General features: G+C 58.1%; 86 protein-coding genes (1 of these 86 running past the window's edge). 73 read left to right on the forward strand and 13 right to left on the reverse strand.

Annotated features, from left to right (window positions below; all coding sequences use genetic code 11):
• Positions 1-20: 20 nt before the first annotated feature.
• The 3 genes from ACFFT4_RS16130 to cls all read left to right on the forward strand — a co-directional run bounded on the left by ACFFT4_RS16130 (position 21) and on the right by cls (position 4,462).
• A complete protein-coding gene (locus ACFFT4_RS16130) occupies positions 21-908 on the forward strand; it encodes a carbohydrate ABC transporter permease (RefSeq protein ID WP_378049481.1) in 888 nt (295 codons plus the stop codon).
• A gap of 97 nt (positions 909-1,005) precedes the next feature.
• Entirely contained in the window at positions 1,006-2,676 is a 1,671-nt protein-coding gene (locus tag ACFFT4_RS16135) for an extracellular solute-binding protein (protein ID WP_378049310.1), read from the forward strand.
• A 337-nt stretch (positions 2,677-3,013) separates the two neighbouring features.
• The gene (cls, locus tag ACFFT4_RS16140) at positions 3,014-4,462 is read left to right on the forward strand and encodes a cardiolipin synthase (RefSeq protein WP_378049312.1); all 1,449 of its coding nucleotides are present in this window, start codon (positions 3,014-3,016) and stop codon (positions 4,460-4,462) included.
• A gap of 93 nt (positions 4,463-4,555) precedes the next feature.
• On the opposite strand, the gene ACFFT4_RS16145 is transcribed toward cls, so the two are convergent.
• Entirely contained in the window at positions 4,556-5,692 is a 1,137-nt protein-coding gene (locus tag ACFFT4_RS16145; RefSeq protein WP_378049313.1) for a GntR family transcriptional regulator, read from the reverse strand.
• Between the two features lie 188 nt (positions 5,693-5,880).
• Between ACFFT4_RS16145 and ACFFT4_RS16150 the strand changes: the two genes are divergently transcribed.
• The 6 genes from ACFFT4_RS16150 to ACFFT4_RS16175 are packed head-to-tail and all read left to right on the forward strand — an operon-like array spanning position 5,881 to position 17,103.
• Entirely contained in the window at positions 5,881-7,221 is a 1,341-nt protein-coding gene (locus ACFFT4_RS16150; protein WP_378049315.1) for an extracellular solute-binding protein, read from the forward strand.
• Positions 7,222-7,279: 58 nt separating this feature from the next.
• Complete coding sequence (locus ACFFT4_RS16155; RefSeq protein WP_378049317.1) at positions 7,280-8,158, forward strand: carbohydrate ABC transporter permease; 879 nt, start codon at positions 7,280-7,282, stop codon at positions 8,156-8,158.
• A 26-nt stretch (positions 8,159-8,184) separates the two neighbouring features.
• Positions 8,185-9,057 carry a carbohydrate ABC transporter permease gene (locus tag ACFFT4_RS16160; RefSeq protein ID WP_378049319.1) on the forward strand — a complete coding sequence of 291 codons (873 nt, stop codon included), beginning with the start codon at positions 8,185-8,187 and terminating at the stop codon, positions 9,055-9,057.
• Positions 9,058-9,085: 28 nt separating this feature from the next.
• Complete coding sequence (locus tag ACFFT4_RS16165; RefSeq protein ID WP_378049321.1) at positions 9,086-11,497, forward strand: family 43 glycosylhydrolase; 2,412 nt, start codon at positions 9,086-9,088, stop codon at positions 11,495-11,497.
• 51 nt (positions 11,498-11,548) lie between these two features.
• Positions 11,549-14,539, forward strand: coding sequence for an alpha-mannosidase (locus ACFFT4_RS16170; protein ID WP_378049323.1), 2,991 nt, complete (start codon positions 11,549-11,551; stop codon positions 14,537-14,539).
• Between the two features lie 35 nt (positions 14,540-14,574).
• Positions 14,575-17,103, forward strand: coding sequence for a beta-mannosidase (locus ACFFT4_RS16175; RefSeq protein ID WP_378049325.1), 2,529 nt, complete (start codon positions 14,575-14,577; stop codon positions 17,101-17,103).
• 103 nt (positions 17,104-17,206) lie between these two features.
• Here ACFFT4_RS16175 and ACFFT4_RS16180 read toward each other — a convergent pair whose 3' ends face one another.
• The 3 genes from ACFFT4_RS16180 to ACFFT4_RS16190 all read right to left on the reverse strand — a co-directional run bounded on the left by ACFFT4_RS16180 (position 17,207) and on the right by ACFFT4_RS16190 (position 19,083).
• The gene (locus ACFFT4_RS16180; RefSeq protein ID WP_378049327.1) at positions 17,207-17,791 is read right to left on the reverse strand and encodes a Uma2 family endonuclease; all 585 of its coding nucleotides are present in this window, start codon (positions 17,789-17,791) and stop codon (positions 17,207-17,209) included.
• Between the two features lie 34 nt (positions 17,792-17,825).
• Positions 17,826-18,422 carry a Uma2 family endonuclease gene (locus ACFFT4_RS16185; protein ID WP_378049328.1) on the reverse strand — a complete coding sequence of 199 codons (597 nt, stop codon included), beginning with the start codon at positions 18,420-18,422 and terminating at the stop codon, positions 17,826-17,828.
• 64 nt (positions 18,423-18,486) lie between these two features.
• Positions 18,487-19,083, reverse strand: a complete 597-nt coding sequence (locus ACFFT4_RS16190; RefSeq protein ID WP_378049329.1) for a Uma2 family endonuclease — start codon at positions 19,081-19,083, stop codon at positions 18,487-18,489.
• A gap of 217 nt (positions 19,084-19,300) precedes the next feature.
• On the opposite strand from ACFFT4_RS16190, the gene ACFFT4_RS16195 reads away from it, so the two are divergent.
• The 15 genes from ACFFT4_RS16195 (at position 19,301) to ACFFT4_RS16265 (ending at position 41,893) form a co-directional block, all read left to right on the forward strand.
• Positions 19,301-19,810 carry a GNAT family N-acetyltransferase gene (locus ACFFT4_RS16195; RefSeq protein ID WP_378049331.1) on the forward strand — a complete coding sequence of 170 codons (510 nt, stop codon included), beginning with the start codon at positions 19,301-19,303 and terminating at the stop codon, positions 19,808-19,810.
• A gap of 907 nt (positions 19,811-20,717) precedes the next feature.
• Positions 20,718-21,563 (forward strand): class I fructose-bisphosphate aldolase, encoded by an 846-nt coding sequence (locus tag ACFFT4_RS16200; RefSeq protein WP_378049332.1) that lies wholly within the window; start codon positions 20,718-20,720, stop codon positions 21,561-21,563.
• A complete protein-coding gene (locus ACFFT4_RS16205) occupies positions 21,563-22,729 on the forward strand; it encodes a Gfo/Idh/MocA family protein (protein WP_378049334.1) in 1,167 nt (388 codons plus the stop codon). The genes ACFFT4_RS16200 and ACFFT4_RS16205 overlap by 1 nt, the downstream gene beginning before the upstream one ends.
• Complete coding sequence (locus ACFFT4_RS16210; RefSeq protein WP_378049336.1) at positions 22,726-23,946, forward strand: carbohydrate kinase family protein; 1,221 nt, start codon at positions 22,726-22,728, stop codon at positions 23,944-23,946. The genes ACFFT4_RS16205 and ACFFT4_RS16210 overlap by 4 nt, the downstream gene beginning before the upstream one ends.
• A gap of 16 nt (positions 23,947-23,962) precedes the next feature.
• Positions 23,963-24,514 carry a D-lyxose/D-mannose family sugar isomerase gene (locus tag ACFFT4_RS16215; RefSeq protein ID WP_378049338.1) on the forward strand — a complete coding sequence of 184 codons (552 nt, stop codon included), beginning with the start codon at positions 23,963-23,965 and terminating at the stop codon, positions 24,512-24,514.
• 19 nt (positions 24,515-24,533) lie between these two features.
• Entirely contained in the window at positions 24,534-25,580 is a 1,047-nt protein-coding gene (locus ACFFT4_RS16220; protein WP_378049340.1) for a DUF4432 family protein, read from the forward strand.
• Positions 25,581-25,625: 45 nt separating this feature from the next.
• The gene (locus tag ACFFT4_RS16225) at positions 25,626-26,393 is read left to right on the forward strand and encodes a DeoR/GlpR family DNA-binding transcription regulator (protein ID WP_378049341.1); all 768 of its coding nucleotides are present in this window, start codon (positions 25,626-25,628) and stop codon (positions 26,391-26,393) included.
• Positions 26,394-26,994: 601 nt separating this feature from the next.
• Entirely contained in the window at positions 26,995-29,283 is a 2,289-nt protein-coding gene (locus ACFFT4_RS16230) for a helix-turn-helix domain-containing protein (protein ID WP_378049343.1), read from the forward strand.
• Between the two features lie 471 nt (positions 29,284-29,754).
• The gene (locus tag ACFFT4_RS16235) at positions 29,755-30,564 is read left to right on the forward strand and encodes an ABC transporter permease (protein ID WP_378049482.1); all 810 of its coding nucleotides are present in this window, start codon (positions 29,755-29,757) and stop codon (positions 30,562-30,564) included.
• A gap of 20 nt (positions 30,565-30,584) precedes the next feature.
• Positions 30,585-31,493, forward strand: a complete 909-nt coding sequence (locus ACFFT4_RS16240) for a carbohydrate ABC transporter permease (protein WP_378049345.1) — start codon at positions 30,585-30,587, stop codon at positions 31,491-31,493.
• Between the two features lie 107 nt (positions 31,494-31,600).
• On the forward strand, positions 31,601-33,265 hold the full coding sequence (locus tag ACFFT4_RS16245) for an extracellular solute-binding protein (RefSeq protein ID WP_378049347.1): 1,665 nt from the start codon (positions 31,601-31,603) through the stop codon (positions 33,263-33,265).
• Positions 33,266-33,393: 128 nt separating this feature from the next.
• On the forward strand, positions 33,394-37,428 hold the full coding sequence (locus ACFFT4_RS16250; RefSeq protein ID WP_378049349.1) for a X2-like carbohydrate binding domain-containing protein: 4,035 nt from the start codon (positions 33,394-33,396) through the stop codon (positions 37,426-37,428).
• Between the two features lie 55 nt (positions 37,429-37,483).
• The gene (locus ACFFT4_RS16255; protein ID WP_378049484.1) at positions 37,484-39,865 is read left to right on the forward strand and encodes a glycosyl hydrolase family 95 catalytic domain-containing protein; all 2,382 of its coding nucleotides are present in this window, start codon (positions 37,484-37,486) and stop codon (positions 39,863-39,865) included.
• 163 nt (positions 39,866-40,028) lie between these two features.
• Complete coding sequence (locus tag ACFFT4_RS16260; RefSeq protein WP_378049351.1) at positions 40,029-41,027, forward strand: Gfo/Idh/MocA family protein; 999 nt, start codon at positions 40,029-40,031, stop codon at positions 41,025-41,027.
• On the forward strand, positions 41,024-41,893 hold the full coding sequence (locus tag ACFFT4_RS16265; protein ID WP_378049353.1) for a sugar phosphate isomerase/epimerase family protein: 870 nt from the start codon (positions 41,024-41,026) through the stop codon (positions 41,891-41,893). Before ACFFT4_RS16260 ends, ACFFT4_RS16265 begins: the two co-directional genes overlap by 4 nt.
• 247 nt (positions 41,894-42,140) lie before the next feature.
• Here ACFFT4_RS16265 and ACFFT4_RS16270 read toward each other — a convergent pair whose 3' ends face one another.
• From ACFFT4_RS16270 to ACFFT4_RS16280, 3 genes are read right to left on the reverse strand one after another with little or no spacing between them, the layout of a single operon-like run.
• Entirely contained in the window at positions 42,141-43,118 is a 978-nt protein-coding gene (locus ACFFT4_RS16270) for a formylglycine-generating enzyme family protein (RefSeq protein WP_378049354.1), read from the reverse strand.
• Between the two features lie 45 nt (positions 43,119-43,163).
• Complete coding sequence (locus ACFFT4_RS16275; RefSeq protein ID WP_378049355.1) at positions 43,164-43,703, reverse strand: chromate transporter; 540 nt, start codon at positions 43,701-43,703, stop codon at positions 43,164-43,166.
• Between the two features lie 24 nt (positions 43,704-43,727).
• The gene (locus tag ACFFT4_RS16280; RefSeq protein WP_378049357.1) at positions 43,728-44,336 is read right to left on the reverse strand and encodes a chromate transporter; all 609 of its coding nucleotides are present in this window, start codon (positions 44,334-44,336) and stop codon (positions 43,728-43,730) included.
• A gap of 229 nt (positions 44,337-44,565) precedes the next feature.
• Between ACFFT4_RS16280 and ACFFT4_RS16285 the strand changes: the two genes are divergently transcribed.
• Positions 44,566-45,771, forward strand: a complete 1,206-nt coding sequence (locus ACFFT4_RS16285) for an ROK family protein (protein ID WP_378049359.1) — start codon at positions 44,566-44,568, stop codon at positions 45,769-45,771.
• Positions 45,772-45,921: 150 nt separating this feature from the next.
• On the forward strand, positions 45,922-46,884 hold the full coding sequence (locus ACFFT4_RS16290) for an alpha/beta fold hydrolase (RefSeq protein ID WP_378049361.1): 963 nt from the start codon (positions 45,922-45,924) through the stop codon (positions 46,882-46,884).
• A gap of 208 nt (positions 46,885-47,092) precedes the next feature.
• Here ACFFT4_RS16290 and ACFFT4_RS16295 read toward each other — a convergent pair whose 3' ends face one another.
• Positions 47,093-48,445: a glycoside hydrolase family 30 protein gene (locus ACFFT4_RS16295; RefSeq protein WP_378049363.1), complete on the reverse strand. Its 1,353-nt coding sequence runs from the start codon at positions 48,443-48,445 to the stop codon at positions 47,093-47,095.
• Positions 48,446-48,575: 130 nt separating this feature from the next.
• On the opposite strand from ACFFT4_RS16295, the gene ACFFT4_RS16300 reads away from it, so the two are divergent.
• The 7 genes from ACFFT4_RS16300 (at position 48,576) to ACFFT4_RS16330 (ending at position 56,835) form a co-directional block, all read left to right on the forward strand.
• Positions 48,576-49,385 carry an AraC family transcriptional regulator gene (locus ACFFT4_RS16300; protein ID WP_378049364.1) on the forward strand — a complete coding sequence of 270 codons (810 nt, stop codon included), beginning with the start codon at positions 48,576-48,578 and terminating at the stop codon, positions 49,383-49,385.
• A gap of 147 nt (positions 49,386-49,532) precedes the next feature.
• Positions 49,533-50,126 carry a Uma2 family endonuclease gene (locus ACFFT4_RS16305; protein ID WP_378049366.1) on the forward strand — a complete coding sequence of 198 codons (594 nt, stop codon included), beginning with the start codon at positions 49,533-49,535 and terminating at the stop codon, positions 50,124-50,126.
• A gap of 25 nt (positions 50,127-50,151) precedes the next feature.
• Entirely contained in the window at positions 50,152-50,748 is a 597-nt protein-coding gene (locus ACFFT4_RS16310) for a Uma2 family endonuclease (protein WP_378049368.1), read from the forward strand.
• A gap of 25 nt (positions 50,749-50,773) precedes the next feature.
• Positions 50,774-51,370: a Uma2 family endonuclease gene (locus ACFFT4_RS16315; protein ID WP_378049370.1), complete on the forward strand. Its 597-nt coding sequence runs from the start codon at positions 50,774-50,776 to the stop codon at positions 51,368-51,370.
• Between the two features lie 25 nt (positions 51,371-51,395).
• On the forward strand, positions 51,396-51,986 hold the full coding sequence (locus ACFFT4_RS16320; RefSeq protein ID WP_378049372.1) for a Uma2 family endonuclease: 591 nt from the start codon (positions 51,396-51,398) through the stop codon (positions 51,984-51,986).
• Between the two features lie 73 nt (positions 51,987-52,059).
• Positions 52,060-52,860, forward strand: coding sequence for a hypothetical protein (locus ACFFT4_RS16325; RefSeq protein WP_378049373.1), 801 nt, complete (start codon positions 52,060-52,062; stop codon positions 52,858-52,860).
• 336 nt (positions 52,861-53,196) lie between these two features.
• Entirely contained in the window at positions 53,197-56,835 is a 3,639-nt protein-coding gene (locus ACFFT4_RS16330) for an S-layer homology domain-containing protein (protein ID WP_378049375.1), read from the forward strand.
• Positions 56,836-56,937: 102 nt separating this feature from the next.
• Here the strand turns inward: ACFFT4_RS16330 and ACFFT4_RS16335 are convergent, their stop codons facing one another.
• Positions 56,938-60,816 carry an AAA family ATPase gene (locus tag ACFFT4_RS16335; RefSeq protein ID WP_378049376.1) on the reverse strand — a complete coding sequence of 1,293 codons (3,879 nt, stop codon included), beginning with the start codon at positions 60,814-60,816 and terminating at the stop codon, positions 56,938-56,940.
• 169 nt (positions 60,817-60,985) lie between these two features.
• On the opposite strand from ACFFT4_RS16335, the gene ACFFT4_RS16340 reads away from it, so the two are divergent.
• The 6 genes from ACFFT4_RS16340 (at position 60,986) to ACFFT4_RS16365 (ending at position 69,846) form a co-directional block, all read left to right on the forward strand.
• Entirely contained in the window at positions 60,986-62,632 is a 1,647-nt protein-coding gene (locus tag ACFFT4_RS16340; protein ID WP_378049378.1) for a response regulator transcription factor, read from the forward strand.
• Positions 62,633-62,646: 14 nt separating this feature from the next.
• On the forward strand, positions 62,647-64,362 hold the full coding sequence (locus ACFFT4_RS16345) for a sensor histidine kinase (protein ID WP_378049380.1): 1,716 nt from the start codon (positions 62,647-62,649) through the stop codon (positions 64,360-64,362).
• A gap of 415 nt (positions 64,363-64,777) precedes the next feature.
• On the forward strand, positions 64,778-65,704 hold the full coding sequence (locus ACFFT4_RS16350; protein ID WP_378049382.1) for an ABC transporter permease: 927 nt from the start codon (positions 64,778-64,780) through the stop codon (positions 65,702-65,704).
• Between the two features lie 23 nt (positions 65,705-65,727).
• Positions 65,728-66,642: a carbohydrate ABC transporter permease gene (locus ACFFT4_RS16355; protein ID WP_378049383.1), complete on the forward strand. Its 915-nt coding sequence runs from the start codon at positions 65,728-65,730 to the stop codon at positions 66,640-66,642.
• A gap of 94 nt (positions 66,643-66,736) precedes the next feature.
• On the forward strand, positions 66,737-68,344 hold the full coding sequence (locus tag ACFFT4_RS16360) for an ABC transporter substrate-binding protein (RefSeq protein WP_378049385.1): 1,608 nt from the start codon (positions 66,737-66,739) through the stop codon (positions 68,342-68,344).
• Between the two features lie 146 nt (positions 68,345-68,490).
• On the forward strand, positions 68,491-69,846 hold the full coding sequence (locus tag ACFFT4_RS16365; protein ID WP_378049387.1) for a hypothetical protein: 1,356 nt from the start codon (positions 68,491-68,493) through the stop codon (positions 69,844-69,846).
• An 80-nt stretch (positions 69,847-69,926) separates the two neighbouring features.
• Here the strand turns inward: ACFFT4_RS16365 and ACFFT4_RS16370 are convergent, their stop codons facing one another.
• Positions 69,927-70,976 carry a LacI family DNA-binding transcriptional regulator gene (locus tag ACFFT4_RS16370; protein WP_378049388.1) on the reverse strand — a complete coding sequence of 350 codons (1,050 nt, stop codon included), beginning with the start codon at positions 70,974-70,976 and terminating at the stop codon, positions 69,927-69,929.
• Between the two features lie 130 nt (positions 70,977-71,106).
• Here ACFFT4_RS16370 and ACFFT4_RS16375 point away from each other — a divergent pair, with 130 nt between their 5' ends.
• The 7 genes from ACFFT4_RS16375 (at position 71,107) to ACFFT4_RS16405 (ending at position 79,267) form a co-directional block, all read left to right on the forward strand.
• Positions 71,107-72,447 carry an FAD-dependent oxidoreductase gene (locus tag ACFFT4_RS16375; protein ID WP_378049390.1) on the forward strand — a complete coding sequence of 447 codons (1,341 nt, stop codon included), beginning with the start codon at positions 71,107-71,109 and terminating at the stop codon, positions 72,445-72,447.
• 93 nt (positions 72,448-72,540) lie between these two features.
• A complete protein-coding gene (locus tag ACFFT4_RS16380; RefSeq protein WP_378049391.1) occupies positions 72,541-74,304 on the forward strand; it encodes a sensor histidine kinase in 1,764 nt (587 codons plus the stop codon).
• Complete coding sequence (locus tag ACFFT4_RS16385; protein WP_378049393.1) at positions 74,301-75,041, forward strand: response regulator transcription factor; 741 nt, start codon at positions 74,301-74,303, stop codon at positions 75,039-75,041. The genes ACFFT4_RS16380 and ACFFT4_RS16385 overlap by 4 nt, the downstream gene beginning before the upstream one ends.
• 111 nt (positions 75,042-75,152) lie before the next feature.
• Positions 75,153-76,475: an ABC transporter substrate-binding protein gene (locus ACFFT4_RS16390; protein WP_378049395.1), complete on the forward strand. Its 1,323-nt coding sequence runs from the start codon at positions 75,153-75,155 to the stop codon at positions 76,473-76,475.
• A 154-nt stretch (positions 76,476-76,629) separates the two neighbouring features.
• On the forward strand, positions 76,630-77,526 hold the full coding sequence (locus ACFFT4_RS16395) for a carbohydrate ABC transporter permease (RefSeq protein ID WP_378049397.1): 897 nt from the start codon (positions 76,630-76,632) through the stop codon (positions 77,524-77,526).
• On the forward strand, positions 77,516-78,358 hold the full coding sequence (locus ACFFT4_RS16400; RefSeq protein WP_378049399.1) for a carbohydrate ABC transporter permease: 843 nt from the start codon (positions 77,516-77,518) through the stop codon (positions 78,356-78,358). The genes ACFFT4_RS16395 and ACFFT4_RS16400 overlap by 11 nt, the downstream gene beginning before the upstream one ends.
• Positions 78,359-78,613: 255 nt before the next feature.
• A complete protein-coding gene (locus ACFFT4_RS16405) occupies positions 78,614-79,267 on the forward strand; it encodes a hypothetical protein (protein ID WP_378049400.1) in 654 nt (217 codons plus the stop codon).
• Between the two features lie 233 nt (positions 79,268-79,500).
• Here the strand turns inward: ACFFT4_RS16405 and ACFFT4_RS16410 are convergent, their stop codons facing one another.
• A complete protein-coding gene (locus ACFFT4_RS16410; RefSeq protein ID WP_378049402.1) occupies positions 79,501-80,328 on the reverse strand; it encodes a sugar phosphate isomerase/epimerase family protein in 828 nt (275 codons plus the stop codon).
• Between the two features lie 223 nt (positions 80,329-80,551).
• Between ACFFT4_RS16410 and ACFFT4_RS16415 the strand changes: the two genes are divergently transcribed.
• From ACFFT4_RS16415 to ACFFT4_RS16435, 5 genes are all read left to right on the forward strand, one after another.
• Positions 80,552-81,445, forward strand: coding sequence for a TRM11 family SAM-dependent methyltransferase (locus tag ACFFT4_RS16415; protein ID WP_378049404.1), 894 nt, complete (start codon positions 80,552-80,554; stop codon positions 81,443-81,445).
• Positions 81,446-81,540: 95 nt separating this feature from the next.
• Positions 81,541-82,944: a threonine synthase gene (gene thrC / locus ACFFT4_RS16420; protein WP_378049406.1), complete on the forward strand. Its 1,404-nt coding sequence runs from the start codon at positions 81,541-81,543 to the stop codon at positions 82,942-82,944.
• Positions 82,945-83,060: 116 nt separating this feature from the next.
• Entirely contained in the window at positions 83,061-83,957 is an 897-nt protein-coding gene (locus tag ACFFT4_RS16425; RefSeq protein WP_378049407.1) for an ROK family protein, read from the forward strand.
• A gap of 969 nt (positions 83,958-84,926) precedes the next feature.
• The gene (locus ACFFT4_RS16430; protein WP_378049409.1) at positions 84,927-86,111 is read left to right on the forward strand and encodes an asparaginase; all 1,185 of its coding nucleotides are present in this window, start codon (positions 84,927-84,929) and stop codon (positions 86,109-86,111) included.
• 213 nt (positions 86,112-86,324) lie between these two features.
• Positions 86,325-86,705 carry a hypothetical protein gene (locus ACFFT4_RS16435; RefSeq protein WP_378049411.1) on the forward strand — a complete coding sequence of 127 codons (381 nt, stop codon included), beginning with the start codon at positions 86,325-86,327 and terminating at the stop codon, positions 86,703-86,705.
• A 208-nt stretch (positions 86,706-86,913) separates the two neighbouring features.
• Here ACFFT4_RS16435 and ACFFT4_RS16440 read toward each other — a convergent pair whose 3' ends face one another.
• On the reverse strand, positions 86,914-87,228 hold the full coding sequence (locus ACFFT4_RS16440; RefSeq protein WP_378049488.1) for a hypothetical protein: 315 nt from the start codon (positions 87,226-87,228) through the stop codon (positions 86,914-86,916).
• Between ACFFT4_RS16440 and ACFFT4_RS16445 the strand changes: the two genes are divergently transcribed.
• Together ACFFT4_RS16445 and ACFFT4_RS16450 are read left to right on the forward strand one after the other, a co-directional pair.
• Complete coding sequence (locus tag ACFFT4_RS16445) at positions 87,208-88,110, forward strand: cation diffusion facilitator family transporter (RefSeq protein ID WP_378049486.1); 903 nt, start codon at positions 87,208-87,210, stop codon at positions 88,108-88,110. The two genes, ACFFT4_RS16440 and ACFFT4_RS16445, sit on opposite strands and share 21 nt — an antisense overlap.
• A 230-nt stretch (positions 88,111-88,340) precedes the next feature.
• On the forward strand, positions 88,341-88,820 hold the full coding sequence (locus tag ACFFT4_RS16450; RefSeq protein WP_378049412.1) for a C40 family peptidase: 480 nt from the start codon (positions 88,341-88,343) through the stop codon (positions 88,818-88,820).
• Between the two features lie 360 nt (positions 88,821-89,180).
• On the opposite strand, the gene ACFFT4_RS16455 is transcribed toward ACFFT4_RS16450, so the two are convergent.
• A complete protein-coding gene (locus tag ACFFT4_RS16455) occupies positions 89,181-90,554 on the reverse strand; it encodes an IS110 family RNA-guided transposase (protein WP_378049414.1) in 1,374 nt (457 codons plus the stop codon).
• A 550-nt stretch (positions 90,555-91,104) separates the two neighbouring features.
• Between ACFFT4_RS16455 and ACFFT4_RS16460 the strand changes: the two genes are divergently transcribed.
• From ACFFT4_RS16460 to ACFFT4_RS16555, 20 genes are all read left to right on the forward strand, one after another.
• On the forward strand, positions 91,105-91,689 hold the full coding sequence (locus tag ACFFT4_RS16460) for a TerD family protein (protein WP_378049416.1): 585 nt from the start codon (positions 91,105-91,107) through the stop codon (positions 91,687-91,689).
• A gap of 33 nt (positions 91,690-91,722) precedes the next feature.
• Positions 91,723-92,298: a TerD family protein gene (locus ACFFT4_RS16465; protein ID WP_378049418.1), complete on the forward strand. Its 576-nt coding sequence runs from the start codon at positions 91,723-91,725 to the stop codon at positions 92,296-92,298.
• Positions 92,299-92,378: 80 nt separating this feature from the next.
• Entirely contained in the window at positions 92,379-92,957 is a 579-nt protein-coding gene (locus ACFFT4_RS16470) for a TerD family protein (protein ID WP_378049420.1), read from the forward strand.
• 18 nt (positions 92,958-92,975) lie between these two features.
• Positions 92,976-93,557, forward strand: coding sequence for a TerD family protein (locus tag ACFFT4_RS16475; RefSeq protein ID WP_378049422.1), 582 nt, complete (start codon positions 92,976-92,978; stop codon positions 93,555-93,557).
• A 27-nt stretch (positions 93,558-93,584) separates the two neighbouring features.
• On the forward strand, positions 93,585-94,871 hold the full coding sequence (locus ACFFT4_RS16480; protein ID WP_378049424.1) for a TerD family protein: 1,287 nt from the start codon (positions 93,585-93,587) through the stop codon (positions 94,869-94,871).
• Positions 94,872-94,909: 38 nt separating this feature from the next.
• The gene (locus ACFFT4_RS16485) at positions 94,910-95,710 is read left to right on the forward strand and encodes a MeeY/MeeF family manganese export membrane protein (protein WP_378049426.1); all 801 of its coding nucleotides are present in this window, start codon (positions 94,910-94,912) and stop codon (positions 95,708-95,710) included.
• Between the two features lie 119 nt (positions 95,711-95,829).
• The gene (locus ACFFT4_RS16490) at positions 95,830-97,038 is read left to right on the forward strand and encodes an HpcH/HpaI aldolase/citrate lyase family protein (RefSeq protein ID WP_378049428.1); all 1,209 of its coding nucleotides are present in this window, start codon (positions 95,830-95,832) and stop codon (positions 97,036-97,038) included.
• Positions 97,031-98,392, forward strand: a complete 1,362-nt coding sequence (locus tag ACFFT4_RS16495) for a phosphoribosyltransferase family protein (protein ID WP_378049430.1) — start codon at positions 97,031-97,033, stop codon at positions 98,390-98,392. Before ACFFT4_RS16490 ends, ACFFT4_RS16495 begins: the two co-directional genes overlap by 8 nt.
• A complete protein-coding gene (locus ACFFT4_RS16500) occupies positions 98,389-99,534 on the forward strand; it encodes a cysteine protease StiP family protein (protein WP_378049432.1) in 1,146 nt (381 codons plus the stop codon). The genes ACFFT4_RS16495 and ACFFT4_RS16500 overlap by 4 nt, the downstream gene beginning before the upstream one ends.
• Entirely contained in the window at positions 99,531-100,346 is an 816-nt protein-coding gene (locus tag ACFFT4_RS16505; RefSeq protein WP_378049433.1) for a hydrolase, read from the forward strand. The genes ACFFT4_RS16500 and ACFFT4_RS16505 overlap by 4 nt, the downstream gene beginning before the upstream one ends.
• Positions 100,343-101,365, forward strand: coding sequence for an ATP-grasp domain-containing protein (locus ACFFT4_RS16510; RefSeq protein WP_378049435.1), 1,023 nt, complete (start codon positions 100,343-100,345; stop codon positions 101,363-101,365). The genes ACFFT4_RS16505 and ACFFT4_RS16510 overlap by 4 nt, the downstream gene beginning before the upstream one ends.
• Positions 101,366-101,483: 118 nt before the next feature.
• The gene (locus ACFFT4_RS16515) at positions 101,484-102,227 is read left to right on the forward strand and encodes a hypothetical protein (RefSeq protein WP_378049437.1); all 744 of its coding nucleotides are present in this window, start codon (positions 101,484-101,486) and stop codon (positions 102,225-102,227) included.
• 60 nt (positions 102,228-102,287) lie between these two features.
• On the forward strand, positions 102,288-103,388 hold the full coding sequence (locus ACFFT4_RS16520) for a toxic anion resistance protein (protein WP_378049438.1): 1,101 nt from the start codon (positions 102,288-102,290) through the stop codon (positions 103,386-103,388).
• Positions 103,389-103,764: 376 nt separating this feature from the next.
• Positions 103,765-106,104 (forward strand): helix-turn-helix domain-containing protein, encoded by a 2,340-nt coding sequence (locus tag ACFFT4_RS16525; RefSeq protein ID WP_378049440.1) that lies wholly within the window; start codon positions 103,765-103,767, stop codon positions 106,102-106,104.
• A gap of 269 nt (positions 106,105-106,373) precedes the next feature.
• Positions 106,374-107,348 carry an ABC transporter permease gene (locus ACFFT4_RS16530; protein WP_378049442.1) on the forward strand — a complete coding sequence of 325 codons (975 nt, stop codon included), beginning with the start codon at positions 106,374-106,376 and terminating at the stop codon, positions 107,346-107,348.
• Positions 107,349-107,360: 12 nt separating this feature from the next.
• Complete coding sequence (locus ACFFT4_RS16535; protein ID WP_378049444.1) at positions 107,361-108,254, forward strand: carbohydrate ABC transporter permease; 894 nt, start codon at positions 107,361-107,363, stop codon at positions 108,252-108,254.
• A gap of 160 nt (positions 108,255-108,414) precedes the next feature.
• A complete protein-coding gene (locus ACFFT4_RS16540; RefSeq protein ID WP_378049445.1) occupies positions 108,415-110,088 on the forward strand; it encodes an extracellular solute-binding protein in 1,674 nt (557 codons plus the stop codon).
• A gap of 17 nt (positions 110,089-110,105) precedes the next feature.
• Positions 110,106-111,458, forward strand: a complete 1,353-nt coding sequence (locus ACFFT4_RS16545; RefSeq protein ID WP_378049446.1) for an alpha-L-fucosidase — start codon at positions 110,106-110,108, stop codon at positions 111,456-111,458.
• Between the two features lie 85 nt (positions 111,459-111,543).
• A complete protein-coding gene (locus ACFFT4_RS16550; RefSeq protein WP_378049448.1) occupies positions 111,544-114,303 on the forward strand; it encodes a hypothetical protein in 2,760 nt (919 codons plus the stop codon).
• A 27-nt stretch (positions 114,304-114,330) separates the two neighbouring features.
• Positions 114,331-115,343: the 5' portion of a hypothetical protein gene (locus tag ACFFT4_RS16555; protein WP_378049450.1), read on the forward strand. 1,003 nt of this gene lie beyond the right edge of the window; only the first 1,013 of its 2,016 coding nucleotides appear in the window; the start codon lies at positions 114,331-114,333; the stop codon falls past the right edge of the window.

The raw sequence follows: 115,343 nt of genomic DNA on the forward strand, positions 1-115,343 counted from the left end.
GGGAAACTGCCATGACCGGAATGAATCGGGCCATACGCGAGTCGTATGGAGATCGCCTTTTTTTGTTCGTTGTGTACCTCGTATTAAGCATCGTGCTGGTCGTCGCTTTGTATCCCCTCGTGTTCATTGTCAGCTCTTCCTTCAGCAGCCCGTCTGCCGTATCCGGAGGGCGCGTATGGCTTTGGCCAATAGAGCCGACGCTGCTGGGCTACAAGGCGGCTTTTCAGAACGGCCAGATTGTAACCGGCTATGCCAACTCGCTGTTTTATATGATCAGCGGTACGGCGATCAGCGTGACGCTGACGATTATGCTTGCGTATCCGCTCGCGAGGCGAACGTTCGCCGGGCGAAAGGGACTCATGATGTTCACCGTATTCACGATGCTGTTCAGCGGCGGATTGATTCCGACCTATATGGTTGTTAAAACGCTTGGTCTGATCGATACCCGCTGGGCGCTGCTGCTTCCGAACGCCGTATGGGTCTGGCAGGTCATTATTGCTCGCACCTACTTCCAGTCCTCGATTCCCGAAGAATTGGCGGAAGCGAGCGAGATGGACGGCTGCAGCGATTTCCGATTTATCCGCAGCGTGGTGCTGCCGTTGTCCAAGCCGATCGTTGCCGTATTGGCGCTCATGTACGCCGTCGGACAGTGGAACGCTTACTTCGACGCTTTGATTTATTTGAAGTCGAACGACCTGTTTCCGCTCCAATTGTTTCTTCGGTCGATTCTGATCTTGAACGCCAATGCCGGAACGATGGACACGGGGCAGATTGCCGAGCAGCAGCAATTGGCCAGCCTGATGAAGTATTCGCTTATTGTCGTATCCAGCCTGCCGGTGCTGATGATCTATCCGTTCGTGCAGCGGTATTTCGTTCAGGGGATGCTGATCGGTTCCGTCAAAGGATAATCGCGTTGTTCGGAAAGGGGGGATGCCTATGTGACGCGCTCGGCATGCGAGGTTTGCCAGACCAGATCGCCAATAATGAACAGGGAGAGGGTTAAACGTGAGAAAGACAGGAACGACAGTTATGCTTGGTTTGCTTGCCGCGCTCCTCGTGCTGTCCGGCTGCTCGAATAGCGGCAATCAGGCGGATTCCGGCAACGGCGGCGGGGCGACCGGCGAGGCTTCCCCTAACGCGAAGCCGATTACGCTGTCCATCTTCGCCAATGAAGATACGACCAACAATCAGAACCTGCAAACCAATGCGTTCACGAAGCTGATCGAGGAAAAGTTCAACCTGAAAATTGACTGGACGACCGTCCCCTTCGACGGGGCCCCGGAAAAGAGACAAATATCGCTGGCAAGCGGCGATTACCCGGATGTATTCCTGCTCGTTCCCTATGTCGATCATTTCACGCAGAACGACTTGCTGCGCTACGGTCAGCAAGGCGTGCTGGTTCCGCTGAACGAGCTGATTGACCAATATGCGCCGAATTTGAAGCGGACGCTTGACGACAATCCGGACTACAAAGCGATGAATGTCGCGCCGGATGGGAACATATACGGCCTGAATGGCTTGAGCGCCTGTTACCACTGCTCCTATCCGAACAAAATGTGGGTCAACACCTCATGGATGGAACAGCTGGGAATCGAGACGCCGAAGACGACCGACGAGTTCAAGAAAATGCTGGAGGCGTTCAAAACGATGGACCCGAACGGCAACGGCAAAGCGGACGAGGTTCCGTTGAGCGGTTCGACGGAGACGTACGGCGTACACGTCATCCCGTATCTGATGAACGCCTTCATCTATAATGACGACCGGACATACTTGACGTTAAACGGCGGCAAAGTCGAGATGGCCGCCATTCAACCGAAATGGAAGGAAGGCCTTGCGTACATCAAGTCGCTGTACGACGAAGGGCTGATCGATTCGGGCGCCTTCACGCAGAACGCGGAAACGTTCAAAAAAATCGGCGAAAGCTCTCCGCAAATTCTCGGTGCGGGCGCGGCTATGCATCCCGCTATCTTCCTGGACATCGGCGAGAACAACCGCTACTCGAAAGACTACAATTCGATTCCGCCGCTGACGGGGCCGGACGGCACTTCGTACGCTTCTTACGCATATACCGGCAATACCGGCGCGACCTTCGTCATTACCAATAAAGCAAGCGAAGAGCAGCGAATCGCGGCGATCAAGATGCTCGAATACCTGTACACGTTCGAAGGTCAGATGGGAGCCAAAATCGGGGTGAAGGGAGTCAGTTGGCGCGACCCCGAAGCCGGAGAAGAGGCGCTTAACGATCAAATGCAGCCGAAATGGGCGATTATTCAGCAGCCTGCCGGCGGGTCGTCCGGCAACAAGGCTTGGGGAATCGGCTACAACCTGAGCGCCGAGATCAGCGGATCGCAGGTGCAATCGACCGATATTTACAGCAACAGCGGTTACGAACGGAGATTGTTCGAAGCGACCAAGAACAATTACGATGGCAAGAGGCCGGAAGAAGTGTTTCCCTATTGGGCCATCTGGAACGATTCGGAATCGGCCGATCAGATCGGCATGTACCAGACGAATCTGAACAACTATATCGACCAAAGCGCGCTGCAGTTCGTCACGGGCCATAAGAGCCTGGACAAGGATTGGGATTCGTACGTCAAAGGCTTTGACGGGCTTGGGCTGGCGGCCTACCTCGAGATTATGCAGAAGGCCTACAACACATCCGAATACGCGGAATAACCGCCGAGACATCGAAGAGCAAGGCGAGGCTCGTCTTGCGCGCAAAATAGCATACGGACAAGCTGGCGAGAGACCTTGACGTCGGGATTATCCCGATCCGCGAGGAGCTCTCGCTTTTGCGCTTTTGAAGGGGACGTTTTTAGGCCAGGAAATCTAATTGTTATGTGCGTAAACCGGGCGTAAACTGTGTGTAAACTGTGGAAAAGCCTGTGGATATGTGAATGAAACTGTTGATAACCCTATGAATATCCGAAAAATCTAGAAATCCCTCCCCACTCCCTGTTAATATCGATACAGGCCGCATTTGCGGCAGGAGCGGACATCGGAGGTTATCCACATGAATGTGCTTTCTTGGCTGTTGGGCGCAGTGCTTGTTCTGAATATGATGCTGGCTACCGTAATCATTTTTCGGGAACGAAGGGATATCGGCTCGACCTGGGCATGGCTGCTTGTGCTGTATTTTATCCCGCTGCTCGGATTTGTGCTGTATTTGTTTTTCGCGCAAAATTTCAAGAGAACCCGGCTGTTCGAGTGGAAAGAGATCGACAGGACCGGAACGGAAGAGGCGGCGAGGGAGCAGCTCGTCCGCGTCAGCGAAGCGGGACATGCGATGCGCAATCCCGCGGCCAACGATTACCACGATCTGATCGTGATGCATCTGAAGGCGAAGCTGGCTCTGTATTCCGAGGACAACGAGGTGGAGCTGCTGCTCGACGGCAAGCGGAAGTTCGACCGTTTGTTCCGCGATATCGCCGAGGCGAAGGACCATATCCACATCCAATATTACATTATCCAGAAGGACGAGCTGGGCGCCAGGCTGATTCGGGCGCTTGCCGAGAAGGCGCGCAGCGGGGTAAGCGTCCGGCTGCTGTACGACGAGCTGGGCTCGAGAGGACTGCATAGGCGGAGCCTGCAGGAGCTTCGCGACGCGGGCGGAATCGCCGAGGCGTTCTTCCCGTCCAAATTCCGTCTGATCAACTTCCGGCTCAATTACCGAAACCATCGCAAGCTCGTCATCATCGACGGGAAAATCGGGTACGTGGGCGGCTTTAACGTCGGAGACGAATATTTGGGATTGGACCCGAAGTTCGGCTATTGGCGGGACACGCATCTGAGAATTCGGGGCGGCGCGGTGCAGGCGATGCAGACGCGGTTTATTCTCGATTGGAATCAAGCTTCCCGCGAAGACATTCATTACCGTCCGAATTTATTTCCGGAGCCGGGAGCGGGGAGCGGGAAGACGGGCGTACAGATCGTGGCCAGCGGCCCGGAATCGAAGCTGGAGTACATCAAGAACGGATACGTGAAAATGATCACCTCCGCCAAACGGTCGATCTTGATCCAGACGCCTTATTTCGTGCCGGACGCCGGCTTTCTGGACGCCTTGCGCATCGCGGCCCTGTCCGGCGTGCAGGTGAGCATCATGATTCCGGACAAGCCGGACCATCCGTTTATTTACTGGGCCACGCTGTCGCATATCGGCGTGATGCTGCGGGCGGGCGTATCCGTCTATCTGTACCACAATGGATTCATGCACTCGAAAACGATCGTCGTGGACGAGGAGATCGCTTCGGTCGGCACGGCGAACATGGACGTGAGAAGCTTTAAGCTGAATTTCGAGGTAAACGCGTTTCTCTACGACAAGGAGATTTCAAGCAAGCTGGCGGACGCGTTCCGGGAGGACATTAAGGTGTCCGAGCTGCTGACGACGGACAAATACGCCCGGCGCTCGCGCCTTGTCCGGGTCAAGGAATCGGTGTCCCGGCTACTGTCTCCGATACTGTGAAGCCGGTCGAGACGCGAAAGAGAGGGCAGCGGGAGTCGATCGCTCCGCCGCCCTCTCTTTTTTGCTGCGAGCCTGTGAACGCGGCTCCCGCATTCATTTTTTCGCGTACGCGGTAAAGGGTTTGTTCCCCGTTGACAGGCCCGGCCGCAAGGCGACCGGAATTTTGATTTGGCGCAGCGTAGCGGGATCGCCGATCGTTTCGACGAGCAGATTGACGGCTTGCGCGCCGATTTCCTCCAGGTTCTGCTCGATGAAACCGAAGAAGGGGTGATGCAGGTCGCGAATTCCCGGATCGTCGAAGGACAGAATCGCCAGGTCCTCGGGAACCCGGATATTCAAGGACTCCGCGACCTTGGCGACGTACACGGCATCCAGCGGATTCAAGGCGAAGACAGCCGTAACGTCGGTATTCTTCGCAAGCCATTCCCGGATTCGCTCCATCGAATTGATCTCGTCGTGATAAGGCAATTCATCGTCCGTTCGGGTCAGCCAATGCCGCGGCTCCACTTGCAGCAGCGCCTGGCTGGCGAAATCGAGATATCCGCGGAAACGCTCTTCGGCGCTGGACGTCTTCGATTTGGGGGAGGATACGACGCCGATCTTGCGATGGCCCAAGCCGGCCAAGTATTCCGCGCCCATCTCGCCGCCCTGATAATTGTCGGAATAGACGGCGTTCGTCTGAATCCCGGGCAGAAACCTGTCCACCAGCACGAACGGGAAGCTGTTGGCGCGAAGCTGCAAAATTTCCTCGTTGTACGATTCCCCGTCTACCGGGCAGATGATTAAGCCCGCCGCTCCCGCGGCCGCCATCTCGCGAATGGCCGCCTGTTCCTCCTCCTGGGAGAAAACGGATTTCACGACGAGCGTATACCCCGCATCGCGACAGGCCTCTTCGATGCCGTAAAGCAAGCGGTACGTAAAGTTGTCGTGGAAAGGAAGCATCACGAAGCCGATCAGCTTGGGATTAATCTCCTTTAACCGAGGGTTGTCCGAATAATGGTTCATTTCGGCGGCTTTGACGAATGTTCCTTTGCCGGCAATCCGGTACACGAGCCCTTCCTTGACCAGATGCTTGATCGCCGTCGTGATCGTCACGCGGCTGACCTTGAAATGCGACATAAGCTCCGCTTCCGTCGGAAGCTGGTCGCCTTCCTTCAATATGCCCTCGTCGATCTGCCCTTTGATATATTCCCTGATCTGGATGTGCAGTGGTTTTTTATTTTGCTCCATACATTCCTCGCCCAAATGTCATAATATATTTTATTCTATATGATCTATCGTACTTTGAAAAGGAGAATCTGTCTATTGCTATAAATAATGTCTTATCAAATGAATTATAAAATGTATTGACTAAATGAATGATGCAATGTAAGATTCATTATTGTAAGCGGCTACAAATAGCGAAGGGGAGAATGAAAATGAGAAAAAGCTGGCTGGTCGTCATTGCGGTCTTGCTGATCGTGATGACGGCATGCGGGAAAAACAACGGCGCAACGAATTCGGAAGCGAGCGAGAAGCCGAGCTCCGGAGCGGTCGAATCCGGTGCCAAGCCTGTGAAATTAACGTTCTGGCATGCGTGGACGGGCGACGACGAGGTAACGAAGGCGTTCCTGCAGCTGATCGAGAAGTTTCAGGCGGAGCATCCCAATATTGAATTGGAAATGCTGGCCACGCCGCACGATTCGTACAAGACGCTTCTGAAAACGGCCGCCGCCGCGAACGACATGCCCGACGTGTTCCTCACCTGGGCCGGAGCGATGACGAAGGAGCTGGTCGACGGACAAGCGATCGGGTCGATCGACGAGCTATTGCAGGACAAGCCGGAGTGGCGGGATAACTTTCTGCCGAACTCCTTCACCGACTTCACATTCGGCGATCGGGTTTACTCCGTTCCGATGGAATTGACGCCGACCTCTTTTATTTATTACAACAAGACCTTGTTTGACGAAAACAACGTCAAGGTGCCCGAAACGTGGGACGAACTGAAAACGGCAATCGATACATTCAAGGCTAACGATATTATCCCGATCGCGCTGGGAAATAAGGCGACATGGCTTGCCCAGTCCTCGATATTCAGCGCGCTCGCCGACAGGGTCACCGGCACGGAGTGGTTCTTGAAGGCGGCTGCCCTGGACGGCGCGCAGTTTACCGATCCCGAGTTTATCCAGGCGCTCGGCTATTTGAAGGAATTGTCCGACATCGGGGCGTTTCAGGAGGGATTCAGCAGCATTGACAACGTAGGACAGGAGCAGCTGTACAATCAAGGCAAAGCGGCCATGTTCATCGAAGGGGCCTGGGCGATTACGAACCTGGTCTCCCAATCGCCGCCGGACATTCTGGAAGCGACGCATCTGACGGTTCTGCCTTCCATTCCGGGAGGCAAGGGCAATCCGCAAGCGACTTCCGGCGTAGCGGGTCTCGGACCGGCCATGAGCTCCAAGGTTTCCGGAGACAAAAAAGCGGCCGCCTTCGAATTGATCTATGCCTTGGCCGGACCGGAAGCGCAAAAAATGAGCGTGGACAACAACAAGCTCGTCAGCTACAAGGTCGAAGCGTCACCCGACAAGGTTTCGCCGCTCTTCGCCGAAGCCAATCGCCTGGTCGGCACGCTGGAGCTGACGCCGGTCTATGACGCCGTCCTTCCGGCGGCGGGAACGGATGCCGTTAATAACGGCTTGATGGAAGTGCTACTGGGAGCGAAGCCGGAGGATGTGGCGAACAGAATCCAGAAAGCGGTCGAGCAAGCGTTGGGCAAATAAGAGGGAATGACGGAAGTCCTCCTGTCGCGGGGGGCTTCCTCCTTGAGGGGAGAGCGGAATGACAGCCAAGCATAAGAGCTGGTTCATCTTTATCGGATTGCTGCCGGCAACCGCGCTATTTCTGTTGTTTGTGATTACGCCGATTTTCTGGTCGATGTACTACGGTTTTTTTAATTGGTCGGGAATCGGCTCCGCTAAATTTATCGGCTTCGATAATTATATCGAAATCGGGCAAAGCCCGATTTTCTGGAAGGCGCTGAAGAACAACCTTATTGTCGTGGCGGCGTCGGTGCTCGGGCAGGTGCCGTTGGCGCTTCTTATCGCCCTGCTCCTGACCAGAAGCTCTTTTTTTCACCGATTCGTCAGGGCGGCGGTTTTCCTGCCGATGGTTCTTTCCTCCGTCGTCATCGGGATGATCTGGCAGTACATCTACCACCCGCAAATCGGGATCTTGAACTTTGCCTTGGAGAAGCTGGGATTGGATTCCTTAAAGGCGCAGTGGCTGGGAGATCCCGCCATCGCCATCTATTCCTTGATCCCCCCTCTGATCTGGAATTACGTCGGTCTGTATTTGCTGCTGTTTATGGCGGCGTTGTCCAACATTCCGTCGGAGGTGAACGACGCCGCCAAAATCGACGGGGCGGCCGGTTGGGTCAAATTGGGCAAGGTGACGCTGCCTATGATTTGGGGCACGGTGCAGACGGCGGTCGTCCTCTGCATAGCGGGCAGCCTGAAGGTGTTCGACATGATCTTCATTATGACCGGCGGAGGCCCGGCGCACGCTACGGAAGTGCTGGCGACCTATATGTACAATAATACGTTCAGCATCTATCGCTACGGGTACGGAAGCGCCGTATCGACGGTCATGATTCTGATCAGCTTTACGATTATCGTCGTCAGTCAATTGATCATGAGAAGGGACAATTCCGTTTCTTGATCGGACAGCAGGGAGGAAACGATGCAATGACAGCTTTGCGTACCGGCAATCTTTCCATCGGCGGCTCCGGCGCGATCGGCCGAAGAGGGTTATCCCTATCTATCGGAACGATTCTTGCCCTATATGCGATAGTGACGGTTTATCCGCTCGTATGGATGGTGTTCAGCGCCTTCAAGACGGACCGGGCGTTTTTTCTGGAGCCGTTCAGCTTGCCGTCCGAATGGATGCTCTCCAATTTCTCCAAAGCCTGGTCGGTCGGGAAAATGGGGATCGGATTTTCGAATACGATAGGAGTTACTTTATGTTCTTTGGTTCTGACGCTGCTGGTCGGGTCGCTGGCCTCGTATATTCTGTCGAGATTTCGGTTTAAGCTGAAGCCGGCGATCGTGGGCATGTTTATGGTCGGAATGCTCATTCCGATCCATAGCACGCTGGTGCCGCTGTTCATCATCATGAAGCAGCTCCACCTGTTGAACACGTATGCCGCGCTGATTCTGCCCTATACGGCTTTTTCCCTGCCGGTGGCCATCTTCGTGATCTCCGCTTTTATGGCGACCGTGCCGCGCGAGCTGGAAGAAGCCGCATTCGTCGACGGCTCGGGGATCTGGGGATTTTTCGTCAGAATCATGCTGCCCATATCCAGGCCCGCGCTTGCAACTACGGGAATACTGAGCTTCCTGTCATTTTGGAACGAGTATGCGTTTGCTCTCGTTTTTATCAGCAAAGCTTCTCTGAAGACGCTGCCTTTGAGCTTGAATATTTTCACGTCCGGCTTTTCGACGAGTTACGGCCTCACGCTGGCCGCAATCACGATAGCCGCGATTCCGACCATCGTGATTTATATTCTTTTTCAAGAGCAGGTCATGAAAGGAATGACCGCCGGCGCGGTCAAAGGCTGATCGATATGAAGACGGAGGAGGAAGCATGATGAAGAAGTTAAGCGAGTTCGTAACGGCTCTGGCGCTCTGCGCTGCGTTTATGCTCGTAACGGGCGGTTCCGCCAAAGCCGCCGACAGCAGCTATCCGGTCAGCTTCGAGAGCCTGTGGAACAACGAGAGCTATATCGTTCAGGACAATGTGAATACCAAGATGGGCAAGGATTACAATATGTGTTTCCCCGGCTTTGTGCAGGTGGGAGGCACCTACTACAACTATTTTATCGGCGGCGACAGCTTTGGCGTGGCGATGACCACGACGACGGACGGCGTCAATTTCTCCACGCCGGTAAGGGTGCTTTCGCCCGATCCGGGCGTCAGCTATGAAAGCTTTCCGGGTGCCTTCTACGAGGATGGAACCTTCTATTTATATACGGAAAGCTCGGCCAACGGCTACAGCATTACGCTCGCCACTTCCACGGACGGAATCAACTTTACGAAGCAGGGGACTTTGCTGACCGCCTCGGCCGGAACTTGGGACAGCGGAGGGATCGGCACGCCGAACCTGGTCAAGAAGGGCAGCGCCTATTATTTGTTCTATCACGGGTTTAATACGACGACCAACCAAATGTATACGGGAGTCGCCACCGCCCCCTCTCCGTCCGGTCCCTTTACGAAATATTCGGGAAATCCGGTTTTGCCCGCGGGTCCGTCCGGCTCTTACGATGAAGGTACGGCGGGGCGCCGGGGGATCATTCTGGAGGACGGCGTTTACTATATGGCCTATGAAGCTTCCACGGCTGCAAGCGGCTATGCGGATTTCAGCACCGCCTACTGGACGGTCGCCCTGGCCAAGTCCACGGACTTGTTGAATTGGCAGAAGCTCGGTCAAAATCCGGTTATCCCGTCCAAGTATTCTTACGGGAACGACGGCGCTACCCTGGTTGATATTTTAGGAACGAAATGGATCTATTACCGCGACGACAATAATCCTTACGGCAATGACAATTATGCCAAGAGGGCGAGATTGGCCAACGAGACGAGCGGTCCGGGAATCGGCTATGACGTCATCTACGAAGCCGAGAGTGCGACGCACGATATCGGAAGCGCCGTATCGGACGGCTGGCAAGCGCTTCAGAGCAGCGATAGCGCGGGTTATATGATTGCCGGTCCCGATCGGGCCGGACTCGCGGGCGGCGAGAATCTCGCCGTATTCAAGGCGAAAATAGCCGACAATTCGCTCGATAATGCCAATGTCATGCGGATCGAGGTCTATGACGGCACGGCAAACTCACTGATCGCCTCGCGGGAGATTACAAGACAACAATTCGTGCAAACCGATCATTACGAATTTTTTACGCTTCCCTATGTGTCGACAGAAGGACATACGCTTAAGTTCAGGGTGTATTGGTACGGAAATGCGGATATCACTTACGACAGAATCCTGGTGAAAAACGGAGATCCCGATCCCCATGCCGCATTGGTGCGCGACAATGAGCGTTTGGAGCTAAGCGACCCTTTTGACGACAATAGCCTCGGAACGGTATGGACGACGTTTAACGGCGTTTGGAGCGAGACGAACCAGGTGCTCAGACAGACTTCTACAGCATTGGGCGATCCGAAGAAAGCTTTGATCAGCAACAGCGGGATTCCTTTTCCCTCCAATATCGAGGTTACCGCCAAAGTCAGGGTGGACTCCTGGACGGACGGGGGGTACGCAAGAGCCGGCGTGAGCATCGCCAACAACACTGTGGACGGGAACGGCTACAACCTGATTTTCTACAACGATCACCAAACAGTCGCATTTCTGGATGACGGAGTCGCCTTCGGCCCCAGCTATACGTTTAATTGGTCCAACGATACGTGGTATTGGTTCAAGCTTAAAAATGATAATGGGACGCTGTACGGAAAAGTATGGGAGGACGGGAAGCAGGAGCCCGGCTACTATCCTTATCAATGGACGCACAACACCCGTACGGGCGGGTATCCGGGGTTAAACGGCGGATCGTCCGGGGCTTCCGGGAACAGCATGGTCTCCTTCGACGACGTATCCGTTCGGGACAGAAGAGGCATCTACGAAACGGAGGATTCGTCCTATCACCAGATCGGTAGAAAAGATTTGGAGGGCTGGTCGGCGAACGTCGGACAGGATAACAACGGCTACCTGCTGTACGGACCTTATGCAGCGGATATCCCGACAGGCAACCGGACTGCGGCATTCAGAATGCTGATCGATAACCCTACGTTTGATAACAACAATGTCGTTCACTTGGACGTATACGATGCGACGGCATCCGCGGTATTGGCGTCGAGAACGGTGACGCGTCAGGAATTTACGGCGGCGAACGAATTTCAGGATTTCAGCCTGGATTTCGTGAACGCAGCGGCGGGCCATCGACTGGAATTCAGAATTTATTGGTACAAATCCGCCTACATCCGAAGCGACAAAGTTATCGTCGACTAAAAATCCGCAGATTTAACACGGCATAAGAGAGAAAATTCGGAGGACCGTACGATGAGCACATATGAATCTATGCTGGCGGAGATGCATGCCGCGCAGCCGAAGCACTATTGGAGCGAGAGGGCGATTGCCCAATTGGGCTATGCAGCGAAGCTGTCGAAGATCAAGAACGGCAAATACGACGCTCTGCTGGAGAAAGCCGTAACCGCTCTGGCCGCTCGGGCGGTGGCCGAGGGAACGATTACGAAGGAAGCGGCGCTGGCGGCGGAGGAGACGCTTGTTTCTCTGTCCGCGGATTGCAAAAGCTATCGCATGATCTGCGCGGGTCATGCCCATATCGATATGAATTGGATGTGGGGCTGGGACGAGACGGTAGCGGTTACGTTGGATACGTTTCGCACCGTGCTGGACTTGATGCGCCGATATCCCGATTTTCGTTTTTCCCAATCGCAGGCGGCCATCTACCGAATTGTCGAGGAGCACGCTCCCGAGATGCTGGAAGATATCAAACAAAGAATCAAGGAGCAGCGCTGGGAGGTGACGGCGTCCCATTGGGTCGAAGCGGACAAAAACATGCCCAGCGGGGAAAGCCTCTCGCGGCACCTGCTGTATACGAGGCGTTATCTGTCCCGGCTGCTGGAAATCGACCCGGAATCGTTCGATCTCGATTTCGAGCCCGATACGTTCGGTCATAGCGAGAACGTGCCGGAAATTTTGGCGGACGGCGGCGTCAAATATTATTACCATTGCCGGGGAGACGAAGGGCATCACCTTTATCGTTGGTACGCGCCTTCCGGAAGGGCGGTGACGGCTTACCGGGAGCCGATCTGGTACAACGGGGAAATCTCTGCCGATATGGCCTGGTATTTGCCGGAATTTTGCGAGCGCTATGGACTGGACACGATGCTGAAGGTTTACGGGGTCGGGGATCACGGGGGCGGCCCGACCCGGCGCGATATCGAGAAAATTGCGGATATGGCTTCCTGGCCGATTTACCCCGCCGTATCGTTCGGAACCTTCCGGGATTTCTTTCGGTTGACGGACGCGATTGCGGACCGGCTGCCTGAAGTGCGGGGAGAGAGGAATTTCGTATTTACGGGCTGCTATACGAGCCAGAGCCGAATTAAGATGGCCAATCGCTACGGCGAGGCGGCTCTTAACGAAGCCGAATCGTTCGGGACGTTCGCGGCATTGAAGGCGGGTTTCCCTTATCGGTCGGAGCAGTTGGCCGATGCGTGGAAAAACGTGCTGTTTAACCAGTTTCACGATATTTTGCCCGGCTCCGGAGTCGCGGCGACTCGGGAGCACGCGATGGGATTGTTTCAAAATACGATGGCGACCGCTAACAGCGTGCGCAAGCTGGCCATGCAGCGAATCGTCGACGCCATCGACACGTCCAAGTATGGGCAGGAGGAGCGCGGCGGCACGACGTCGGAGGGCTCGGGCGCCGGATTCCGGGCGGACCGGTACCGCATCAGTCACGTGGAACGGGGATCGGGCAAGACGCGTATCGTCCATTTATTCAATTCCGCCTCGTTCGAGCGGGAGGAGGCGACCGAGATTACGCTTTGGGATTGGCAGGGCGATCTGTCGGCAATTCGGGTAACGGACAGCTCCGGCCACCCGGTTCGTCATCAGATCGTCGACAGCGGCTTTAATCATTACTGGGGCCATCATTATTTGACCGTTTTGCTGTTTGCCCGCGTCCCGGCTCTCGGATACGCCACCTTCGTTCTGACCGAGGGGGAGAAACGGCTTCCGACGCCTCCGTATCCCGATCCGCGCAAGGAACGGCCGAGCGGCCCCATCGTGCTGGAGAACACCCGAATCGTTGCGACGTTCGATCGGGAGAATGCGGCGCTGGTGTCTCTGATCGACAAGCGCTCGGGGAAGGAGACGATCGGACTATCGGATGCGGGTGTACGTTCGGCGGCGTTCCGGCTCATTACGGAGGATACGGATAAAGGAATGACGGCATGGTACGTAGGCCGATACAAACGCTCCGCTCCTCTGTGCGAAGAGGTTAACATCCGGGACGTCAACGTGGGAGATGGCCGGCTTCGACAATCCTTCTCCTACGAGATTCCGTTTGCTTCCTCGCTGCTGAAAGTAGCCGTCAGCCTGGACGAGGACAGCGAATGTCTTCTGTTCGAGGCGGAATGCGATTGGCAGGAGAGCGGAAACGCGGAGAAGGGAATTCCCCAGCTTGCGTTTCATGTCCCGCTGGCCTATCGCTGCGATCGTTATCGCTATGACGTTCCCTACGGAGTTGTCGCTCGCGAGGCGTCGGATATGGACGTTCCGGCCACTTCGTGGGCGCTGGCCGCAAGCCCGGAAGCCTCCGGCGCATCGCTGATGCTGGTCACGGATTCGAAATACGGCTTTCGCGGATACGGGCAAGCTCTGAGCGTGTCTCTCATCCGCGGCTCTTACGACCCTGACCCGTATCCGGAGCTCGGCATCCATCGTTTCCGCATCGGCTTAAGCGCACTCGCGGACACGAATAATCGCGCATTGGTCGAACGGGGATACCGCTTCAATCATCCTCTGAACGCGGTGTCGGGAACGTTCCGCTTGGGCAGCCTGCCTCCGGACGGCGGCTTTCTGCGGCTTGAGGAAGGCTCGATCGCCGTTTCCGCCGTCAAGCTGCCGGAGGATGGGGGAAGAGGCCTCATTATCCGCTATTACGAGACCGACGGGGAAGCGGGGCAGGCCGTTCTGCGTCTGCCGTTCCCAATCACGGGAGCCGAGCGGGTCGACGTTCATGAGACTGCCGGAGACGGCGGGCTGACGAGCGCGGAAGAAAGTGATATTCGGTCCGGCGGGCAGACAAGTGCGGAGGAGAGCGATATTCGGTTCGATGGGCAGACAAGTGCGGAGGAGAGCGATATTCGGTTCGATGGGCAGACGAGTGTGGAGGAGGGTGGCATTCGGTCCGGCGGGCAGACAAGTGCGGAGGAGAGCGATATTCGGTTTGGCGGGCAACTGCTGCACATTCGGATCAACCCCTGCGAGGTGTCGGCCGTACGCGTCTATTTCGATTAACATTTCGTCCGGACAGAAGGGGGAGGCTCGAACCGATGTACAAGATGGAACTGAACGAGGGCTGGAAGGTGCGGTTCGAAGAGCTGGCGGAGGAGGCCGACCGCTATCGCGAGATCGCGGAGAGAACGGAGGGCTGGATGACGGCCTCTCTTCCCTGCGATATCCATATGCCATTATTGGAAGCGGGACGAATCGAGGAGCCGCTGCTCCAGGATCATTTCTTTGCTTGCGAATGGACGGAGAACAAATCGTGGTGGTTTCAGAAGAGCTTTCGGATTTCGGCAGAACGATTGGGTGTTCAGCGAATCGAGCTTGTGCTGGAATCGTTGGACGCGGAGGCGGACGTGTTCCTGAACGGCTCCCCTCTTGGCCATCATCGCAGCGCCTTTTATCCTTTGCGCCGGGAGGTGAAGGAGCTGCTGCGGGAAGGGGACAACGAACTGCTTGTACGCGTAACGTCCGGTTTGGAGCCGTATGGAGACCCCGCAGAGATGGCCCGTTTCAAGGATCGGGTAGGCATTGAGAAAGGGCATAACCGCGGAGACGCCAGGCGGGTGTTCGCGCGCAAGCCGCAGTACGGCTTCGGTTGGGACTGGGGGCCGCGGGTGGCGACCTGCGGCATCGTCGGAGGCGTCCGCCTGGAGGGCTATGATCAAGCGGCGATTCGCCAGGTTCATGTATACACGGAATCGATCCTCGGCAGCGAGGCGGTCGTAAGCTTCGAGGTGGAGATCGAGAACCTGCATCCTTATTCTACGCTGGAGGCCGAGGTTCATGTCGAACTGAGCCGCGATGGGTTGGCAGCGGTCGGCCTGTCGAAGAAGGTGCCGCTTCGTTCCGGCCTGAATTACGTCGACTTGCGGCATACGGTTACGGACGCAAAGCTGTGGTGGCCCAACGGGATGGGCAGCCCGGATTTATATGAAGTGTCCGTATCGGTTGCGCTGCGGGAACGAACGATTCGTTATCCGGAGTTTCGGATGGGCCTTCGAACGATCAAGCTGGATCAGGCGCCCGTTCGCGAAGGGGAGCGGCTGTTCGCGATTAACGTGAACGGAGTGAGGGCGTTCTGCAAGGGGGCGAACTGGATACCCGCGGATTCCGTCTATGCGCGGATTTCGGACGAGAAGTATGCCGAACTGGTGTCCGAGGCCAAGGCCGCTCATTTTAACATGCTGCGCGTCTGGGGAGGCGGACTCTACGAGTCCGAAGCCTTCTATGAAGCCTGCGATCGTAACGGAATCATGATCTGGCAGGATTTTATGTTTGCCTGCGCTTTGTATCCGGACGATCTGCCCTGGTTCCGCGAGGAGGTACGGGAGGAGATGGAGTATCAGACGCGCCGGCTTCGCAATCATCCCAGCCTTGTTTTATGGTGCGGCAACAACGAGAATCACTGGAACTTCGACATGTGGAAGCAGGCTGATCCGGAAGAAAGCTTCGTGGGCGGAGCGATCTGCTATAACGAATTGGCACCACGCATCGTTCGCCGCAATTGCCCGGAAATTCCGTATTGGAACAGCTCGCCTTACGGCGGGGTACATCCGAACGGTGAGGATTGCGGGGACACCCATTACTGGCACGATGCGATGATGAGCCCCGAGATGGAGAAGAGAATTACTCCCGAACGGTACGACGATTGGACATCGAAATTCGTATCCGAGTACGGCTATATCGGACCCTGCCGCAAATCGACGATCGAGCGTTATCATGCAGGCGAACCGCTGGACCGGGAAGGGCGCATTTGGCAGCTGCACAACAATATGTACGAGAAAGAGACGGTCGCGGCAGGCATCGCGAAACACTACGCGGACGCGAAAGGGCTGGATCTGGACGAATATTTGCTCTATGCCGGATTGTGCCAGGGATTGATGTACGGCTATTCGCTGGAGGCGATGCGTTACAGGCTCGACTGCTCCGGCGCATTATTCTGGATGTACAACGATTGTTGGGGCGAGGTCGGCTGGAGCGTAATCGATTATGAATTGAAACGAAAAATCTCCTGGTATTTCGCAAAGCGGGCTTGCGCTCCCGTTGCCTTGATCGTGAGGGAAAACGAGGGTTTAATACGAGCTGTGGGCATTAACGAGACCGGCGAGGACATTCGGTGCGAGCTGGAGTACGGCTGCGTTTCTTTCGACGGACGCGTGCGGGACACGGAAAGAACGGACATCCTGCTTCCGGCGTATTCGAGGGACGTCGTTCTGGAATTTGCGAAATCGACCGGGGACGCTTCGTCAGTCTGTTGGTTCGTTCGCCCCGAGACGGACTCCTCTCATCTCGAGATATTGCCGGCAATTCTGCGCGCCGGAGCCGTTCGCGATCTAGGGCTCCCCGCGCCGAGCTTGTCGGTTAGCGAGTTTGTCCGGGTTGAGGAGGGCGTGCGATTCACGGTAACGAGCGACGTCTACGCCCATGCTGTCCATTTCGGACTGCCGGATCGTATAAAGCTGTCGGATGAATATTTCGATCTGCTGCCCGGCCAGCGTCGAACGATTACGGTTCACGATCCGTCCGTTCAGGCGGAGGAAATCGTGCCGAGGGCGGTACGGCTTCACTCTTGATTCAGTTGGCCAATCCAAGGCTGCGGTCAGCGGAATCGTGGTGGAACTCCCATACCGAACAAACGGAAGCCTCTGCTGCCAAGCGGAGGCTTGGCTTCTCCGGCTATTGCAGCACATCACCGAATAACCGGCTGACTGCGAAGGAGACGCAGGGGAGCCTGCTTGAGGCGACAAGGTCGTCATTCTCGTATAGCTGGATCAGCTCATAATTTCCCTGCTCGTCCAAATGAAACTGCTCCAGCGTCCGGGTCTCGGGATCGACAATCCAATATTCCGGCACGCCGTGTTTCTCGTATACCGCCCTTTTTTTCAGCCTATCTCGTTTTTGGGAGCTTGGGGAGAGGACCTCCACGGCCAGATCCGGCGGGCCTTCTATTCCCCGGGAAGTGACAATGTGCTTCCGGCTGCGATGGATCATGATCGCGTCGGGCTGCACAACGTTCGTGTCGCTCAAGATAACATCCAGCGGCGCAACATAGATCAGGTAATCCGATTTGCAGCTTTGTTTCAGCTCAAAGCAAAGATCCAACGCAATAGACTGATGCGAGGCCGTAGGACTCGGAGACATCCGCTCCAGCACTCCGTCGATGACCTCGTAACGGTTCCCGTCGTCGGGCAATGCCGCATAAGTCTCGTAGGTTGCCGGCAGCTCCTTCACTTTGTCTGCGGCTTTTTTGTTTTTTTCCATTTGAATCCTTCCTTTCTTGGAAATTCGGAGTCGGCTATGTCAACTGATCCAGCGGAACGGGAAGGCTGCGAACAAGCTCGTCCATGCTGAAAGAAATGCAGGGAGCGGTACGGGAACGAATCGGTTTCTCTCCGGAATAAACCTCGATCAGTTCATAATAGTGTTCGCGCAGCTCATATTGCTCCAAAGTAAAGTTGAATGGATCAACGATCCAGTATTCGTGTACTCCATACTTGGCATAGACCTTGCGCTTCGTCAGCTTGTCCCGCTTGAGGGAGTGCTTGGACGTAATCTCGACGACGAGGTCGAGAGCGCCGTTAATGCCCCGGTTACTGATAATGTGCGCGCGGCTCATGTGGATCATGACGAGATCGGGCTGTCGAACTTCGGTATCCGAGAGAATGACGTCGAGCGGGGCGGCCAGAATAATGAATTCGTTCCGGCAGCTAGCATCCAACCGGAGCACGATCTGGACACTTAACAGTTGATGAATGGACGTGGGTGAAGGACTCATCAATTCCAGCACGCCGTCCGAAATCTCGTAACGGTTGCCGTCGTCTACCATATTCGCGTACATCTCGTAGGTAACGGGCGATTCCTTCACCAGTTCCTCGTACGTCTTCTTCTTCATTTTTTCCGCCTCCGGTTCATTTTCACCGATCAGTTGAGTTGACGGGACAATGGACAAACGATAGCTAACTTAGTTTCTCCGGCAGAGAGGGAAGACCGCGAACAAGCTCGTCCATGCTGAAAGAAACGCAAGGGGCCGTGCGGGAACGAATCGTTTCCTCTCCGGAATAGACATCGACCAGTTCATAATAGTGTTCGCGCAGCTCATATTGCTCCAAAGTAAAATTGGATGGATCGACGATCCAGTATTCGCGCACGCCGTACTTGGCGTATACGTTGCGTTTTGTCAGCTTGTCCCGCTTGAGGGAGTGCTTGGACGTAATCTCGACGACGAGATCGGGAGCGCCGTTAATGCCCCGGTTACTGATAATGTGCGTGCGGCTCATGTGGATCATGACGAGATCGGGCTGTCGAACCTCGGTATCCGAGAGGATCACGTCGAATGGAGCGGCTAAAATGATAAACTCGTTCCGGCAGCCTCCGTCCAGTATGACCTGCATCTTATGGCAGATGAATTGATGGATAAATGCCGGCGAAGGACTCATCAATTCCAACACCCCGTCCGAAATCTCGTAACGGTTGCCGTCATCCTCCATATTCGCGTACATCTCGTAGGTCACGGGCGATTCCTTCACCAGTTCTGCATATGTTTTTTTCTTCATTTTCTCCGCTCCCGGTTCATAGCCAAAAAGCACCCCGCAAAGAAACACGCGATCGTGTTCGACTTTGGGAGGTGCTTCCTCGACTTGATTTCCTTAATTATGCCGAATTCATCAAGGGTTGTCAATCTTCGATGCTAGGCCGCACGGCCATTACGATTTGCGCTAGAGCGACCGAGGAGATAGGATTAAGAGAAAGCGAGAGGAAGGAGGAAGCGCCATGAAGCTTTCATTTCGGCAAGTCGAAACCGGAGAGGATATCGAGGCTGCGGCTCGTTTGGCTTCGGAAATTTGGCATGAGTATTTCATCAGCATCATTTCGATCGAGCAGATCGATTATATGCTGGATAAGTTTCAGTCCGTTCACGCTTTGGAGGCCCAGATCGAGCGCCAAGGCTACGAATATTACTTCATGCAGGCGGACGGACGCAACGTTGGGTACATAGGGATCAAGCCGGAGGAGACGAAGCTGCTGCTGAGCAAGTTTTACCTTCTCAAGGCGCACAGAGGCCAAGGGTACGCGAGCCAGGCGATGGGCTTCCTGGAGGAGCTGTGCAAGCAGCGCAAGCTGGGCGCGATCTGGCTGACCGTGAATCGGCACAACGCATCCACAATTGCGGTTTATGAGAAAAAAGGCTTTCGAACCGTTCGCGAGCAAGTGGCGGACATCGGAGGCGGTTACGTTATGGACGATTATATTATGGAAAGGGAAATCTCTCTCGAGCGTTAAAAGGGGCGAAAAATTCGCGTGAATGAACGCCTCGCTTCCATTAATCGAACTTGGACGAAGGGGAGTCGCGAAGGGCGATAGGTTGAGAGAGCCTGTCAATTCCTTCGCGGTAAAGAAGCCTCATCCCCTCCGTCTGATTCGGGATGTTCTACAAAATCGAGTATTTCCGAGCGAAAAGTCGGTTTCTGGGTCGGGATGTTCTACAAAATCGGTTATCTCCGAGCGAAAAGTCGGTTTTCGGACCGAGATGTTCTACAAAATCGAGTATTTCCGAGCGAAAAGCCCGTTTCCTGACCGAGATGTTCTAAAGAATCGGTTATCTCCACGTGAAAAGTCTCCGTCTGTCCCAATGTCTTGAGAGAGTCAGTTACTTCCTCGCCATCTGACCATCATACGTGATAAATCCTGCTACTCTCCCCCGATAAGTTACATCCTGCTAAAGAATGCACGCACAGCTCAAGCAACCTGCACACTACGAGCAACTTATACACTACGAACAATCTGCACACCACGAACAATTTACACAGCCTGCGTCCCTCGTGTAACCCGCACAACACGAACAACACGAACAACATCCTACATTGGCGCTCCAATGACGCTTCGAGCGAGGCCCAGGTAAAGAGGGGCTAGATAAGTCTCACAACGGCACTTCGATGGACATACAACACGCACAGCATCCTACATTGGCGCTCCAATGGACATATCAGATAACGGGGAGGCTCCCGGAAACTTCATACGTCAAGTTCTCCAGCAGTTTCGATGAATAGGAGGCAAGTGCGAGAGAAGGTGAATGGAGCGGCTCGGTTTTTATTTGTCGTCTTCAAACGATCAAATACTACTCGACATTTATGTTCGTTTAAATTAATATTATGTTATAAACGAACATAAAGCTAAAGGAGCTAATTCCATGTCCTCATCCAAACCGCGGCTGAACCGGATGTTCAGCGAGCAAGGCAAATGCTTCGACGTAGCGATCGATCATGGCTTTTTTAACGAATATTCCTTTCTGTCCGGCATTGAAAATATGAAAAGCGCCATCGAAACGGTCGTTCAGGCCGGGCCGGATTGCATTCAGCTCAGCACGGGACAGGCGAGATTGCTGCAGGGGATTCCGGGGAAAAAGAAGCCGGGCCTCGTGCTGCGTACGGACGCCGCCAACATTTACGGCAGCGCGCTGCCGCGCCATCTGTTCAGCGAGCTGATCGACCGTGCGATCGAGCAGGCGGTTCAACTGGATGCGGTCGCGGTGTGCGTCAACCTGCTGCTGCTGCCGAATCAGCCGGAGCTGCACCATCAATGCGTGCGCAACGTCTCGCTGCTGAAGACGGAGAGCGATAAATACGGCATGCCGCTGATGGTCGAGCCGCTGGTCATGCTGCCGAACGAAGAGAAGGGCGGTTATATGGTCGACGGCGACATTCGCAAAATTATGCCGCTCGTCCGGCAGGCGGTCGAGCTGGGAGCGGACGTCATCAAGGCCGATCCTTGCGACGACGTGACCGAGTATCATCGCGTTATCGAGGTTGCGTCCGGCATTCCTGTGCTCGTTCGCGGGGGAGGACGCGCGAGCGACGAGGAGATCGTGAACCGGACGGTCGAGCTGATGAACCAGGGGGCGTCCGGTATCGTGTATGGAAGGAACGTCGTGCAGCATCCGACGCCGGGCGCGATGACATCGGCGCTGATGAGCATCGTCCACGAGGGAGCGGAGGCCGAGCAGGCGCTGGCGATTTTGAAGGGGGCGCAGCAATAATGGCGAAAACGATTGTATCCTTCGGCGTTATCGGCTGCGGGCTGATGGGCAAGGAATTCGCCAGCGCGGCGGCCCGCTGGTGCCATCTGACCGGCGTCGACTTCGAGCCGCGCATCGTGGCGGTATGCGACGCCAATCCGGCGGCGACGCAGTGGTTCGAGGAAAACGTGCCGAGCGTGGAGCGCGCGTATACGGATTACAAGGAGCTGCTCGCCGATCCGGCGGTCGAGGCGATCTACTGCGCGGTTCCGCATAACCTGCACGAGCGGATCTATATCGATATTATCCGGGCGGGCAAGCATTTGCTGGGAGAGAAGCCGTTCGGCATCGATCGTCGGGCAAATGAAGCGATTATGGCGGCCATTCGGGAAAATCCGCAGGTCGTTGTGCGGAGCTCCTCGGAATTTCCGTTTTTCCCGGGGGCCCAGCAGATCGTTCAGTGGGTGAACGAGGGCAAGTTCGGGCGGATTATCGAGGTCGAGGCCGGCTTCTGGCATTCCAGCGACCTGGACCCGACGAAGCCGATCAACTGGAAGCGCCGGATCGCGACGAACGGGGAGTACGGCTGCATGGGCGACCTCGGCCTGCACGTGCTGCATCTGCCGATGCGCTTCGGCTGGAAGCCGAACAGCGTGCGCGCGCTGCTGTCCAAGATCGTCGACGAACGTCCGGACGGCAAGGGAGGGATGGCGCCCTGCGAGACGTGGGACAACGCGATTCTCGCCTGCGACGTGAAGACGGACGATCAGCGGTTTCCGATGGTGCTGTCGACGAAACGAATCGCGCCCGGACACGCCAATACGTGGTTTATTCGCATCCAGGGCACGGAGATGTCCGCGGAATTCACGACCAAAAATCCGAAGCAAGTGGCCTCCCTTCCTTACACGCCGGGCGGACGGCAGGCTTGGCATGTCGTTGATGCGCCGTACAAGTCGACTTACGACACGATAACCGGCGGAATTTTCGAATTCGGCTTCTCCGACTCGATTCTGCAAATGTGGGCGGCGTTCTGCGACGAAGTCGCACACGGCAGGGCGGGCATGCGGCAGCCGTTCGCGTGCGCGCTGCCGGAGGAGGCCGCCGGCAGCCATCGCCTGTTCACCGCGGCGCTCGAATCGCACAAGACGGGCGGAACGGCGCTTGTCGATTGGGGGGACGGGGCGTGAGCGAGCGCCGGAGTTCCGCGGCGGAAAGCGAGGTTATCGTAGCTGGCCATATCTGTTTGGATATCATTCCGGCGATGCGCGGCGCGGCGGCGCCCGGACAGAGCGTCGGGGAGCTGCTCGTCCCTGGCAAGCTGATCGACGTCGGCGCCGCGGCTTTCTCTACTGGCGGAGCCGTGCCGAATACGGGGATCGCCTTGCGCCGTCTCGGTTTGCCGGTTACTCTGATGGGGAAGGTCGGAGACGATCTGATCGGTTCGACGATTCAGTCGATCGTCGGCAGCTATGACGAACGGCTTGCGGAAGGGATGATCGTCGCCCCCGGGGAGCCCAGCTCGTATTCCGTCGTCATCAGTCCTCCGGGCATCGACCGGATTTTCCTTCATTGCACCGGCGCGAACGATACGTTCTCGGCGGACGACGTGTCCGCGGAGAAGCTGGAGGGGGCCAGGTTGTTTCATTTCGGCTACCCGCCTCTGATGAAGCGGATGTACGAGAGCGGCGGGGCCGAGCTGGTGCGGCTGCTTTCCCTGGTGAAGTCCCAAGGGCTGACGGTATCGCTCGATCTGGCGCGTCCGGACCCGGAGTCCCCCGCGGGACGGGCCGATTGGAGGGCGATTCTGCAGGGCGCGCTGCCGCAGGTCGACGTGTTCCTGCCGAGCTTCGAGGAGATTTTGTACATGCTGCAGCCGCGGCGGTATCGCGAGCTGGCGGAGCGTCAAGGCTCGGACGAGCTGCTTGGCCATGCGGACGGTCCGCTGCTGTCCGAGCTCTCGGCGGAGCTGCTGAATATGGGGGCGGCGATCGTCGCGATCAAGCTGGGCGAGCACGGCTTGTATGTGCGGACGACCGATAGCGCCGAACGTCTGGCGGGCATGGGGCCGTGCACTCCGACGGACGCAAGCTGGCGAAGCCGCGAGCTGTACGCGCCGTGCTTCCGGGTAGAGGTGGCGGGAACGACGGGGGCCGGCGACTGTACGATCGCCGGATTTCTGACCGGGCTGCTCAAGGGGCTGACGGCGGAGGAGACGCTGCTGGCGGCCGTGGGCACGGGCGCGCATAACGTGGAACGGGCCGATGCGGTGAGCGGCATTCCGGATTGGGCGAGCCTGCGAAGCAGAATTGCCGCGGGCTGGGCTCAGCGGGAGCCGGGACCGTCGCTGCCCGGCTGGTCGCGCGATCCGGCGAGCGGAGTATGGTCCGCCGAGGCGGACCGATAAACAAGGAGGTTGAACCATGTCCATATTGCGAAGCGAAGTGAGAAGAGCCCAGGAGCGCGCGGCGGAGCTGCTGGCATCCGCCGGCGTCGTGCTGACCGCCGCCGAACGGCAAGCGATCGAGGTGGCCGGCTTCGGGCTGGGCCAGTTGGAGACGCAAGGCTTGGAATTGGTTACGTACGTGAACACGGATCGTTACTGCGCCAAGGATCTGGTGCTGTTCCCGCGCCAGACGTGCCCGGAGCATCGGCATCCTCCGGTAGACGGCGAGCCGGGCAAAATGGAGACGTTCCGCTGTCGCCGGGGACTCGTGTATTTGTATGTGGAAGGAGAGGCGGCAGCGGCTCCGCAAGCCGTTGTGCCTTCGGGAAGCGAGAGCTACTATACGGTATTCCATGAGATCGCGCTTCAGCCGGGCGAGCAGTATACGATTGCTCCGAATACGAAGCATTGGTTCCAGGCCGGTCCGGAGGGGGCGGTCGTGTCCGAGTTTTCCAGCACAAGCCGGGACGAGTGCGATATCTTCACCGATCCGCGAATCGAGAGAATGCCTCGCGTCGTCGAGGACTGACGGGAGGAGGGGAGACCGCATGCGGCTGCACGGCAGACAGTGGACGAGAAGGGAAATCGAGGCGCGTATCGGCGGCATTGCGCAGATCGGCGGCGTTCGAAGGCTGACGCTGACGGAAGGCAGAGAAGCGGGCACGGAGCTGATCGAGGTGCGGACGGGCGCCGGCCTGGCGCTTGAGATCGCGCCTTCCAAGGGACTGGACATCTCGCTGGCCCAGCTCTGGGGAACGCCGATCTCCTGGCAGTCGCCGAACGGGAATGCGCATCCGGCGTTGTACGAGCCGGAAGGGACGGGCTGGCTGCGCACGGCCTCGGGCGGACTGCTGATGACCTGCGGCTTGGCGCATGTCGGTTCTCCTTCCCGGGACGAGTCCGGCAGCTACGGCCTGCACGGCCGGGCGCACCATACTCCGGCCCGCAGCGTCGGCATCCGCGAGGAATGGATCGGCGACGAGCTGCACTGGAGCGTGTTCGGCGTCGTGGAGGAAACGGCGATTTTCGGCAGCAAGCTAAGGCTGACAAGGAAGCTTTCCGGCAGGCTGGGCGACAATCGCGTCGAAATCCGGGACCGGGTGGAGAATTTCGGATTTCGGCCCGCGGAGCATATGATGCTGTATCATTTCAACTTCGGATTCCCCCTGCTGGACGAGCGGACGGAAATCCGGCTTCCCGAGGCCGACCGCGAAGTTCGCGCCGGAGGTCCGGCGACGCTGGACAGCTGCGCCTCGTGGGAGGCGCCGAACCCCGACGCCGCGGAAACCGTGTATTACCATTCCTTGAAGCGGGAGGCGGTCGGCGCAGACGGGATGGCCGAGGCTCGCATCGTCCAGCCGGAATTTCCGGCCGCCGCGGGCCCGCGGCCGACCGAGGTTGCGCTGCGCTGGTCGGCGGACACGCTCCCGCTGCTCGTTCAGTGGCGGATGCCCGGAGCCGGGGAGCACGTTCTCGGCCTGGAGCCGGCCAACTGCCGCGTCGAAGGACGGGAAGCGGAACGCCGCCGCGGAGGCACGCTCGTTCTCGCGCCCGGCCAATCGGTCGATTATCGATTGGAGTTGAACGCCGATTAACGGAAGGCGATAATAGAGACATCTCGATCGGGAGGCCGCACGGCGATGAAAGGAAATTATTACAGTCTAAATGCAAGGCAGCAGCAGATGCTTGAACAGATTTCGCGCGAAGGCGAGGTCCGGGTGACTGCGTTAAGGGAAACGTACGGCGTCACCGAGATGACGATTCGCCGCGATCTGGAGAAGCTGGAGGAGACCGGCGAGGTTAAGCGGACGTTCGGCGGCGTCATCTTCGTCGGCCGGGACGTGGCGCTGCAGGAGCGCGTGACCCTGCTGTCCGACGAGAAGGCCAGAATCGGCCGCTATGCCGCCGCGCTGATCAAGCCGGGGGAATCGGTCTTTATCGACGGAGGCACGACGACCTCGCAGATTGCCCGATTTTTGCCGCACGGGATGAACATTACGGTCGTGACCAACGCGCTTAACGTCGTGACCGAGCTGTCCGGCAAGCAAATTCCCGTCATGATGACGGGAGGCGTGTATATGGAAGCGACGCATTGCCTCTCGGGGCCGCTTGCGGTGCAGAGCTTGTCCGGGATGGCGTTCCACCGGGCCTTCCTCGGCACGACGGGCGTTACCGCGGACCACGGCTTCAGCAATTCCAACATTTACGAGGCGGAGATCAAGCAGCTGGCGATCCGCCAGGCAACCGAGACGACGGTCGTCGCGGACCGTTCGAAATTCGGAACGAAGATGCTGATTTCGTTCGCGCCTCTGTCCGGGGTGCAGCGGATTGTGACCGACAGCCTGCCTGATGAAACGCTTGCGCTGGCCTGCCGGGAATCCGGCGTTCTGCTGGAGGTCGCGGAGTAACGGCGGACGCAAGCACAAACGCCTGCGGCGTCCATAGGACGGCGAACGCGTTTGTGTCGGAGACGATACAGAAAGGATAAGGGTGAAACTTATAAATTATGTATAGTGAACGGAAAGACGCCCCCTATGGCCGCTGTTCAGGCGGTCAGGGGGCGTCTTCTGCATGCGTGGAGGAGAATGTCCGGCAAACCGGCTTTCGCGCGCCCGAATGTGTCAGGACAAGGGATTTCAGACCCTCCGCAAGGAAAATCGTACCTTCTCCCCGCAATTGTACCTTTACGCGGCCCGCCGTATTCCGCTAACATTTTCGATACGGAAAACGCTAACAAGCACGGGGAACAGGCGCAATTGGAGGAGGGGCGGACGAGAGGTTCCCCGCGAAGAACGAATTTCGACGGGAGGAGCGGCCGGGCGCGGACAACTGGAAGGATATCCCGGATATCGCTTCCTCGCCGCTTCATGTATCCTTTTATACAGAGATCAAACTCCGTCAGTCAGGCAACGCCGAGAACGCGCGGTCCGGCGTTGTTTTCCTTTTTCTTGCGGGCGCAGCGGGCTGTTCCGCTGTTGCGTGATAGCGCTCTCAACAAGGGGGGTCGTCATGTTTCGTTACTCGAAAGTATTTCGAAAATTTTTGTTTTCATACGTGCTGATCTTGCTCATTCCCAGTCTGGCCGGATTTATGTCCTACCGGACGTCCGTCTCCGTCACGGAATCGATCTCGATCGAGAACAGCGTGGCCCAGCTTCAGAAAAGCAAAGAGCAGCTGGAGCGCCGAATCGCCGAGGTGGAGGGGTTTACCCGGCAGATTGCGATTCAGGCCGATTTGAACGTGCTGATGACCGATCCGTTGTCGGATGAAAAGCAGAACGTCTACGGCATCTGGAAAATGACAAGAGATTTGACGACGTACGGCCAGACGAACGATTTCCTGGGCCACTTTTTCATCTATCTCCGCAATTACGACGTGGTGCTGACGCCGGGCTCCGCTTTTTTCCGGCCCGAGCATTATTATGAGAGCTACAGGTATGAAGATATGTCCGTCGCCGATTGGGAACGCCTCGTGTTGGACAAGACGCACCTCAGAGAGATGATGCCGCTTCGCCCGTTCGTCACCCCGATTTCCCGGACGTCGGTCATCACCTATATGCAGTCGCTGCCGCTGGACAGCTTCGGAGAATCTTCGCCGGCGGTCGTGGTCGTCGTCATCGACGAGAAGGTGATCGCCGAGCTGCTGGCGGGCATCACGAACCAGAACGGCGGCTGGGTCCATATTCTGGACGCGGACGGCAATACGATCAGCCGCCAGGGGGACAGCGATTCGATGGCCGAGGCGCTCGCCTCCGATCCGCGCTTCGACGGAAGCCGGACGAGCCAGTTTTACGAGGACGACCTGGTCGTCACGATTCGTTCCGGCACGAACGGCTGGGTGTATCATGCCGGCATACCGAAGAAGGCGCTGATGGAGAACGCCAACAAAATCAAGCGGATCTCCCTCTCCGTCACCGGCGGGGCCGTTCTCGTCGGCTTGCTCGTCGGCCTTGCGCTCGCCTATCGGAACAGCGCTCCGATTCACCGGCTGCTCGCCGCGCTCGGACAGGAGACGAACAACGCGGACAGCAACGTGTACGACTTCCTGCACGGCAACATTTCGGAGATGATTCTGAGCAACAAGCAGCTCGAATCGGAGCTGAAGCGCCAGCAGCCGATCGTCCGCGACGCATTCTACAAGCGCCTGATCGCCGGGGAGTTCCAGTCCCGCGAGGAGATCGTCGCCGCGGCCGTCCAATCGAACGCCGGCCTGGGAGGCAGCGCCGGTTACGCCGCGATTGTCCAGATCGACGGCTACTCCGGCATGGACAACGTCGAGGTGCTGAACGAGCTGCATGCGGCGCGGCTTGTGCTGAAGCAGTCGCTGCAGGAGCTGTCCGGCTCCGTGCCGACGACCGAGCTGGGCGCGGATAAGCTGGTCGTACTGTTCGTCACCGAGGAGACGGACAGCGGTTCCTACGTGCAGGAGCAGGTGGACGCGATGCTCAACCAGCTCGCCGAATCGCTGTTCCGGGAATACAAAATTTCGATCAAGGCGGTCGTCAGCGCGCGCTTCGCTTCCATTACGGACATCAGCCACGCTTTCGAGCAGGCCAAGCAGACGCTCGAGAACGCTGCGTCCTTCAGCGCGGCGCCGGTGTCCTGGTACGGGGAGACGACGCTGAGCAGCGCAACCTATTATTATCCGCTTGACGTGGAGATGCGCCTGATCGGCACGATCCGGGCCGGGGAGAGCCGGGAGGCGCGGCGTCTGATCGATCGGATCGTCAAGCAGAACACGGAGGAACGCGAGCTTTCGGCGGAGATGCGCCACCAATTGGCGCTGGAGATGAAGGGGACGCTGCTTAAGCTGCTGGACCAGAAGTCGTTCGCCGAGTCGGAAGCGATCGAGCCGGTGAAAAACCGCATCGTCGCGATCCAGCCGACGGAGGCGATCGACCATCTGCGCGACGAGTTCGTGGAAGTGATGGAGGCGCTGTGCGGAATGGTCGCGAGCAAGAAGAACGACCAGCATGTCCGCATCGCCGAGCAGCTCAAGGCGCTGATTGAGGAGCAGTACGCCAATTCGGAGATGAGCTTGTACAGCCTTGCCGAACAGGTCGGCAGACCGGAGAAATACATTTCTCAAGTGTTCAAGGAAGTCGTGGGGGACAATCTGTCCGATTACATCGAACGGGTGCGGATGGACCGCGCCGAGCGGCTTCTGAAGGAGCGCGGGCATACGATCGACGAGATTGCCGCGCTTGTCGGCTACAACAGCTCCCACTCGTTCCGGCGGGCGTTCAAGCGCGTGACCGGGGTGTCTCCGAGCGCGTACCGCAGCTTCCAGGGCGATTGACGGAGAAAATGTACGCCGACCGAATATTGTACGCCATAGAGCCGTTGCGCAAGCCGGGGTCGTAAGCGGCCCCCGTCAGCTTGCGCAACGGCTCTTTTCGATGTGCGGGCATAGCGTACGCCCGTCGGCGGCCGTACCGTGAATGCGCTTGCGAAAATCGGCCGAGGTACGGAAAAGTGGCCCCCGGAAATCGGGAGAACGGGACGCAAAACGACCGAATTGTACCTACACAACCGGGGGCCGGATGGACTATGATCAAGCCACGAAAGCGCTCGCAACATAAATGGCGTCACACAGGGAGGGATCGTTCTGCAATCGACCACGGTTTCAGAGGCAGGAACAATAAAGCGCATTCACAAAGAGCGGAAAGGATTCCGGGGACGAGCGCTCAAGAGCTTCAAAGCCCACTGGCAGCTGTATTTGCTCGTATTGCCGCCGCTGCTGTTCTTTTTGATTTTCAAGTATTACCCGATGGCGAACGCGGTGCTCGCGTTCAAAGATTTTAACGTCGTTAAGGGAATTTGGGGCAGCCCCTGGGTCGGCATGAAGCACTTCGACTCGTTTTTCGAAAATCCGATTTTCTGGACGCTGCTGCGCAATACGCTGCTGCTCAGCCTTTTTCTCCTGCTGGCGGGCTTCCCCATACCGATTCTGCTGGCACTGATGCTCAACGAGGTGCGCAGCGCCCGGTTCAAGAAATTCGTGCAGCTCGTTACGTTCGCGCCTTATTTTATTTCGACGGTCGTCATGGTCTCGATCATTATGCTGTTTCTGGCGCCGAGACTCGGCTTCGCGAACGTCGCGCTCCAGCATTTCGGCTTCGAGCCGATCAACTTTCTGGGCGAACCGGGCATGTTCCGTTCGATCTACGTCATCTCGGACATTTGGCAGACGGCCGGCTACGCGGCGGTCATCTATTTGGCGGCGCTTGCGGGCATCGATCCGACGCTGTACGAAGCGGCCAAGGTGGACGGAGCCTCGCGGCTGCAGAAGATCATTCACGTCGACCTGCCGGGCATTCTGCCGACGATTACGATCATTCTCATTCTGAATGTCGGCAACGTCATGTCCCTCGGCTTCGAGAAAATCTACCTGCTGCAAAATTCGCTGAACCTGCCGACCTCGGAGGTCATCGCCACCTACGTGTACAGCATCGGTCTGCTTAACGCGAATTACAGCTTCGCCACGGCCGTCGGGTTGTTCAACTCGGTGATCAACCTGATTTTGCTGGTCACGGTCAACTCTTTGGCCAAGCGCATATCGAACACGAGCATCTGGTGAATAAAAGGAGAGAGAATCATATGGCCATTTCTACGGCGGCGCCCCGGCGCCGAATCCGGGAGTCGGCCGGCGACCGGCTGTTTATGTTCGCGATTTACGCGATTTTAAGCCTTGTGCTTATCGCCGTCTTGTACCCGCTTATCTATATTATCAGCAGCTCGATCAGCAGCCCGTCGGCGGTAACGTCGGGGAAGGTGTGGCTGTGGCCGGTCGACGTGTCGTTCAGAGGGTTCCAGACGATCTTCAAAACGCCGCAAATTATGACGGGATACGGCAACTCGCTGTTCTACATGTCCGCGGGCACGGTGATCAGCGTGACTCTGACGATCATGCTGGCGTATCCGCTGTCGCGCAAAACGTTCTTCGGACGAAGCGGCATTCTGATGCTCGTTACGTTCACGATGCTGTTCAGCGGCGGGCTGATTCCGACTTATCTGGTCGTCAAGGAAGTGGGGCTGATCGATTCCCGTTGGGCGCTGCTGATTCCGAACGCGATCTGGGTCTGGCAGGTGATCATCGCCCGTTCGTTCTTCCAGTCGACGATTCCGGATGAGCTCGTGGAAGCGAGCGAGATCGACGGCTGCAGCGACTGGCGGTTTCTGTGGAGCGTCGTGCTTCCGCTGTCCAAGCCGATCATCGCCGTGCTCGTGCTGATGTACGCCGTCGGCCAGTGGAACGCGTATTTCGACGCGCTGATTTATTTGAAGTCCGACAAGCTGTACCCGCTGCAGCTCGTGCTCCGCAGCATTATTATCCAGAACAACAGCGCGGGCGTCATGGACCCGAGCATCCAGGTGCAGCGGGCGGAGATGGCGGAGCTGCTCAAGTATTCCCTGATCGTCGTGGCGACGCTGCCGGTCTTGATCATCTATCCGTTCGTTCAGAGGTATTTCGTGCAAGGGATGCTCGTCGGTTCGGTCAAAGGCTGATTCGCGATCCGCAATCCGTAAAGGTGGTGAGGACGATGTAGGCGGTGAAACGGAAGGCCCAGCTTGGTATACTAATAACTCGAACATGCAAAGGGGAGCTACATCGAATGAAAAAAGCGACATGGAGTCTGCTGTCCGTTCTGCTCGTCCTGAGCCTCGCGCTCGCGGCTTGCTCAAGCAACAATTCCGGGGGATCGAACGCTTCGCCCTCCCAAGGGGCGCCCGGTTCGCCGTCGGAGAGTTCGTCCAAGCCGGTGGAAATCCGGGTGTTCGCCGTCCAGGAGCAGGGCATCGACCTGGCGACCAACAAGTTCACGCAGCACGTCGAGGAGAAGTTCAACATCAAGTTCAAGTTCGAGACGATTCCTTCCGACGGCGCCAAGGAGAAGCGTCAAATCTCGCTCGCCAGCGGCGATTATCCGGACGCCTACATTTTGACTCACTATATCGACCAGTTCTCGCAATCCGATCTGCTCAAGTTCGGTCAGCAGGGCGTTATCGTGCCGCTGAACGACCTGATCGATCAATATGCGCCCAACATCAAGGCCGCGCTGGACAGCAACGCCGACCTGAAGCTGCTGAACACGGCGCCGGACGGCAATATTTACGGTTTGGGCGCCTACACGCAGTGCTTCCACTGTTCTTATCCGAACAAGATGTGGATCAATACGAAATGGCTCGACGCGCTGAATCTGCAGATGCCGACGACGCCGGAGGAATTCAAGAACGTGCTTAAGGCGTTCAAGACGCAGGACCCGAACGGCAACGGCAAACCCGACGAAGTGGCGCTCAGCGGCTCCACGGAGGAGTTCGGCGTACGCGTGCTGCCGTACCTGATGAACCCGTTCGTCTATAACGACGACCGCAACTATTTGAACTTCTCGAACGGCAAGGTTGAATCCGCGGCCATCAAGCCGGAGTGGAAGGAAGGCCTGGCTTACGTCAAGTCGCTGTACGACGAAGGGTTGATCGATCCGGGCGCGTTCACGCAGAACGCCGAAGCGTTCAAGAAAATCGGCGAAAATGCGGACGCGGAAATTCTCGGCGCGGGCGCGGGCATGCACCCGGCGATCTTCCTTGAGCTGGACGGAGCGCGCGCGGCCGATTACAATCCGGTGCCGCCGCTGCAAGGACCGAGCGGTTCGTTCGCGACGCACGACAATGGCGGCGTATCTCCCGGCGCGAAGTTCGTCATTACGAACAAAGCGAGCGAAGAAGCGAAAATCGCTCTGATCAAGCTGGCGGACTATATGTACACGCCGGACGGACAGACGAACGGCGCCAACGGCATGAAGGGCATCGACTGGGAAGACCCGGCTCCGGGCGACAAGGCGCTCGGCGAGAACGTGGAGCCTAAAGTCAAGCCGATTCCGGCCAAGCAAGGGGAGCCGCCGCACAATGCGGGCTGGAGCGGCATGGGTCACTTCTACATGCCGAAGGATTACCGCGACAGCTGGGTTCAGGGCACGGATATTTACGATTCGGCCAACTACGAGCGCCGTCTGTACGAGGCGACGCTGAAGTACGAAGGCCACGAGCCGCCGGAATTGTTCCCGATCTGGTCGCTGTGGGTCGATCCGGCCACGCTGGACGAGTCGAGCATTCTGCAGACGAACATCCGCAATTACATCGAGCAGAACGCGCTGCAATTCGTGACCGGCAACAAGGATTTGGACAAGGATTGGGACAGCTACGTCAAAGGACTCGAAAACCTGAAGCTGGGCCGTTATCTGGAAATTCTGCAATCGGCGTACGACGCGTCGGCGAAGTAAGAAGCGCAACAATCATTCGGCGTGGTGCGGGGGGTGTGGCCTGCACCACGCTTTTTACAGACAACACTTTCGTCAATGCGGGAGAGAACCTGCTGTGCAATCATTGAACGATTAAGGAGTTGTTGATAATGATACGATTTGCGAAAAAGATCCGGACGGCTATTATCGTCATCCTCGCGGTTTCCCTGACTCTGGGCTGGACGTTCCCGGACATTCCGTCCGCGGAGGCGGCGAGCAACCAGTATCCGGGCAAATCGGCGGTCGGAGAGAAGCCCTACATGGGGTGGAGCAGCTACAGCATGCAGGTCTATTCCGGCAACGGCCAGTGGATTACGGAGGAAAATATTAAAGCCCAGTCCGACGCCATGGCCCGATACTTGCAGCCTTACGGTTATACATACATCAATGTGGACGCGGCGTGGAACGGGGGCATGGACGGCTACGGCAGGCCGATTCCCAGCACAACGCTGTATCCGAACGGCTTTACCAATCTGATCGATTACGTGCATGCCAAAGGCCAGAAATTCGGGATCTATTTGATTCCCGGACTGTCCCCGCAAGCCTACGAGCAAAATCTCCCGGTTTACGGCGACGACAGCTGCCGCATGCAGGATATCGCCAAGCAGCCGCTCAGTCATGCCGATTATTGGGACTTGACCTACAAGATCGATTTTTCCAATCCGTGCGCGCAGCTGTATATCGATTCCATCGCCGATATGATCGCCGATTGGGGAGTCGATTTCGTCAAATTCGACAGCGTCACGCCGGGCTCCGGCGTATCCGATCTTTCCCTGGACGCGCGCGAGGACGTGAAAGCCTGGTCCAAGGCGCTGGCCCGCCATCACATTTGGCTGGAGCTTTCCTGGGCGCTGGACATCAATTACGCCGATCTGTGGAAAACGCTTGCAAACGGGTGGCGGATAGATTGGGATATCGAATGCTACTGCGGAGACGGGGTGGCTCTGACGACATGGCCGAGCGTCGCCCGGCTGTTCCCGCTGGCGGCCAAGTGGTGGAGGCATGCCGGCCCGGGAGGCTGGAACGACTTCGATTCGCTGAGCGTCGGCAACGGAGCGATGGACGGGCTGACCCGCGACGAACGCAAAACCGCGATGACGTTCTGGGCCGTCTCCTCGGTGCCGATCTATCTGGGCAACGATCTGACCCGGCTCGATTCCTACGGGCTCGAGCTGCTGACGAACGAGGAAGTGATCGCCGTCAATCAGGCCGGCCGACCGGGACAGCCCGTCTCGATCGAAACGCAGCAGCAGGTCTGGTACGCGAACAACGACGACGGCAGCCTGTCGGTCGCGCTGTTTAACCTCGGCAACACCGAAGCGACGGTTCGCGTCGACTGGAGCGACATCGGCTTGAGCGGACCGGCGGCGGTTCGCGATCTGTGGAGCCGTCAAAATTTAGGAACCTACGATACGGGCTTTACGGCCGAGGCCCTTGCGCCGCATGCCTCCAGGCTGCTGAAAATCACCTCGCAAGGGGGAACGGTCGCCGCCAACAACGACGATCCGCGGCTGCTCTATACGGGCGATTGGCAGCGCAATGGCGGACAGGAGATGATTGCGACATCGCAGACGTTCCCGATCGCCATAAGCGATTCCTCCGCCGCGAAGCCCAGCAGCGAGCTGCTCCTGACGGGGGCCGAGTTCGATCGCGCTCCGTCCGGACAAACCGATATCGTCGTTCCGCTCCGCTTAAACGGGAATGCGCTTGCGGGCATTCGCAACGGCGCATCCGCACTCGTTCCGGGCACGGATTATACCGTAACGAACGATCAGGTCGTGATCAAGAAATCGTATTTGTCCGGCCAGCCGCTCGGAATCGCCTACCTGACTTTTGTTTTCGATGCGGGCTCGCCTCAGACGCTGGGCCTTGCGATTCGGGATTCCGTCGACAACACGATCACTTTGAACGATACGGACCCCCGCATCGTCTATACGGGCAGCTGGTCAAGAAGTGCGGACAGAGGCTTGGGTGATTATATGGACGACGTACATTATGCGGAGGACGACGGTGCCTCCTTCGAAATCGCGTTCGAAGGCACCGGAATCGACTACATTACGGAAAAGGATTCGTCGCAAGGAGACGTCGCGATCACGCTCGACGGGCTGCAAGCCGTAACGAGCACCTACGCGCCGAGCAGGTCCGTTGCGGAAGCCGTCTATAGCGCGCAAAACCTGCCGAGCGGGCCGCATACGTTCAAAGCCGAAAAGCTGAACGGGGGTTACATGCTCCTGGACGCATTGAGGATAACGCTGAGCCCGGCCGAGCTTCCGGAACCGGCGGCGCTGGACGGCGCGCTGGAATCCGAACGCGTGACGGTCAACAAAGCCGCGCCCGGAGACGCGACGGTTAAGCTGATCTCGAACGGCAATGCGCTTGCGGGCATCCGCAACGGCAGCGAGGAGCTGACGCCGGGCTCCGATTATATCGTGTCGGGCGAGGAGGTTATTCTCAAGCAGGCCTATTTAGCCGGACTGCCGAACGGAACGGCCTATTTGACCTTCGTGTTCGACAGAGGGGCCGCCCGGGCGCTGGCCGTGGATGTGATCGAGAAATCGCTAGTGCGCTCGCTTGCGGTGAACAACGACGATCCGACGATTGTCTATACCGGTTCCTGGGGCAGAAGCACGGGCCGGGGCATGGGCGATTATATGGACGACGTTCATTACACCGATACGATCGGTGATTATTTCGAATATAACTTCGTAGGAACGGGTATCGAATACGTGACGGAGAAGGATTCGTCCCAGGGGGATATCGAAGTATTTCTCGACGGAGCGTCCGTTCTGTATACGAATACGTCCAGCCCGAGCCGGCTGGCGCAGCAAACGGTGTACAGCGTCTCTGGACTGCCCAACGGCGCCCATACGCTTAAAGTCGTGAATCGGACCGACAAGAAATTTCTGCTGCTGGATAAGCTGAACGTTCTGCTGGAGGATCTGATCGCCCCGAACGAAGGCAGCTTCGACAAGGAGGCGTCCTTGCAAGCCGACGTGACGACGACGCTGAAAGTCGACGGAAGGAACCTGGCCGGGATATCCCACGGCGGGCAGCCTCTCGTACGAGGGACGGACTATACGGTCGCCGGGGATCAGGTCACGATCGGCAAAGCGTATCTGCTGACGCAGCCGGTCGGCGTCGTCAATCTGGATTTCGACTTCCGCGGCGATCACAAGAACGATATTCAATTTACGCCGACGAACGGCGACTCTTTCGAATATGCGTTTAAGGGGACAGGAGTCCGGATGGCGGTTCAGAAAGGGCCGGACGCGGGAGAGATCGACGTCTATATCGACGGCGAATTTAAGGAGACGGTAGACGCGTACGATGCCGGCAGGGCGGCGAATCAGACGGTGTTCGACATCGCCGGGCTGGCGAGCGGTACGCATACGATCAAGGGCGTCAAGAAATCGGGCGCGTTGATGAAGCTGGACGCTCTGACCTTCACGACCGCGACCCTCTATTCGCCGCCGGGATCTTCTTCGGGCGGAGGAGGAGGCGGCCCAGGCGGGGGCGTTCCTTCGCCGGCGCCATCGCCGGAGACCGATCCGGAACCGGAAACAGAAGTTCCCGAACAGCCCGTTTATTCGGAAGCTTATATTAAAGGATTTGCGGACGGCACCTTCCGTCCGGGCAGCGACATTACCCGCGCCGAAATCGCCGCGCTGCTGTCCCGGGTCCTTCAAAGGGAAGAAACCGCGCAGGACATTGCGTTCATGGACATTCGGGAAGGCTATTGGGCGAACGACGCGATCGCACGAATCGTCCGTATGGGGCTGATGAAGGGCTATGCCGACGGCACGTTTAAGGGCGAGCGTCCGATTACGCGCGCGGAGATGGCGTACATTCTGTCGATGCTGACGGATGCGGTCGCCGCCGAAGGAGCCGGGTTCAAGGATGCGGATAGCCATTGGGCCCAGGCAGCCATCCTGAAGGCGCAAGCCGCCGGTTGGATGAAAGGCTTCGCCGACGGTACCTTCCGTCCGGATCGCACTCTGACCCGCGCGGAAGCGGTCGTCATCCTCAACCGGCTGATCGGCCGCAAGCCGCTCGAGGGCCGGATCGAATCGTCCTGGAAGGACGTGCCCGATACGCATTGGGCGCTGCCCGATATCGAGGCGGCCGCCCGCGACGCCCAGCCGTAAATGTTAAGCTCGCGGCAATACCGGAATAGACGAAGGAGCGTTTTCCGTGAACAACATGCAACTGGCCGGCAAGCACGCGATTCATAGCGATCGTCCCGCGGCAACCTTTTTCGAAGGCGCGCTGCTGGGCAACGGCGGAATGGGCGCGGTCGTGACGACCCGCCCCGACGCCGTCGTCATCCACTTCGGCCATAACAACGTATGGGATATCCGCATTGCGGAAAACAATCGGGAGCGAATCGGAACGTTCGCGGACTTGTTCGCCCGGCTGCAAGAGATTCCGTCCCATTACGAGTCGCTGAGCGACGATCCGTGGTACAAGGAATACGTCGCCATGGCCGGCGAAAACTACGATTTTCCGTATCCGCGGCCGATGCCCTGCGGCTCTCTGCTGCTCGGGTTCGACCGAAGGAAGACGGAGGTGCTCGGACATACGCTGCGGCTGGAAAACGGGCGCTGCGAGATCCGTTTGCTGATCGACGGACGCGAGGCGACGCTGGACGTGTTCGCGGACCAACGCGCGGACCGACTCTGGATTTCCTTGCGGAATACGGAATCGGGCGAGCCGGAGATTTCTCCGTTTAATCGCATTCGTCTGCTGCCCGATCCGCATACGCCGCAGGAGCTTCCCGCTTACGAAGGGGGCGTGGATGAACGGGCCGGGCAAATCTCGTTCCGTCAGCGGCTGCCTTCGGACGTCGAGGGGAGAACCGGCTCCGCCAAGGACAAGGCTTTCCGCCTGGCGGTTCGGCTCCCGGCCGGAGCGGCTTTCCGGGCCGGCGAACGCGAGCTGGAGGCGACGCTCGGGCGGGAGATCGGCTTCGTCGCATGCGTTCAACTGGACGAAGGGAAGGATTCCGCGGTGACCGGAACGGGGGAGGCGATCGCGTCTCCGTCCCGGGAAGCGTTCGAAGCGGCGTTCGCAGCCGCGCGGGTCGATTGGGAGCGCTTCTGGTCGCGGTCGGGCGTTGCGCTCGAGGACGAATTTCTGGAACGGATCTGGTACCGCAACCTGTATTTCTTCCATTGCTCGGTCAAGCCGGGGGCGACGTGCCCGGGACTGTTCGCGAACTGGAGCTACGGCCGGATCGGCTCGGAGTGGCACGGCGACTACCATATGAACTACAACACGCAGCAGCCGTTCTGGGTCGCGTTCTCCAGCAATCACGTCGACAAGCATCTCGCCTACGTCGACATGGTCGATCACGTGCTGCCCGTCAGCCGCAAATGGGCCCGCGAGTATTACGGCTTGCGCGGAGCTTATTTTCCCCATTCGGCCTATCCGGTGGAGATGAGCATGATGCCGTATCCCGTGCCGCACTGGGGCTGGGAAATCTGCGAAACTCCGTGGACGGTCCAGAGCCTGTGGTGGCACTATCTGTACACGATGGACAAGAAGTTTCTGGCCGAGCGCGCGTTCGAGCCGATCAAGGACGCGGCGCTGTTCATGGTCGACTATATGAAGCGGCCCGAAGCCCGGGGTCCGCAATGGGGGGACGACAACTATCATATTTATCCGACCGTTGTTCCCGAGCTGTACGAGCTGACTCCCGGGTTCGGCCGCAATCGCGACTGCATCGTCGATCTGACGCTGACGAAGTTTCTGTTCCGCGCGTTCGAGGGAGCCTGCGAGGCGCTTGGACTGGAGGAGGAAGAGACGGATCTGCTGAGCGAGGTGCGGGAGGTCGCCGCCCGCTTTCCGGAATATCCGACCGCCCGATCGGAGCGGGGGACCGTGTTCGTGTCCGTGCCGGGGGAGGATCCCGAGGTCGTGTACAACGTGCCCAACGGCATCGCAACCGTGTTTCCCGGGGAGGACCACGGCCTGCATTCGCCTCCGGAGCAGTATCGCGTCGCAGTCAATTCCTACCTCAACCACCGCAACGAGGGAGGGAACGAGCTCGTATTTCTGAATTTGGCCGGCGCCAGACTGGGAAAGCTCGATCTGGAGCGCTTCAAGCGGCAGGTCGAATACTGCCTGCTGCCGAACGGAACGTGCACCGACAAGCTGCTGGAAGCGGGCGGCAGGTATGCGGATACGACGCTGTTCGATTATATGGCGCCGATGGGCGTATGGTTCGAGAACTTCGCGCTGCCGGCGCTCGTCAACGAATGCCTGATGCAGAGCTACAATGGCATCGTTCGCCTGTTTCCGAACTGGCCGGCGGACAAGCGCGCGGAATTCCGCACGCTGCGCGCGGTCGGAGGCTTCCTCGTCAGCGCGGTATGGGAAAGCGGGCAGGTGCGGGAGCTCGAAATGGTCAGCGAAGCGGGATCTCCGTTGGAGGTTTACAACCCCTGGAGCGGGGCCGCGGTCCTGTGCTTGCGTGAAGGTTCGGAGCCGATCAAGCTGGAGGGCGATATTCTGCGAATGAAAACGAATGTGGGAGAGAGGCTTCGTCTCGTCCCGGCCGCGGACGCCGGGCCGATCCGCTAATCCCTTGATCGCCGTCCCCCCGGCAGCGAGGGCGTCGCAACGATTATGCCGCGATCAAGGCGCCAACATCGTATAACGATGTCGCGTTTGTGGATACACATAGGCGGCGCGATCTGCTACCCTAATCTTGTCTATACCGAATCTAATTGGCGGAGGGACGAACATGAGCAGATTGCGTATCGGCATGATCGGCACGGGCGGAATCGCGGAGTGGCACGCTCGGCAGCTGTTGGAGCTGCCGGAGGCGGAGATTGTCGCGATCGCGGACACGAGCGAGCAGAGCAGGGACAAGTTTGTCGGGAAATTCGAGCTGCGCGAGGCGAAGCAATACGCGGATTACCGCGGCATGCTGGAGGAAGTCGAGCTTGACGCCGTTGTCATTTGTTCTCCGCACACGCTGCATTACGAGCAGGCGACGGATGCGCTGAACAAGGGACTGCACACTCTGATCGAGAAGCCGATGACCTGCAGTTCCGCCGAAGCGGAACGGCTGATCGAGACGGCGAAACAATCGGGGAAAATTTTGCAGGTATCGTACCAGCGTCATTTTCAGCCGGAATTTCTCTATATTAAGGAAGCGATCGAGCGGGGCGAGATCGGCAAGCTGACGTCCGTCACCGCCTCTCTCTACCAGGAATGGAGGCAGGGCACCCCGGGAACGTGGCGGCAAAATCCCGGCTTGTCGGGCGGCGGCTTCCTGATGGATTCGGGCAGCCATATCATTGACGTACTGCTGTGGACGACGGGGTTGACGCCGGTCGAGGTCAACACGCAGCTTCATCGGCACGGCTCTCCGGTCGAGATCGACACGTTTACTTCGATCCGGTTCGCGGAAGGGGCTGTCGGCGGACTGAACCTGGTCGGCTATGCCCCTTGCTGGCATGAAACCTATGCCTTCTGCGGGGAAGAGGGCGGCATTTTCTACGACAACGGCCGCATTACGCTTCGCCGCCTGCGCCAGGAGCCGATCGTTCCCGAGCTTCCGACACAGACGACGAACCAGGACAAGAGCTTCATCGACGCGATTCTCGGTCGGCGGGAAGTGGCGGTTAGCGGGGAATTCGCTTATCGGGTCGTGAAATTTTCGGAAATGGTATATGAAGCGGCGGGGTATTCTCCGGCAGAGGATGCGCGCGCGGCGACAGGAGGCGTTCAATCGTGAATTTTCGCATCGGTATGAGAATTCCCCCGCAGATCGGGAAAGAAGGCATCGAGGCGGTCGCCGCCTGGTCGGCGCGTGTCGGTCTCGACGTGCTGGACGTGCCGGAGCTGACCGCGGACGTCAAGGCGGCATGCGATCGGGCGGGGCTTGGCATCGGATCGGTGGATGCCCGGGGCGTTGCGCAATTGTTAAGCCGGGACGAAGCCCGACGGGCGGACGCCGTCGAATCGGTGAAGAAGCAGATGGACGGGATGGCCGCTCTCGGGGGCCGGGTTATGTTCATGTGCCTCGTGCCCGAGGACGCGACGCTGCCTCGCGACGAAGGGTTCGCGATCTGGAAGGAGACGTTCCCGGAGCTTGTCGCCCATGCGGAACGCGTCGGCGTCTATATCGCGATCGAAGGCTGGCCCGGCCCGGCTCCTCATTATCCGACGCTCGGATGCACGCCGGAAATGTGGCGGGCGATGTTCGAGGCGATTCCTTCGCGGCATTTCGGCTTGAACTACGATCCGTCCCACCTGGTCCGGCTCGGCATCGATTACTTGCGCGCGCTGTCCGAATTCGGGGAGCGAATTAACCACTGCCACGGCAAGGATACGGAAATTTTGCATGACGAGCTGTACGAATGCGGCACGCTGACCGCGACCTTCGGGGCGAAGTACGGCTTCTCGGAAGGCTCGTGGCGCTATACGATTCCCGGTCACGGAGAAGTGGACTGGAGCAGGGTCGCCGTCCGTCTCGAGAGACTGGGCTACGACGGCGCGATCGGCATCGAGCTGGAGGATCACCGCTACTGGGGAACGATCGAAGCCGAGCGCCAAGGCATCGAGAAGGCTGCGGCGCATCTGGCTCAATACTTCAGATAGCAAACTCAGGCATCCGAAAACGGGTTGTTTCGTAGACACAAAGAGTCGTACCGAAAGATGATCGATGGAATGGTGTAAGTCGCATCTATCTCCTTCCGATGCTATACGATCCTGAAATTTGAACTGGTAAACCCGTCACAGGGTAATTTCAGGAACGTATGAGGCAGTCTCCAGGAGATAGATGCTTCTTCTTTTTCCTCGATCATCTTGTACGCCCTAGCCTACGAAACAGCCCGTTTTTTACTGCCTACTCCGCCGAGAGAGCGACGCGAAATCCGGCGTTGCCGGTAGAGCTGTCCGGTGTATTGGAGCTTCTGGCCGCCACGCGGTACCGATTGCAGTAGGAACGATGGCACAAGTACGAGCCTCCGCGCATCGAACGTCTGCCGGTGGGCTGTTCGAAGCGCGGGTTTTCGCTCGGGGTCGCCTGATGGTAAGCCGGGGTGAACCAGTCCGCGCACCACTCCCACACGTTGCCGGCCATATTGTACAGCCCGTATCCGTTCGGCTTGTACGCATCGACGGGAGCCGTTCCCTCGTAACCGTCGCTTGCATTGTTTTTGACCGGAAATTTGCCCTGCCAGATGTTGCAGCGATGCTCGCCGTCGGGTTTGAGCAAGTCGCCCCACGGATAGGTTTTGCGCTCCAGGCCGCCTCTGGCGGCGTACTCCCACTCCGCCTCGGTCGGCAGACGCTGGCCCGACCATCGGCAATACGCCTCCGCATCGTTCCAGGAGACGTGGACGACCGGATGATCCATTCGGCCGCGGATATCGGAATCCCGTCCTTCCGGCTTCGCCCAGTGCGCTCCGCTGACCACGTACCACCAAGGCGTCGCCTGCGGCACGTTGACGACCTCCCGCTTCATTTCCTCCGATACGAACAGGTGAAAAACGTACGTCCAGCCGAACTGCTCGGCTTCCGTGACATAACCCGTCTCCTCTACAAATTGCTGAAATTGCGTATTTGTGACGGCGTACGGCGCAATATAAAAAGGATCGACGCGCACGGGACGCTCCGGACCCTCCCCGTCCGCCGGGAAGCCTTCCCGCGAATCGGTTCCCATAACGAATTCGCCGCCGGGCAGCAGCACGAGGCCGTCGGAGGGATTGCGCGAGGAGGTCGCTTCGACCGGCTGCGGAGACCGGGGCGGCTCTTGTCCAGTTGCTGCGGAGACGTCGCTGCGGCGCGCCGCGCAGCAGGCTTTGATCGGTTGTTGTTCCATAGAATTCGGCTCCTTCCGTAGATCAGGCGCGAATGTGCGGCCGGCTTAGCCGTAGACCGCGATGCCGACGAGCCCCGAGAGCAGCACGACGGTAAACGGATGCTTGTGCAGGTAAATCAAGGCGAACAGAGAACCGGCGAAAATCGCCAGCTGGCTCCAGGTCCGCCAATCGAACGCCAGCGACATGCCCGAATTTTGCGCGAACAGAATGGCGGCGTAGACGATCATGCCGGCCACTGTCGGGCGAAGTCCGAAAAAGGACGATTTCACAAGCCGGTTGTCGCGATACCGCATAATAAGCTTGCCCGCGGCCAGAATAAGCGCCAGCGACGGAAGAATCATCGCCACGGAAGCGACGACGGCGCCAGTCGCTCCGGCCTGATGGTAGCCGACGGCAACCGCGATATTGGTCGCGATCGGTCCCGGAGACATGCCGGCAACCGCGACGATGTCGGTGAGCTGGGCCGCGTCCATCCAGTGATGGCGGTTCAGCACCTCTTCTTGAATAAGCGGTATCATGGCGTAGCCGCCCCCGAAGGAGACGAGCCCGACCATCAAAAAGGTCAAGAACAAATCGATAAGCATAGCCATTCCCCATTATCGTCGTGATTAGATCATGTAGTCGTATACGGGTTCCTTCTCTTCCAGCTTGGTCTTCTTGCCCAGCAGCGCGCGGATCTTCACGACGGCGATGCCCGCGAGCGCGCCGAAGACGATGACCCAGACGGGATGCACAAGGCCTCCGCCGAAGAGCAGAAGGCAGACGGCGATCGTCGCAAGCGCCCCTGTGGCGAAGTCGACGATGGCGGTTTTTCCGATCTTGATGGCGGCGTAGACGATCATGGCAACGACCGTTGCGCGGATAGAGAGGAAGGCGGCTTCGATCTTCGGATTGTCCTTCATCTGAATGTACACCAGAGACAGCCCGATCATCAAGACGAACGTCGGGAGGAAAATGCCGAGCAGAGCCGACAGCGCGCCGCGAATGCCCGCAATCCGATAGCCGATCAGCGTGGCGGAGTTGACGGCGACCGCGCCGGGCACGGAACCGGATACCGCGACGATGTCGGCGACGTCCTCGCTTTGCAGCCATTTGCGCTTCTCCACGATTTCCCTTTCGATCACCGGAATGAGCGCGTAGCCGCCGCCGAATGTAAAGGGACCCATTTTCAGAAAGGTCGCAAACAGCGAGCCGATCATCCTCCAATTCGCATTCATAGACGTGCCTCCTTCAGTTTTGCCTCTCTAGTATACCATCTTTATTTCATTTTGGAATTAAGTTTTGGGAAAATGGATTTATAACATCTTCTGATAGCGGCTATTGATTTGACTTAATTTCATTTTGTTTTTATGTTACGAAGGGGGAAAGTCGTCTAGTAGTCTTGTCGAAGGAAATCGGCTATAATGTTTAATAGATTTCCAATGCGGTTACTTGGGTAAAAGGGGAATGCTCGTGTCGCAACGAAACGCCGGCTTGCCGTCGCCGAAACGGCTGATTTACACCCATATCGCCGAGCTGGGTCAAGCCTCCAAGGCGGAGCTGCTGGAGCGTTTTGCGATGACCAGCAGTACGATGACCCGTCTCCTGGAGGAGATGGTATCGGAGCAACTGATTCTGGCTTCGGGATTCGGGCCGTCCAGCGGCGGCAGAAGACCGATTCTATACGAGACAAATCCGGAGCACGGCTATTTCTTCGGCTTGGAGATCTCCCGATTCTCCTCGTCGCTCGGCTTTTTCGACGTGCGAATGAATCCGATGTCGTTTACGCGCTGGCGCATGGATGAGGCGATGACGCCCGAACGCGTCGTCGAGCACGTGGCCGCGAATATGAGGGCTATTCTGAACGACCACAAAATCGATTCCGCCAAAGTCGTCGGAGTAGGCATCGGCGCGGTAGGTCCGCTGGACAGGGAGCGGGGCGTGATCGTGAAGCCGAAGTATTTCTCCTCTCCGGGCTGGGTCGACGTGCCGATCTGCCGCATGATCGAGGAGCAAACCGGCTTCCGCGCGGAGCTGGAGAACGGCGCCAACGCGGCGCTTATGGGCGAGCAATGGGCGATGCGCGGCTCCAATCCGCTGCATATGCTGTACGTGCATGCCGGGGTCGGGCTGCGCTCGGCGATGATGTCCTATGGCCAGATCATTCACGGATCGCTGGATATGGAAGGCGCGATCGGGCAGATGATTATCCAGACCGACGGACCGCGGCTGAGCGAGGACGGCAATTTCGGCGCGCTCGAGGCGTTCGTATCCGTGCAGGCGCTGGAGCGGTTGGCGCAATCGCGGGCGAAAATCAGCGGGGGACAATGGAACGACAAGCTTCGGGTGCCTCCGGATCGCATTCGCTACGAGCTGCTGCTCCAGGAGCTTAGACAGCGCAACGCGCATGTCGAGGAACTGTTCGAACAAGCGGCCTCGCATCTCGGCATCGGCCTGGCCAACATGATCAACATGCTGCATCCGGAGACGGTTGTGCTGGGAGGAGCGCTGATGAATTCGTACGATCGTTTCTTCGAAACGGCGATCGGCATCGCGCGTAAAAACGTATATTATTATCCGGAGTACGAACCGATTTTCACCAAGGGCGAGCTGCAGGAGGACGCCGTCGCGACCGGGGCCGCTCTGATGGTGTGGAAGAAGATGCCGGTTTAAACCGGGCGAAGGACAAGGGCGGAAAATTGCAGCCGAACCAGGGCCGTTTTCCGTCGTTTTTTTATAGTTGAACTCGGCTCCCGATGTGGTAACATGTGGAGGGATAAAGCTTCATTACCTTCATTCTTCGCCGAAAGGGATGTTTAATCCATGCCGTTAGTCGATATGCCGCTAGAGAAGCTGAAAGAGTATCAGGGAATCAATCCGCGTCCGGCCGATTTCGACGCCTATTGGGAGAGAGCGCTTACAGAAATGCGGGCCGTCGACCCTCAGGTCGAGCTCGTTCCAAGCGCCTTCCAGACGCCGTCCGCCGAATGCTTCGATCTTTATTTCACCGGCGTGCGCGGCGCGCGCATTCATGCCAAGTACGTTCGCCCGCGCCACGTCGCCGAGCCTCATCCTGCGGTCGTGCAGTTTCACGGGTATTCCGGCAACGCCGGGGACTGGTTGGACAAGCTGGCCTACGCGTCGCTCGGCTTTTCCGTGCTGTCGATGGACTGTCGCGGACAGGGCGGCTTCTCGGAGGATACCGGAGGGGTCAAGGGCACGACGCATCACGGCCATATCATCCGCGGTCTGGACGATCATGAGGACAACCTGCTGTTCCGGCACATTTTTCTCGATACGGCTCAGCTTGCGGGCATTGCGCTCGACCTTCCGGAGGTCGATCCGGAGCGCGTATACGCGGCCGGCGGCTCCCAGGGCGGCGCGTTGACGATCGCCTGCGCGGCGCTGGAGCCGAGAGTGAAGAAGCTGGCGCCGGTATTCCCGTTCCTGTGCGATTATAAGCGGACTTGGGAGATGGATCTGGCGAAGGACGCGTACCAGGAGCTGCGGACGTTTTTCCGCCATTTTGATCCGCTGCACGAGCGCGAGGACGAGATTTTCACGCGGCTCGGCTACATCGACTTGCAGTATTTGGCGAACCGGATTCGCGGCGAGGTGCTGATGTTCGTCGGCTTGATGGATACGATCTGTCCGCCATCCACGCAATTCGCAGCCTATAACAAGATAACCGCTCCCAAGCGGCTCGTTGTCTATCCGGACTTCGGCCATGAGCATCTGCCGGGCTCGGGGGACAAGACGATTCAGTTTTTCCTGAGCGAGAACTGAACAACCGGGCGTTGCGCGGGTTTTCTGATAGTCACAGGGCAAAGGGCATGTCTTCTTCCCGGCAGTTTCGACTGCTTGGGAGAGACATGCCCTTTCTTAACGATACAGAATTTATAAGTTTCACCCTTATCCTTGTCTGTATCGTCTCCGACAAAAACGCGTTCGCCGTCCTATGGACGCCGCAGGTGTTTTTGCTTGTCGTCCTGTCTTAGGGATTATCGAACAGCAGCGTCTGAATCGCGTGGGCGGGAATCGACGTTTCCGCCAACTCGTCGTTATTGCGAAGCGTGAACGGAACGGCCTCGTCGGTTCGGTTCAGCACGACGACGGCGATTGTGCCGTCCGCGTTGCGGAAGGCGGTCGTCTCCAGCTTGTCGGTATATTTCGTGCAGCCGATCCGCACCGCGCCCGGGCGAATGTATTTGCTGAAGTGCCCGATGTAATAATAAGAGCTTTGGTACGTCAGCGAGTCGGATTGGGTATCGGCGATGATCGGAGCGTCGCAATAGTTGCCCACATGGTTCGGGCCGCCCTGCTCGTCGAGCACGATGTTCCAGTCCGTCCAGGCGGACATCCAGTTGTTCAGGTTGCCGATAATGTCGTGCGCATAGCGTTCGCCGCTTTTCCAGGAGCCGAGCTGCACGCCGCCTTCGTGGCAGCCTTCGGTGAAGACGAGCTGCTTGTCCGGGAAGCGGTCGTGCACGGCGGACAGCGACTCGAAGTGGTCGCCCGAATACCAGTGGAAGCCCGCGCCCCAGATGTATTTCGAAGCTCCCGGGTCCTCGAAGGCGATTTTAGCCCGATCGTAGAGGCGCTCCTTGTTATGATCCCAGATCATCAGCTTGACGCGGGACAGATCGGCCGCTTCCAGCGTCGGTCCCAGATGATTTTTAACGAAGTCCCGTTCCTCTTCGCCCGTATAGATGCACGAGTCCCAGCGTTGAACCGCCTTCGGCTCGTTCTGGACCGTCAGTCCCCACACCGGCAAATCTTCCGCTTCGTAGGCCTCGATGAATTTCACGTAATAGCGGGCCCAGGCGTCGCGATATTCCGGCTTCAGCTTGCCGCCGTTGTTCATTTCCCCGGTCGTCTTCATCCATTGCGGCGGGCTCCAGGGGGAGGCGTACAGCCGGAAGTCGTCTCCGGCCGCGTTTGCGGCCTGCTTGATGTACGGGATCAGCGTCTCCTTGTCCCGGCTGATGTCGAAGTTGGCGAGCATCGGATCTTCCTCTTCCACGTAAGCGTAATTGCCGAGGGAGAAATCGCAGCTGTTGATGTGCGTGCGGCAGATCGTATAGCCGATGCCGTCCTGCGCGTTGTAGTAGGAGTTGATGATTGCGTCGCGGTTGCTCTCGCCGAGCTTGGCGGCGGTTACCGCGGAAGCTTCCGTAATGGCGCCGCCGAAGCCGACGATCTCCTGGTAAGTCAAGTCTTCGTAAATATTGATCAACGGCATTTCTACGCCTTGTTCGTCCGGACGGAAGGTCAGGGAGCTTTTCTCCGTTAGCCTGTCTTGGGAATGCTGCTCGGTCTGAATGACTCTGATCGTTCTTTGGCCCATCGTCGTTACCTCCATAAGTATATTCGTACTTTATTATAGGAGGAAAAATAGCGGAATTTGTAGAAACAATATGATTGTAAACCTATACGATATGGTCATTCTAATCCGGAAGACCGGGGTGGTCGTGAAAATGGCGATTAGCGCAGTCGACGTTCGTTTATGCGGACACTCGAGGCATCGGGAGCCCTTCAAGCAGGAGTACAAGAACGGACTCGACACCTATATTATCCGATTGCAGCTTGAAGGAACCTGCCAGGCGCTCGTCGACGGGAGGATGACCGATCTGATGCCGGGCGATCTGCTGCTGTGCAAGCCGGGCGATCCATACGAGCTGAGGATCGGCGCGCCCGGGGAGGCAAGGGTGAAGCCCAGCGGCGATTATTTTATGATGTGCGCGGGAGCAGGTATGGACGAGTGGTGGGCGGAGAAAGAGCGGCCGACGCTTCGGAAGATCGCCGAGGACGAGCGGATCAAGGCGGCCTGGCATCAGCTGTTTCTCGAAAAAAGGAGGCTGGACGGGGGACATCCGGAGCTGATTTCCCTGATCGTCCGCACGCTGTTGCTGCTGCTTGACCGCGCGCTGGAGGAAGCTCCGCCGGCGCAGTCCGCGGCCGCTTTTCACGCGATCCGCATGCGGAATTTTGTGGAGGAGAATGCCTCAAAGCCGCTGAGGCTGGAGGAAATCGCCGGCCATGCGGGGCTAAGCGTGTCGCGCGCCGTTCATCTGTTCAAGGCTTTTTTCGGAATGTCCGCGATACAGTATGTTCAGCAGCTCCGCCTGGCGCACGCGGTCAACCTGCTGGAGCACAGCGTGCTGTCGCTGGAACAGATCGCTTACGAGACGGGACTGGGCAGCTACACTTACTTCCACCGGGTATTTCGCGCGGCGTACGGGATTTCTCCGGGCGTCTACCGGAAACGGCGGACCAGGGACGATTGACGCGGAGCGGCTATTCGCGGAGGATTTGACAGATTCCTGCATTTTCAACATAATAAAAGGAACAGAAGCCGGGGAAGCACCTCACAAAGTCCAACACAATACGTGTGGCTTTGTCGGGTGCTTTTTTTGTAAAGGGGAGGCGACGGAATGAAGAAGAAACGGGACGAAGAGCCGGTCGTTCGCGAGCAGCCGGTGACGTACGACGACTATGCGGCGATGCCGGACGACGGCAACCGGTACGAGATCATCGACGGCGTGCTGGAAATGATGTCTCCGGGACCGATGACGATTCATCAGAAGGTGAGCGGGGAACTATTTCTGGCTTTGCAAAGCTGTCGCTCGAAGTATGAAATCTATTACGCTCCGTTTGATGTCATTTTAAGCAGAACTACCGTGCTCCAACCGGACATTATAATGATTCATCATAGCCGACTCGATATCGTCAAGAAGCATGGAGTCGAGGGAGCGCCGGATCTGGTCATCGAAATTCTTTCTCCGAGCACGCGCAAGCGGGACAAGGTTGTGAAGGCGGCGGTTTATGCGGAGCACCAGGTGCCGGAATACTGGCTTGTCGATCCCGAAGCGCGAACGTTGGAGCAATATCGGCTGGACGGTGAGCGTTACGAATTGGTGCGGACGTACGTTGAGGACGATCGGGTTTCTTCGGACAAGCTGCCTTGCGTTTCTTTTGTGCTGGGAGAGATCTTTAACGAGGTTGATGGATTGAATTTTCCGACTTAACTGGAGGGGAAGGAGCGCAAGCGCGATGAAGAAAAAACGGGAAGACGAGCCGGTCGTTCGCGAGCAGCCGGTGACGTACGACGACTATGCGGCGATGCCGGACGACGGCAACCGGTACGAGATTATCGACGGCGTGCTGGAAATGATGTCTCCGGGACCGACGAAGATTCATCAGGGGGTGAGCAGGGAGTTGTTGTTTATATTGCTGCAGAGCTGCCGCTCGGAGTACGAAATCTATTACGCTCCGTTTGATGTCATCTTAAGCAGAACCACTGTGCTCCAGCCGGATATTATCATGATTCATCGCAGTCGATTGGAAATCGTCAAGAAGCATGGGGTGGAGGGGGCGCCCGATCTTGTCGTGGAGATTCTTTCCCCAGGTACGCGCAAACGGGACAAAGTCGTGAAGGCGGCGGCTTACGCCAAGCACCAGGTGCCGGAATACTGGCTTGTCGATCCCGAAGCGCGGACGTTGGAGCAATATCGGCTGGACGGTGAGCGTTACGAATTAGTGCAGACGTACGAAGAAGACGATGGAGTTTCCTCGGACAAGTTGCCGTGCGTTTCTTTTGTGCTGGGAGAGATCTTTAAAGAGGTTGATGGATTGAATTTTCCGACTTAGCTGGAGGGGAAGGAGCGCAAGCGCGATGAAGAAGAAGCGGAAAGACGAGCCGATCATTCGAGAGCAGCCGGTGACGTACGACGACTATGCGGCGATGCCGGATGACGGCAACCGGTACGAGATTATCGACGGCGTGTTGGAAATGATGTCTCCGGGACCGATGACGATTCATCAGGCGGTGAGCGGAGAGTTGGAATTTTTGCTTATGCAGAGCTGCCGCTCGGAATATGTCATTTTCGATGCCCCTCTTGATGTCATCTTAAGCAGAACCACTGTGCTTCAGCCGGATATTATCATGATTCATCGCAGTCGATTGGAAATCGTCAAGAAGCATGGGGTGGAGGGGTCGCCCGATCTTGTCGTGGAGATTCTTTCCCCAAGTACGCGCAAGCGGGACAAGGTCGTGAAGGCGGCGGCTTACGCCAAGCACCAGGTGCCCGAATACTGGCTTGTCGATCCCGAAGCGCGGACATTGGAACAATACCGGCTGGACGGTGAGCGTTACGAATTGGCGCGGACGTACATTGAGGATGCTCGGGTTTCTTCGGACAAGCTGCCTTGCGTTTCCTTTGTGCTGGGAGAGATCCTTAACGAGGCTGATGGATTGAATTTTCCGACTTAACTGGAGGGGAAGGAGCGCAAGCGCGATGAAGAAGAAGCGGAAAGACGAGCCGATCATTCGAGAGCAACCGGTGACGTACGACGACTATGCAGCGATGCCGGACGATGGCAACCGGTACGAGATTATCGATGGTGTATTGGAGATGATGTCTCCGGGGCCAATGACGATTCACCAGGCGGTGGTCAGAGAGATTGAATTTCTAATGATGCAGAGCTGTCGCTCGGAATATGAGATTTTCAGTGCGCCTTTGGATGTCATATTGAGTAAAACGAACGTGCTCCAGCCGGATCTCCTGATGATCCATATCAGTCGACTCGACATCGTCAAACCCCACGGAATCGAAGGCGCGCCCGACCTCGTGGTCGAGATTCTTTCCCCAAGTACGCGCAAACGGGACAAAGTCGTGAAGGCGGCGGCATATGCCAAACACCAGGTGCCGGAATACTGGCTTGTCGATCCTGAGACGCGGACGCTGGAGCAATATCGGCTGGACGGTGAGCGTTACGAGTTGGAGGAGTTGTATGAAGAGGACGACCGGGTTTCCTCGGACAAGCTGCCTTGTATTTCGTTTAGACTTGGAGAGGTTTTTGACTCTATTCGCATGATTGGCTCGTAGTTAGATTCGACGCATAGATCATCCGACTCCAAGCGCGAATCAACGGAGAAGTGAAAATGAGGGTTAGAGAACAGTGAATCACGCAACGAAAATCAAAATCGGAATCGCAGGGATCGCGGCGCTGGGGTTGGCGGTAATCGTTATGGCCGTCGCGCTCGTGGCCGAAGGCCTGGGAAACATGCGAGAGGCCGACGAGGCCGATATGCCGCGAGCGTACGAGTACGGGACGGCTGTCGCTGCCAACGGCATGGAGCTGCATTACTTGCAGACGAGGCCGTCCAACGTCGAACCTCTGAGCGTCCGCAACAATGTGTCGGCAGCCGCTTATTATGGCATTAACGGAGGCTTCTTTTACGAGGATGCCTTGCTTAGCGTGTCCGTCATTAACGACGCGCCGGTGCACGGGGAACCGGGGCAATACGGGGCCGGCGATTCCAATGCGAAATATGCAAGAGGAACGCTGGTATGGGACGGCGTCTTGGATCGGTTAAGTGTGCAGGTCGTTCGTCAGGCACAGGAAATAGAAGTAACGGATCGTTCGCGTTTCTGGGCGCAGGGCGGCATCAGCATGAGCTTGCCCCTCGGCGAGGAATGGGCCTTGCAAGCGACCGAGGAAGCGGCGCCGCTGCCCGACCAGAACAGTTTGCGTTCGGCAGCCGTTTACGATACGGAGGGCAATCTGTATCTTGTCGTAAGCGCAACGAAAGGACCGCTGGCGGCTTTCCGGACTGCGATCGTCGAGCAGATCGGCGCGGGCAAGCTCGTAGACGGCATCTTTCTCGACGGAGACGGCTCCTCCCAGCTTCACAGCCGGGAAAAGAAACTTTCCGGAGACGGCAGGCCGGTCGTGCAGATGCTGCGGCTGATCGAATAAAAGCGGCCCATGCGTCGCTTCCAATATGGAAAAGCTGCCAAGGCGGCGCCTAGTGAAGTCCGACATATAAGTTGGTCTTTGCCCGGGGGCCGTCTTTTTGTTTGACAAAATTCGACGGCGTATACCATTTGGTAGACGCGGAGCGGTCTCGGAATGGCCTATAGTAAGGCCGATAACGGCATAAAATGGAGGGGATCAAGCTTGTCATTCAAACGATCACGACCAATAAAACGTCCCGGATATCTCGGAACCTCTGCCTTACTCCTCGCTTTCGCGCTGCTCTCGGCTTTCGGTCCGGGACGCGCCGACGCTGCGGAGCCGCGTTTTCTTACCTTCATGTACGAGGATTTTTCGCAGCATACGGATGTTCTGAAATTCAATTACGATGCCTCTACCGCATCGGGAGGATCGGGCACGGTGCTGCGTCTGGTGCCGGCGAGCGCGTCGAAGAGAGGCTCCGTTTTTAATATCGAGCGGGTGTCGCTGCAGGACGAGCGTTCCTTCAGCGCCTATTTTACGTTTCGGCTGCACGGACAGGGCGGGTATTCCGATGGGGGCAACAGCGCGGGCGGAGACGGCTTCGTATTTACGGTTCAAACGTCAAGCAACTCCGTCGCTTCCTCCGGAGGAACGCTCGGGTACGGATCCATTCCGGAAAGCGTAGGGATCGAATTCGACACCTGGAGAAACACTGAGGACGCTCATAACGACGCTTCAAACAATCACGTAGCGGTCAACCTGAACGGCAATATGAAAGATCCCGTTGCCTATCAGGATGTGACCGGCATCGATTTCAAAAGCGGCAGTATCGTCCACGCCTGGGTCGACTACAACGGTCCGCTGGGTTTAATAGAGGTGCGCGTCGCGGAAACTTCCGATCGTCCGGCCGCGGCTGTATTGGTTCATCCTTTGACGCAAAAGCTGACCGCGGTGCTCGGCTCCGACGACGTCTACGTCGGATTCACGTCCGCTACGGGAGGCTCCTATCAGAATCACGATATTTTGTCCTGGTATTTCACGAATCGCTTCGATCCGATCGACGTTGCGAATAACGAATACAAGCAGGCTCCTTCCGGTTATCTTTTGGATGTCTCCCCTGTCGCGCAGACGGACGGAAGCGTCGAAGTGACGGTGACCGCTTCGGGAGGCTCGCATAACGATAACGTGCCGATCCGTCTGTCGACCGACGATCCGAACGCGGAGGTCGATCCGGCCGAAGCGGTTACGGATTCTGCCGGACAGGCCGTTGTCCGCATTGTGTCGGTCGACGGAGAGAGCGTTGCGACGACATTAACGGCAGAAGGACCGGGCGGTGTCGTGCGCCGGGCTGCGATCAGCGTTCCGGGACGCACCGCTCCTCCTCTGGAAAGCGATATCGAGGCCAACGCGACGAACGGCATCGTGACCGTTAGCGGCGTTCCGGTCGGCGCGATCGTCCGCTTGTACGATTCCGAAGGAGGTTTGATTACGCAAGAAATATCGGCAGCGGGAGGCAGACTCGAAATTCCGGTTAGCGACCCGGCCTTGTCGCCCGGCGATTCGATCGGGGTATCCTTCCAGGCTGCGCCGAAAGCCGAGAGCGCGATCGTCTATGCCGACCCGCGCTACCGTACTTCCGCTCCGGCCGCCGAAGCGATCGAAGCCGATGCGGAAAGCGACAAGGTGACGATAGCGGACGTTCCCGAGGGCGGCGTAGCGATCGTATACGACGAGAACGGCAACGAGCTTGGGCGGGGCACGAATCCGGGACCGGGCAGCGGCGTCGTTGTCGTCATTACGCCAGATCTGGAGCCCGGCGATGCATTGGAAGTCACCGTCGCGGTTCCGGGGGAGCAGGAGAGCGAACCGACCGGTGCGGTCGCAAAGGCCCGTTCCCGCGTTCCGGCACCGCCGGACGTCCGCTTCGTCGGAATTGCCGACCGCCGGATCGAGATGGTTAACGTTCCGGCAGGCGCGGAGGTACGCATTTACGACCTGGCCGGAACGCTGATCGGGCAAGGAACGAATGGCTTAGGGACGACCGGCGAAGCGTTGATCGAGCCGATCGATCTGGATTCGCTCGCCGCGGTGCGCATTTCCTATATGGAGCCGGACAAGCTGGAGAGCGAACGCCTGACGGTCGTCATCGACGAGATCGCCAAGGCGCTTCTGGACGATGCCGTACGGGAGCTTGAAATCGGCTACCAGTCCGGCGATACGTGGGAAAGCGTAACGCTGCCGATCTTCGTCGCCTCGGTCGGCAAGCATTCGGCCGCCGTGCAATGGGTTTCCAGCAAGCCGGCCGTCGTGGAGCTGGCCGATCCGGCAGGGGGAACGATCGCAGCCGCGGTACATCGGAAGGCGCAGGACGAGAGCGTAATCCTGACCGCGACGGTTTCGCGCGACGGCTTGAGCGCTGCGCGGACTTTCCTGGTCATCGTCAAGGCGGAGGGAATCTCCAAAACCGCGACGCCGAACGTGCGAACGGTCGAATTGCAAAGCGAAGACGAGGAGGCGCCGTCCGGAGCCGTCCCGGTGACTCGAATCGAGCTGTCCGACGGAGCGGTCATCGACAAGGTGGTGCTCGAACCCGCGGTCGCGCAAAGCTTCGTCGCCCATCCGCCGACTCACGACCGGGTCGCCGCGTTGATCGTGGACGAGGCGCCGGGAGACGCGGCGGACGAATATGCGATCGAGGTTCCGGGGGAAGCGGTGCGGTTGCTGGCGGAATCGGGCATCTCGCTGCGCGTCTCTACCGCATTCGGAACCGTGGAGCTTGCGGCGCCCGTATTGACGGCGATGAGCGAAAACGGACTTGATCTGTTTTTCCGCATCGTGCCGGTTAAGGACGGGGCGACGCAAGCGGATGTCCGCAACCGGCTGCGGAACGATCCGGCCGTCGCCGCGTTGGCGGCAGGCGGCAAAACCGCGGTGCCGGCGGGCACTCCGATGCGCATTCAGGCCAATTACACCGGGTATGCAACGACGGTAGGCCTGCCGCTTGGCGCGCTCGGAACGGTCGTTCCGGGCGGGAACGCGGACGAGTATTACGACAGCCTACGCATCTATATTCTTCATAGCGACGGTGACGTGGAAGCGACCCGTCCGACGCTCTTGCCGGAGGAGGAGAGCATTGCGTTCGAGGTCGACAAGTTCAGTGTGTTCTCGTTGTTTCGTCTGGTCGCGGCGAGCGGAGGAAGCTCCGGCAGCGGCGGAACCGGCGGAACCGGAGGAACGGGAGGCGGTTCGGGACAGGGAGAAGCGGAAGAGAACGCTGCGGGCGAAAATAGTTCCGGTACCGGCGATGACGGGGCGGCAGAAACAGATAATCATCCGTCGCGCGAAACGTCCGGGGGCTACGTCCAAGGTTATCCGGACGGGCTGTTCCGTCCGGAGGCTGAAGTAACAAGAGCGGAAGCCGCCGTCATGCTGGCCAGGCTGCGCGGCTTAACCGAAGCCGGCGGTTATGCGTCCTTGTATCCGGACGTATCCGAGGCGCATTGGGCGGCATCGCCGATCGAGCGCTTGAGCGGCCTCGGCCTGCTGATCGGGGATAATCGCGGCCGATTCCGCCCGGCGGATTCGATTACCCGCCGAGAGATGGCGACGATTGTCGAGCGGTGGCTGCGCGAAGTCTCCGGCGCCAATGCTTCTACGGACGCCGACGCTTCGTTCGCTGGCGCGGGGGAAACGCCTTTCGCCGATGTCGCAGCCGCGGATTGGGCGGCCGAAGCGATCGCCGCCGCTTACGAAGCCGGCGCGATGACCGGCTATCCGGACGGCCGATTCGAGCCGGCAAGGCGGCTGACGCGGGCGGAGATCGTCGTCGTGCTTAATCGATTGACGGGAAGATCGGACATCCTGTCCGTCGTCGAACCGTCCTGGCAAGACGTGTCCCGCGGCCATTGGGCTTTCGGGGCGATCGAAGCGGCAACGCGTTCTCTCTTGCCGACAGAAGCGGTTATCCCTGTCGCTCCGACGACGGGTGCCGAGTGACGCATCCGCATCCGCAGCCCACAGCGGAAACGGCGGTATCCCCCTCCCTGAGCGAGGGGGATATCTTCAAATCGGGGCGTGCGGGATGTCGATTCCGCACGGTTAGCTGAAGTCGCAGGGCTGTTCGATCAGCTTCAGGCGGATGGCTTCCGTTACCGCTTTCGTGCGCCGGTTGACGTTCAGCTTGCTGAAAATGCGGTGCGTATGCACTTTAATCGTCCCTGCCGTTACGCCCAGCCGGATGGCGATTTCCTTGTTGGTCAGACCTTTGGCCAAATAGTCGAGCACTTCCAGCTCCCGCTCGGTCAGAGAATCCAGGTCGCGCTCCGCGGACGGAGCGGGGGGCGTATCCTCCGCGCGGTCGGCGGACGAGAGCACCGTCGTCAGCTTGGACATGAAGAGCGCTTGCGAGGCCAGAATGCGCAGCGCGTCGCCGTGCTCCTCCGACAGCGGAGGAACGCCGCCCGGGCGCTCCAGGCACAGCATGCCCGTCATCTGCTGCCGCGCGAAAATCGGCAGGCACGCGACGCCGCAGCCGGGATGGGCGGGCCAGAACGGATCGCCGGCGAACAGTTCCTCCTGTCCGGCATGACTCAGCACGACGGGTTTGCCCGTACGCGAAGCGTAGTTTACGACCGTCCAGGGAACAAGCGTCTCGTTGTCGGCGGATTGCCGTCGGCGCTCCGCGCTCGCAACGGGTCCGCTCAGGTCTCCGTGCTTGTCCCAGCCATGGGCGACGGCCAGCCGCCCGTCGCGGGGAGCGAGCAGATACAAGCGTTCTCCTGAAGCCGTGTCAAGAATCGTCTGATACAGCTCGTCCAGGACGGAACGGGAGCTGACCGGATGGGACAGCGCGATCGAATGGCGTATAATTTTCAGCAAATCCCGCTGTTCGGTCTCGGGCCCGTTCGCTTCCCGCGCCGCCGCTTCCTGCGAAGCGCGATCCGCCGCAGGAGAAGCCGAACGAGCCGGGGGAAACCAGTGCGGGTACTCCCGGCGCAGCATCAAGCGTTTCGCTTCCGCTTGCCAGAGGCCGCAGGCTTCGTCCGCTTCCAGCCAGTAGGCCTGGGCCAAGCGCTCGCGGTTTCTCTCCAGATGATAACGGGAGGCGCATTCGCAGATGACCGCCAGCGACTGGAAGTCGCCCTGCGTCCGGGCAAGCGCCGCCGCTTCGTCGTACCGGGCGATCGTCCGCTGCTCCGGCTCGCGCCCCCGGCGTCGTTCCGCGGCCAGGAGCGCCGCGCGGTGGGCGAACGGCTCCGGCGACATGCGCGTCCATTGCGCGAAGCGCCGTTCTATGGCACGCAGCCTCGCGGCCCGTTTCATCGAACGACTGCCGTGGCGGCGGCTTAGCGCGGCCAACGCAATTCCTTCATAGAAAAGCAGCATCGGCAGATGGGGGAATTGCACCGCGAACGAGACGAAGGGCCTGGCGAGCGCCGCCGCCGTAGCGGCTTCTTCGTAACGGCCCAGCAGGCAGGCCAGCTGCGTTCGGTACGTGTAGACCTGAAACAGCGTCACTTTGCCGTTGTCATGATTCCTCAAGCCTTCGAGAAACGCTTGCTCCTCCTGAAGTCCATCCGTCACGGTCAGGTCGAACGGGGCGGACGCCGACAGCTTCTCGACCATTTCGGCGTATATCCGCATATTGACGCATACGACCTCTTCCTTGGTCTGCTCCATCACCTGCATGCTCCGTCCCAGCACCTGCCGCATCCGGTCGAGGCTCAGCTTGCCGTAGCCCACGTTCATCATCCCGCCGATCGCATAGCTGGCGAATATATAATCGCCGGCTTCGACCGCCATTTGCGCGGATTCCCAGAGCGCGGACTCGTCCCGGTCGGCGGCCCGCATCCAGGGAGCGACAACGCAATGGAACATGACGCTCACCTGGGCCAGAAGCGAATCGCTGCCGGATCGCTCGGCCTGTTCGACGGCCAAACGGCCCAGCTCGAAAGCGAGCGGAGGGTCGCCTCCCATCGTGACGAGCACCATGCCGAAAGCCGCATAGACGGCCGGAGACAACGGGGACGAGCCGGTGCGGAACATATCGCGGATCAACCGCGCGGCCATCAGGGCAAGAAGATCCCGGCGATAGAAGAAAGCCGGCCCGATCAGCGCCCCGAACAGCTCGATCCGCAAGCGCGCGGCTTCGTTGTCCGAAACCGGCAGGCTGCGCAGCTCCGCGACCCGGCGCCGCAGCAGCTTGCGGGTTCGGGCAATCTCCAGCTTCACGGCCCAGCGCGAAGGACGATCGGGAATGGCCAGCCCGTCTTCGCGCAGAACGGCCAGCCCGGCTTCGATGGCCGGCGCGAACTTGCCGGAGCGCGAATGATGGGCGATCCGCAGCTTGGCGACGCGGGCGCGTTCGACCCAGCGGCCGGCCTCGCCGTCCGCCTCGGCCAGCAGCGCGGCGGCCCGTTCGTCGTCGCCGCATAGGAAAGCGCATTCCGCGCAAGCGAGCAGCAGCTCGAACCGGGACGGGGCGCCGTCGATGGCCCAGGCGCCCTCGGCGGCCGCACGGCCGGCGGCGGGCAGCGCCCGTTCCAGATACTTGGAGGCCGCCTCGTAATTGCCGGCCTCCATCGCCTTGCGCCCGGCCCGGACGTTGCAGGCCGCCGCCATGCCGCGCTGCTCGTCCGTCAGCAGACGCTCGGCCCGGTTCAGATGGTTGGCCGTCTCGAACAGCCCGGTATCTTCCCCTTGCCCGTGTCGATCGAGGGCAAGGCCGTACAAGCCCGCGGCGAGATGGATGCGCTCGCGTTCGGCCCAATCGCTGAGAGAATAGGCGGCCTGCCGGATGCGGTCGTGCGTGAACCGGTAGGTTCGCGCTTCATCGCGCTGTCCTTCGTCGCCGCTGGCGGAGGAAACGCCCAACAGTCCGGCTTTAACCGCGATGTCCAATCCCCCGGCGCAGTCCGGCTCCTCCGGGTCTCCGATCGCCGTCAGCGTATCGAGATGGAATGCGCTGCCGATGCAGGCGGCGCAGACGAGCAGTCTGCGCACCCGCTCCGGTAGACCGTTGATCCGTGCGGTCAAATAGTCGAGCTGGCCTTCGATATCCTGCAGCGCTTCCAATTGCTCCGGCCGCCAGGCCGGTCCCTCCGGAGTCGAATACACGATGCCTTGCTGCACGGACGTCAAGAGCAATTGCTTGAAATGAAACGGATTGCCGACCGACTTGGTGAACAGCTTGTGGCCCAGCTCGAACGCCCGGGGTCCGCTCAGTCCGAGCGAATCGGCTAGCAGCGCCTCCACGTGCTCCAGCTCCAGAGGGGCCAGCCGAAGGCGCTGGACGGAGCCGGAGGACGAGCAGGATTCGGCCCAGCGAACAAGCTCTTCCGCCGTCTCTTCTCCGCCCTCCTCCCTGAACGTGCCGATCAGCCAGAAATGCCGGATATCCTGGTCCGCGAGCAGCGATTGCAGCAGATGAAGCGCCGCCTTGTCCGCCCATTGCAGGTCGTCCATGAACAGCACGACGGGGCGGTCGGGCTGCGCCAGCGTGCGGATGAGCGTGCGGAAGGTTTGCTCGAAACGAAAAGGCGCATCTATGACGGAGTCCCGACTTGACGACGGCAGCTCGGGCAGAAGCAGCCTCAGCTCGGGAATCGCGTCTCCGACCGAGGCGCCGCCGGAGCGAAGCTCCGGCTCCAGCAAGCGCTGCCAGCGCAGCAGCGCTTCGTCCGGCTCCGTCAGCAGCTTGCGGATCAGAAACCGGACGCCGTCGATAATGGCGTGATAGGGGTCGCGGTTCGCCAGCAAGTCGAATTTGCCCCAGGCGAACAGACAATCGTTCTCGATTGCGGGCCGCAGCAATTGCCGAATCAGCGACGTTTTGCCGATGCCCGGAGGACCGGAGACCAGCGTCAGCTCCGTCGTCCCCAGCGAAGCGAGCCGGAACGTCGCCTGCAGCTCCGCCAGTTCGGCTTCGCGTCCGTATACCCGGTTCGTCCATTCCGTCTTCAGAGCGATGGCGGTCATCGCGCGTCCTCCATTCCGATAATGAGTTGTCTCCATCATAGAGGATGAAGACGGCCCGGTTCAACAGAAAACGTCCTGTTCTCTGCAGGAAAGATCATCGCCAAAGTCCGTCCGATGCATTAAGCTGGTGATGGGGCATCCATGCTAAACGCGAAGCGGGGGATCCGGAATGTACAAAATATTGGTCGTGGATGACGAGCCGCGGGCGAGTATGGGCATCAAAAGCTTCCTGCTGGCTTCGGATTTGAATATTGCCGCCGTCGAAACCGCGCTGAACGGGTTCGAGGCGATCGACTATTTGCGGATGGAGACATTCGACCTGCTGATTACCGACATCCAGATGAGCCGAATGAGCGGGATCGAGCTGATGGAGACCGTCTGCATGGAGCAGCCGGGCCTTCCCGTCATCGTTATCTCGGCCCATGAGAAGTTCGATTTCGCCAAGCGATCGATCAGTCTGGGGGCCAAGGAATATTTGGTCAAGCCGGTGGAGCGGGACGACCTGCTGAACGCGGTCGCCAGAGTGCTGCAAGAAAAAGAGGAGATCGGCCGCAAGACGCTGGAGCTCTCCCGGAGGCAGCGGGAGGAAGAGAAGGAGGCGGACGAAGCGGCCGGCCGCAACGAATTGCTGCTGGAGCTCGTCACCGAAGGCAATCTGTCCGGGAAGGACTACGAGGACCTGGTTGCCCGGCTGGGAGAGGAAGCGAAGGACCGTTATTTCGGCGTGATGTCGATCCGCCTCGACCTTAGCCGCGCCGGATTCAGCCGGCGGGAAATTGCGCTGCGCGACCGCAAGCTGCTGAAGTACGCCGCCATTAATATTTTGGGCGAGAGCCTGGCGGAATGGAACGGGGTCGTCATTAACGGCTTCGGCAACGAGCTGATCGCCGTCATCCAGCTGTGCGATCAAGAGTTGTCCGGCCAACGCGTCGGGGCCAAGCCGCAGTCGCACCTGATCGGGCAGATGATCCACTTGAACCTGAAGCAATACTTGAACGTGGACGCGACGGTGGGCATGAGCTCGCTGCATCCGAACCTGCTCATGCTTCCGAAGCTGATGGAGGAAGCGGGGAAGGCGGCGGAATGGAGCGGACTTCATCCGGGCAATCGCGCGGCCTGCTATGAGGACATCAAGCCGCAGGCCGCGCTCAACATCGTGGATTGGGCCGCCAAGGTGGACGAATACGTGCAGGGACTGAAGACGGGCCTGGATCGGCCGCTTCCCGTGGAGACAAAGCCGATTCTCCGGGCGTTGGAGGAGCTCGGGGATTCGGAGGAGCTGTTCAACAGTTATTTCGGCATGCTGGCTTACCGCCTGTACGGGCTGATGCTGGAATTCGGACCTGCGAGCGGAATATCGCTGCAGCGGTTCGATCCGGACGTCTATTTTCGCCAAACGGCGGGGGTTCGGCGGCTCGCGCTTCTGGACGGGTATATTCAGGAGGCGGCGGAGCGGGTCCGGTTGTCGGTCAAGGAACGGGAGCAGACGATACTGGCCAGAATCACGGGATACATCCGCGAGAACTTTCGCAATCCTGCGCTTAAAATCCAGAATATCGCCGACGAGGTGCATTTCAGCCCGGCTTATCTCAGCTATCTGTTCAAGCGGCAGGCGCGCAAAAATATATGGGACTACGTGACGGAGCTTCGGATCGAAGAGGCCAAGCAGCTGCTGGCGACGACGGATAAAAAGCGGTACGAGGTCGCGTACGAGGTCGGGTACGAATCGCCGGAGCATTTCGGCAGAATGTTCAAGCGCTACGCGGGTGTCAGCCCCGCCGAATATCGCAAGGAAGGTCAGGGGGGAGCGGGCTGAAGCTCAAATACAAGGTGACGCTGGCGTTCCTCCTCTTCATCGTCGGTCCCTTCCTCGTCGTCGGATGGATCTCGGCTTATAAAGCCTCGGACTCGATGAAGGACGAATGGGGCCGAACGACGCTGCAGCTCGTCAGACAAAACCATATGACGATCGAGAAAACGATGGCTTCCGTCAACGGCAAGTCGACGACGTTTCTGAACAACCATTTTTTCGGCGTGTCGGGGGTGTCGTTCTGGACGGATATCGAGACGCTCGGAGAGATTCGGGAAGCGGACAAAATTCTGGAGAGCTGGTCCTCGGACGGGACCGACTTTTCGCTGTATATGCGGAATGCCAACGGAGTCAAGACGCCGATCGACCTTTCCGGCAAGCAGAAGGGCTTCAAGTATCTCGATCCGGACGGCCGGGCCGACCCGGACTGGATCGAGCATGCAATCAAATCGAAGGGAGCCGGAACGTTCCGGCTTATTCAGGAGAGCGACGGGACGACCGATGTGCGCTTCACGCGAAGCATTCTGAATCCGCAGAAATACGACGAGATTGTCGGCTTCCTGATCATCTCGAATTTGAAGGTGCTGCTGACCCGGGATCTGGTGTCGGTGCGGCTGCCTGACCATGCGGGCATTTTCCTGTATAACGAGCTGAACGAGCAGTTGATGAGCACCGGCTCCACGGAGCCGCTGATGAACGAAATTCCCGAGCGGCTGCGGAAAGAATCGGAAGGGTACTTCTTCGACACCCGGGGCGGCCAGCGCTGGTTGTTCGCATTCTCCCACAGCGCCGCGTTCGACACGCTGCTCGTCTACCAGGTGCCGGCCGATTCGATTACGGGCAGCCAGACGGTGTTTCAATGGCTGATCATGATTCTGTCCGCCATCTATTTGGCGATCGTACTGATCTTCGTGCTGTATCTGGTGCGCATGATCGTCAAGCCGCTGGCCCGCCTCGTCTCGATCACGAAAATTTACGAGCCGGGCAAGAAGCTCGATACCGGCGAAGGGGAGCTGCTCCGCTCGGACGAATTCGGCATTTTGTACGGCGCTTTCCTGAAAATGACCCGGAGATTGGACCATCTGTTCGAGGAAAACTATCTGATGGAGCTTAAGCAGAAGGAGAACGAGCTGTCCACGCTGCATTCCCAGATTACGCCCCATTTGCTGTACAACACGCTCGATTCCATCTACTGGTACGCGCTGGAGAACGGCAATGAAGACGTCGGGAATATGGTCAAGGATTTGTCCAAGCTGCTGAGAATCGGGCTGAGCAAAGGAAAGACGATCATCACAATCGGCGAAGAAATCGAGCATGCCGGAGCGTACAGCCGGCTGCAGGCGATGCGCTATCCGAATGCGTTCGAGGTTCGTTGGGACATCGAGGAGGGCGTGCAGTCTTATTTGACGCCCAAGGTAATTTTGCAGCCGCTTGTCGAAAACGCGATTTTCCACGGCGTAAGCGGCATGGACGGAGAAGGGGAGGTCGCGATCTCCGTTCGCCGGGAGGAGGGAGAAATTCGAATGATCGTGGCCGACAACGGCTTCGTTCCGGTGGACGTCGATCGGCTGAACCGGATCGCGAGGGGCGAGGAAGGCGAGAAGGGCTACGGCATCCGCAACGTCCATCAACGGGTGCAGCTGCACTTCGGAGAGGCGTACGGACTGCGGTACGAACGGCAGGAGGGCGGAGGCGTCCGGGCGATCCTCAATCTGCCCGCCAGAGAACCGCTATAGACGCGTCGGCCCGTAGGGGACCCGACTGCGGCGGACCAGAAGAAACCTTGCGCATGTCATTGCGCGGAGGTTTCTTTTTTTTGCACGATATGGACGCCGCAGGCGTTTTTGCTTGGTGATTCAGAAAGTATAAAATTCGCATACTTATCTGAATCACCTCCGACATAAACGTTATCCCGCCGATCCCAAGGACGGCGTAAGCCGTTTATGCTTGACGATACAGAATTTATAAGTTTCACCCTTATCCTTGTCTGTATCGTCTCCGACAAAAACGCGTTCGCCGTCTTAAAGACGCCGCAGGCGTTTTTGCTTGCGCGGGCCGGTTGTGCGATCCCCGGTTTACATCACACTCAGCCGGGAATAGATCATCGTCTTAAGCGGGGCGCCCTTCTATACTGGGATCAACGGAAAGGAAGTGAACCCCTTGAGCGGGAGAATGAAGCTGCTGTGGAAATACCGGTACTTGACGATGATGGTCGCGCCTCCTCTCGTCGTGCTGCTCCTGAACAACTATTTGCCGATGTTCGGGGTGTTCATCGCCTTCAAGAACATCAATTATATCGACGGCATCTGGGGAAGTCCGTGGGTCGGCTTCGACAATTTTACGTTCCTGTTCACGTCGGGCTCGCTGTGGAGAATTACCCGCAACACCGTGTCGTACAGCCTCGTCTTCATGGCCGTCAACCTGCTGCTGTCCATCGGGATCGCCGTCGCCATCAACGAAATTCGCAGGCGCTGGCTGGCCAAGAGCTATCAGACGTTTCTGATCATGCCGTATTTTCTGTCCACCGTGGTCGTGAGCTACCTGGTTTACGCGTTTCTGAATCCCGACAAAGGGTTTCTGAACCATACGATCATCGAGTGGCTGGGCGAGGAGAAGGTGTACTGGTACGCGGAAAAAGGCTACTGGCCGTATATTCTGACCGTGGTCAACGCATGGCGGAGCGTCGGAATCGGCGCGGTCATCTACATCGCCGCGATCGCCGGCATCGATCCCGAATACTACGAGGCCGCGGTGATCGACGGGGCGTCCAAGTGGCGGCAGATTTTCCACATCACGCTGCCGACGATTCAGCCGGTCATCATCATTATTACGATCCTGAACATGGGACATGTGTTCAATTCCGACTTCGGGCTGTTCTATCAAGTGCCGCTCAATTCCGGGGCGCTCTATCCCGTGACCGATACCGTCGATACCTACGTTTTCCGCGTGCTGAGAGAATTGAACGATATCGGAATGTCGTCCGCGGCGGCGCTTGTCCAGTCCGTGCTCGGCTTCGCGATGGTGCTGATGACGAACGCCACGGTGCGCAAAATCAACAAAGAGCAGTCCCTGTTCTAGAAAACGACCCGAGGTGAAAGCAGATGAGAATATTCCAACCCGCCCGGCGCGAGAATACGATCTCCCCGCTCGCGAACGCCGTCTTGAACGGAGGGTTCGTCCTCCTGTCCCTGGCCTGCGTTCTGCCCGTGCTGCTCGTCTTTCTCGTGTCCTTCACCCATAACGATTCGCTGCTGTCCAGAGGCTACAGCTTCGTGCCGGAGAAGTGGTCCCTGATCGCCTACGAGAGCTTGTTCAAGGATTACGCCACGATTGCCCGGGCCTATGCGGTCAGCATCGGAATTACGGCGGGAGGAACGTTGGCGAGCGTGCTTATGATGGCGCTGTACGCCTATCCGATTTCCCGGCAGGATTATCCGCTTCGCAAGGCGTTGACGTTTATCCTGTTTTTCACGATGCTCTTCAACGGGGGAATCGTCAGCAAATATATGGTGTTCACTCAGGGATTCGGCCTGCTGGATTCCTACATGGCCTTGATCCTGCCCCTGCTCATCGTGCCGTTTAACGTCATCATTATGCGGACGTTTTTCCAGACGACGATCCATCCCGCGCTGATCGAATCGGCGCGAATCGACGGAGCCGGAGAGCTGCTCATTTTCACCCGCATCGTTCTGCCGCTGTCGCTTCCGGTTCTGGCGACGATGGCCTTGTTCGGCACGATTCTGTATTGGAACGATTGGTTCAACGCGCTGTTGTTCATTCGCTCGGAGGATAAGTATCCCGTTCAATCGCTGATGATCCGCGTTCTGAACGACATCCAGTATTTGCGCGACAACGTGCAGCTTGCGGCGCAAAATCCGGAGCTGATGCGCAATCTGCCGAACGAATCGCTGCAGATGGCGATGGCCGTCGTCGGCATGGGACCGATTCTGGTCGTGTACCCGTTCTTCCAGAAATATTTCGTCAAAGGATTGACGATCGGCGCCGTGAAAGGATGACGCCCAAGCTTCGGTAGCAACGGCCGAAGGCCTCGTCCCTATCGGGGCCGGAAGACGTTCTATATAATGAAACCTATCAGGAGGGTTACGCACAATGAGACAAAGAAAGTCGCATGGGGTGCTGCTCGCAGTTATTCTGGTCATGATGCTCGTTCTGCAAGCCTGCGCAGGAGGGGGCAATGAGGCGGCTTCGCCGTCGGCAAGCGAGCCGGCCCCGAGCTCGCCCGCTTCCTCGGAGTCGTCTTCCGAGCCGAGCCCGGAGCCGTCCGGGCAGAAGCTGGAGCCTTACGAGGTATCGATCGTTTACTTCGGCACGCCGCAAGCGGACGACGCGCTGGTCGAGGAGAAGCTGAACGAATTTTTCAAGGAGAAGATCAACGCCACGGTGAAGCTGATGCCGATCGCCTCCAGCGATTACAAAAACCGCACCGAGCTGATGATGAACACCGGAGAGAAAATGGATCTCGTGTTCACCGCGTCCTGGCTGAACTTCTTCGGCAACGTCTCGAAGGGCGCGTTCCTGGAGCTGGACGATCTGCTGGAGCAGTACGGCCAGGGCATCAAGGAACGGCTGAACCCGCTCTATCTGGAAGCTCCGCGCATGAAGGGCAAGCTGTACGCGATTCCGACCAACAAGGAGATTACGCAAGGCAAAGCGTTCACGTTCCGCAAGGATATCGTGGATAAATATCAGATTCCGATCGAGACGATCAAGCAGACGACCGATCTGGAGCCCTGGCTGGACAAGATCAAGAAGGAGGAGCCCGACTTTATTCCGTATTATGTCGACGGGGGCTCCGGCAACTTCGGCGGCGGCTTCATGATGTACGAGACGCGCGGCAATTACCGGCCGATCGGGCCGACGCTGGCCAAGCAGCCGATGTTCCTGCTGGACTACACGTCCACAAGCGACATGAAGGTGAAGTCGGTGCTCGATCCCGAGATCGTGGCGATCAACGTCGAAGAGGTGGAGATGTTCCGCGATTTCTACGAAAAGGGATATATCAATTCCGACGCGGGCACGAGCACGACGCTTGTCGGCGATCTGCAGAAGCAGGGGAAAATCTGGGTGCAGTCGGCGACCTGGAAGCCCGGAGCCGACATCGAGTTCAAGATCAACGCCAACAACGAGTACGATTACGTGTCCCAAGTCGTCGAGGAGCCGATCGTGACGACGGATTTGGCGGCGGGCTCGATGTTCTCCATCTCGAGAACGTCCAAGGACCCGGATCGCGCGATGATGGTGCTCAACTATTTGCACACCGATCCTTACGTGGTGAACCTGATCGTCAACGGCATCGAAGGCAAGCACTACAACAAGGTCGGAGACAACCGGATCGAGCCGATCGCCGATTCCGGCTACGGCGGCAGCGCGCTGTTCTGGGTTATCGGCAACCAGTTGATCAACTATCTGAAGCCCGGACAACCGGACGATCTGTACGAAAGCTGGGAGAGATTCAACAACGAAGCGAAACGGTTCCCGCTCATGGGCTTCGTCTTCGACGATTCGAACGTGAAGAACGAGCTGACGCAGATGACGGCGGTCGTGACGGAGTACAAGTCGATCTACACCGGAGCGGTCAAAAACCCGACCAAGCTGCTCGAGGAGAGAAACGGCAAATTGAAAGCCGCCGGCATCGAGAAGGTTCAGGCCGAGCTGCAGAGCCAGATCGACGCCTGGTGGGCGGAGAACAGGAAATAGGACGGCGCGGGCCGGCTGCCGCGAACTTCTCGCGCCGGCTGACCGGGCAAACGGCAATGAATTAAAGGAGGGGCATGTCTCCCAGAAGGGTGCATGCCCTTTTACTATCCATCACAGCTTATCCGCATACGGGGGGAACGTACGGCATGAAACCGGAAAACCTGATTTACACCTTCGTCAGCTACGCATCGCATTACGATACGCCCTGGGGCCAAGGGACGGCGATCGACGGCATCGATCGGACGGCCGCGATCGCCCACAAGCACGGCGTGCCGATCACCTGGATCGTGAACGGCGGCTCGGTGCCCGTGCTCGCCGGGAGGATTCGCGAATGGCACGAGCGGTACGGGGACGACGTCATTCTGCAAAGCCCGTTTTTCATCGAGGATTGCGGGGCCTCCAAGGAGAAGTTCAAGCAGGCGCTGGAACGCGATTGGCGTATCGTCGAGGAGGCGTTTCCGTGGGCGAGGACGAAGATCGCCGCTCGCGGCAAAATCTACAACGAGGTTATCGAGGCGTTGGAGGAACTGGATTTTCAAGGGATGTGGGGCTACTGCTGGGAGCAGGTGTGGTGGGACGGCATTACGCACAAGGGCATCCCGTGGGGCTCATGGTACGCGGACGGCAGCCGCTTCAAAGCGCCGCACCCCGGCAAGGGAAAGATTGTCGCCTGCGAATGGACGGCGCGCGATCTCAACCTGACGTACCATTCGGGAAGCCCTGTCGTCTACTCGACCGATCCGAACGACGTGCTGCGCGCCGGATTGTGTACGGCGGACAACATCGATTATTGGAAAAACCTGTTCGACGACTATTTGTACAATACGGACCATAACGAGCAGGTGTATTTTCTGCAGCAGCAGGAGGCGCACGAAATGGAGTTCACCGAGCGCTTCTCCGTGTTTCCGGCCGCCGACGTCGAGGCGTGCGCGGGCATGCTTGACTTGTTTTTCGCCTATGTGACGACCTATCCCGTGACGCTGACGACGCTGCCGCGGGCCGTTGAACTTTATCACGAACGCAACGCGGTGACCGCGCCCGTCTACATGCTGACGCACGACACGAAAATTCGTCCCGGGACAAACGAATATACGCTGACGCTTGGCGGCACGGGAGCGGGGCCTTGGCCGACAACATTTCTCTATTACGACCGCGAATGCCAGCTCGCTTTCGTCGAAGGGGAATGCAGGCCGCACCGGCTGCTGAGCTATGTCGGCAAGGCGGATATGACCGACGATTTCCGCGAGGAGCGGCTTCCTCCCGTGTTCGTCAGCGCCTTCGAGCGATCGGGGGAACGCATTCGCATCGTCTTTGATGTCGGCCAATGGAGGCCGCTCCCCTACGGTCTCGCGTATTGGGACGACCTGGCCGGCTATGCGGTCGAGAGCTGCGCGCAGGACGTGGAGGTGAAGCTGATCAAGGATCGGTTGGCTTTTATCCGCTTTAACCTGACCGGAGAAGCCAGACGAATCGAGCTTACTCTAATCAAGAAAGCGCAGTAAATGGAGCGGCAGCGCCCGAAGGTCTCACGCGGCGATTCGGATGACGGAGAACCCGACGGGCGGTGCAAGGAGAGCGTTGATCAAGGTGTCGTTACGTTGACGTGAAGCAGCGTGCTTCCCGGGTAAAAATCGCCGCGAATGCGGATATGCTCGTAAGGCATGCTCGGGTTCGCCAGCCGCCATAAGAGGCGGTCGGCGGCCCGGTAGCCGCTTTCCTTGATCGGCAGCAGCGGCCTTGCCAGCGTCGGCAGCCGGTCGGTCTGCTCGTTCACGATGCCGACGAAGGAGATGTCCTGAGGAATCCGCGCCCCGGCGTCCCGCAAAGCATAGTAGGCCGGCTCCGCAAGCTCGTCGATGCCGCATAGAACGGCGCTGGGGCGGAAGCTTGCGATCCGCTCAATCAAACCCCGCGCCCAGGCGCCGGCATCTCCGTCCATCGGCTTCGTCCAATGTCTCTCCGGATCGACGGCAATTCCCCCTTCGCCCATCGCCTCCTGAAAAGCCGACCAACGCAGGCGAAATCCTCTCTGGGACACAATATCCCCCACGTACAGAATGTCGCGATGTCCGGCGCGCAGCAGGCGCCGAACGGATTGATGGACCGCCTCGTGCACGTCCCAGATGACCGAATCGACCGCGGACTCGGGCGGAGGAAAGTTCAGCAGAATGCGCGGCATCGGCAGCGCCAGCAGCCGTTCTTCCAGCTCCGCGCCGGCCATCCGCGGAGCGATAAAGACGCCTTCGGCGTAAGGCAGCCCGACTTTGTCCGTCCAGCGGTCGAAGGCTTCGGGCTTCAGTTCCGGAGGAAGCAGACGAGGCTCGACGATATGCCCGAACTCGGTGAAACGTTCGTGCAGGCCGGCCAGCAGCAGGCGGTTAAAGTTGACGGATTGCTCGTTATGCAGAAGCAAGAAACGCCGCCGTACGATCGGATAAGGAGAAATTCTCTCGTAGGTCAGCGCGTTGCGCTGATCCTTGGTCCAATAGCCGAGCTCTCTCGCAAGCCGGAAAACCTCGCTTCGGGTTTCCTCCGACATGCCCGGCTTGCCCGATAACGCCTTGGATACCGTCTGCACGGACAGGCCGAGCTTGTTCGAGAGATCGGTTAACGTCACCTTTTTGCGCCGCATTTGCGATTTCCGCCTTTCTTGCGAGCTGTTCATCTCTATTTTAAACAAAAGTTAAACTAACTTTAAGGCTTTTTCTCCTTCATAATCAAGATGAAAATTCATAGTTCGCACCCAAAGGAGAGAGGTCGGCTTGAAAACGATAGAGGCGGACGTGGTCGTATGCGGAGGGGGCCCGGCGGGCGTAAACGCGGCGATCGCGGCAGGCAGAAGCGGGGCAAAGACGGTTCTGGTCGAAAGATACGGATTTATCGGAGGGATGTCGACGGCGGCGCTCGTCTATCCCTGGATGACCTTCCATACGCTGCAGGGGAAGCAGGTCATCAAGGGCATCGCGCAGGAGATCGTCGACCGGCTGGCGGCGATGAACGGTTCGCCGGGCCATCTGCGGGACACGGTGGGGTTTACGAACACGATTACGCCGTATCATCCGGAGCTGTACAAGGTGCTCGCCGTCGATATGCTCAAGGAAGCGGGCGTTAAGCTGCTGCTGCACAGCCTGATGCACGAGGCGCGCACGGAAGGCGGCCGGATCGAATCCGTCCGGCTTGCGACCAAGTCGGGGAAAATCGACGTCAAAGGCAAGGTGTTCGTGGATGCGACGGGGGACGCGGACCTGGCCTTTCTCGCCGGCGCTTCATGCCTGCAGGGCCGGGAGGGGGACGGTCTGACCCAGCCGATGACGATGAAGTTCCGGATGCGGGGCGTCGATCAGGCTCGCGTGAAGCGCTATATGATCGAGCATCCCGACGAGTTTTACGCGAAGACGCCGTTCGACGAGCTGGACCGGCTTCCGCTATCGGGCGTGCTGGGCTTCTTCAAGCACTGGAAGCGGGCGAACCTGCCGATCAACCGCGACCAGGTGCTGTTCTTTACCGGACCGGCGGACGACGAGGTGCTCGTCAATACGACCCGCGTGCAGGGGCTGAACGGCCTGGACGCGGAGGAGTTGACGGAGGCCGAGGAGCTGGGGCGGAAGCAGGTGCTGATGGTGGCGAGCTTCATGACGGCCAACCTGCCGGGCTTCGAGAAGGCGTCGATCTCGAACGTGGGCGCGCAGATCGGCATCCGGGAGACGCGGAGAATCGACGGCCGGTACGCGCTGCAGGCGGAGGACGTCGTGCAGGGCCGCAGGTTCCCGGACGCGATCGCCCGCAGCGGTTATCCGATCGACATTCACGACCCGTCCGGCAAAGGGGTGACGGCCGCCTGGGTGCAGGGAGACGGCGCTTACGATATCCCCTATCGCTGCTTGCTGCCCAAAGACATCGACAATCTGCTGGCCGGAGGCCGCTGCATCTCGACCTCTCACGAAGCGCTGGCGACGACGCGCCTGACGCCGAGCTGCATGGCGACGGGGCAGGCGGCCGGGACGGCGGCGGGCCTGGCCGCGCGATCGGGCAGGACGCCCGGGGAACTGGACGTCGACTTGCTTCGGCGGGAGCTGGCCGCGGGCGGGGCCGTCGTGGAATAGCCGGCAGATTTCGCGGAAAACTCGGAGGGGACGCGATTTCTTCCGGGTTTTTGTTGTACAGTAGAAGAACCAGAAGCAAGAAGGAGCGTCGGCATGCTCGATATCCGCTCGCGGTTTGTCTCGATTCGCACGAAATTTCTCGTGCTGTTCGCTCTGCTGATCACGCTTCCGTTCATGCTCAGCGGCTTCCTGACGTACTGGAAGTATTCCTCCAACGTGGAGCGGGACGCCCAGGCTTATTCGGAACAGATCGCGGAGCAGGTGGCGATCAACCTGCGGCAATACGTGAAGGAGATGGATCGGATTACGCTGGCTCTCTATTACGATTCGGAGGTCATGCGGATTCTCGATCGCCGCAAAGCTTCGGAGCAAGGACGGAATTATTTGACCGTAGGCGAGCTGACCGCCATGAACCAGCTCATCTCCAGCGTCATCATCGAACGGACGGAGCTGGAGGGCGTGTTTATTTTCGCGCTCGACGGAAGCTTGTTCAGCAATCTGCAGGAAACGATTCGCACAAGCTGGGAGCCCGAATCGAACGACTGGATGGCGCTCGCCAAACGGAAGAACGGCGGCCTGGCCATTATCCCTCCCCTGGAAGGCCGTTATTATTTAGGTCCGCCCAGAGTCGTTCTCTCGCTCGCCCGGCTCATTAAAGATCCGTTCACGACCGAGGATTTGGGCTATATGAAGATCGACTTGACCAGCGCGGGGTTCGAGAAAATCATTTCCTCCGTCCGGGTGACGCCCAACAGCAAGCTGTACGTCTTTAACGAGGAGCTTCAACAGCTGTACCCTTTTACCGGGCAGGCTCCGAACGGCTACGGCGCGCTCGCGGACGAGAGGTCCGATCAGTGGATCGTCTCCGAGCGGGAGGTCGATTACGGCAATCTGCGCATCGTAAGCGTCGTTCCCCGCGAGGACGTGCTCGCGGACGCACGGCAGCTGACCAGCTTCACGCTGTGGATTTCCGCGGCGGCGCTTCTGCTGGCTTATCTCGCGGCGGTGCTGACCTCGAACGCTTTCGTCAAGCCGATCAACCACCTGCTGAAGAGAATGCGCCGGGTGCAGACGGGAGATTTTCAGGGAAGGGCGGAGGTTTATTCCCGGGACGAGGTGGGCCTGCTGACCGAAGGCTTCAACCACATGGTGTCCCGGCTCGACCTCATGATCAAGGATATGTACGAGCTGCGCCTGCGGGAGAAGGATTCCGAGCTTAGCGCCCTGCAGAGCCAGATCAATCCCCATTTTCTGTATAACACGCTGGAGTCGATCTCCATGTTCGCCCACAAGGAGAAGAACGAGGAGCTGTCCCGCGTAATTACGAGCCTGGGCAGGCTCCTCCGCTATACGGTCAACAACAAGGAGCGATTCGTTACGCTGGCGGAGGAATTGGCTTTCGTCGACCATTATTTGAGCATTCAAAGCTTCCGGCTGGAAGAACGGCTGTCTACGGAAATGCTGTCCGACTTCTCCCATGAGCCCGCGATCGTGCCGAAGCTGATTTTGCAGCCCCTCGTGGAGAACGCGATCGAGCACGGGCTGGGGGCGGCTCCGCTGAAGCTTACGCTGCTGACGAAGATTATCGATCAGGATCTGTTTGTTTTCGTTATGGATAACGGCAAAGGGATCTCTCCCGAACGCAAGCGGGAGATTGAAGGCAGCATCGGACGCACGCCGGCGCAATCTCCGGAAATCGGGGCGGACAAGGCGACGAAGGGCTTTGCGCTGCGCAACATTCATCAGCGCCTGCTGCTCCTGTACGGGGAGCCTTACGGGCTGACAATCGAAGATACGCGCGGCCGGGGAACTTCCGTGTACGTGCGTATTCCGTTCAGATGGGAGGAGGCGGAATGAAAATATTGCTGGTAGAGGACGAAGTCAAGATCCGGCAGGGCCTTCGCAGCCTGGTGGAATCGATTCTTCCCGGACAGGCCGAGCTCGCGGAGGCCGCCAACGGCCGGGAAGCCTGGGAGCGGCTGAAGACGCAGGACGGCGTGGATTTGGTCATTACCGATATTCGGATGAACGAGATGGACGGAATTGAACTGCTGAAGCGCGCTCAGCAGGCTTACCCGGACATCGTCTTCGTCATCGTCAGCGGCTACGACGAATTCGTCTACGCGCGCGAGGCGCTGCGGCACGGCGTCGCGGATTATTTGCTCAAGCCGATCGACCGGGTCGAGATGGCTCGCGTATTGACGCGGATCAGGGACAAGCTGGCGGCCAGGAAGGGAGAGCGGGCAGAAGGCGATCCGAATCCGGGCGGCGAGGACAACGAAAGGCTGATCATCCGCAAGGTGAAGGAATTGGTCAACGACAGTCTGGATCGGGACATTTCGCTGCAATTTTTGGCCGAACGCGTCTACCTTCATCCGAAATATTTGTCCGATATGTTCAAGCGGGAGACCGGGCAGAACCTGTCCGATTACGTGACGGAGCGCCGGATGAACCGGGCGAGGAAGCTGCTCAAGGAGACGGCGCTGAAAATTCCGGACATCGCCGAGCTGTGCGGCTTCGCCAATCATAAATATTTTCGTGCGCTGTTCAAGCAGCAGACCGGAGCGACGCCGACCGAATACAGGGAGGATTGAAACATCTTACGATTTCGGGTCTTTTATGGATTTTGTGTCGTTACGGAGCGCGTTTGCCGTCTCTTATAATTTTGTTGTAAGCGCTTAAAAACATGCAGGGGAGACGGGGAAATGAAAAAGGGAACGATCTTGGGTTTATGTATTCTGCTGCTCGGCGTCGTGCTGTCGGCGTGCGGCTCGGGCGGCAACGAGCCTTCAAGCGGCAGCGGAGCGAAGGCTTCGTCCTCCGGGACGGCGTCCGGGAAAGAGGTCAAGCTGACTTTCGCCATCTGGGGGAACGACACGCACAAGATGATGTACGAAGAGATGATCGCGCAGTACAAAACGGTCAAGCCGAACGTCAGCGTGGAGATCATGACGATTCCGGCCGGCGAGTTCCAGCAGAAAATCTCGGTGATGATGGCTTCCAAGACGGCTCCGGACATCATGTGGATGCTGGAGCGGGCGATTCCGCAATTTCTCGATAACGATCAGATCGTCGATCTGTCGGCGATCAAATCCGACGCGGAATACGATTTCGCCGACTTCATTCCGTCCACGCTCGAGCTCGTGACGCGCGGCGACAAGCTGTACGGGGTGCCGTTCTCCACGCCGCCCAATATGATCTACTACAACAAAAACCTGTTTAAGGAAAATGGGTTGAAAACGCCGACCGAGCTGTACGAGGAAGGCAACTGGACGTACGAGGAGATGGAGAAGGCCGCGAAGGCGATCTCCCGGCCGGATCAGGGCGTCTATGGCATCAATCTGATTTTGCCCTCCCAGTCGTGGACCGGAAGCTGGATGGAATCGATCATCTCGCTCGTGTGGGCGTTCGGAGCGGATTATTTCAGCCCGGACAACAAGGCGTTTGTCCTCAACACTCCGGAAGGAGAGCGGGCGCTCCAGTTTTTCAGCGACGCGATGTTCCAATCGCAGATTCATCCGAAGCCGGGAGACCAGACGGGCTTCGAGTCGGGCAAGATCGGCATGCAGCAAAATCTGCTCAGCTATATCGGCAAAGCCAAGGAGATTCAGGATTTCGAATGGGACATCGCGCCGATGCCGGAAGGCCCCGGCGGGCAAGGAACGACTCTGGGCTACGCCGCTTACATGGTAACGAAGGACAGCCCGCACGAGCAGGAAGCGATCGATTTTCTGAAGTTTCTGACGAACAAGGACAACATGGCCGTTACGTCGCAGTTTTTCGTGCCCGGACGCAAATCCGTTCTCGGTTCGGACGATTTCCTCAAGCAGGGCCCGTCGCCGGAAAGCGTCAAGATGGCGATTCTGGAGCAGATGGACAAGGCGAGGGTAAGGCCGGGCTTCAACAACTTCCAGCTGATCGACGATAAAATGAAGCAAAACTTCGATTCGATCTACACGCAAGCCGGATCGATTCCGGACATTATCAAGAAGATGGAAGCCGACGTCAACCCGTTGTTGCAGCAGTAGGGAGGAAGGACGATTCCGCAAGCCGGCGCGCCCGGAAGCATCGAGGGCGTGTATGCATACTCCGAGGACAGCAGATTTTGTATACACGCCCTAGGATGACGGTTCCGGCTGGACCGCTTGCGGGACGTCCGCCCCGGAAGGAGCGGAGACCGACTTGAGCACCACTTACAGCAGACTGCGCCGCAAGAAGGCGATCTACGGCTACTTGTTCATCGCCCCGATGATGCTCGGATTTTTCTTTTTCATGGCCGGTCCGATCATAGCTGCGATGGGCTTCAGCTTAACCGACTATTCGCTGCTGAAGCCCAGTTCCTTCGTCGGCTTGGACAACTACGCCCATATTTTGGCGAAGGACGATATTTTTTGGACGACCGTCCGGAATACGCTCGTATTCTCGGCCGGGCTGATTCCGCTCAACCTGATATTGGCGCTGTCCCTGGCGCTGCTGCTGTCGGGCAAGCTGAGGGGAATGGGCTTGTTCCGCACGGCGATCTTCACCCCGGTCGTAACCTCGATTGTCATTTGGGCAATCGTGTGGAAATATATTTTCGCCACCGATGCAGGCCTCGTCAATCAAATGCTCGGCATGTTCGGCATCAAAGGGCCGGCCTGGATGTACGATACGAATCTGGTTATGCCGGTCGTGATCGTGACGAGCGTATTGAAGAAGGTCGGCATGAACATGGTTATTTTTCTGGCCGCGCTTCAAGACGTGCCGAAGATGTACTACGAAGCGGCCACGATCGACGGAGCTTCGAGATGGAGGCGGTTCACCCATATTACGCTGCCGATGATCTCGCCCGCTCTGTTCCTGACGCTGATTATTACGTTAATCGGATCGCTTAAGGTGTTCTCGCAGATCGTCGTCATGACCGACGGCGGGCCGGGCACGAGCACGAGCGTTCTGGTCTATTACATTTATAAGCTGGCGTTCAAAAACTACGAATTGGGATACGCTTCGGCGGTTGCCTTTATTTTGTTCGCGCTCGTGCTTCTGCTGACCGTCGTGCAATGGACATTGCGGAAAAGGTGGGTGCATCATGAGGAGTAGGCCGCTGCGTTTTTTCATGGACGGGGCGAGGTACGCGCTGCTGACGGCCGTCTCCCTGGTCGTGCTGATTCCGTTTCTCTGGATGCTTACGACTTCGCTGAAGGACCAGACGAAGATTTTCCAGTTTCCTCCGCAGTGGTGGCCGAATCCGATCGTCTGGTCGAATTACGCGGACGTGTTCAAGGCGCAGCCGCAGTTTCTGCTGCAATACTGGAACAGCCTGTACATCGCCCTGCTCGTCACGGCCGGCACCTGCCTGGTAGGGGCGCTGGCGGGCTTCGCGTTCGCCAAGATCCGCTTTCCTCTCCGGAATCTGTGGTTTCTGGTGCTGCTGAGCGGAATGATGATCCCGAACGAAGTGACGATCATTCCGAATTTTATCTGGTTTTCCAAGCTGGGCTTGATCGATATTCATTTCCCGCTGATCGTCCCGCCTATGCTGGGCGCGGGCGGCATATTCGGCGTGTTCCTGCTGCGGCAGTTTTACATTACGATTCCGAAGGATATCGACGAAGCCGCCGAGATCGACGGCTGCACGCCGTGGCAGACGTTCTGGAAGATCATGATTCCGATGACGGCGCCCGCCTTCGCCACGCTGGCCATCTTCACTTTCCTGAACAGCTGGGAGGACTTCCTGGACCCTCTCATCTACATCAATTCTTCGCATCTGTTTACGCTGCCGATCGCGATGAGGCTGTTTACGGATACGGCCGGTACGGCCTGGCATCTGCTGATGGCCGCTTCGGTGATGGCGACGGTGCCGCTGCTGCTCGTGTTTTTCTTGGCCCAGCAGAAATTCGTGGAGGGCGTGGCCACCACCGGTCTGAAGTGAAGAGCCGCCCGCCGGCCGAAAGGCGGTCCGCGTGCAACCTTTTGGGTTTAACTTCCGTTTGTTAGGGCGTGTATGCCTACTCCGAGGACAGCAGATATTGCCGAATTTTCATTCCATGCAAGGAACTTTTGTGAAGGCGTGCCGGGGGTACGTCAAAGGGTCGAAGCAGGGGGCGAAAAAGGCGGTGAAAGATGCTCCTGAGCGGGTTTGCATACCGCCCTAGGGAAATAGCGTACGAACAGCGGAGGTATCGCAATGAAGAAGTTGACCATGCTGCTCTTGGCGGCGCTGTTAAGCGGATGCGGGGCGGCGGGGGACACAGACCGGGCGTCGCAGGCGTCGCCGTCGGACCCTCCCTCGCCGATGCCGTCCATCTTTTCTCTTCCTTCCTCGAAGGAGGGGCAGAACCTTCAAAATCGGGTTGTAGAGGTATGGCCGGAGATTCGCGAGCGTCACTCCGTCGAGCTGCGCTTCGCGTTGACCGAGAACGATGTCGTCCACCTGAATGTTCGCAGCTTTGGAGATTTCGAGAGGGAACTGACGCAGGAGGACCGGGAAGCGATTCGGGAAAGTCTGTACGAGCTGATCGGCGAGGAGTTTAAGGTGGAGATCGCGGTAGAAGGCTGCTGCGACGGACCTCCCGCAGTAACGGGTATCGTCAAGCAGTTCGACGCGGACACCGGCCGCGTCTTGATCGTGAACGAGGACAAGATGATCGGCGATTCGGAGATGCCCGACGCCTACTGGATCGGCCTGGCCTCGGACGGGAAGGTGTTCGCGGAAGACGAGGAGCCCGTCGACGTTCTGGACGCCTCGCTGGTCGGCAAGCAAGCGCAGGTCTGGACGACGGGCATGGTGAATCAATCCTATCCGGCCCAGACGAGCGCGATCAAGATCGTCGTCGAATAAGGAAGGCGGGGCTGTTCCCTAAGCCAACCAAGTTGCTTTGAAAGGCAATCGATGAACAAGGGGTAAGGGGTATGTACCTCCTTCCGCCGCTATACGCTCCTGAAACCTGAGTAGGTAAACCCGAGATAGGGTGGTTTCAGGAGCGTAGGAGGCAGGTCTCCAGGAGGCACATACCCCTTCTTTGTCTATCGATCATCTCAAAGCAGCTCCGCTTAGGGGACTGCCCCGTTTTTTTATACGTACGACGCGGCGATGCGCTTCGTCCGTTCCAGGCCTTCCCACATATCTCCGGGACCGTCGTAGATCAGCACGAGCGCTCCGTCGAAGCCCTTTTCTCGGACGGCTTCGAGACAGCGGACGAGCTCGGCTTCGTCCGGTATGCCGTTCTCGTCGTAAGCGGGCTTGACGTGCACGGACTGGCTGCGCGGCGCGGTCATTGCGATTTCGTCGTACTTGGCTGCGCCTTTGTAATTGCCGAAATCCGTAATCATGCCGACGGCGTCGCCTGCCAGGTTCAGCAGCTTTGCGCTGCTCTCGCCGGTGGAGGTCAGCGCCTTGAAGTTTTCCGTCACGACGCGCACTCCCCGTTCGGATGCATACTCGGCGAGCTCGCGCAGCGTCTGCGCCGATCTGCGGATTGCCTCCTCATCGGTCGGCTGAGCTTCTCCCGCGACAATCCGAATCCGCTTCGCGCCGCATTGCGAGGCGACGTCGATCCATTCGCGGAACAACCGGCCGTCGGCGGCTTGCCGGGCTTCGTCCGTCGTCGACGGATCGCCGTAGTCGAGCAGCAGCGTGTCGAAGGAAACGGCCGCGTCGGCGAAGGCCCGGCGCAGGCTCTCCAGATAAGCGGTTTCCGTCGAAGGAAAATGAAAGTGGCATACCTCGACGGCGGCATATCCTCTGCGAGCGGCTTCGCGAGGCAAATCCACAAGCGAGTGAACTTGCGGCTGAGGCTCTTCGTTCGTGCGATGCTCTCCGGCCTCGGCGTCCCATGACGTCCAGCGAAGAGGGCCGAGCAGGCGGTGCAAGCTCCAGGTACTGACGGACAGATAGGACATTGGGGCATTCCTCCGTAACGATTTTGGCTTGGTTGCTGCTTTAATCGTAGTCCTTTTTGTCGGAACATTCCAATAGGGATTGTGGTAATGTTGTCTCGTATTTTGGCATTGGGGAAGAGATTCGTTTTACAATAGGAAGACAACGATACGTAAAAGGTGAGGATAGGAATTGGCGGATTGCCTTTATGCGATAGCTTCTACCGAAGAGGAACGGGACTTATGCTTGCTGGAGCTGCGCTCTCTGTTGGGGACGGACTGCCGGTTCAACCTGGCGCGAAGCCGCGAGGAGGTCGGGCCGGGCCGCAGTCCCTTCATCAAGAGCCGGATTCGCGTCCTGTTCGAGAGTGCCGGGGTGGAGGAACTGGCCGAGCTGGCCGGGGAGCGAGTGGAGCTGAACGGAGCGACGTTCAAGGTGACGGTCGTCGACAACGACGACCCGGAGGAACAAGGACGTTTCGATTATGCCCGCAAGCGCGAGCTGGAACGGGCGGTCGGCTTTCGCCTGCGGGGGCGGGCGGATATGCGGAATCCGGATCGCGAATTCGGCTTCGCGAAATTCGGCGGCAGATGGCTGTTCGGCGAGCTGCAGCGCGGCAGTGCGGACTGGATGAAGCATCGCGAGCAGCCCCGGCAATATTCGACGGCGCTAAGCAACCGCTTGGCCCGTTCGATCGTTAATATCGCGGTGCCGCGCACGGAGGGTGTGCGGGCGATCGATCCGTGCTGCGGCATCGGCACGGCGCTCCTGGAGGCGATGTCGCTGGGAATCGACATTGTCGGAAGAGACATTAATCCGCTGGCCGCCATGGGCGCGCGGGAGAATCTGGCTTACTTCGGCTACGGCGATTCTTCGACTGTGACGCTGGGCGATCTGCGGGAGATCGGAGGGCGATACGACGTCGCGATTATCGATATGCCTTACAACCTGTGCTCGGTGCTGTCCGGCTCCGAGAAGGCGGAGATGATGCGCAGCGCCAGACGCTTTGCCGCCAGAGCCGTTATCGTGTCGGTCGAAGAGATGGACCCGTTCGTCCGCGAGGCGGGATTCGAGATAACGGATCGCTGCGCGGTCCATAAAGGCAAACGGTTCGCAAGGCAGGTGCTTGTCTGCAAATAACCGCGAACAGCTTATTGAAATTATGGCCGCTTTCGTCCACAATGGATGAAGAATGTTAGACCAGTCTATTTTAGCCTCAAGGAGAGAAACCGAATATGAAATATATAAGCACGAGAGGGAAAGTCGCGCCGATTGGCTTTATCGATATGTTCCTGATGGGACTCGGCGAAGACGGGGGATTGATCGTTCCCGAGAAGATTCCGACCGTCTCCGCAGAGCGGCTGCAGGCATGGTCGGGCTTGTCCTTTCAAGAGGTGATGTTTAACGTCTTCTCTTTATATACAAACGGAGAAATCCCAGAAGCGGATCTGCGCAAGCTGATCGGGGACAGCTATGCCGGCTTTACAAGCCCGGACGTGCTGCCCCTGACGAAGATCGACGACGGGCTGAGCGTGATGGAGCTGTTCCACGGGCCGACGTTTGCGTTTAAGGACGTTGCCTTGCAATTTATGGGCAATCTGTACGCCTACGTGGCGAAGGAGCGCGGCGAGGTGATCAACATTCTCGGCGCGACCTCGGGCGATACGGGGGCTTCGGCGATCAGCAGCGTTCGCGGCAAGGAAGGTATCCAAATCTGTATTTTGCATCCGGACGGCAAAGTCAGCCGAGTCCAGGAGCTGCAGATGACGACGGTGCAGGACGACAACGTGCTGAACCTGTCGGTGAACGGCAACTTCGACGACTGTCAGCGGATTATCAAGGATTTGTTCGCCGACGTGTCGTTTAAGACCAAGTATCATCTGCGGGCGATCAACTCGATTAACTTCGTACGTATTTTGGCGCAGGCGGTATACTATTTCTACGCTTATTTGAAGCTGCCGGAGGCGGCTCGGGCGGGCGGGATCAACTTCAGCGTGCCTACGGGCAACTTCGGCAACATTTTCTCCGGTTATCTGGCCAAGAAAATGGGCGTGCCGATCAAGCAACTGGTGCTGGCCACGAACGAAAACAACATTCTGGAGCGGTTCGTCCGCGAAGGCGTGTACAAGCCGGAAGGGTTCCGCAGCACGCACAGCCCGTCGATGGACATTCAGATCGCGAGCAATTTCGAGCGCTATCTGTACTACTTCCTCGGCGAGGACGCGGCGGAAGTGACGGCGCGGATGGACCGGTTCAAGGCGGAAGGCCAGCTGACGTTCACCGCGGAAGAGGTCGCGCGCATTCAGGGCGATCTGTCGGCTTACAGCGTCGGGAACGAGGAATGTCTGGAGACGATTCGCGACTATAAAGGAAAGTACGGCTACCTGCTGGACCCCCATTCGGCTTGCGGAGTGGCGGCCTACGAGCGCGCGGGAAGCAAGGCCGACGGGACGTTCGTCTCGCTGGCGACGGCTCATCCGGCGAAGTTCGACGAGGCGATTCGGCTGATCGGCATCGAGCAGAAGTATCCGGAGCGCATCTCCGAGCTGTTCGACAAGCCGCAGCGTCAGACGGCCGTCGACAATTCTCGGGAAGCGGTGGCGGCGCTGCTGGTGGATTTTTACCGGGTGGACAGCTAGATAGGTGAACCGAAAACGCGGCGAAGATTTCAGCCCTGATGCAATGGAGACAGGGAGCGGCTTGCCGCGAGCGGTGGTTGTGGTTCACAACATAATTGAAACGGGGGAAAACGAAATTGCTTATCGGTGCGGTAGAAGCGGGCGGCACGAAGTTTGTGTGCGGAATCGGCAATGAAAACGGAGAGGTGCTCGATCGGATCAGCTTTCCGACGGAGCAGCCGGAGAAGACGCTGGCGCAGGTAGAGGCGTATTTTCGGGACAAGCAGGTGGAGGCGATCGGCATCGGATCGTTCGGACCGATCAATATCGATCGGCAGAGCCCGCAGTACGGCTATGTTACGACGACTCCGAAGCCGGGCTGGTCGAACTATCCGGTGCTGCCGGAATTGCGGAAAGTATTGGACGTTCCGTTCGGCTGGGACACGGACGTGAACGCGGCGGCGCTTGGCGAGGCGACTTGGGGCGCGGCCAAAGGCTTGGATAGCTGTCTGTATTACACGATCGGTACGGGCGTCGGCGTCGGCGTTTATGCCGAAGGCCGATTGGTGCACGGCCTCGTGCATCCGGAGGGCGGCCATGTGCTGACGCGCCGTCATCCCGACGACACGTACGAAGGCAAATGCCCCTACCACGGCGATTGTCTGGAGGGCATGGCTGCGGGACCGGCTATCGAAGCCCGGTGGAAGGTGAAGGGCCACGAGCTTCCGGTCGACCATCCGGCTTGGGAGATGGAGGCGTTCTACATCTCGCAAGCGCTCGTGAGCGCGATCGTCCTTCTGTCGCCGAAGAAAATCATCCTGGGCGGCGGCGTCATGCATCAGCTGCAGCTGTTCCCGCTTATCCGGGACCAGGTTCGGAGCGGATTAAACGGCTATGTCGCATCGCCGGCCTTGGAGCCGGGCGAGGGCGGCATCGACAGCTATATCGTATCCCCGGGCCTTGGCGACAACGCCGGCCTCTGCGGCTCGATCGCGCTCGGCCTCCGCGCATACGAAGAATCTCGGAAATCGTAAATTTGCTTAGGACCTCCCGGCAGATCAAGTCGGGGCGGCCAGGGTCAACCAGGGAACAACTGGTTGGCCTTTTTTGCTGCGCCCGGTGGTCAAAGCGATCTTCTCCCTCCTTTCGCGCGAAAAGCCCCTTGTCGAGCCGAGATGTTCTACAGAATCGGTTATCCCCGAACGAAAAACCCCTTTTGGCATCGAGATGTTCTACGGAATCGATTATCTTCGAGCGAAAAGCTCCATTTGGCATCGAGATGTTCTACGGAATCGATTATCTTCGAGCGAAAAGCTCCATTTGGCGCCGAGATGTTCTACAGAATCGGTTATCCCCGAACGAAAAACCCCTGTTGGCGTCGAGGTGTTCTACAGAATCGGTTATCTCCGAGCGAAAAACCCCTTTTGGCGCCGAGATGTTCTACAGAATCGGTTATCTCGAAGCAAAAAGCTCCATTTCGGGCCGAGATGCTCTACAGAATCGGTTATCCCCGAGCGAAAAGCCCCATTTGGCGCCGGGATGCTCTACATAATCGGTTATCGTCACTTTCTTCTCCGAGAAATTCCGCCTGACTCCCCGAGCTGCTCGGAAGAACTAACCAATTTACTTTCCTGCCAAAAACCGCTGCCTGATCATGATACGAAGCAAAACTGTCCACTCCCCTCAATCCCCATACAGGTGCCTGGCAATCTCGAGTATCGAGTTTTTCAAACAGCTCCGGCGAACGGACGAAAGTGGAAGTATCATCCTAATTATTTCATCGCAATGGCTAAGTACTTATTTATATGTAATGTTAATGTTAGTTTTAGTTGCGTGTATAAATATGGGGAATAGACGTAATTAGAAGGTATTGTAAGAAAAATCAAGATAAAACAAAATGTTATCGCTTTAATGGCCTTCTGATGAGTTTGTAATTAAACGTGACATTAATATATGATTCGATTAGTCATGAGGCATATAACATAACATTGGAGGTAATTTTCATGTCGTCATCCATCGTTTTTCGCAAAATTTCGGTTTCTCTTCTGGCGCTGCTGCTTCTCGTAACCGGGATGAACGCGGCTTTCGCTGCTGATTCTTCCGCGGCTCCGGCATCGTCGGGGGTTAAAATTCCGGCTGTCCCTTTTGCTTTCAAATCTTCGCCACTTCCTAATGTTATCGTTATTGCTACGGGCGGCACGCTGGCCGGAAAGGCGGAGGACCAAACGAGCTTCCAGAACTACAGAGCCGGAACGTATTTGATGGAAGATCTGGTAAAGCAGCTTCCGGACAAAAACAAAATCGCAGACGTTTCGGTCTACCAGTTCGGCAACAAAGGCTCGGGCGGCTACACGATCGCCGATCTGTACGATCTGTCGCAGGTTGTCGACCAGGCGCTGACGATGTACGACGGAGTGGTCGTAACGACGGGAACCGATACGATGGAGGAAATCGGCTATTTCCTTGATCTGACGGTACAGAGCGAGAAGCCTGTCGTCATTACGGGAGCCATGCGGCCTTGGGACGTAATCGGAACGGACGCTCCGGCCAACCTGTATAACGCGATCAAACTGGCGGGCAGCGGGAAGACGACCTGGTTCGGAACGGTCCTGATGCTCAACGATATGATTCATGCCGTTCGCGATGTAACGAAGACGAATGCGCATCGCTTGGACACCTTCGAAACTCCGATCATGGGCGCTCTCGGTTATATCGACGAAAAGGAAATCCGCATCTACCGCGCTCCGGCTCGGGCGCTGAAGGCGGGCAAAGAAGATTGGAAAACGCCGTTCGATCTGAAGAAAATCGCGAAGAAGGATTTGCCGATCGTAGGTATCGCCTACAACGGACAGGAAACGAGCGGCGGCGCGATCCGCGGTCTTGTAGCCGACGGAGCCAAAGGGATCGTTACCGCCGGTACCGGCGCGGGCGGCATTTCGTCCTTGATGAGCGAAGCGCGTAAGGAAGCGATCGGGAAAGGCGTTATCTTCGTCACGACAACCCGCACGGGCTCGGGCACGATGTATGGCGGCAGCGAAGGCATTATCGCCGGCGACAGCCTCAATGCTCAGCACGCCCGCATTCTGCTCATTCTTGCGCTGGCCTTCTCCGACGATTTCAATACGATAAAAGGATGGTTCGAGTCGGTCGGCACGCAAGACATCGACGGCTCCAAGCTGGCTTCTTAATCTGCACGATTGCGGGAGCGGACGTCGATTGCCCGGACATAGGCACTGCATTCAAAGTTCCGGTTGCTATTTGAAAGATACGGTTATAAAACGCAAGCGTCGGGGGGATCCTCGCGCTTGCGTTTTTTTTGCGTATTCAAAGGCGTCGCGCTTTTAATTGGTGGAATTTGGTATGATTGACGAAGTCGAATGATGATACAAGGAGGATGTCGCATGATTAGAAAGATAGGATCGGCATCGTTCGTAGTTGTGGGCATGTTGGCAATTTTATATTTAATGACAAAAAATTATTTAGTAACAAGCAATAACAAATTGCTTATAATGAGCGTTTTGGCTTTTTTATTCGGCGTCCTTATGGAATGGGATAAAATGATGAAGGTTTTAAAAGGGGGGATTGGAGTCAATTGGACGATTGTCCCGTGTGTAGGATTGGTTATTATTACATTTGTTCCAAGGACAAAATGGATGGAGTGGTACGGGGTCGATCAACCCTTTTTCATAAAAATGCTTGGGATACCTGAGACGCAGATGATTTTAACCGTTCTTGCCGGGCAATTCATTATCCGATCGCTGACTGCTGGTAGAAAAAAATAAGAAACCATGTCGGGGGCGAGCTCTGCGTTACGTTTTTCCGTACATTAATCCGTTTCACAGCCATCAGGCTGTCCTTGGTTGTAAAACTTACGGGCAGCTTCTTTGCGTTATTGAAGATAGCGTCGGAGTAAATGTGCTGCCAGCCGGAAAACCTATTGACAATTGGAGAGATGTAGAACATCATAATATATGATCAAGTATTCATATGTTATGAATTGAGGGATGCTTTATGTCCAAAACGGATTTCCATCATGAAAGCGAACATTTGCATAAAAACTGTCACGACCAGACTTGCGAACACGACCCTAATCACGACGATGACCACCACCAACACGCCGACAACGACGCCCATCGACACGATCACGACGATGAACGCCAACTCGTACACAATGACGACTATCGACACGATCACGACCCTAATCACGACGACGTCCAACACGCCCATGGCCATCACCACGATCATAACCACGACCATGGGCACGGTCATCACCATCATCACGGTATCGGCGGTCATCATCACCATTTTGACGGCAATCGCGACGGGAACAAAAAAGGCTTGATGATTGCGCTGTTCATTACGGCCGGCATCATGGTGCTGGAATTCGTCGGCGGACTCGTTACGAACAGCCTTGCGCTGCTCTCGGATTCCGGTCATATGCTGAGCGACGCCAGCGCGTTGGCGCTCAGCCTGGTCGCATTCTGGTTCGCGGCCCGACCGGCGTCTCCGAACAAGACGTACGGCTTCTATCGCTTCGAAATTTTGGCTGCGCTGTTTAACGGGGTCACCTTGTTCGTCATCGCAGGGTTCATTATGTGGGAGGCCTATCGGCGCTTCTTCGCGCCGCCGGAGGTGTCGAGCCTGTCGATGCTGCTGATCGCCTCCGTCGGGCTCGTTGCCAACCTGCTCAGCGCGCTGGCGCTCATGCGCAAAGGCGACGTCAAAAACAACCTCAACCTGAGAAGCGCCTACCTGCATGTGCTGGGAGACGCGCTGGGCTCCGTCGGCGCCATCGTCGCCGGGATCGTGATGCTTCTCTTCGGTTGGTACGTCGCCGACCCGATCATCAGCGTGCTCGTCTCGCTGCTTATCCTGCGCAGCGCCTGGAGCGTCATCAAGCACACCGTCCATATTCTGATGGAAGGAACTCCGGCGACGATCGATCAGAGCGCGGTCAAGTCGGCGTTAACCGGCATCCGCGACGTGCTCGACGTCCACGATCTGCATATTTGGACGATTACTTCGGGGCTGGATTCGTTGAGCTGCCATCTGCTCGTTCGGGACGAAGCGGATCAGCAGAGCGTTTTGCAGCAGGCCATTCGGACGATCGAGGAGAAGTTCAAAATCCAGCATGCCACGATCCAGATCGAGACGTCGGAAATTCGGCATACGGAGCTGAAGGTTTAGCGGAGGAAGACCGGATTCGGAGAAGTCCAAACCATCTATTACCCGAATAGAGCGGAGATGCAACAAAAATTAACGTTTTCTAACCGTTTTTTAAGAAAAGCTTAAAATGCCTTTAACAGCGGCAATTGTTCTCTCTTTGGAAAAATATCGGCGAAAACGGATATGTTATAGTTAATCCCGACAACGATGGTTGGCATCAACCAGAGAAGCCCGGGAGGATTTACGGCAATATGAGGAAAAGCAAACTTGCGATAAAATTGTGGTTGGCATGCGGCTTGGCGGTTACGGGACTGTTCGGGACGATGATCGGAACTTCGGCTCAGGCCAGCGCGGCCACGGAACAATCGTTAAACTTGATCGAATTCGGCAAAGACTACATCGGAACGCCTTATAAATTCGGCTCGTCGGCGGGAAAGACTTCCTCCTTTGATTGCTCCTCGTACGTGCAGTACGTATTCGATCAAGCGGGGGTGTCGCTGCCGCGGACTTCGTCGGCTCAAGCCTCCGTAGGCGATAAAGTCGATAAAGCGAATTTGAGCGTCGGAGATCTGTTGTTCTTCAAAACGGGGGGCGGCGGAATCAGCCATGTCGCCATCTACGCCGGAGACGGCAAAATGCTCCACGCCAGCACCAGCCAGGGAGTGACTCTCTCCAGCATGAACACGAGCTACTGGACGAAAGCCTATGTAACGGCGCGTCGCGTGCTTTAACGCATCAGCCATCCCGCGGAGAACGCCGGGGTGGTTTTTTTCTACGCTACAGCGTACTATGTCAACTATTTTTTTCCGACTTTAGAGCAACCCAAACACACCCAACCAGATATTTTTACAAAATATGGTTACCTACTGACGAAAAGCGGTGGACGAAAGCGGTATGTCTCGAACCTGAAGAAAATAGCCTCGTTTCAATCCTGTATGCAATCTGGCTGAGTGCAGATTGTAGAGTCTAACGTACAATTCGCATTGACAGGACGAGGTGGATAACGCTTTAGTACGAGGTCTGAGCCTCCAGAATTTGATCCGATCTTCCCTCGGCCCCAGACATACCGATTTCATCATTTTTCATTGCACTTAGGCAGCTTTAGTTGTGACCATGCAATTAAAGTTAAGTTTCTTGTTGACTTCCTGTATGAGCCGGCAAGATGCCTTGGAGGAATGGAACGGCTGCTTATCACGCAGCATGGCAAAAGCGATCTTAAGCATCTTGTTGCCCATTGCTACAAATGAAGCGCGCTCATGCTTTCCTCGGCTCTTGAGACGCTCGTAGAACGGCTTCAGGTCCTCATTGTGCAAGCAGAGACTCCGGCCAGCAAGATAAGTAACGTAGCGCAAGTGGGTATTGCCTTGCTTTGAGATTTTGCGATAAGACCCTGCGCCGCCGCCTGACTGCTTGACGATCGGATTCGTGCCGGCCTTTTTGATGAGCTGCCCGGCATGCTGATAATCCAAGCTATTACCGATCTCCGCGTAGAGTTCCGCTGCCAAGGATACGCCGAGGCCAGGAACGGTAAGGAATAAGCGCCCGTCGGTCTGAAGCAACAGGTTTTCTATCTCCTGCTCCAGCGTAATAATTTTGGTATCGAAGGCGCGGAGGTCCTGTAGCTTCATGCGCAGCACCATGAGCTCGGGACGGAGCGTCTGCGCGTCTGAAGCAAGGGATTCCTTTGCAACATGAAGCAACTTGCGGATTGCGGTCGTGCGCAGCTTCAAGTTGTGCTGAATGGAGAGCTTCCGTAGCCCATTCTCACCAAGCTGTAGAACGAGAGCGGGATGTGGGTAATGCTCCATGAAGAAGAGAGAGGCTTTCCCCCACAAGTCGCTAAACACTTTAATTTTCTTGGCCCTTTCGTTCTGATGTTCGGCGTATCCCTGATACTCGCGCCAGACGATATCCAAGATGGTTCGGATCTCCATACGAAGGGAGGAGCGCTTACGAATTTCCGAGCGCTTTGCACGAGTTAGGACGCGCAGTTGTCGTTGCAGGCCTTCCGTCAAGCGAGACTCTGTTGCCTTGTTGTTCCGAATGGCGTGGGCGATGGCGACAAGATCGAGATCATCGGTCTTGCACCAACTAAGAGCGCTGGCACGCTCTTCAGACGTCGTGTAGGCGTTGAGAATTTGAACGTGATACCCATGCACGGCCATCTGTCTGACGATGTCCTCGTAGTAGTGTCCGGTTGCTTCAATGCCAAGAAACAAGCGAACGGCCCCAGTATCTCGAATTGCCTTTTCGATTGTGTCATAGAGGAATTTCATTCCTGATTGACTCACCGAAAAAAAGAAGGGTTTTTCAATCACGTCGCCGAAATAATTGCATATGAGCGCTTTTTGGTGGAGCTTGGCTGCATCGATCGAAACGATGAGGACCTGCTCCAGGTTAACACCTCGCAGTTGTTGACTGAACTTTGTTCCCTTTAAGCCTTGAATATGTTGGGATTTCCCCATGCGACTTCAACCTCCTGTGGTGGGTGGTTAGATTGAAGCTCTTCGTCAGGTGCTTCTTTCTTCGATAGTCGCTGGGGATTTTCCTTTTCTAAGATGATTATATTACACGCCAGAATTTATAAGTTTCACCCTTATCCTTGTCCGTATCGTCTCCGACAAAAACGCGTTCGCCGTCCTAAGGACGCCGCAGGCGTTTTTGCTTGGTGATTCAGAAAGTATAAAATTCGCATACATATCTGAATCACCTCCGACATAAACGTTATCCCGCCGATCCCAAGGACGGCGTAAGCCGTTTATGCTTGTTTGGTTCGATATTCATTAGACGGGGGGGCGTATGCAAAAGGTTGCATGCGCTGCCGAGCTTCCAGAATTTACGTGAATTTTAAGATCGGATTCTCGAAACGCGTCGAAATTTCTATTATAATAGACAAGGTTGAAACCTTTTTGTCGGAGCATCGTAAATGTAGGTAGTTACGGGATGAGAGATTGCTAGAATCCGATTCCGCTACGGCGCTAGCCGAAAAGAGTTTGAAGGGAGATCCTGCTGGACATGACGATTTCGCTTGTAAAAGGACAGAAAGTGGATCTTACGAAGGGAAATACCGGACTGAGCAAACTTACGGTAGGTCTCGGGTGGGATCCGGTCGAGAAGAAGGGGTTCTTCGGTTCCAAGAAAGTGGACATCGATTGCGACGCTTCCGCGCTGCTGCTCGACGAGAATGGCAAGCTTCGGGACAAGCACCTCGTATGCTTCTACAATTTGAAGAGCCTGGACGGGTCGGTCGTTCATTCCGGAGACAATCTGACGGGAGAGGGCGACGGCGACGACGAGCAGATTGCCGTTGATCTGGCGCGCGTTCCCGCTCACGTGCACAAAATTTTGTTCGTAGTGAATATTTACGATGCCGTCAAGCGCAAGCAGGATTTCGGCATGGTCTCCGCAGCCTACATCCGCGTGTTGAATCAGACGAACGAGCAGGAGCTTATCCGGTTTAACCTGACCGACAATTACGGTGGCAAGACGGCGCTGATCGTCGGTGAAATCTACCGGCACGACGGGGAATGGAAGTTTAACGCGATCGGCGAAGGCTCGCTCGCCCCGCATGTCGATCTGCTGGCCAAAGAATATCAATAAAACATTCAAATTCAAGAAAAGAGGGAAACGCACATGTCTATCAGCTTATCCAAAGGTCAAAAAATCGACTTGACGAAAACGAACCCGGGTCTTACGAAAGTTCTCATCGGCCTCGGCTGGGATACGAACAAATACGACGGCGGCAAGGACTTCGACCTCGACGCTTCCGCGTTCCTGCTCAACGGCGCGGGCAAAGCCTCTTCCGAGAAAGATTTCATCTTCTATAACAATCTGAAGAGCACGAACGGAGCGATCGAGCATACGGGCGACAACCTGACGGGCGAAGGCGACGGAGACGACGAGCAAATCAAAGTCAATCTGGCGACCGTTCCCGCGGAAGTGGAAAAAGTATCGTTCTGCATCACGATCCACGAAGCGAACGAAAGAGGCCAGAACTTCGGACAAGTGACGAACGCGTTCGTCCGCATCGTGAACGAAGATACGGGCGCGGAGCTGATTCGTTACGACCTGGGCGAAGACTTCTCGGTCGAGACGGCGGTTGTCGTAGGCGAGCTCTACCGTCATGGCGGGGAATGGAAATTCAACGCGGTCGGCAGCGGCTACAAGGACGGATTGGCCGGCCTGGTGAAAGACTTCGGACTGATGTAAGACCGTAGTACCCCGGTTTGCGGGACCGCTGTTCAATCGGATTGCGGTCCCTTTCCAATTGACGAGGAGGTAGGCCGATCATGGCGGTGAATTTGTCCAAAGGTCAGAAAGTCGACTTGACGAAATCCAATCCGGGGTTGTCCAAGGTCAAAATCGGGCTGGGCTGGGATACGAACAAATACGACGGCGGCAGCGCGTTCGACCTCGACGCTTCGGCATTCTGCCTGAACGCGGCGGGCAAGGTCAGCTCGGACAGCGACTTTATTTTCTACAACAACAAGAGCAACCCGAACGGCTCGATCCTGCTGTCGGGAGACAATCAGACCGGCGAGGGCGACGGGGACGACGAATCGCTCGTCATCGAACTGGGGCAGGTGCCGGCGGACGTGCAGAAAGTCGCCTTCTGCATTACGATCCATGACGCCGCGGGACGCAACCAGAACTTCGGCCAGGTGGCCAATTCCTTCGCCCGTGTCGTGAACGAAGCGACGAACGAGGAATTGATCCGCTACGATCTCGGGGAAGACTTCTCGATCGAGACAGCGGTTGTCGTAGCGGAGCTGTATCGGCATAGCGGCGAATGGAAATTCAGCGCCGTGGGAAGCGGATATCGCGACGGCTTGGCCGGTCTGTGCCGGGACTTCGGAGTACAAGTATAGGATCAGGAGGGATTACGGATGACGATCAGCTTATCCAAAGGACAAAGAATCGATCTGACGAAGACGAACCCGGGACTGAAGAAGGCCATTATCGGACTGGGCTGGGATACGAACAAGTATACCGGCGGAGACGACTTCGACTTGGACGCTTCGGCATTCCTGCTGCATGCCAACGGCAAAGCGAACGGCATCGAGGATTTCGTCTTTTACAACAATCTGAACGCTTATTCCGGGGCCGTCGTCCATACCGGCGATAATCGCGACGGCCAAGGCGATGGAGACGACGAGCAGATCAAGCTCGACTTCGATAAAATCCCGCAGCACATCTATCGCATCGGCATTACCGTCACGATTCACGAGTCCGAGCGCCGTCATCAAAATTTCGGACAGGTTTCGAACGCGTTCGTTCGGCTGGTGGACGAGCAGACGGGCAGCGAGATTCTTCGCTACGATCTGGGCGAGGACTTCTCGATCGAGACGGCGGTTGTCGTCTGCGAGCTGTACCGCCACGACGGGGAGTGGAAGTTCCAGGCGGTGGGATCGGGCTTCTCCGGAGGTTTGGCCGCACTCGCGAACAACTACGGACTGGACGCCAAGTAACATCACTTAACGGAGGATTCGCAGCGCATGTCTCTGACAATCATTAAAGGCCAGAAAGCGGATATTACGAAGAACACGCCGATTACGCGCGTTGTCGTCGGAATGGGCTGGGGAACCGGCGCCGGCGTAGATTTGGATTTCTCGGTATTCACGCTGCAGGCGAGCGGCAAGGTGCGTTCGGACCAGGATCTGATCTTCTACTCGAATCCTGTGGGAGCCGGAGGCTCGATTCGCATACTCGGGCAGGAGAAGATGAGCTTCGGCGGTTACTCGGACCAGGAGCAGGTGAGCATCGACCTGCCCAACGTTCCGCAAGAACTGGAGCGGATTCCGTTTACGCTGACGATCTACGAAGGAGATGCCCGCAAGCAGAATTTCTCGCTCGTTAAGGACGCCTATTTGCGGATTATCGACGAAGCGACGGGCAGCGAGCTGCTGCGGTATGACCTCGGCAATCAATTTCCCGTCGAAACGGCGATCGTTGTGGGAGAATTATATAGATACAACGGGGAATGGAAGTTCAACGCGGTTGGCTCCGGGTACTCCGGGGGCCTCGCCGCCCTGTGCGGCAGCTTTGGCGTAGTCGTTCGCGAGGAGCCGCAAGCCGCTCCCGCAGCGGAACCCGCACCGAAACCAGAGCCGAAGCCCGAGCCGGCACAACCGTCGGTCGGACAAGCCTCTCCCCCGTCTTCGCCGCCGGCGGCTCCGTCGATTCGGCTGGACAAGATCGAGCTGAAGAAGAAGGGCGACGTCATCAACCTGGAGAAAAAATCGGGGACGTTGGGCGAAATTCTCGTTAATCTGAACTGGAATCGCAAGAAGTCGGGAGGCGGCTTCTTCAAGGCGGCGTCCGGCATCGACCTCGACCTCGGCTGCCTCTTCGAATTGAAGGACGGCACGAAGGGCGGCGTTCAAGCGCTCGGCAACGCCTTTGGAGATTACCAGCGGCCGCCTTACGTATCGCTTGACGGAGACGACCGGACGGGCGCGCTCGAGGGTGGGGAGAACCTGCGGATCAACGGGGCCAAGGTCGCGGAGATCGAGCGGATCGTCATTTTCGCCTTCATCTATTCGGGCGTGGCGAACTGGTCGCAGGCGGACGGGGTCGTTACGGTGAAGTACCCCGGAGGTCCGGACATCGTCGTTCGAATGGACGAGTACAACAGCAACAAACGTTTGTGCGCCATCGCCATGATTCGCAACGTGAACGATCAGACATTCAGCGTCGAGCGGCTCGTGCAATTTTTCGACGATCAGCAGAAATTGGATGTCGCGTTTAATTGGGGTTTGCGCTGGACAAGGGGAAGCAAATAATTCATCGATTTGGAGCTTGAATCGGCAGGGGGGCCACCATGGATTTTATACAAAGCTTTATTGACAACTTCGCGAGTTTCTTCGACTGGCAGCATATCGGCGAAGTGCTGTCGAAACCATCGACCTGGGGAATTATCGGCACGCTGATCGTTCTCGAAGGCTTGTTGTCGGCGGACAACGCGCTCGTTCTTGCGGTTATGGTTCGCCATCTGCCGAAGGAGCAGCAGAAGAAGGCGCTGTTCTACGGGATTATCGGCGCGTACGTCTTCCGTTTCCTGGCGATCGGTATCGGGACATATTTGGTCAAGATTACCTGGATCAAGGTCGCCGGAGGTTTATATTTGCTCTGGATCGCGCTCAGCAACTTGTTCGATCTGGAATTCAAGCTTGCCCGCGTCGGGGGCGTGCCGCTTATTCCGTACATCGGCAAGAAGGCCGAAGAGGACGAGCACGAGGTCGAGAACAAAGGAATGGGCTTCTGGCGCACGGTGCTGGCCGTCGAAATGATGGACATCGCCTTCAGTATCGACAGCGTGCTGGCCGCGTTCGGAGTCAGCGAAGAAGTGTGGGTGCTGTTCCTGGGCGGTATTCTCGGCGTGCTGATGATGCGCGGCGTGGCGCAGGTGTTCCTGAAGCTGATCGAGAAATTCCCGGAATTGGAGAAGGCCGCGTTTATTCTGATTGTTGTCATCGGCGGGAAGATGATCGCCGGAGCTTTCGGGTTCGAGCTGCCGCATGCCGTGTTCTTCCCTATCCTGATCGCGATTTTCGTAGGTACGATGATTGTCAGTTCGCTCAGGAAAAAAGCCGAAGCATCCAAATCTTCCGCCAAGTCCTAATCGAACGATTGCAGTCGCATACCCTTCGAAATATCCCTCATGCACGCGTGGGGGATATTTTTTGAAAATGCATATGGAAGTATTTACAAGGTTTATAGGTTTGAAGGAGGGTGAGGTCTTTGCGTTATTTCGACTATCTGACCCCCGAGCAGGAAGAGGATTTGTTTCTTCATCCCCCGAAGGAGTTCAGCAATATCGACGACAAGGAAACATTGGCATATGCGGTAGGCGCCGCGCTGTATATGCCCGCGATTCGGGGGCGAATCGCCGAGGACATCGTCAGCGGCAAAATCAAAGGGCTCGTATCCCTGGTCATCGATCTGGAGGACGCGGTAGCGGACAGCCAGGTCGACTACGCCGAGGGCAATCTGTACGAGACGTTGAACAAGCTTCACCGTTTCATGGAAGAGGGTTTGATCAAGCCTTCGGCGCTGCCGTTGATCTTCGTGCGCGTCCGTTCCGAGGAGCAGTTGAGCCGGCTGCTGTCTCGGCTGGAGGAGCGTTTGATCTTGTTGACGGGCTTCGTTTTTCCGAAGTTCTCGCCCGTTCAGGGCGAGGCCTTCTTCCGCCTCCTGGAGGCTTACAACGGCAGCGCGGGTCCGGACGTGCCGACGCTGTACGGCATGCCGATTCTGGAGACGGCGGAAGTGATCTACCGCGAGAGCCGATCGTCCGCGCTGCTCGAGATTCAGGCTTTGCTGAAGCGATACCGGTCGTACGTGCTGAACGTGCGAATCGGAGCGACCGACTTCTCGAGCATTTTCGGATTGCGGCGCAATCCCGATATGACGATCTACGATATCGGCGTCATCCGGGATTGCGTGACGGACATTATCAATGTGTTCGGACGGCAGGAAGACGGCTTCGTCATTTCCGGGCCGGTCTGGGAGTATTTCCGGAGCGACCGCGTCCTGAAGCCGCAGCTAAGAATGACACCGTTCCAGGAGGCGATGGGCAAGGACGGACTTCGCTTGCGCATGTCCTATCTGGACCGGTCCGAGGACGGCCTCATTCGCGAGGTGGCGTACGACAAGGAGAACGGCATTATCGGCAAAACAATCATTCATCCGTCCCATCTGCAGCCGGTGCAGGCGCTGTACGTCGTCACGCACGAGGAATATTGCGACGCCGCGAGCATTATCGCTAATAGCCGGGGCGATTGCGGCGTCATGAAGAGCGAATACGCCAACAAGATGAACGAGATCAAGCCGCATTTGAACTGGTCCAACCGCATTATGAACCGATCAAAGATTTTCGGGGTGCTGCATGAAAAACATAACTTCACCAGCCTGCTCGCCGATCTCAAACCGGCAGGAGCGCTTGTATAGCATTGTCGACGGATTGGAGGTCGAGGTAAGCGTTACGTCCAATCCGTACGGACTCGAGCTTGACCAATTGTTCGAAATGGCGGCGCGGATCAACAAGAAACGCGGTTTTCTGTTCGTCAGCAAGCTGCTCGGCAAGCATATTCCCGTCGTTCCTTCGGCTTCATTGGGGGCGGGGGCGATGCTCGGCTGCCTGTACGCGCAGGATGCGCTGGGGCTGCCTTCGCCGCTTGATGCGGAACGCTTGCGGGACATGCTCGGGAGCAGGGAGCGGGCGGACGCGGGATATCGGGAGCTGATGGCCCGCAAAATCCGCATCGACGAGCCGACGCTGTTCATCGGCTTCGCGGAGACGGCGACCGCGCTGGGGCACAGTCTGTTCGACGTCTTCGAGGGCAACGTCGCGTTCGTGCATACGACACGCGAGGAGATCGAAGGCTTGGTCCCGCCGATCCGGTTCGAAGAGGAGCATTCGCACGCCGTCGCCCATCGGTGCTACGTTCGCGATGCGTCCGTGTTCCGGGATGCCGCACGCATTGTGCTCGTCGACGACGAGATGACGACAGGCAAGACGGCGCTCAACATCATTCGCGAGCTGCACGCGGCTTTCGGACATCGCGAGTTCGCGGTGGCCAGCCTGCTCGATTGGCGATCCGGCGCGGATCGCGCGCGTTATGCGGAGCTGGAGCGCGAGCTGGACGTTCGTATTCGCAGCCTGGCGCTGATCGAAGGGACGATCGCGGTAACAGGAAGTCCGCTGGAGGCAGAGACGAAAGAGAAGGCCGATTCCGCGGCGCAGCCGGATGTCCGCATGCTCCGGCACGATCTTTCCGCGCTGTTCGAGCACGCCGGGGGTTCGCCGGAAGACAGATTGCGTTCGCCGCAGCTGGGCTCCTATCTGCTGCATACCGGCAGATTCGGCATGAGCGCGGCCGACGGGGAGGCGCTGGACCGCTCCGTTGCCAGGGCCGCGGATGATCTGGAGGCGCACAGAACAGGGCGTCGGGCGCTGTGTCTCGGAACGGGCGAGTTCATGTACGTTCCGATGAGGATCGCCGAGCGGATGGGAGACGGAGTCTACAGCCAATCGACGACGAGAAGCCCGATCCATCCGCTGCGGAGAGAGGGCTACGCGGTAACCTCCGCCTATCGCTATGATTCGGTGGACGGGGAAGAGGTGGCCAACTTCATCTACAACGTCGAAGCGGGCCAATACGACGAAGCGTTCGTCTTCGTCGAACGGGAATACGAGCCGAAGAGAGGCGCCGCCTTCGAGCGGGTTTTGTCCAGCCTGGGCGTGCCCGTTGTCCATCTGGTCTTCTTCGGCGCATCAGAAGATCGGAGGGAAGAGACATGAAGCAGCTTCTGTCCGTACACGAAGGACAGGTCGCCGACCCGTCCCCGATCGGGAGCTACAAGCCGGGGGACGTCGTCTTTTTGTTGAAGGATTTAAGCGGCGTCGAGCTGGAGCGCGGCACGGAGGACCGGGAAGAGGCGATTCAGTCCGGAACGCATTATTCGGAGATGCTGCCGATCGAGTACCGGCCGTCGGACGACTACATCGGGCTGTATCGGCAGACGCTGCTCGCGACCGCGGGCAAGGTGGCGGAAGCGGTCGCCGTCGTGGCGGAGCAGATCGTCGCCAAGCGCGGAGCCGGGGTCGTGCTGGCCTCTCTGGCGCGGGCGGGGACGCCGATCGGCGTGCTGATCAAGCGTTATCTCCACACCTATCACGGGCTCGACGTTCCTCATTACAGCATTTCGATCATCCGGGGCAAAGGAATCGACGAGAACGCCCTGAAATATATGCTGCGCCGCCATCCGGAGGGGAACATTCAGTTCGTCGACGGCTGGACGGGCAAGGGCGCGATTCGCAAAGTGCTGATCGAAGCCTGCGGGAGCTTCCACGATCGTTACGGCGTGCGGCTGAGCGACGATCTCGCCGTACTGGCCGATCCCGGCTGCTGCTCGGCGACGTTCGGCACGCGGGAGGACTTCCTCATTCCGAGCGCCTGCCTGAATTCGACCGTATCGGGTCTGGTCAGCCGCACGGTGCTGCGCGGCGATCTGATCGGTCCGGAGGATTATCACGGGGCGAAATATTACCGCGAGCTGGAGGAGGACGATCTGTCCAACGAATACGTCGATACGATCGAAGCGCAATTCGAAGCGGTTCGGGAAGCGGCGAGGGAGAAAGCCGGACGGCTGCTGGCCGAGACCGGCGATCCCGTCACCTGGCAGGGGGAACGGGACATTCGGGCCATTCAGCGGGACTATGGCATCGACGACGTCAACCTGGTGAAGCCCGGGGTCGGGGAGACGACCCGCGTGCTGCTGCGCCGGGTCCCGTGGAAAATTCTCGTGGACGACGCGGCCAACCCGAACCTCGCCCCGATTTTGCTGCTGGCGGCGGATCGCGGCGTTCCCGTCGAGGAGTACCCGGAGCTGACCTATTCCTGCTGCGGGATCATCAGGCCGCTGAAGGGGGACTCCGCTTGATCTTCGCCTGCGATTTGGATCAGACGCTGATCTATTCCCGCCGCTCGATGGGGCCCGTCGGGGAAAGCGAGCTCGTTCCCGTCGAGAAGTACGAAGGCGAGGACTTGAGCTTCATGACCCGCGCCGCCTATTCGCGGCTTCGCGAGCTGAGCCTTGAGCTCGACTTCGTGCCGACGACGACCCGGATTTACGAGCAGTACGAGAGAATACACGGACTGACGGACGGAATCCGCGTCCGCTACGCGATCGTCAGCAACGGAGGCCGGGTGTTGGTCGACGGCCGGACGGATGCGGGGTGGGACGGCATGATCCGGGAGGCCGTGCGCTTGACGGCGGCTCCGGGCGAAGAAGCGAAGGCGCTGTTCGACCGGCTGGCGGATCCGCGCTGGGTGCTTAAGGAGCGTTATTGCGACGGGCTGTTCTACGCCGTCGTCGTGGACAGGGACGGCGTTCCGGACGGCTGGATGGAGGAGCTGACGGGCGAGCTGGCCGGTCTCGGCTGGAACTGCTCGCTGCAGGGCCGCAAGATGTACCTCGTTCCCGATCCGGTCAGCAAGGGCGCGGCCGTCCGCTACGTGAAGGAGCTGGCGGGCGCATCGTTCGTATTCGCGGCCGGAGACAGCCTGCTGGACGAGAGCATGCTGCGGATCGCGGACGCGGCGATGGCGCCGGCGCACGGCGAGCTGTTCCGGATGTACGGAGGCGAGAACGGGGGAAGCATCGGCTTTGCCCGCCGCTCCGGAATCGGGGCATCGGAAGAGATTTTGGACGCCGCGGCGAAATGCCGCCGGGAAGCGAGGCATACGGGATGACGAACATTTATTTCAACCGCTGGTTTTCCACGGTGTATCACTATATCAACATGATTCGCGACAATCCGGACGGCAGAAGCTTTACCTTTTACGGGACGCATCCCGATCCGGGCCATCTTTCCTTGCAGGCCTGCGATCATGCGGAACCGGAGCCGGAGCTTTACGGAGCCGAGTATGTCGATTACGCGCTGGATTTCTGCCGCCGCAACCGTATCGACGTCTTCATTCCCCGGCTGCATATGTTGGAGATCGCGAAGGAGGTTGGCCGCTTCGACGAGATCGGCACGAAGGTGATGGTCTGCCGCGATATCGAGCTGCTGGAACGTCTGATGGAGAAGGACCGCTTCTACGAAAGCCTGGCCGGAACCGGCGTCGTGCCGCTTCCGGCATACGAGGTCGCCGAGACGGCGGAGCAGTTCGCAGCGGCGTACGAGAAGCTGAGGTCCGGCGGCCATCGCGTATGCTTCAAGCCGACGAACGCGGAAGGCGGCATGGGCTTCCGGATAATCGACAACGAGCGCAGCGAACAGGACAAGCTGAAGGCGCTGTACGGCTGGGTGAGCGCGACGATTCCTTTCGAGGAGGCGTATCGAACGCTGGCGGCGGCGGAACGGTTCCCGAGGCTGATGGTGATGGAGCTGCTGCCCGACGAGGAGGTCAGCATCGATTGTTTGGCGGACGCGGACGGCCGCCTGATCGCCGCTATTCCCCGCCGCAAGTCGTCGGGACGGATCTACCTGCTGGAGAACAGGCCGGAGCTGCTGGAGATCGCTTCGCGGGTAGCGGAGCGCTGCCGGATTTCGTTCGCGTACAACATTCAGGTGAAGTATAACGAAGGTATCCCGAAGCTGCTCGAGATCAACCCGCGCATGTCGGGCGGGCTGTACATCACGTGCCTGAGCGGCGTGAATATGCCGTATTTGGCGGTCAAGGCGATTCTCGGAGAAGCCATAGAACGGCCGGAGCCGCAATTCGGCGTCAAAGCCAGCTATATCGAGCTTCCCGTCCTGATGAAATAAGGCGGATCGCCGGCTTGCGATAAAAAATTGACGAGCGCTGCCGAAAGCCATAAACTAAAGTCAAGAGTTAACCGTTTACGCCAGTCGGATTCGGTTGGATAGACAGGAGGCAACGGACTTGCTTCGTTCGAAATGGGGACTAGCGTCCATTATTATCGGTTATGCGGCAGGCTATATTTCGACTTTTTTCCTTCATGACGCGATCGCGCTCGTATTTCCGATTCTGGGAACGATGCTCGCTTCGGTGATTCGCAACGCCGAGCTCAAAGTGGCCAGGCTGGCCGCCGAGAGGGACGCGGCGAACGCCGCGGCTGCAGCGTCGATAGACAGCCCGCAGCCGTCCCGGCGGATTCCGTCGGCCCAATCGTTCGGGGGCAATCCTCCGGGCGCGCAGGGAGCGCCGGCAGGCTCGGCGTCCGCGGCGCCGCGGCAGGCCGCTCCGGAGTCGAAGGCTCCCGAGCTCGGGCCGGAGTGGGATTCCATCCTCGAATATATCGGTACGATCGAGGATATGGTGCTGCTCGAAGGGAAGAAGGATAATCTCGACAACGAGATCGTGCAGCGCACTCTGTCTCTTCTTGTTCGCCTGAACCGCGTCATTCCGCAGTTGGTCGCTTTTAACAACGGGGACATCAATCACAAAATTCAGCGGCTCGTGCTTAAGGACCTGAACGGGGCGATCACGCCTTTCCTGCATCTGAGCGGAGAAGCGAAGCGGCAGAACCGCAGGCTGCTTCTCAACAGCATTCGGGACATCGACAACCAGATTACGACCTATACGAGCTTCATCGAGCAGAAGGACCTTATGGAGTTGAAAAACAAGGCCGAGCTCATTCATCAGCGCTACGGGGCCGGCAACTAGCGGCGCGAGTTCAATTGGTCCGCTTGGGACAACCTCAATATTCGATGGGAGGACTTATGCATGAGTACGCCAGCTATTTTGCTTAAAGATTCGGACGCCGCAAGGGTCCAGCAAGAAGCGCAAGCTACGATTCAACGCATTTCGGCGGCGGATGCCGCCCAGCTCGATTCCTTGATGGACGAAGTCGGCCGCATGGGCCAGAAGACGATGGAGAAAGCCGGGGCCAACCTGACCTTGCTGGAGCGTCCTCTCAACGACCTGCTCAGCGGCAAACGTTCGGAGATCGCCGGGAACATCATGAAGCTTCGCAATGAGGTCGACGACCTGAACCGGTCGAAGGATCTGACCGTTTTCCAACGCATTCTCCGCAAGACGCCGATGAAGAACTACATTATGAAATACCAGTCGGTGCGGACGAACGTTCAGGCGATCATCTCCGCGCTGCGCAACGGCAAGGACACCTTGGAAGAGAACGTCGTGCACATGCGCAACCTGAAGCAGATGTGCATTCAGGAAATGTACAACGTCCAGCAGCGCATCGAGCTGGGCAACCAGCTGCAGGCGCTGTTCGAGCAGGAGCTGGCCAAGCCGGAGAACGAAAGCCGCAAGCCGCAGCTCGAGAAAGGTCTGCGCAAGGTCGTAACGCGCATCCAGGCGCTGACCGAGATGATCATGCTGTACCAGCAGGCGATCGCCGGCTCGGACATCATCAACGACAACAACGACAAGCTGATCGATTCCGTCGACGCGACGATCGACAAGACGCAGCATCTGATTACCGTGTCCGCGATGATCGCGACCGCGCTCGAGGATCAGATGAAGGTTATCGACGCCGTGAACGCGACGAACGATATGCTCGGCAAGCAATTCGCGGAGAACGCCCGCATGCTTAACGAGACGACGCAGAAGACGACCCAGGCGATGACGAAGTCGTCGATGTCTATGGAGCAGATCAATCAGGCGATGAACGATCTGACTTCGGCGATCAACCGGTGCGAGGAATCCAACCGGACGATTATCGCCTCCGCGACGGAGCAGACGTCCCGCCTGCAGGAGATCAACAAGCAGATGGGCCAGCGCCTCGGTCTGCAGCCCGCAGCCGGCTCGTCGCCGCAAGCGGCCATTCCGGAGCCTGCCGCCGTCAGCAGCTTGCTCGATTAAGGCCAGAAAGTATAAATTCCGCTGTTCTTATCCGAATCGTTTCCGACAAAACGCTTTCTTCGTCCCAAGGACGCCGAAGGCGTTTTTGCTTATAGCTTAGAAACTATAAAATTTCCGGTTGACGGAGTGAAATAGACTTGTGTGGCGAAGCTGCAGGGGCGATAGGGGGAAGTTATTATGGTTCGCCTGTGTATCCGGCATGAATCATGTTTAACCGTCCAATATCCACTAGGGAAATGCTCGATTCCATGATAGAGTAAGGGTCTACTGAGTGCGCCAAAGCAGCGCGGATTAAGTTCGGCATAAATGTAAGTGTTTACATGGAAGGGGAACCGGGCATATTGTCATCAAGAGAACTAGGGGGGGACACGGAGCTATGAATGGCAAAGCGGTGCCTGGCATACGCGGCGTATTCCTGCAATTTATTATCCAATACCTTATCCTCCTGATCGTCACCTCCTGTATTGGCGGCTACGTGTATAGTCGTTCATTCGACAAAGAGAAGAGGGACGTCATCGAATCCGGCATCAGCCGGCTGGAGCAGAGCATGACGCTGCTGGACGTACGGCTCAACGAGGTGCGCAGCATTGGCACCCAGATCGCCCTCGATGCCCGGCTCAGCCGGCTGATCAGCGCCAAGCTGCCGTACAGCGGTGAAGATTACTACACGATTAAGGAAATCTCGGAGAGTCTGGCGACGTATAAGCTCAGCAATCGGCTAATCCGCGAGGTCGTCATCTACCTCGACAAGGGGACGTTCATCTCCTCGGTGCACACGACGGCCAGTGCGGAGGACTTCTATGGCAAGGTGATCCGGATCGGAGACTTGACCTATGACGACTGGCGGGAACGCCTGCTGCGCGATTATCAGTACGCCGCCTACTTCCCGGAGTCGAGTCTGATCCTCGGTGGACAGGATTATCGCGTCGTCTCTTACGTCCAATCCGTACCGATCGGCGCACTAAACACGTACAAAGGGGCAGTGTTGGTGCTGCTTGACGCTCATGAACTGGCGGCGTTGCTTACGGGGGCTGCCGATTCAGATCAGAGTGCGGTTCAGGTCGTAGCCGCGGACGGCACAGTCGTTACCGGGTTCGGAAGCGAAGAGGTGCGCAGCGAGCAGGGGGCGCCGACGGTAGCGGATAGAGGCTACACGGAGCGAGTGAAGGGCGGCGCGCGGCTGTTGGATCTGTATGCCCGTTCGGGCGTTAGCGGATGGACCTTTATGGTGACGGTCCCCCAATCGGTCATCTCTGATCAACTGGCCCCCGTGCGCAATCTATATGTCTCGACAATGCTGCTCACCTTGTTCGTCGGGCTGGCGATCGCCGTCATCCTCTCGTATCGCAGCAGCCGTCCTGTACACCGCATTATGCGCAAGCTGGTCGCCGGCTTCGGCGAGCAAGCGGCCGTTCCGGATCGCTCCGTCTCGGCCTGGCGTTATCTGGACGGTACGATTGGCGATCTGCTCGCTAACCGGGAAGCGTTGCGACGCGATCTTGACCGCCAGGCCGAAGCAGCGCGGGCGACCTTTCTGGAGCGACTGCTGCGTGGCGGTTTCGCCAAGGACAGCGAGGTCGAGATGGTTCGCGCCCATATGGGACTCGATCTCGCTGGCGAGGTGTTCCATGCGGTGGCCGCCGAGGTGCGCAGCTTCGAGCCGGAGCAGCCGCTGACGGCTGATACGATCCGTCAGCTCGAGCTGGCGCGGGTGCTGCTCCAGGAGCTCGGCGCGGCGGAGCTGCCCTACAGCATGCGGATCTATCCGCTCGACGAGCGGCGGACGGTGCTGCTGATCGGTCTGACGCCGGAACAGACGGCGACCTTTCACGACCGACTCGAGGCGGCAGGCGCAGTCATCTCCGCGCGGCTGGAGGAGGCGATCGGCCTGGAACTGGCGCTTGGCGTCGGGAATGCCTGCGATCGGCTGATCCGCATCCGAAATTCGTTCGACGAGGCGTTGGAGGCGCTGGAGCAGGCGGCAGATGGGGGTGTCGTCTATTATGCGGATTTGCGTCAGGAGCGTCAGGACTTTTATTACCCTACCGATATGGAGACACGTCTGATCCATCTGGTGAAGGCCGGAGATACCGCCGAGGTGCAGGCGATCCTGGATGAGCTGTGTCAGAGAAACACGGAGGCAGTCCGGTTGTTGCCGACGATGACGACGCAGCTCGCTTATCAGATGAAGGGAACGGCAGTGAAGCTGCTTAAGGGGATCGAGACCGATGAAGAGACGGTATCCCGGCTGGAGCGACAGTTGGAGACGATGGTCGAGCATCGATCGGCTGCAGCCTTGCTGGAGCAGGGAACAGCGTTGTTCCTGGAATTGACCGAGCTGGCTCGCTCGCGTCAGAGCGGACAGAAGGACCATTGGAGAGAGAAGATTGTCACGCTCATGGCGGCTCGTTACCGCGAGGACGATCTGTCGCTGTCACGCCTTGCGGAGGAACTTGGCATCAAGGAGAAATACGTCTCGCAATTGTTCAAGGAGCAGCTCGGCGAGAGCTTCACTCAGCATCTGGAGCGGCTGCGCATGGACGAAGCTCGCACCTTGCTGGGCGACCCCGAGGTGCCGGTACAGGACATTTCCAGGCTGTGCGGATATGCGGCTCCCAACACGTTCTATAAGGCGTTCAAGCGATACTATGGGGTCAGTCCAAGCGTCTATCGCCAGCAGCTGCCGACCGGTAGCAGCGCCGATAAGCGCCGATAAGCACTAAGCCATTGTTCACAGGCCTCTCTCGCCAGCGCTGACCGCAGCGTTCGGCAGAGGGGCCGTTTTTTTGTTTGCGCCATGCGGAATTTGCAAACTGTGCGTCCCTGCTGCAGATTCCGTATGGCGCCGCATATTCCACTTCGCCAAACCGTCTTATGTCACGTCTATCCGGCGATATTCCACTTTCCCGCAGCGCCTTTTCCGTGCTAACGTTCAAACAGTCCCATTAGCTGCAAACGGTTACACTCAGCAAAGGAGTTTTGCCCATGTTCACAAAACGAGCACAAGCACAAGTGCCGGAGAAAACGCCGCAACGACGCCGGGCGGGCGGCTGGAGCAAGGAAGCCCGTGTCAACTACCAGCTATATTTGATGATCCTGCCGCCGTTAACGTGGCTTCTCCTCTTCATGTACGTGCCGATGTACGGCGTGCAGATCGCCTTCAAGGACTTCCGCGCCGTCGATGGCATCACAGGCAGCGCATGGGCGGGACTGAAGTATTTCAAGAAATTCTTCAACAGCTACGACGCGATGCAGATCGTTCTAAATACCTTCGAGGTTTGCTTTTATACGCTGCTGGCAGGCTTTCCTCTGTTCGTCCTGCTGGCGCTGCTGCTCAACAATACAAGCCGCGCCCGGTTCCGGCGCTGGGTGCAGATGTCGACCTTCGCCCCGTATTTCATCTCGGTGACGGTGGTCGTCGGCATGCTCATCCAGTTCCTGTCGGTACAGGACTATGGCATCGTCAACAACCTGATCCGTATGCTCGGGGGAGACCCTGTCATGTTCATGACCAAGCCTGAATGGTTTAGCACGATCTACACATGGTCGAACATCTGGCAGGGCGCAGGCTTCAATGCAATCATCTACATCGCCGCGCTTGCCGGGATCGATCAGGAGCTGTACGAGGCCGCCGTCGTCGACGGGGCGTCGAGGTTCCGCCGGATGCTGCACATCGATCTGCCGGGCATTATGCCGACAGTCGTCATCACCTTCATTTTGGCGGTCGGACAGGTAATGAATCTGGGCTTCTTCGATAAGATCTTCCTTATGCAGAACCCGCTCAATCTCGAACGGTCCGAGGTCATCTCGACCTATGTGTACAAGATGGGGATGGCGTCATCGTTGCCCAACTACTCGTACGCTGCCGCGATCGGTCTGTTTAACACGCTGATCAATCTGGCACTGCTGATGATGGCGAATCGTCTGGCTCGCAAGTATAGTCAATCCAGTCTCTGGTAGGAGGTACCGAATATGAAATTTCTGGACACAAGAGGCGATCGGAGATTCATGACGGTGGTCGACGCGCTGCTGCTGGTTACACTGTGCGTCACGCTGTTCCCGATTCTGTATATCGTCAGCGCTTCCTTCAGCGCGCCTTCGGCGGTCATAGCGGGCAAGGTGTGGCTATGGCCGGTCGATGTCAGCGTCTCGGGCTACAAGGCGGTTTTCGGCTACGGCGGCATCTGGCTCGGCTTCGCCAACACGCTCTATTATACCGTCATTGGCACGCTGATCAGCCTCGCGCTTACTGTACTGGCTGCCTATCCGCTGTCACGCCCGGACTTTAGGGCCGGGAAGCCGCTCATGATGCTGTTCACCTTCACGATGTTCTTCAGCGGGGGGCTGATCCCGACCTATTTGCTGGTGAATCAGCTTGGCCTGTACGACAGCCGGATGGCCGTCATTCTGCCGTCGGCGCTCGCCGTTTATAATTTGATCATCACCCGCACCTTCTTCCAGAGCAGTATTCCACGCGAGCTGCTGGAGGCGGCCAAGCTGGATGGATGCAGCGATTTTGCCTTTCTGCTGCGGATCGCGCTGCCGCTGTCGGGGGCGATCCTGGCAGTAAACGGTTTGTTCTATGCGATTGGCTATTGGAACAACATCCAAAGCGCGCTCATCTACCTCAATTCCAATGACAAGATGCCGCTGCAGATGATCTTGCGCGCCATCCTCATCCAGAACCAGGTCGATCCGAGTCTGATGGCCAATGTCGATACCAATGCGATGGCTGAACGCGCCCATCTGCGCGAGCAATTGAAATACGCGCTCATCGTTGTCTCCAGCCTGCCGGTCATCCTGCTCTATCCTCTCGTGCAGCGGTACTTCGTGCGGGGCATTATGATCGGATCGATCAAGGGATAGCATGCCTGATGGAAGTGGACGCTTGAAGGAGGTGAGTCGGGGCGCATAGTTCGCGTAGGCGCGCAATCGCGTAATAAGGAGAATCGAACGATTTTGCATGAAACGAATGATTAGAGAGCGATACTGCAAGACGACTTATCATTTTTGGAGGGGTATACACATGAGAAAAAGTTCCCGCATCACCATCGCGTTGCTGCTGGTCGGCACCCTGCTTATGTCTGCATGCAGCAACAACAATACGAAAAGCAGCTCGTCTGACGAGAAAGGCGAGAACTCGGTAGTCGGCACAGCCGCCAATCTGACCGAGCCGGGCACCTTCCCGATTGTCAAGGAGACGGAGACGCTGCGCGTCTGGGCGAGCCCGCCAAGCTGGATCGGCAATCTGGAGGACAACTGGTTCACCAAATACTTCGAGGAGAAGACCAATATCAAGATCGAGTGGGTCCGGGCCAATATGGAGGACTACCGCGACAAGCTGAACCTGATGCTGGCCAGCCAGACGGACATGCCGGACGTTATCCTCTCCTGGGGCATCGGCAACGCCCAGCAGATTGCCTATGGCTCACAGGGGCTGTTTCTGCCGCTTAATGAGTTGATTGAGAAATACGGCTCCGCCACCCAAAAAGTACTGGCTTACGATCCGATCATCGAGAGCGCGATCACGGCTCCGGACGGCAACATTTACGGTTTGCCGTCAATCAATGAGTGCTACCACTGTACGTACAGCCATAAGATGTGGATCAATCAGCAATGGCTCGATGAACTGGGACTGGAGGTGCCTCAGACAACCGAGGAGTTTTACCAGGTACTGAAGGCGTTCAAGGAAAAGGATCCGAACGGCAACAACAAGGCCGACGAGATTCCGCTGACGCGCGGATCGTGGCAGGGCGGCATTGACTTTTTCCTGATGAATGCGTTCATCTACAATGAAGCGGGCAACCGTCTGATGATCCAGGACGATCGGGTCGTTCAGGCGGCGATCCAGCCGGAATGGCGCGAGGGGCTGCGTTATTTGAACCGTCTCTATGCGGAAGGGCTGATCGATCCCGAGTTCATGCTGCAGGATGACAATAAGGTAAAGGTACTGACCGGACTGTCGCCGCAGGAGAACCGCGTGGGCGCTGTCGCTTCCGGTGCGATGGGCTTCGTCGACTGGAGCGAGGACAACGCGGTCAAGGAGGAATTCGTAGCGCTGCCGCCGCTTGAAGGACCGGAAGGCATTGCATATGCCAAGCAATATGCGTTCGGCATGGGCACAGGCAATTTCGTTATAACCAAGGAAGCCAAAAATCCGGCGCTGGCGCTCCGGTTCGCAGACGCAATCTATCAGCTATACCTCGAAGGAGACTACAATCTGTACGGCGAGGAAGGCGACGTCTGGGTGAAGGCCAAGGAAGGGGAAGTTGGACTTGACGGCCAGCCTGCCAAGTACAATGTGCTCAAGAGCGGAGAGCAGCCGAATAACTTTACCTGGGGCAACGGCCTGAACTCGTTCATGACCTCCGAATGGCGCAATTCCCAGGTAGTGACGCCGGGCACTTGGAATCATGAGAAGATTCTTTACGACGAGACGAAGGACAAATATGCGGGCAAAGGGTCGCAGCAGCAGATGCCGGGCAGCTTCATGATGCCGGAAGCGGAAGCAACCGAGTGGGAAGAGCTGAACAATGCGGTTATCAAATACCTCGATGAGAGCGTCGACAAATTCGTCACCGGCAATCTCGACCTCGACAAGGATTGGGACACCTACCTGTCCAATCTGGAGAAGATCGGCTACAACCGGCTCGCAGAGCTGACGCAATCGGCGTATGACCGTCAGTACAAAGGCAAGTAGAAAGCGGGGAGAACAGCATGATAACGACGAACGAGCGGGAAGCGTGGCGCAGCATCGACGAGCGGCCGCTGCCCGCGTGGTATGACGACGCGAAGTTCGGCATCTTCATCCACTGGGGCCTCTACTCGGTTCCGGCCTGGGGGCCGAAGCGCGACACCGTGAACACTTCCGGCGAGGCTTATGCCGAGTGGTACGGCAGCGCGGTGCGCCGACCGGGAAGTCAATACGAGGCTTTCCACAAGCAAGTATACGGCGACCGCACGCGGTATGAGGACTTCGTCGCCGGCTTCGGCGCGGAGCTGTACGATCCCAACGCATGGGCGTCGCTGTTCCGCGACGCGGGCGCGCGTTATGTCGTCCTCACCGCCAAGCATCACGATGCCTATTGTCTGTGGCCGAGTCCGCATCGCTGGAACTGGAACAGCGTCGACGTCGGTCCCGGCCGCGATCTATACGGCGAGTTGGATCGGGCGGTTCGGGCGCAGGGGCTGCGTATGGGCGCGTATTATTCGCTGTTGGAGTGGTACAACCCGCTTTATCTGGCCGATCCGGGCGCCTATGCGCGGACGCAGATGGTGCCGCAGATGCGGCAGTTGGTCGAGACCTATTCGCCGTCGGTGTTATTTATGGACGGCGAATGGGAGCATCACAGCGAGGTGTGGGACAGCCGGACGTTCCTCGACTGGCTCTACAGCGCTTCTCCGGTCGGCGGGGAGATCGTCGTCAACGACCGTTGGGGCAAGGAGACGCGCGGCCGTCACGGCGGCTACTTCACGACCGAATACGGCGAGGTCGGCTATGGGCCGGACGGGGTGGCGCTGCCGCTCAAGCTGGATCGCAAGTGGGAGGAGAACCGCGGCATCGGCACCTCCTTCGGCTACAACCGCAACGAGACGCTGCATGATTACTTGAGCGAGCGGGAGCTGATTTATCTGATCGTCGATACGGTCAGCAGAGGCGGCAATCTGCTCTTGAACGTCGGGCCGACGGCAGACGGCCGTATCCCGGTCATCATGGAGGAGCGCCTGCGGCAGCTTGGGGACTGGCTGCGCGTCAACGGCGAGGCGATCTACGGCACACGCCGCTGGCATACGCACGGCGAAGGCGAGGCTGTCCGTTACACCGTGTCAGGCGACACGCTCTACGTTCATTGCCTCCGCTGGCCCGGCCGGGAGCTGATATTGAGCGCGGAGGGGCTGCCGAGCGCAGCCGAGGCGCGTCTGCTCGGCTGGGAAGGCTCCCCGCTCGACTATTGTGCAGATGGTGCTCGCCGCATCATCAAGCTGCCGGAGCTGAACGGCTCCGGCGACGATCTGCCATGCCGGCATGTCCCGGTCATTGCGCTGCAGCTTGGTCCTCAAGGATCATAGCGCGCAGCGTTGCTCGATCGGCTAGCGTCCTGGGCAAGCCAGTATCTGATGACCGATTCGCCCTATGACGAAGGAGGAGCAGAGAATGAGCAGCAGAAGGGTAGACAACGTTGAGATGACCGCAGGCGCAGCCCTGGGGATTGCCCCTGCAACGGAGGATCGTGTGACCGCAGTGGATGGGGCGTTGAGGCTCGCAGCGAATGGAACGGGGAGGATAACGGCATTCGGTGCAGCGTCGCACAGCGATGGAGACAGGTCGCCGTCCCGGCCGGGCCCTGTTGCGGGAGGCTGGGCAGTATGGCGGACAGGCTTGAAGATGTGCCGAGGCGCGTGGCTGCAGGGCAGCCTGCTAGCCATAATGGGCACATGCTTGCTGCTTGCGGCCGCGCCGAGCACCGAGGCGGCGGTGCTGCCCCGGTCGGCGGAAGAGCCGTCTCGGACGATCCATTATATCGATATGGAGAACAGCGCCTACGAGTTGACCGATCTGATGATGATACAGTCTTTGCAAGGTTTGGTGAATCGGGAGGAGCCGCGCATCTGGGTATTGAAGAACCCCATTCATCTCTATGACGTGCAGCCGGGTTTCTCCGCCAACTCAGTCATGGTCGAGCGCGACTTCTGGTTTGACCGGCTGACCGGGTATACGAAGCTGCCGTATACCGATCCGTACGCGCTGGTGGCGGCATTCGCCGACGAGCTGGCCGGGGCGGTGATCTATGACGAGGATGTGCTGGACCCGACGGGCGCTGGCAATAGCGGCACCTTCAACTATTATACGGGCGGCAGCTCGGTCAATGCCGAGCCGAACAAGAGCTTCCTGCCGTCGGATACCCGCGTCGCCAACCTCAACGTAACGGCGATGCTGAGCGCCCGCCACGGCGCCGTGGCGCTGACGGAGGAGCAGCTTCTGAAGCTGGAGAACGACTACGACGTCACGCTGCCGGTGCTCGCCGACAGCGGCGCGCTCGGGCTGGACTCGTGGGAGGAGGCGTATGACTATGCGCTGACCGAGTTGGCTCCCTACATGCGAGACGACATCCTGGCCGCTAATCCGAACTACAGCTTGGCCATGTTCGACTACATCATCGCCAACAACATCTTTACCTTCCATCTGAAGGGCGATCCGCAGGCAAACAGCGGCTTGACGACGAGCGAGAAGGCCAAGCTCGATGCGCTTGTCGAGCAGGCGCCCGGCGTTGCGCCGATCATCGGAACCTGGGGCGGCAGCACGGATGAGGATGCCTTTGGCCGCTATCTGAACGTCAAAGGCAAGTATGCCCTGGTCACTAGCGAAAGCTTCAATATGAGCTGGACGAGCGGTTTGCCGATGGTGCGGCCCGCCGCCTCGGAGACGACGCGCAGTCTTGTGTATGATCCGACCAAAGTGTATATCAGCTTCACCGAGACGGACGGAGACACGCTTCTGTTCCCGCATTTGAAGTTCCCGACCTGGTTCGCGTTGGCTGATCGCGAGGATTATCCGATCGCCTGGGAACTTACGCCGTTGCTGGCGGAGATCGATCCGCTTGCAACGGCGTACTACAACGAGCAGCGGGGCTCCAACAGCTACGTGACACCGGTCACCGGCGTCGGCTACATCAAGTATCCGATGCCGGATCAGTACAAGGACGATTACTTTGAGCTGACGGACGACTACATGGCGTATATGCGCCAGCGGACGCTCCGTACGATGAATTACGATCGGTTCGACGCTGCGGCTTATACGCCGATCCCGAGCGTGGAGGGCGTCTTCGCCGGATACGGCGGACTCGATCCGGAACGGCCTGCGGTCGCGAATAACCGCGAGACGCATTTCCGCTACATGGGTAAGCCGATATTCATCAACTATTCCTTCTTCGACCGCACCGCTATCTCTAATTATAGCGGCACCGAACCGGCGTTCTTCAACGTTGGTGCGCAGTACATCAACACCGAATTGCTGACGGACTACATTGACAACCTGCCGGCTCGCTTCGTCGTCGTCACGCCGGGGGAGATGGTCGATCTGTACCGGCAATACGCCGAGTCGGTGTTCGAGGAGATTACCGAAGCCGGCTTCCTGGCGAGCTTCACGCATGATGAGAGCGGCTTCCTCCATACGGACGACGGCAGCTACATCTCCGATGGCGATCATCGGGTAGCGGACGGAGCCCATAGCTGGGTGTACCGGTTCAACCTCGACGATGCCGAGACGATGCTGGAGCTCGAGATCGACATCGCTAACAACTACGTTGTCGAAGCCTCTGTCAACGAGAGCGTCTGGAACGTCGTGGCGCAAGCCGCGTCGGATATTCATGACGCCACCAATCGGCAGACGCTCACGCTGGACTTGAGCAGCTATCTGACGAGCAACTCGTCCAATACCGTCTATGTGCGCTTTCGCGACGGATCTCCGACCGACGGCTGGGGCCCGAGCCTATACAGCGTCAGCGTTAATGGCGGCATCATCGAGGGAGTGACGTCGCATGACACGCTGACGTCGGGGAAGATGCTGCAGGACGGTGAGTTCCTCGCCTCGCCCTCGGGCACCTATTGTTTGACGATGCAGACCGACGGCAATCTTGTGTTGTACAGCGGATCGAACCCGGCGTCCAACACCGGTGTGGTCTGGCAATCCGGTGTCACCGGCACGATCGGGAATTACTTTGCGATGATGCAGACGGATGGCAATCTCGTCGTCTATCAAGGTACCGGCCCTTCCAACAATCTGGGCTATGTCTGGTCGAGCGGCACCAACGGGCCCACGTCGGCACATCTGATCCTCAAGGACGACGGCAAGATTTACATTTATGAGGGCGACGCCCCGGCCAGCGCGGGCAATCTGCTCTGGTCGCGGCCATAACCGCAATCGAACATGAGGTGAAGAGAGATGTTTGACCGTAAGAATGCGTTTTTTGGCCTGCACTTCGACCTGCATCCCGTGGCGGAGGACCATGCGCTGGGCGCCGATATTGAGCCGCGTGCCGTAGCCGAGTTGCTGCGGCGCATCCGGCCCGATTTTGTCCACTACGATTGCAAAGGCCATCCCGGCTACGCCGGGTACGAGACCGCTGTCGGCACACCGTCGCCGGGCATCGTCCGCGATGCGCTGGCGATCTGGCGGGAGGAGACGCATAAGTTGGGTATCGGACTGGGAGTGCACTACTCCGGCGTCGTCGATCACCTCGCCGTCCGGCAGCGGCCAGAGTGGGCGGTGAAGCATTCCGACGGTCGGCGGGATACGGAGGCGACCAGTTTATTCGGCGGCTATGCCGACGGACTGCTCATCCCCCAGCTTGCGGAGATTGCCGATCGCTATGACGTTGACAGCGTCTGGCTCGACGGCGAGTGTTGGGGAGCGAAGCTGGACTACGGTCCGGAAGCGTTGGCGGCGTGGACGGCCGAGACAGGCTGGACGGACGCGCCTGTCGATCGCAGCGACAGCCGCTGGGGTGCGTGGAAGAGCTTCCACCGCGCCCGCTTCGAGGCGTATCTGCGTCACTGGACGACGACGCTTGGCGAATGCAAGCCCGGCGTTCAGCGGGCGAGCAACTGGGCGTTCTCGACGATGAATCCGGTGCCGGTGTCGGCCCCGGTCGACTACCTCTCCGGCGATTTCGACCCGATGCTCTCCGCCGATCGCGCCCGCACAGAGGCTCGCTATCTGTCCCAGGTCGGCATGCCGTGGGAGCTGCAGTCATGGGGCTTCGACAACGCCGACGGCCAGGAAGAGCTGCTGAAGTCGGCGGCGCAACTGAAGCAGGAGGCGGGTGTCGTGCTGATGCACGGCGGTGGATACATGCTCTACTATCTGCCGACCCGCTCCGGTTATATCGCCGAGGAGATCGTCGACACCGCCGCCGAAGTCGCTGCCTATTGCCGGGAGCGCCAGCAGCTCTCGCA

Origin of the sequence: Cohnella cellulosilytica (assembly GCF_042431195.1) — a bacterium.
Taxonomy (GTDB): domain Bacteria; phylum Bacillota; class Bacilli; order Paenibacillales; family Paenibacillaceae; genus Cohnella; species Cohnella cellulosilytica.

Bases quoted from the DNA above. Each gene is read 5' to 3' on its own strand.
- ACFFT4_RS16130 (WP_378049481.1), top strand. From the start codon at position 21: ATGAATCGGGCCATACGCGAGTCGTATGGAGATCGCCTTTTTTTGTTC.
- cls (WP_378049312.1), top strand. From the start codon at position 3,014: ATGAATGTGCTTTCTTGGCTGTTGGGCGCAGTGCTTGTTCTGAATATG.
- ACFFT4_RS16145 (WP_378049313.1), bottom strand. From the start codon at position 5,692: ATGGAGCAAAATAAAAAACCACTGCACATCCAGATCAGGGAATATATC.
- ACFFT4_RS16150 (WP_378049315.1), top strand. From the start codon at position 5,881: ATGAGAAAAAGCTGGCTGGTCGTCATTGCGGTCTTGCTGATCGTGATG.
- ACFFT4_RS16155 (WP_378049317.1), top strand. From the start codon at position 7,280: ATGACAGCCAAGCATAAGAGCTGGTTCATCTTTATCGGATTGCTGCCG.
- ACFFT4_RS16160 (WP_378049319.1), top strand. From the start codon at position 8,185: ATGACAGCTTTGCGTACCGGCAATCTTTCCATCGGCGGCTCCGGCGCG.
- ACFFT4_RS16165 (WP_378049321.1), top strand. From the start codon at position 9,086: ATGAAGAAGTTAAGCGAGTTCGTAACGGCTCTGGCGCTCTGCGCTGCG.
- ACFFT4_RS16170 (WP_378049323.1), top strand. From the start codon at position 11,549: ATGAGCACATATGAATCTATGCTGGCGGAGATGCATGCCGCGCAGCCG.
- ACFFT4_RS16175 (WP_378049325.1), top strand. From the start codon at position 14,575: ATGTACAAGATGGAACTGAACGAGGGCTGGAAGGTGCGGTTCGAAGAG.
- ACFFT4_RS16180 (WP_378049327.1), bottom strand. From the start codon at position 17,791: ATGGAAAAAAACAAAAAAGCCGCAGACAAAGTGAAGGAGCTGCCGGCA.
- ACFFT4_RS16185 (WP_378049328.1), bottom strand. From the start codon at position 18,422: ATGAAGAAGAAGACGTACGAGGAACTGGTGAAGGAATCGCCCGTTACC.
- ACFFT4_RS16190 (WP_378049329.1), bottom strand. From the start codon at position 19,083: ATGAAGAAAAAAACATATGCAGAACTGGTGAAGGAATCGCCCGTGACC.
- ACFFT4_RS16195 (WP_378049331.1), top strand. From the start codon at position 19,301: ATGAAGCTTTCATTTCGGCAAGTCGAAACCGGAGAGGATATCGAGGCT.
- ACFFT4_RS16200 (WP_378049332.1), top strand. From the start codon at position 20,718: ATGTCCTCATCCAAACCGCGGCTGAACCGGATGTTCAGCGAGCAAGGC.
- ACFFT4_RS16205 (WP_378049334.1), top strand. From the start codon at position 21,563: ATGGCGAAAACGATTGTATCCTTCGGCGTTATCGGCTGCGGGCTGATG.
- ACFFT4_RS16215 (WP_378049338.1), top strand. From the start codon at position 23,963: ATGTCCATATTGCGAAGCGAAGTGAGAAGAGCCCAGGAGCGCGCGGCG.
- ACFFT4_RS16220 (WP_378049340.1), top strand. From the start codon at position 24,534: ATGCGGCTGCACGGCAGACAGTGGACGAGAAGGGAAATCGAGGCGCGT.
- ACFFT4_RS16225 (WP_378049341.1), top strand. From the start codon at position 25,626: ATGAAAGGAAATTATTACAGTCTAAATGCAAGGCAGCAGCAGATGCTT.
- ACFFT4_RS16230 (WP_378049343.1), top strand. From the start codon at position 26,995: ATGTTTCGTTACTCGAAAGTATTTCGAAAATTTTTGTTTTCATACGTG.
- ACFFT4_RS16235 (WP_378049482.1), top strand. From the start codon at position 29,755: ATGGCGAACGCGGTGCTCGCGTTCAAAGATTTTAACGTCGTTAAGGGA.
- ACFFT4_RS16240 (WP_378049345.1), top strand. From the start codon at position 30,585: ATGGCCATTTCTACGGCGGCGCCCCGGCGCCGAATCCGGGAGTCGGCC.
- ACFFT4_RS16245 (WP_378049347.1), top strand. From the start codon at position 31,601: ATGAAAAAAGCGACATGGAGTCTGCTGTCCGTTCTGCTCGTCCTGAGC.
- ACFFT4_RS16250 (WP_378049349.1), top strand. From the start codon at position 33,394: ATGATACGATTTGCGAAAAAGATCCGGACGGCTATTATCGTCATCCTC.
- ACFFT4_RS16255 (WP_378049484.1), top strand. From the start codon at position 37,484: ATGCAACTGGCCGGCAAGCACGCGATTCATAGCGATCGTCCCGCGGCA.
- ACFFT4_RS16260 (WP_378049351.1), top strand. From the start codon at position 40,029: ATGAGCAGATTGCGTATCGGCATGATCGGCACGGGCGGAATCGCGGAG.
- ACFFT4_RS16270 (WP_378049354.1), bottom strand. From the start codon at position 43,118: ATGGAACAACAACCGATCAAAGCCTGCTGCGCGGCGCGCCGCAGCGAC.
- ACFFT4_RS16275 (WP_378049355.1), bottom strand. From the start codon at position 43,703: ATGCTTATCGATTTGTTCTTGACCTTTTTGATGGTCGGGCTCGTCTCC.
- ACFFT4_RS16280 (WP_378049357.1), bottom strand. From the start codon at position 44,336: ATGAATGCGAATTGGAGGATGATCGGCTCGCTGTTTGCGACCTTTCTG.
- ACFFT4_RS16285 (WP_378049359.1), top strand. From the start codon at position 44,566: ATGCTCGTGTCGCAACGAAACGCCGGCTTGCCGTCGCCGAAACGGCTG.
- ACFFT4_RS16290 (WP_378049361.1), top strand. From the start codon at position 45,922: ATGCCGTTAGTCGATATGCCGCTAGAGAAGCTGAAAGAGTATCAGGGA.
- ACFFT4_RS16295 (WP_378049363.1), bottom strand. From the start codon at position 48,445: ATGGGCCAAAGAACGATCAGAGTCATTCAGACCGAGCAGCATTCCCAA.
- ACFFT4_RS16300 (WP_378049364.1), top strand. From the start codon at position 48,576: ATGGCGATTAGCGCAGTCGACGTTCGTTTATGCGGACACTCGAGGCAT.
- ACFFT4_RS16305 (WP_378049366.1), top strand. From the start codon at position 49,533: ATGAAGAAGAAACGGGACGAAGAGCCGGTCGTTCGCGAGCAGCCGGTG.
- ACFFT4_RS16310 (WP_378049368.1), top strand. From the start codon at position 50,152: ATGAAGAAAAAACGGGAAGACGAGCCGGTCGTTCGCGAGCAGCCGGTG.
- ACFFT4_RS16315 (WP_378049370.1), top strand. From the start codon at position 50,774: ATGAAGAAGAAGCGGAAAGACGAGCCGATCATTCGAGAGCAGCCGGTG.
- ACFFT4_RS16320 (WP_378049372.1), top strand. From the start codon at position 51,396: ATGAAGAAGAAGCGGAAAGACGAGCCGATCATTCGAGAGCAACCGGTG.
- ACFFT4_RS16330 (WP_378049375.1), top strand. From the start codon at position 53,197: ATGTACGAGGATTTTTCGCAGCATACGGATGTTCTGAAATTCAATTAC.
- ACFFT4_RS16335 (WP_378049376.1), bottom strand. From the start codon at position 60,816: ATGACCGCCATCGCTCTGAAGACGGAATGGACGAACCGGGTATACGGA.
- ACFFT4_RS16340 (WP_378049378.1), top strand. From the start codon at position 60,986: ATGTACAAAATATTGGTCGTGGATGACGAGCCGCGGGCGAGTATGGGC.
- ACFFT4_RS16355 (WP_378049383.1), top strand. From the start codon at position 65,728: ATGAGAATATTCCAACCCGCCCGGCGCGAGAATACGATCTCCCCGCTC.
- ACFFT4_RS16360 (WP_378049385.1), top strand. From the start codon at position 66,737: ATGAGACAAAGAAAGTCGCATGGGGTGCTGCTCGCAGTTATTCTGGTC.
- ACFFT4_RS16365 (WP_378049387.1), top strand. From the start codon at position 68,491: ATGAAACCGGAAAACCTGATTTACACCTTCGTCAGCTACGCATCGCAT.
- ACFFT4_RS16370 (WP_378049388.1), bottom strand. From the start codon at position 70,976: ATGCGGCGCAAAAAGGTGACGTTAACCGATCTCTCGAACAAGCTCGGC.
- ACFFT4_RS16380 (WP_378049391.1), top strand. From the start codon at position 72,541: ATGCTCGATATCCGCTCGCGGTTTGTCTCGATTCGCACGAAATTTCTC.
- ACFFT4_RS16385 (WP_378049393.1), top strand. From the start codon at position 74,301: ATGAAAATATTGCTGGTAGAGGACGAAGTCAAGATCCGGCAGGGCCTT.
- ACFFT4_RS16390 (WP_378049395.1), top strand. From the start codon at position 75,153: ATGAAAAAGGGAACGATCTTGGGTTTATGTATTCTGCTGCTCGGCGTC.
- ACFFT4_RS16400 (WP_378049399.1), top strand. From the start codon at position 77,516: ATGAGGAGTAGGCCGCTGCGTTTTTTCATGGACGGGGCGAGGTACGCG.
- ACFFT4_RS16405 (WP_378049400.1), top strand. From the start codon at position 78,614: ATGAAGAAGTTGACCATGCTGCTCTTGGCGGCGCTGTTAAGCGGATGC.
- ACFFT4_RS16410 (WP_378049402.1), bottom strand. From the start codon at position 80,328: ATGTCCTATCTGTCCGTCAGTACCTGGAGCTTGCACCGCCTGCTCGGC.
- thrC (WP_378049406.1), top strand. From the start codon at position 81,541: ATGAAATATATAAGCACGAGAGGGAAAGTCGCGCCGATTGGCTTTATC.
- ACFFT4_RS16430 (WP_378049409.1), top strand. From the start codon at position 84,927: ATGTCGTCATCCATCGTTTTTCGCAAAATTTCGGTTTCTCTTCTGGCG.
- ACFFT4_RS16435 (WP_378049411.1), top strand. From the start codon at position 86,325: ATGATTAGAAAGATAGGATCGGCATCGTTCGTAGTTGTGGGCATGTTG.
- ACFFT4_RS16440 (WP_378049488.1), bottom strand. From the start codon at position 87,228: ATGGTGATGATGACCGCCGATACCGTGATGATGGTGATGACCGTGCCC.
- ACFFT4_RS16450 (WP_378049412.1), top strand. From the start codon at position 88,341: ATGAGGAAAAGCAAACTTGCGATAAAATTGTGGTTGGCATGCGGCTTG.
- ACFFT4_RS16455 (WP_378049414.1), bottom strand. From the start codon at position 90,554: ATGGGGAAATCCCAACATATTCAAGGCTTAAAGGGAACAAAGTTCAGT.
- ACFFT4_RS16460 (WP_378049416.1), top strand. From the start codon at position 91,105: ATGACGATTTCGCTTGTAAAAGGACAGAAAGTGGATCTTACGAAGGGA.
- ACFFT4_RS16465 (WP_378049418.1), top strand. From the start codon at position 91,723: ATGTCTATCAGCTTATCCAAAGGTCAAAAAATCGACTTGACGAAAACG.
- ACFFT4_RS16470 (WP_378049420.1), top strand. From the start codon at position 92,379: ATGGCGGTGAATTTGTCCAAAGGTCAGAAAGTCGACTTGACGAAATCC.
- ACFFT4_RS16475 (WP_378049422.1), top strand. From the start codon at position 92,976: ATGACGATCAGCTTATCCAAAGGACAAAGAATCGATCTGACGAAGACG.
- ACFFT4_RS16480 (WP_378049424.1), top strand. From the start codon at position 93,585: ATGTCTCTGACAATCATTAAAGGCCAGAAAGCGGATATTACGAAGAAC.
- ACFFT4_RS16485 (WP_378049426.1), top strand. From the start codon at position 94,910: ATGGATTTTATACAAAGCTTTATTGACAACTTCGCGAGTTTCTTCGAC.
- ACFFT4_RS16500 (WP_378049432.1), top strand. From the start codon at position 98,389: ATGAAGCAGCTTCTGTCCGTACACGAAGGACAGGTCGCCGACCCGTCC.
- ACFFT4_RS16510 (WP_378049435.1), top strand. From the start codon at position 100,343: ATGACGAACATTTATTTCAACCGCTGGTTTTCCACGGTGTATCACTAT.
- ACFFT4_RS16520 (WP_378049438.1), top strand. From the start codon at position 102,288: ATGAGTACGCCAGCTATTTTGCTTAAAGATTCGGACGCCGCAAGGGTC.
- ACFFT4_RS16525 (WP_378049440.1), top strand. From the start codon at position 103,765: ATGAATGGCAAAGCGGTGCCTGGCATACGCGGCGTATTCCTGCAATTT.
- ACFFT4_RS16530 (WP_378049442.1), top strand. From the start codon at position 106,374: ATGTTCACAAAACGAGCACAAGCACAAGTGCCGGAGAAAACGCCGCAA.
- ACFFT4_RS16535 (WP_378049444.1), top strand. From the start codon at position 107,361: ATGAAATTTCTGGACACAAGAGGCGATCGGAGATTCATGACGGTGGTC.
- ACFFT4_RS16540 (WP_378049445.1), top strand. From the start codon at position 108,415: ATGAGAAAAAGTTCCCGCATCACCATCGCGTTGCTGCTGGTCGGCACC.
- ACFFT4_RS16545 (WP_378049446.1), top strand. From the start codon at position 110,106: ATGATAACGACGAACGAGCGGGAAGCGTGGCGCAGCATCGACGAGCGG.
- ACFFT4_RS16550 (WP_378049448.1), top strand. From the start codon at position 111,544: ATGAGCAGCAGAAGGGTAGACAACGTTGAGATGACCGCAGGCGCAGCC.